At 70.3% G+C, this 94467-nt stretch carries 64 protein-coding genes and 3 pseudogenes (1 of these 67 cut by a window edge); 34 read left to right on the top strand and 33 right to left on the bottom strand.

The window, feature by feature from the left end; all coding sequences use genetic code 11:
- The 3 genes and pseudogenes from ACFV88_RS15095 to ACFV88_RS15085 all read right to left on the bottom strand — a co-directional run.
- Positions 1-9434 (bottom strand): annotated as a pseudogene (locus tag ACFV88_RS15095) (type I polyketide synthase); the annotation flags it as partial.
- A gap of 35 nt (positions 9435-9469) precedes the next feature.
- On the bottom strand, positions 9470-16003 hold the full coding sequence (locus ACFV88_RS15090) for an SDR family NAD(P)-dependent oxidoreductase (RefSeq protein WP_385490607.1): 6534 nt from the start codon (positions 16001-16003) through the stop codon (positions 9470-9472).
- Between the two features lie 369 nt (positions 16004-16372).
- Entirely contained in the window at positions 16373-17878 is a 1506-nt protein-coding gene (locus tag ACFV88_RS15085) for an MFS transporter (RefSeq protein WP_385490605.1), read from the bottom strand.
- Between the two features lie 983 nt (positions 17879-18861).
- Between ACFV88_RS15085 and ACFV88_RS15080 the strand changes: the two genes are divergently transcribed.
- The gene (locus ACFV88_RS15080) at positions 18862-19494 is read left to right on the top strand and encodes an RNA polymerase sigma factor (protein ID WP_385490602.1); all 633 of its coding nucleotides are present in this window, start codon (positions 18862-18864) and stop codon (positions 19492-19494) included.
- A 1588-nt stretch (positions 19495-21082) separates the two neighbouring features.
- Here ACFV88_RS15080 and ACFV88_RS15075 read toward each other — a convergent pair.
- The gene (locus ACFV88_RS15075) at positions 21083-21286 is read right to left on the bottom strand and encodes a hypothetical protein (RefSeq protein ID WP_385490600.1); all 204 of its coding nucleotides are present in this window, start codon (positions 21284-21286) and stop codon (positions 21083-21085) included.
- Between the two features lie 642 nt (positions 21287-21928).
- Between ACFV88_RS15075 and ACFV88_RS15070 the strand changes: the two genes are divergently transcribed.
- A complete protein-coding gene (locus ACFV88_RS15070; protein WP_385490597.1) occupies positions 21929-23290 on the top strand; it encodes an MFS transporter in 1362 nt (453 codons plus the stop codon).
- A 241-nt stretch (positions 23291-23531) separates the two neighbouring features.
- Here the strand turns inward: ACFV88_RS15070 and ACFV88_RS15065 are convergent.
- A pseudogene (locus ACFV88_RS15065) lies at positions 23532-23861 on the bottom strand (nucleotidyltransferase family protein); the annotation flags it as partial.
- A 195-nt stretch (positions 23862-24056) separates the two neighbouring features.
- Here ACFV88_RS15065 and ACFV88_RS15060 point away from each other — a divergent pair.
- The 10 genes from ACFV88_RS15060 to ACFV88_RS15015 all read left to right on the top strand — a co-directional run bounded on the left by ACFV88_RS15060 (position 24057) and on the right by ACFV88_RS15015 (position 34554).
- Positions 24057-25118 (top strand): extracellular solute-binding protein, encoded by a 1062-nt coding sequence (locus ACFV88_RS15060; RefSeq protein ID WP_385490595.1) that lies wholly within the window; start codon positions 24057-24059, stop codon positions 25116-25118.
- 62 nt (positions 25119-25180) lie between these two features.
- Complete coding sequence (locus tag ACFV88_RS15055; RefSeq protein ID WP_385490592.1) at positions 25181-26224, top strand: ABC transporter ATP-binding protein; 1044 nt, start codon at positions 25181-25183, stop codon at positions 26222-26224.
- Positions 26221-28020, top strand: coding sequence for an ABC transporter permease (locus ACFV88_RS15050; protein ID WP_385490589.1), 1800 nt, complete (start codon positions 26221-26223; stop codon positions 28018-28020). The genes ACFV88_RS15055 and ACFV88_RS15050 overlap by 4 nt, the downstream gene beginning before the upstream one ends.
- Positions 28021-28037: 17 nt before the next feature.
- Positions 28038-28943: a glycerophosphodiester phosphodiesterase family protein gene (locus tag ACFV88_RS15045; RefSeq protein ID WP_385490587.1), complete on the top strand. Its 906-nt coding sequence runs from the start codon at positions 28038-28040 to the stop codon at positions 28941-28943.
- Positions 28944-28947: 4 nt separating this feature from the next.
- Positions 28948-30000, top strand: coding sequence for a LacI family DNA-binding transcriptional regulator (locus ACFV88_RS15040; protein WP_385490584.1), 1053 nt, complete (start codon positions 28948-28950; stop codon positions 29998-30000).
- 206 nt (positions 30001-30206) lie between these two features.
- A complete protein-coding gene (locus ACFV88_RS15035) occupies positions 30207-31400 on the top strand; it encodes an ABC transporter substrate-binding protein (RefSeq protein WP_385490581.1) in 1194 nt (397 codons plus the stop codon).
- Complete coding sequence (locus ACFV88_RS15030) at positions 31381-32448, top strand: FecCD family ABC transporter permease (RefSeq protein ID WP_385490579.1); 1068 nt, start codon at positions 31381-31383, stop codon at positions 32446-32448. Before ACFV88_RS15035 ends, ACFV88_RS15030 begins: the two co-directional genes overlap by 20 nt.
- Positions 32445-33221, top strand: coding sequence for an ABC transporter ATP-binding protein (locus tag ACFV88_RS15025; RefSeq protein ID WP_385490576.1), 777 nt, complete (start codon positions 32445-32447; stop codon positions 33219-33221). The genes ACFV88_RS15030 and ACFV88_RS15025 overlap by 4 nt, the downstream gene beginning before the upstream one ends.
- Positions 33218-33895: a hypothetical protein gene (locus ACFV88_RS15020; protein WP_385490573.1), complete on the top strand. Its 678-nt coding sequence runs from the start codon at positions 33218-33220 to the stop codon at positions 33893-33895. Before ACFV88_RS15025 ends, ACFV88_RS15020 begins: the two co-directional genes overlap by 4 nt.
- Positions 33892-34554: a hypothetical protein gene (locus tag ACFV88_RS15015; RefSeq protein ID WP_385490570.1), complete on the top strand. Its 663-nt coding sequence runs from the start codon at positions 33892-33894 to the stop codon at positions 34552-34554. The genes ACFV88_RS15020 and ACFV88_RS15015 overlap by 4 nt, the downstream gene beginning before the upstream one ends.
- A 91-nt stretch (positions 34555-34645) precedes the next feature.
- Here the strand turns inward: ACFV88_RS15015 and ACFV88_RS15010 are convergent, their stop codons facing one another.
- Together ACFV88_RS15010 and ACFV88_RS15005 are read right to left on the bottom strand one after the other, a co-directional pair.
- Positions 34646-35128, bottom strand: a complete 483-nt coding sequence (locus tag ACFV88_RS15010) for a hypothetical protein (RefSeq protein ID WP_385490568.1) — start codon at positions 35126-35128, stop codon at positions 34646-34648.
- Between the two features lie 158 nt (positions 35129-35286).
- Positions 35287-35502, bottom strand: coding sequence for a hypothetical protein (locus ACFV88_RS15005; protein ID WP_385490565.1), 216 nt, complete (start codon positions 35500-35502; stop codon positions 35287-35289).
- 283 nt (positions 35503-35785) lie between these two features.
- Here ACFV88_RS15005 and ACFV88_RS15000 point away from each other — a divergent pair, with 283 nt between their 5' ends.
- Positions 35786-35959 (top strand): CsbD family protein, encoded by a 174-nt coding sequence (locus ACFV88_RS15000; RefSeq protein WP_385490563.1) that lies wholly within the window; start codon positions 35786-35788, stop codon positions 35957-35959.
- A 406-nt stretch (positions 35960-36365) separates the two neighbouring features.
- Here ACFV88_RS15000 and ACFV88_RS14995 read toward each other — a convergent pair whose 3' ends face one another.
- Both ACFV88_RS14995 and ACFV88_RS14990 read right to left on the bottom strand, forming a co-directional pair.
- Positions 36366-36575, bottom strand: coding sequence for an MbtH family protein (locus ACFV88_RS14995; protein WP_385490560.1), 210 nt, complete (start codon positions 36573-36575; stop codon positions 36366-36368).
- Between the two features lie 67 nt (positions 36576-36642).
- A complete protein-coding gene (locus tag ACFV88_RS14990; RefSeq protein WP_385490557.1) occupies positions 36643-38004 on the bottom strand; it encodes a lysine N(6)-hydroxylase/L-ornithine N(5)-oxygenase family protein in 1362 nt (453 codons plus the stop codon).
- 250 nt (positions 38005-38254) lie between these two features.
- Here ACFV88_RS14990 and ACFV88_RS14985 point away from each other — a divergent pair, with 250 nt between their 5' ends.
- Positions 38255-39202, top strand: a complete 948-nt coding sequence (locus ACFV88_RS14985; RefSeq protein WP_385490555.1) for a methionyl-tRNA formyltransferase — start codon at positions 38255-38257, stop codon at positions 39200-39202.
- Between the two features lie 98 nt (positions 39203-39300).
- Here the strand turns inward: ACFV88_RS14985 and ACFV88_RS14980 are convergent, their stop codons facing one another.
- The 12 genes from ACFV88_RS14980 to ACFV88_RS14925 all read right to left on the bottom strand — a co-directional run bounded on the left by ACFV88_RS14980 (position 39301) and on the right by ACFV88_RS14925 (position 60902).
- Complete coding sequence (locus ACFV88_RS14980) at positions 39301-40701, bottom strand: MDR family MFS transporter (protein ID WP_385490552.1); 1401 nt, start codon at positions 40699-40701, stop codon at positions 39301-39303.
- Complete coding sequence (locus tag ACFV88_RS14975; protein ID WP_385490549.1) at positions 40698-50714, bottom strand: amino acid adenylation domain-containing protein; 10017 nt, start codon at positions 50712-50714, stop codon at positions 40698-40700. The genes ACFV88_RS14980 and ACFV88_RS14975 overlap by 4 nt, the downstream gene beginning before the upstream one ends.
- Before the next feature lies 1 nt (position 50715).
- Positions 50716-51501, bottom strand: coding sequence for an ABC transporter ATP-binding protein (locus ACFV88_RS14970; RefSeq protein WP_385490547.1), 786 nt, complete (start codon positions 51499-51501; stop codon positions 50716-50718).
- Entirely contained in the window at positions 51498-52439 is a 942-nt protein-coding gene (locus ACFV88_RS14965; protein WP_385490627.1) for a FecCD family ABC transporter permease, read from the bottom strand. Before ACFV88_RS14965 ends, ACFV88_RS14970 begins: the two co-directional genes overlap by 4 nt.
- Before the next feature lie 53 nt (positions 52440-52492).
- Positions 52493-53515 (bottom strand): FecCD family ABC transporter permease, encoded by a 1023-nt coding sequence (locus ACFV88_RS14960; protein WP_385490545.1) that lies wholly within the window; start codon positions 53513-53515, stop codon positions 52493-52495.
- On the bottom strand, positions 53512-54507 hold the full coding sequence (locus tag ACFV88_RS14955) for an ABC transporter substrate-binding protein (protein ID WP_385490542.1): 996 nt from the start codon (positions 54505-54507) through the stop codon (positions 53512-53514). The genes ACFV88_RS14960 and ACFV88_RS14955 overlap by 4 nt, the downstream gene beginning before the upstream one ends.
- A gap of 110 nt (positions 54508-54617) precedes the next feature.
- Entirely contained in the window at positions 54618-55466 is an 849-nt protein-coding gene (locus tag ACFV88_RS14950; RefSeq protein WP_385490540.1) for a siderophore-interacting protein, read from the bottom strand.
- Positions 55463-55702 carry a phosphopantetheine-binding protein gene (locus ACFV88_RS14945; protein WP_385490539.1) on the bottom strand — a complete coding sequence of 80 codons (240 nt, stop codon included), beginning with the start codon at positions 55700-55702 and terminating at the stop codon, positions 55463-55465. Before ACFV88_RS14945 ends, ACFV88_RS14950 begins: the two co-directional genes overlap by 4 nt.
- A gap of 124 nt (positions 55703-55826) precedes the next feature.
- Complete coding sequence (locus ACFV88_RS14940) at positions 55827-57434, bottom strand: (2,3-dihydroxybenzoyl)adenylate synthase (RefSeq protein WP_385490537.1); 1608 nt, start codon at positions 57432-57434, stop codon at positions 55827-55829.
- A complete protein-coding gene (locus ACFV88_RS14935) occupies positions 57431-58627 on the bottom strand; it encodes an isochorismate synthase (RefSeq protein WP_385490536.1) in 1197 nt (398 codons plus the stop codon). Before ACFV88_RS14935 ends, ACFV88_RS14940 begins: the two co-directional genes overlap by 4 nt.
- Positions 58628-58643: 16 nt before the next feature.
- Positions 58644-58781: a hypothetical protein gene (locus tag ACFV88_RS14930; RefSeq protein ID WP_385490534.1), complete on the bottom strand. Its 138-nt coding sequence runs from the start codon at positions 58779-58781 to the stop codon at positions 58644-58646.
- Between the two features lie 885 nt (positions 58782-59666).
- Positions 59667-60902: an MFS transporter gene (locus ACFV88_RS14925; protein WP_385490531.1), complete on the bottom strand. Its 1236-nt coding sequence runs from the start codon at positions 60900-60902 to the stop codon at positions 59667-59669.
- Positions 60903-61038: 136 nt separating this feature from the next.
- Between ACFV88_RS14925 and ACFV88_RS14920 the strand changes: the two genes are divergently transcribed.
- Entirely contained in the window at positions 61039-61851 is an 813-nt protein-coding gene (locus ACFV88_RS14920; protein WP_385490528.1) for a helix-turn-helix domain-containing protein, read from the top strand.
- 66 nt (positions 61852-61917) lie between these two features.
- A complete protein-coding gene (locus ACFV88_RS14915; protein WP_385490525.1) occupies positions 61918-62196 on the top strand; it encodes a hypothetical protein in 279 nt (92 codons plus the stop codon).
- On the opposite strand, the gene ACFV88_RS14910 is transcribed toward ACFV88_RS14915, so the two are convergent.
- The 5 genes from ACFV88_RS14910 to ACFV88_RS14890 form a co-directional block, all read right to left on the bottom strand.
- Positions 62157-62588, bottom strand: coding sequence for a hypothetical protein (locus ACFV88_RS14910; protein ID WP_385490522.1), 432 nt, complete (start codon positions 62586-62588; stop codon positions 62157-62159). The two genes, ACFV88_RS14915 and ACFV88_RS14910, sit on opposite strands and share 40 nt — an antisense overlap.
- A gap of 126 nt (positions 62589-62714) precedes the next feature.
- The gene (locus ACFV88_RS14905; RefSeq protein ID WP_385490520.1) at positions 62715-63560 is read right to left on the bottom strand and encodes an ABC transporter permease; all 846 of its coding nucleotides are present in this window, start codon (positions 63558-63560) and stop codon (positions 62715-62717) included.
- Positions 63520-64344 carry an ABC transporter ATP-binding protein gene (locus ACFV88_RS14900; RefSeq protein WP_385490518.1) on the bottom strand — a complete coding sequence of 275 codons (825 nt, stop codon included), beginning with the start codon at positions 64342-64344 and terminating at the stop codon, positions 63520-63522. Before ACFV88_RS14900 ends, ACFV88_RS14905 begins: the two co-directional genes overlap by 41 nt.
- 7 nt (positions 64345-64351) lie before the next feature.
- Positions 64352-64810, bottom strand: a complete 459-nt coding sequence (locus ACFV88_RS14895; RefSeq protein WP_385490515.1) for a MarR family winged helix-turn-helix transcriptional regulator — start codon at positions 64808-64810, stop codon at positions 64352-64354.
- 255 nt (positions 64811-65065) lie between these two features.
- Positions 65066-65935, bottom strand: coding sequence for a lytic polysaccharide monooxygenase (locus tag ACFV88_RS14890; RefSeq protein WP_385490513.1), 870 nt, complete (start codon positions 65933-65935; stop codon positions 65066-65068).
- A gap of 1102 nt (positions 65936-67037) precedes the next feature.
- On the opposite strand from ACFV88_RS14890, the gene kdpB reads away from it, so the two are divergent.
- From kdpB to ACFV88_RS14855, 7 genes are all read left to right on the top strand, one after another.
- Entirely contained in the window at positions 67038-69194 is a 2157-nt protein-coding gene (kdpB, locus tag ACFV88_RS14885; RefSeq protein WP_385490510.1) for a potassium-transporting ATPase subunit KdpB, read from the top strand.
- A 519-nt stretch (positions 69195-69713) separates the two neighbouring features.
- Entirely contained in the window at positions 69714-70700 is a 987-nt protein-coding gene (locus tag ACFV88_RS14880; RefSeq protein ID WP_385490507.1) for an ATP-binding cassette domain-containing protein, read from the top strand.
- Positions 70697-71488 (top strand): ABC transporter permease, encoded by a 792-nt coding sequence (locus ACFV88_RS14875; RefSeq protein WP_385490504.1) that lies wholly within the window; start codon positions 70697-70699, stop codon positions 71486-71488. The genes ACFV88_RS14880 and ACFV88_RS14875 overlap by 4 nt, the downstream gene beginning before the upstream one ends.
- Positions 71489-71873: 385 nt before the next feature.
- Positions 71874-73046 (top strand): serine hydrolase domain-containing protein, encoded by a 1173-nt coding sequence (locus ACFV88_RS14870; RefSeq protein WP_385490501.1) that lies wholly within the window; start codon positions 71874-71876, stop codon positions 73044-73046.
- 244 nt (positions 73047-73290) lie between these two features.
- Positions 73291-73440 carry a hypothetical protein gene (locus ACFV88_RS14865; RefSeq protein ID WP_385490499.1) on the top strand — a complete coding sequence of 50 codons (150 nt, stop codon included), beginning with the start codon at positions 73291-73293 and terminating at the stop codon, positions 73438-73440.
- A gap of 25 nt (positions 73441-73465) precedes the next feature.
- Positions 73466-74659, top strand: a complete 1194-nt coding sequence (locus ACFV88_RS14860) for a glycosyltransferase family 2 protein (RefSeq protein ID WP_385490498.1) — start codon at positions 73466-73468, stop codon at positions 74657-74659.
- 228 nt (positions 74660-74887) lie between these two features.
- Complete coding sequence (locus tag ACFV88_RS14855) at positions 74888-76138, top strand: nucleotide sugar dehydrogenase (RefSeq protein WP_385490624.1); 1251 nt, start codon at positions 74888-74890, stop codon at positions 76136-76138.
- Positions 76139-76255: 117 nt separating this feature from the next.
- Here the strand turns inward: ACFV88_RS14855 and ACFV88_RS14850 are convergent, their stop codons facing one another.
- The 4 genes from ACFV88_RS14850 to ACFV88_RS14835 form a co-directional block, all read right to left on the bottom strand.
- Positions 76256-76645 (bottom strand): hypothetical protein, encoded by a 390-nt coding sequence (locus tag ACFV88_RS14850; protein WP_385490495.1) that lies wholly within the window; start codon positions 76643-76645, stop codon positions 76256-76258.
- A gap of 396 nt (positions 76646-77041) precedes the next feature.
- Positions 77042-77590, bottom strand: a complete 549-nt coding sequence (locus ACFV88_RS14845) for an SDR family NAD(P)-dependent oxidoreductase (RefSeq protein ID WP_385490492.1) — start codon at positions 77588-77590, stop codon at positions 77042-77044.
- Between the two features lie 329 nt (positions 77591-77919).
- Positions 77920-78045, bottom strand: coding sequence for a CocE/NonD family hydrolase (locus ACFV88_RS14840; RefSeq protein WP_385490621.1), 126 nt, complete (start codon positions 78043-78045; stop codon positions 77920-77922).
- 71 nt (positions 78046-78116) lie between these two features.
- Entirely contained in the window at positions 78117-78752 is a 636-nt protein-coding gene (locus ACFV88_RS14835) for a GntR family transcriptional regulator (RefSeq protein WP_385490489.1), read from the bottom strand.
- A gap of 370 nt (positions 78753-79122) precedes the next feature.
- Here ACFV88_RS14835 and ACFV88_RS14830 point away from each other — a divergent pair, with 370 nt between their 5' ends.
- The 6 genes and pseudogenes from ACFV88_RS14830 (at position 79123) to ACFV88_RS14805 (ending at position 86937) form a co-directional block, all read left to right on the top strand.
- The gene (locus ACFV88_RS14830; protein WP_385490487.1) at positions 79123-79965 is read left to right on the top strand and encodes a carbon-nitrogen family hydrolase; all 843 of its coding nucleotides are present in this window, start codon (positions 79123-79125) and stop codon (positions 79963-79965) included.
- Entirely contained in the window at positions 79962-80348 is a 387-nt protein-coding gene (locus ACFV88_RS14825) for a hypothetical protein (protein WP_385490484.1), read from the top strand. Before ACFV88_RS14830 ends, ACFV88_RS14825 begins: the two co-directional genes overlap by 4 nt.
- A gap of 281 nt (positions 80349-80629) precedes the next feature.
- Positions 80630-80881, top strand: a pseudogene (locus tag ACFV88_RS14820) (cutinase); the annotation flags it as partial.
- A gap of 247 nt (positions 80882-81128) precedes the next feature.
- Positions 81129-81458 carry a trypco2 family protein gene (locus tag ACFV88_RS14815; protein ID WP_385490482.1) on the top strand — a complete coding sequence of 110 codons (330 nt, stop codon included), beginning with the start codon at positions 81129-81131 and terminating at the stop codon, positions 81456-81458.
- Entirely contained in the window at positions 81458-86407 is a 4950-nt protein-coding gene (locus ACFV88_RS14810) for a hypothetical protein (protein WP_385490479.1), read from the top strand. Before ACFV88_RS14815 ends, ACFV88_RS14810 begins: the two co-directional genes overlap by 1 nt.
- Positions 86408-86496: 89 nt before the next feature.
- Positions 86497-86937 (top strand): GNAT family N-acetyltransferase, encoded by a 441-nt coding sequence (locus ACFV88_RS14805; protein WP_385490476.1) that lies wholly within the window; start codon positions 86497-86499, stop codon positions 86935-86937.
- An 83-nt stretch (positions 86938-87020) separates the two neighbouring features.
- On the opposite strand, the gene ACFV88_RS14800 is transcribed toward ACFV88_RS14805, so the two are convergent.
- The 3 genes from ACFV88_RS14800 to ACFV88_RS14790 all read right to left on the bottom strand — a co-directional run bounded on the left by ACFV88_RS14800 (position 87021) and on the right by ACFV88_RS14790 (position 89512).
- Positions 87021-87209, bottom strand: coding sequence for a hypothetical protein (locus ACFV88_RS14800; RefSeq protein WP_385490474.1), 189 nt, complete (start codon positions 87207-87209; stop codon positions 87021-87023).
- Positions 87210-87373: 164 nt separating this feature from the next.
- Positions 87374-88273 (bottom strand): RNA polymerase sigma-70 factor, encoded by a 900-nt coding sequence (locus ACFV88_RS14795; RefSeq protein WP_385490472.1) that lies wholly within the window; start codon positions 88271-88273, stop codon positions 87374-87376.
- Between the two features lie 33 nt (positions 88274-88306).
- Positions 88307-89512, bottom strand: coding sequence for an NAD(P)/FAD-dependent oxidoreductase (locus ACFV88_RS14790; protein ID WP_385490470.1), 1206 nt, complete (start codon positions 89510-89512; stop codon positions 88307-88309).
- Between the two features lie 419 nt (positions 89513-89931).
- Here ACFV88_RS14790 and ACFV88_RS14785 point away from each other — a divergent pair, with 419 nt between their 5' ends.
- The 5 genes from ACFV88_RS14785 to ACFV88_RS14765 all read left to right on the top strand — a co-directional run.
- Positions 89932-91011, top strand: coding sequence for a FecCD family ABC transporter permease (locus tag ACFV88_RS14785; protein ID WP_385490468.1), 1080 nt, complete (start codon positions 89932-89934; stop codon positions 91009-91011).
- A complete protein-coding gene (locus ACFV88_RS14780) occupies positions 91008-92168 on the top strand; it encodes a FecCD family ABC transporter permease (protein ID WP_385490466.1) in 1161 nt (386 codons plus the stop codon). The genes ACFV88_RS14785 and ACFV88_RS14780 overlap by 4 nt, the downstream gene beginning before the upstream one ends.
- On the top strand, positions 92165-93043 hold the full coding sequence (locus ACFV88_RS14775; RefSeq protein WP_385490464.1) for an ABC transporter ATP-binding protein: 879 nt from the start codon (positions 92165-92167) through the stop codon (positions 93041-93043). The genes ACFV88_RS14780 and ACFV88_RS14775 overlap by 4 nt, the downstream gene beginning before the upstream one ends.
- A gap of 43 nt (positions 93044-93086) precedes the next feature.
- Positions 93087-93281 carry a hypothetical protein gene (locus ACFV88_RS14770; RefSeq protein ID WP_385490461.1) on the top strand — a complete coding sequence of 65 codons (195 nt, stop codon included), beginning with the start codon at positions 93087-93089 and terminating at the stop codon, positions 93279-93281.
- 259 nt (positions 93282-93540) lie between these two features.
- Positions 93541-94467, top strand: partial view of an ABC transporter substrate-binding protein gene (locus ACFV88_RS14765; protein ID WP_385490459.1) — the 5' portion only. It continues 66 nt past the right edge of the window; only the first 927 of its 993 coding nucleotides appear in the window; the start codon lies at positions 93541-93543; its stop codon lies off the right edge, out of view.

The following is a 94467-nucleotide window of genomic DNA, read 5'->3' as shown; positions in this document are numbered from 1 at the left end:
GCAGGACCACGCCGGCTCAACAACAGAAGGTCACGCACACCATGCGAGGCGGCCAGGTGACGAGCGAACACCGCACCCAAACCACCCGTACCACCGGTGACCACCACCGTCCCCGTGACATCAAACCCAGTCACCGCGTCACCGACAGACGCACGAGCCAGACGCGGCGCCAACAACCGACCATCACGCACCGCGAGCTGCGGCTCGTCCGAACCCAGCAACGCACCCCAGTCCGGCTCCCGGTCGCCCTCCACATCCACCAGAACGAACCGACCCGGATGCTCCGACTGCGCACTCCGCAACAAACCCCACACCGCAGCCTGAGCCACATCCGCAGCCCCACCACCAACCGACACCGCACCCCGAGTCACCACCACCAACCGCGACCCACCCAACACCTCACACGCCAACCACTTCTGGACCAAGGCCAGGGCGTCGGAAGCAGTCGGACGCGCTGCGGTGGCTACTTCATCGTTGAGTGCACCGACAGCGGCCAGCACCACCTCGGGTGCGCTCGCTCCGTCGGCCAGGGTCTTCTCCAACGCGGCCAGATCGGTGAAGTGGTCCACCGTTCCGCCGACCGGACCGATCGCGACGATTCCAGCAGTCCGTGCGGCGCCCGCGACAGTCTGTGCGGGAACCCAGTCCATCTCATAGAGGTGGCGCTCGCCGTCCCGCCGCGCGCCTTCCAGGTGCGCCTGCTCAACAGGGCGGACGTCGAGCCGCCGCAGACAGGCCAGCGGCAGGCCGTCCTCACCCGCGATGTCCAGCCGCAGAGAGGTCGGGTCCGGCAGCGTGATCCTCACGCGAATCCTGGTGAGGCCGAACCGCGCCAACTGGACTCCGGACCAAGAGAACGGCAGCCCGCTGGGGTTGTCCTCACCCATGTCGAGCATTCCCAGTCCGCCGTGCAAGGCGGAGTCGAACATGGCCGGGTGGATGGCGAACCCGTCGGACGATCCGGCCGCCTCCGGCAGCGCCAGTTCGGCGAAGACCTCACCGTCCCTGCGCCATGCGGACTGAACGGCGCGGAAGGCGGGACCGTAGTCGAAGCCCACGTCCGTGAGGTGAGCGTTCCGGTTGAGCAGCGTGTACAGCTCGGAGACGGCGAGGGATTCGGCTTCGGCCGGCGGCCACTGCAAGGAGAGTGACTCCAGCGGCTCGGCCTTGGTCGCGAGCCAGCCGCGAGCGTGACACGTCAGTTCGGTGATTTCGTCCTCGGCCGCCTCGATCCGGGAGAAGAAGGCGATCTCGCGTCGGCCGTCCTCGCCAGCCGGGCCGACCGTTACGCGGATCTGCCGCGTAACGTGATCCTCTAGGACCAGAGGTGCAGCAACGACGAGTTCGTCGACCACATCGCTACCCAACCGCCTGCCAACGGTCAGCGCCATTTCCACCATTGCAGCGCCTGGGACCAGGACGATCCCGAACACCATGTGGTCGCGGGTCCACGGCTGCGTCTCCTGGGACATGCTGCCCGTGAACACCCACTCGTCGCGGTCACCCACTTGCACCGCCGCCGCCAACACCGGATGCCGCATCCGATCCAGGCCAGCCGCCGAAGCATCACCCGCACTGGCCTTGCGGGTCAGCCAGTAGTTCTCGCGTTGGAAGGCGTAGGTGGGGAGGTCGATGCGTTGGGCGCCGGTGTCGGCGTAGAAGGTGTCCCAGTCCACCGTGATGCCGGCTGCGTAGGCGTGGCCGAGGAACCCGGCGAACGCTTCCGTCTCGCTCTGCTTCCTGCGTAGGGCCGGGAGGAACACGGCGTCGGTGTGCTCGGTCTCGGTGTCGAGGCATTGGCGCGCCATCGCGGTCAGGACGGCGTCGGGTCCGAGTTCGAGGAACCGGCGCACGTCCAGGTCCCACAGGGTGCGCACCCCGTCAGCGAAACGCACCGCCCCGCGTACGTGGCGGACCCAGTACTCGGCGTCGAACGCCTCAACTACCTTGCCCGTGACGTTCGAGACCACCGGGGTCTGCGGCGCCGCGTACTCCAGGCGCTCCGCAACCGCTCGGAACTCCTCCAGCATCGGTTCCATCCGCGGGGAATGGAACGCATGAGACACCCGAAGCCGGGTCGTCTTCCTGCCCTCCCACTGCTTGAGCCACTCCTCCGCCGCATCCTCGTCACCGGACACGACCACCGAAGTCGGACCGTTCACCGCCGCCACTTCGAGACGGCCCTCGAACCCCGCCAACGACTCCGCCACTTCGGGCTCGCTCGCCTGGACCGCGACCATCACCCCGCCCGCAGGCAACCCACCCATCAAACGACCCCGTGCCACCACCAGCTCTGACGCGTCACTCAACGAGAGCACCCCCGCCACATGCGCGGCAGCGATCTCCCCGACAGAGTGGCCGATCAAGAAGTCCGCGCGCAGTCCAAGCGATTCCGCCAGGCGGTACAGCGCGACCTCGACCGCGAACAACACCACCTGCGTGAACTCCGTCGAATCCAACAACCCATCGTCGGAGGCCAGGAGCTCCCGGACCGGGCGGCCCAACCGCAGATCAAGTTCCGCACACACTTCACTCAATGCCTGGTCGAAGGCAGGGAACTCCCCTGCCAGACCAAGCCCCATACCCACACGCTGAGAACCCTGCCCCGTAAACAAGAACGCCGACTTCCCCGCTACGGCGCTTTCCGCATCGCCCGTGGATATGTCGGCCAGGCGCGCTATCAACTCATCACGGCCACCGGCAACCACCACCGCACGCCGCTCCAGCAGTGCGCGCGAACCCACCAACGAATGCGCAGCATCCAGAGCAGATACCTCAGGCCACTCACTCACGAACGAACGCAACCGCTCCACCTGCGCACGCAATGCCGCATCGGAACGACCCGACACCACCACCGGAACCGCCGACAAGCCCGCACCGCCCGACGACGTGCCCTCCGGCGCAGCCGCATCCTCAACCGGCGCTTCTTCAACGATGATGTGCGCGTTCGTCCCACTCACGCCGAACGACGACACACCCGCACGACGCGGACGATCCCCCACCGGCCACGCACGCGCCTCCGTCAACAGCTCAACTTCGCCCGACGCCCAATCCACGTGCGGCGACGCCTCATCCACATGCAACGTCGACGGCAACACACCGTGCCGCAACGCCATCACCATCTTGATCACACCCGCCACACCAGCCGCAGCAGACGTATGACCAATGTTCGACTTGATCGACCCCAACCACAACGGATCACCAGAACGCTCACGACCGTACGTCGCCAACAACGCCTGCGCCTCGATCGGGTCACCAAGAACCGTTCCTGTGCCGTGGCCTTCGACCGCGTCCACATCAGACGGAGACAGCCCCGCACTCGCCAACGCCTGCCGAATCACCCGCTCCTGCGACGGACCATTCGGCGCCGTCAAACCATTGCTCGCACCGTCCTGATTCACCGCACTGCCACGAACCACAGCCAAAACCCTGTGCCCAAGGCGCCGAGCATCCGACAACCTCTCCACCACCAGCACACCCACACCATCCGAGAACCCAGTACCATCCGCCGACGCCGCATACGCCTTGCACCGACCGTCAGGCGAAACTGCCCGCTGGCGGCTGAACTCGGTCAGGAGATAGGGGCCAGCCAGCAGGGTCACACCGCCCACCAGGGCCAACGAGCACTCACCGGCTCGCAGCGCCTGGCCTGCCAGGTGCAAGGCGACGGCGGAGGAGGAGCAAGCCGTGTCCACCGACATCGCTGGACCTTCCAGTCCCAGCGAGTACGCGATCCGACCGGACACCACACTTGTCGTGGTGCCGGTCAGGCGGTAGCCCTCCAGCTCGCCCGACGCCATGCCGCCGTAGTCGGTCGTCACGACACCGGCAAAGACACCGGTGTCACTACCGCGCAACGTCGTCGGATCGATACCCGCGTTCTCGAACGCCTCCCACGAGGCTTCCAGCAGCAGACGCTGCTGCGGGTCCATCGCCGTCGCCTCACGCGGACTGATCCCGAAGAACTCGGCATCGAACTCCCCGATGCGCTCCAGGAAGGCACCGCCCCTGGTGTTGATCTTCCCCGGCTGGTCCGGGTCCGGGTCGTAGATGTTCGGGTCCCACCCACGGTCGGTGGGCAACCCACCCACCGCGTCACCGCGGGCGGCAACCAACTGCCACAGTTCCTCGGGGCTCGTCACCCCACCGGGGTACCGGCAGCTCATCCCCACGATGGCCAGAGGTTCGTCTGCGGCAACGCGCTTGGCCCGCGTGGCGGGCTTCGGTGCGTCAGCCACTCCGCCGATCTCGGAGAGCAGCAGCAGCGCGACCGCGGCCGGGGTCGGGTGATCGAAGATCAGTGTGGCGGGCAGGCGGACACGTGTGGCCTGGGTGAGTCGATTGCGCAGCTCGACCGCGCTCAGCGAGTCGAAGCCGAGCTCCTTGAAGGCCCGGTCCATGTCGATCGACGCAGAGGAGGCGTGACCGAGTACCGCCGCGACCTGATCCCGAACCGCATCCTGAACGATTCGTTCCCGATCTGCTCCGGCAAGGCCTGCGATGCGCTGCGCGAGCGATCCACCCGTCTCGGCGCGTCGGACAGGGACGGGAACGAGACCACTCAGCAGTGTGGGGAGCAGGCCGGCCCGGCCCTGGGCACGCAGCGCGGCCGGGTCAAGTTGGACAGGTGCGAGTAGCGCCTCACGGGTACCGAGCGCCAAGTCGAACAGCTCCAACCCGCGCGACGGGGAGAGCGCACTCATACCCGTGCTTTCCAAGCGAGCCAGTTCGGCCGCGCCGAGCTCGCCCGACATGCCTCCGACCTCGCTCCACAGCCCCCACGCGAGGGAAGTCGCCGAAAGCCCCGACGCCTGACGAGACGCTGCCAAAGCATCCAACGCTGCGTTCGCCGCGGCGTAGTTGCCCTGACCCGGGCTCCCCATCAACGCCGCCACCGACGAGAACACCACGAAGACGGACAGGTCAGCGCCGGCAGTCAGTTCGTGCAGATGCCAGGCCGCATCCACCTTCGGACGCATGACGCGGTCGATCTGCTCGGCGGTCAACGACTCCACGACACCGTCGTCCAACACACCCGCCGTATGCACAACCCCCGTCAACGGACGCTCCACCGCACCCAACACCGCCGCCAGCTGCTCACGGTCAGACACATCGCAGGCCACAACCCGAGCCGCACAACCCAACGCGTCCAACTCCGCAACCAGCTCCGCAGCACCCTCAGCCGCAGGACCACGCCGGCTCAACAACAGAAGGTCACGCACACCATGCGACGTGGCCAGGTGACGGGCGAAGATCGCACCCAAGCCACCCGTACCACCCGTAACCACGACCGTCCCCTCCGGATCGAAGGACCGAACGACCGCGTCCGACGCTCCAGCAGCCGAACGGATCAAGCGCGGCGCCAACAACCGACCATCACGCACCGCGAGCTGCGGCTCATCCGAACCCAGCAACGCACCCCAGTCCGGCTCTCGGTCACCCTCCACATCCACCAGAACGAACCGACCCGGATGCTCCGACTGCGCACTCCGCAACAAACCCCACACCGCAGCCTGAGCGACACCCGCAGCCCCGCCCTCGACCGACACCGCGCCCCGAGTCACCACCACCAACCGCGACCCAGCCAATGCTTCACACGCCAGCAGCCCCTGGACCAACGACAACGCCTCACGGACAGCTGCACGCGTTGAGGAAGGCGTGTCCTGGTCGTCACCCGGGATGCGGGCGAGAAGCACCTGCGGAGCCGGAACTCCCTGGGCAAGCGCCTGCTCAAGGGCTCCCAATTCCGAGTGGGTCTCCCCCGTGCCGATCCGCACGAGTTCTTGAGTGCCAGCGCCTGCGGCGGCATCGATCTCGTTCCAGCCCACCGTGTACAGCGATTGCCGTACGTCCTCACGGGTGCTGTCGATGCGTCCCTGTTCCACGGGGCGCACGACGAGCGAGCCCACGGAGACCACCAGATCGCCGTTCTCGTCCACAGCGTCCAGCCGTAGCGAGGTGTCACCGGTCCTCACGGAACGAACCCGCAGTCGCGAGACGTCGGGACGGTCGAGCCGCACGCTGTTCCAGCTGAACGGCATGAGGTGCGAGGCGGCATCGCCCTCGGTCAGCAGGATGACACCGCTCTGTAGAGCGGAGTCGAAGAGCGCGGGATGGATACCGAAGCCCTCATGCCCCTCGGGCAGCGTCACCTCGGCATAGGTCACGTCACCGTCGCGCCAGACGGCTTCGACGCCGTGGAAGAGGGGACCGTAGTCGTACCCGAGATCCGCGAGACGGCTGTAGAGGTCGTCGACGGGCATCGGTTCGGCGTTCCGCGGCGGCCACTGGTCCGGCCAAGCCTGGACCGGGGCGCTGTCCGCGCTGAGGGTTCCCCGGGCGTGGCAGGTGGCCTCGCTGTCGCTGAGGGTGCCTTCCGAGCGCGAGTAGATCGCCAGTTCACGACGGCCGTCCGTTTGGGACGCCCCAACGGTGATCTGGAGTTGGCGGGTGACCCCGTGCTGAACGATCAGAGGTGCTTCGAGGACCAACTCGTCGACCACCGGACTGCCGGCGTGTCGTCCGGCAGCGAGGGCGAGCTCGACCAGCCCCGTGCCCGGCACGACCATCGTGCCGAGAAGGAGGTGCTCAGCGGCCCAGGGCTGAGTCTCGGTGGAGACAAGGCCGGTGAGGACGCATTCGTCGCGGTCGCCCACCTGCACGGCCGCGGCCAGTACGGGGTGGTCGACGGCGACGAGACCAGCAGCTGACACGTCACCCGTGCTCGTGCCGGGAGACAGCCAGAACCGCTCCCGCTGGAAGGCATAAGTCGGCAGATCAACACGCCGAGCACCAACGCCCGCGTAGAACGCCTCCCAATCCACTGCGATGCCTGCGGCATAAGCGTGGCCGAGGAACCCGGCGAACGCCTCCGCCTCACCCTGCTTCCTCCGCAGAGCCGGAAGGAACACGGCATCGGTGTGCTCGGTCTCGGTGTCGAGGCACTGGCGAGCCATCGCGGTCAGAACCGCATCCGGACCCAGCTCCAGGAAGCGGCGCACATCCAGGTCCCACAAGGTGCGGACCCCGTCAGCGAAACGCACCGCCCCGCGCACGTGGCGAACCCAGTACTCGGCGTCGAAAACCTCAACTACCTTGCCCGTGACGTTCGAGACCACCGGGGTCTGCGGCGCCGCGTACTCCAGGCGCTCCGCAACCGCCCGGAACTCCTCCAGCATCGGTTCCATCCGCGGGGAATGGAACGCATGAGACACACGAAGCCGGGTCGTCTTGCGACCTTCCCAGTGCTTGAGCCATTCCTCGGCGGCGTCCTCGTCACCGGACACGACCACGGAAGTCGGACCGTTCACCGCCGCCACTTCGAGACGGCCCTCAAACCCGGCCAACGATCCGATCACTTCGGGCTCGCTCGCCTGGACCGCGACCATCACCCCGCCCGCAGGCAACCCACCCATCAGACGGCCGCGCGCCACCACCAGCTCTGACGCGTCAGCCAACGAGAGCACCCCCGCCACATGCGCAGCAGCAATTTCCCCGACCGAATGGCCGATCAAGAAGTCCGCACGCACCCCAAGCGACTCCGCCAGGCGGTACAGCGCCACCTCGACCGCGAACAACACCACCTGCGTGAACTCCGTCGAATCCAACACCCCACCGTCAGAGGCCAGGAGCTCCCGAACGGAGCGACCCAACCGCGGATCAAGTTCCGCACACACTTCACCCAGCGCTTGATCGAAGACAGGGAACTCCCCCACCAAACCAAGCCCCATACCCACACGCTGAGAACCCTGCCCCGTAAACAAGAACGCCGACTTCCCCCCAACGGCGCTTACACCCTCACCCATGGACATGTCGGCCAAGCGCGCCAGCAACTCATCACGACCACCAGCCACCACCACCGCACGCCGCTCCAACAACGCACGCGAACCCACCAACGAAAACGCAGCGTCCAAAGCAGATACTTCAGAGCGCTCACTCACCATGGATCGCAACCGCTCCACCTGCGCACGCAACGCCGCATCGGAACGACCCGACACCACCACCGGAACCGCCGACAAGCCCGCACCGCCCGAGGAATCAGCCTCCGCAACAGCAGCGTCCTCAACCGGCGCTTCTTCAACGATGATGTGGGCGTTGGTTCCGCTCACGCCGAACGACGACACACCCGCACGACGGGGACGATCCCCCACCGGCCACGCACGCGCCTCCGTCAACAGCCGAACGTCACCCGACGCCCAATCCACGTGCGGCGACGGCTCATCCACATGCAACGTCGACGGCAACACCCCGTGCCGCATAGCCATCACCATCTTGATCACACCCGCCACACCAGCCGCAGCAGACGTATGACCAATGTTCGACTTGATCGACCCCAACCACAACGGGTCCCCCACACGCTCAGCGCCATACGTCGCCAACAACGCCTGCGCCTCGATCGGGTCACCCAACTTCGTCCCCGTACCGTGGCCCTCAACGGCATCGATCTCCGACGGAGAAAGCCCCGCACTCGCCAACGCCTGCCGAATCACCCGCTCCTGCGACGGACCGTTCGGCGCCGTCAAACCGTTGCTCGCACCGTCCTGATTCACCGCACTGCCCCGGATCAGACCGAGGATCTGCCGCCCGTTGCGCCGTGCGTCCGACAGCCGTTCCAGGAGCACCAGCCCGACTCCGTCGGAGAACCCGGTCCCGTCGGCGGACGCCGCGTACGCCTTGCACCGGCCGTCGCGGGCCAGGCCGCGCTGGCGGCTGAACTCGACGAACAGGAAGGGGCCGGCCAGGACCGTGACACCGCCGGCGAGCGCGAGGGAGCACTCGCCTGCCCGCAGTGCGTTCGCCGCGAGGTGCATGGCGACGAGCGAGGCGGAGCACGCGGTGTCGATCGAGACGGCCGGGCCCTCCAGGCCGAGGCTGTAGGCGACGCGGCCCGACATCACGCTGCTCTGGGTTCCGGTCACCCGGAACCCCTCCAGCTCGGGAAGGGTCGACGGGCCGTAGTCGGAGGACACAGTGCCTGCGAACACGCCGGTGTCGCTCCCCCGCAGCGACGTGGGGTCGATGCCCGCGTCCTCGAACGCCTCCCAGGCCGCTTCCAGCGTCAGCCGCTGGGTGGGGTCCATGGCCAGGGCCTCGCGGGGGCTGATCCCGAAGAATTCCGCGTCGAACGAGGTGGCGGTGTCGACGAATCCGCCCTCGGTGGCGTAGGCGCTGCCCGGCCGTTCCGGGTCGGCGTCGTACAACCGCTCCAGGTCCCAGCCGCGGTCGGTGGGGAACGGGCCCATGGCGTCCCGGCCGGACGCCACCAGGTCCCACAGCTCGTTCGGTGACGTCACGCCACCCGGATACCGGCAGCTCATGCCGACGATGGCGATCGGCTCGACATCGCGCTGCTCCAGCTCGCGGACCTTGCGGTTGGCCGTCCGCAGTTCGGCGGTCACCCGCCGCAGGTAGGTGCGGAGCTTCTGCTCGTCGTTCAGCGGTCCGCTCCGGCCGTCGTCAGTCTTCCCGGTCATGCGGATCCGAGCTCCTTGTCGATCAGGTCGAACATGTCGCTGTCGGAGACGAAGTCGAGTTCGTCTTCCAGGTTGTCTTCGGTGGCCTCGTGGCCGGTGTTCGTCGCGCTCAGCAGGGTCCGTAGGCGGTTGCTGAGTGAGCGCAGTCGGGGTTCGGCGCCGGCCAGCTGCTGTTCGTGGCCGGACACGGCGATGAGGAGTGCCTCGAGCCGCTGTAGTTCCTGGTCGAGTGGTGACGGGTGCTGCCCGGTGGCTCCGCCGACCTTGGTGAGGATCAGTCGAGCGGCTTCGATCGGGGTGGGGTGGTCGAAGACGAGCGTCGCGGGCAGCCGGACGTCGACCACCTGGCTGAGTCGATTGCGCAGTTCGACGGCGGCGAGGGAGTCGAAGCCGAGGTCCTTGAAGGGGCGCTCGGGGTCGACGGCCGCGGCCGAGGCGTGGCCGAGCACGGACGCGACCTGGGTACGGACCAGGTCCAGCACCACCTGCTCGCGGTCGGCCTCGGGGACCCCGGCGAGCCGTCGTTCCAGCGAACGTGCGTTGTCGGCGCGGCGGGCGGGGGTCCGGACCAGTCCGCGGAGCAGGGCGGGGAGCGTGCCGGCCCTGGCCTGGTTGCGCAGCGCGGTCGGGTCGAGGCGTACGGGGGCCAGGAGCGGGGCGTCGGAGCGGAGGGCCTGGTCGAACAGTTCCAGGCCCAGGTCGCGGGAGATCGCCCCGATGCCGGTGCGTTCCATGCGGGCCAGGTCGGCTTCGGCCATCTCCCCGGTCATCCCCGTGGAGTCGGACCAGAGGCCCCAGGCCAGGGAGAGGGCGGGCAGGCCGGCCGTCTGTCGCTGCGTGGCGAGGGCGTCCACGGCGGCGTTGGCGGCGGCGTAGTTGGCCTGACCCGCGTTGCCGAGCAGTCCCGCGGCGGAGGAGAACAGGACGAACGCCGACAGGTCCATGCGTGAGGTCAGCTCGTGCAGGTGCCAGGCGGCGTCCAGCTTGGGGCGCATGACGTGCTGCACCTGTTCGGGGGTGAGCGACTCGATGACGCCGTCGGCCAGCGTGCCGGCCGTGTGGATCACCGCGGTGAGGGGGCGTTCCAGTGAGCTGAGCAGTTCGGCAAGCTGTGCGCGGTCGGCCACGTCGCAGGCGAGGACGCGGGCCTCGGCTCCGAGGGCCGCGAGTTCGGTGACGAGTTCGGCGGCGCCGTCGGCGGCGGGGCCCCGCCGGCTGACCAGCAGGAGGTGGCGCATGCCGTGTTCGGTGGCGAGGTGCTTGGCGAACAGGGCGCCCAGGCCACCGGTGCCACCGGTGATCAGCACGGTGCCCTCGGGGTTCAGGGGTGCCGGAACGGTCAGTACGACCTTGCCGACGTTGCGTCCTTCGCGTAGGTAGCGGAACGCCTCGTCGCCTCGGCGTACGTCCCAGGCGCGGATCGGTGCGGGGGCCAGTACGCCTCGTTCGAACAGGTCGGCGATCTCTACCAGCATCTGCTGGATGCGGTCCGGCCCGGCCTCCATCAGGTCGTAGGAGCGGTAGGTCACCCCCTCGCGCTGGCGTGCTACGGCCTCGGGGTCACGGAGGTCGGTCTTGCCCATCTCGATGAAGCGTCCGCCGCGCGGCAGCAGCTCCAGTGAGGCGTCGATGAACTCGCCGGCCAGGGAGTTGAGCACCACGTCCACGCCCGTGCCGCCGGTGGCGTGGTGGAGGACGTCACGGAATCCCAGGTCACGGGAGGAGGCGAGGTGCGCTTCGGGGACGCCCAGGGCTCGTACGGCGTCCCACTTGGCCGGGCTGGCGGTGGCGTAGGGCTCGGCGCCGAGGTGGCGGGCGAGCTGTACGGCGGCCATGCCGACGCCGCCGGCGGCGGCGTGCACCAGCAGCTTCTCGCCGGGCCTCAGGTCGGCCAGGTCGATGAGGCCGTAGTAGGCGGTCAGGTACACGACGGGGATGGCGGCGGCCTCGGTGAAGGTGAGGCCTTGCGGGACCGGCGCGAGGGTCTTCCGGTCGGCGATGGCGACGGGGCCGAAGGCGTCCTTCACCAGTCCGAACACCCGGTCGCCGGGGACCAGGTCGGTGACGGCGGAGCCCACTTCGAGCACGATGCCCGCCGCCTCGCTGCCCAACGGCGCCTCGCCCGGGTACATGCCGAGTGCGATGAGCACGTCCCGGAAGTTGAGGCCGGCGGCCCGGACGGAGACGCGGACTTCGCCGACGCCCAGGGGGCGGTTGCTGTCGGAGGGCTGGACGGTGAGGTTCTTCAGGGAGCCCTTCTCCGTGCTGGCGAGCCTCCACGACCGGCCGGTCGGTCCCGCGGTCGCCCGCCCCAGGCGAGGGGCCAGCAGGGCGTCGCCGCGTACCGCCAGCTGCGGCTCGTCGAGGCCGGCCAGTGAGCTCCAGTCGGGCTGGGCGCCGCCGTCCGTGTCGACGAGGACGAAGCGGCCGGGGTGTTCGGTCTGTGCGCTGCGCAGCAGTCCCCAGGCGGGGGCCTGGGTCAGGTCCAGGGGTTCCGCGCCCACGGCGACCGCCCGGCGGGTCACCGCCACGAGGGTGGCTTCGCCCAGCCACTCGCTGGCCAGCCATCTCTGGACCAGGGCGAGGGTGCGTTCGGCGACCGCGGTCGCGGCGTGGGTGGGGTCGTCCGTTTCCGGGTTCTCGATCTGGACGAGCACCAGGTCCGCGCTGGTGGCTCCGTCGGCGAGCGCGGCTTCCAGGGCGGGCAGGTCGGCGAAGCGCTCGCCGGGTGCGTCCAGGTCGCCGAGGGACACGATGCGGGCCTGCGAGGGCGTTCCCGTGACCGGCGCCCACTCCAACTGGAACAGTGCGTCGTGCTCGCCGCGGGGTCGCGCCAGCTGCGCGGGGTCGACGGGGCGCACGGCGAGGTTGTCGACGGCGACGACCAGGTCGCCGTTCTCGTCGACGACGTCGACGCGGAAGCCGGAGTCTGCGGCGGTGTCGATGCGTACGCGCACCCGGTCGGGTGCCGACCGCCCGCACTGCACCCCGGACCAGGAGAACGGCAGGTCGGGGGTCGACCCGGCGGTCTTGTCCAGCATGCTGGCGTGCAGCGCGGAGTCGAACAGCGCCGGATGGATGGCGAATCCGTCGGTGGGGGTGCCTTCGGGGAGGGTGACCTCGGCGTACAGCTCGGTGCCGCTGCGCCACACGTTCTGCACGCCCTGGAACAGGGGCCCGTAGTCGAGCCCGATGTCCGCCAGTTGCTCGTACAGGGTCTCGGCGGATGCCTCGACGGCTGCGATCGGCGGCCAGGAAGCGGGGAAGGGCGGCGCGGGATCGGAACCGGCCTCGGCCTCGGCTGCGAGCCAGCCGCGGGCGTGCCTGATGACTTGCCGCGCACCGTCAGTCGCGGTCGCGGTCGCGGTCGCGGTGCCGGTCGCGGTGCCGGTCCCCGCCTCGGCGAGGGAGTGGACGGCGACTTCGCGGCGACCGTCTTCGCCGGGCTTGCCCACGGTGACCCTGATGTGTCGGGCGGAGCCCTCTTCGAGGATCAGCGGAGCTTCGAAGACCAATTCGTCCAGGAGGACGTGGCCGAGGTGGCGTGCTGCGGCGAGGACGAGTTCGACCAGAGCGGCGCCCGGCACGATCACCGAGCCCAGCACCACGTGGTCGCTGACCCACGGCTGCGACTCGGTGGAGAAGCGACCGGTGAACACCCATTCGTCGCGGTCGGCGACCTGCACGGCCGCCGCCAGCACGGGGTGTTGCATCCGGTCGAGGCCGGCAGCAGCAACGTCACCGCCCTGCGCTGCCGGGGTCAGCCAGTACTTCTCGCGCTGGAAGGCGTAGGTGGGCAGGTCCACCCGCTGTGCGTCGGTGCCTGCGTACAGGGCTTCCCAGTCGATGCGGACACCCGCGACGTGTGCTTGGCCGAGCGAGAGGAGGAAGCGTTCCAGGCCGCCCTCGTCACGACGCAGGGAGCCCACCACGGCGACGCGGTCGACCGCGGACTGTGCCTCGATCGTGCCTTCCACCGCCATGGTGAGCACGGGGTGGGGGGACATCTCCAGGAAACAACCCGTGCCCTTGTCGACGAGCGCACGGATCGCCGGCTCGAAACCGACCGGGTTCCGCAGATTCCGGTACCAGTATCCGGCATCCATCGTCGTGGTGTCCAAGAACTCACCCGACACCGTCGAATAGAACGGAACCCGCCCCTTCAACGGCACCACCGGCGCAAGCGCCTCCCGCAACTCCCCCTCAAGCACCTCCACCTGCACCGAATGCGACGCGTAATCCACCTTCACCCGCCGAGCCCGAACCTCATCGCGTTCACACGTCGCCAACAGCTCGTCCAGGGCCCCCGGCTCCCCCGCGACCACCACCGACGAAGGACCGTTCACCGTCGCCACCGACACCCGACCCGCATACGGAGCAATCAACTCCCCAGCCCGCTCCGCACCCACCGCAACCGACATCATCCCGCCCAAACCAGCCAACCGATCACGCACCAACTGACTACGCACCGCCACGATCCGCGCAGCATCCCGCAACGACAACCCACCCGCCACATACGCCGCAGCAATCTCCCCCTGCGAATGCCCCACCACCGCGGACGGCTCCACACCGTACGAACGCCACACCGCCGCCAAACCCACCATCACCGCGAACAACGCCGGCTGCACCACATCCACCCGCTCCAACGACGGCGCACCCTCAACACCCCGCAACACATCCTCAAGCCGCCACTCCACAAACTCCGACAACGCCTCCCCACACACCCCCACCTCAGCAGCGAACACCGAAGACGCATCCAACAACCCCACCGCCATACCCACCCACTGCGCACCCTGACCCGGGAACACGAACACCGACTTCACACCCGCACCGGCAACCTGCCCCTCCACCACATTCACCGCAGGAGCAGCCGAGCTCAGTTCGCCGAGGCCGGTGAGCAGGGCGCCGCGGTCGGTGGCGACGACCACGGCTCGGCGTTCGAGGTGTGCACGCGCGGTCGCCTGGGCGAATCCGATGTCCAGGTGGTCCAGTTCGGGGCGGGCGATCATGTGGGCGCGCAGCCGGTCGGCCTGCTCGCGCAGTGCCGTCTCGCTGCGGGCGGAGAGAGGTACGAGGATCGGCAGGCGGGCGCCGGGCGGGCGTTCCCCGGTGGGTGCCTGCTGCCGGGGCTCGTCCTCGTTCGGGGCCTCCTCCAGGATCACGTGGGCGTTGGTGCCGCTCACGCCGAAGGAGGAGACGCCCGCACGGCGAGGTCGTTCCCCCGCGGGCCACGGTCGGGCTTCGGTGAGTAGGGCCACTTCGCCCGACGTCCAGTCCACGTGGGGTGACGGGGCGTCCACGTGCAGGGTGGGCGGAAGCGTTTCGTGTCGCATCGCCATGACCATCTTGATGACGCCGGCTACCCCGGCCGCGGCCTGGGTGTGGCCGATGTTCGACTTGATGGAGCCGAGCCAGAGCGGGCCGTTCTTCCGTTTCTGGCCGTAGGTCGCCAGCAGGGCTTCGGCTTCGATCGGGTCGCCGAGGGGTGTTCCCGTGCCGTGGCCCTCGACCGCGTCCACATCGGACGGGGACAGCCCCGCGCTGTTCAACGCCTGGCGGATGACCCGCTCCTGCGAGGGACCGTTCGGCGCGGTGAGGCCGTTGCTCGCACCGTCCTGGTTGATCGCCGTGCCGCGTACGAGGGCGAGGATCCGGTGCCCGTTGCGCTGGGCGTCGGACAGTCGTTCCAGTACGAGCAGGCCGAGGCCTTCCGCCCAGCCGACGCCGTCGGCGGCCGCGGCGTACGCCTTGCAGCGTCCGTCCGGGGACAGGGCGCGCTGGCGGCTGAACTCCACGAAGGCGCTGGGGCGGGCCAGTGTGGTCGCGCCACCGACGACGGCGAGTGAACACTCCTTGGCGCGCAGGGACTTGGCCGCCAGGTCGATCGCCACGAGGGAGGCGGAGCACACCGTGTCGACGGTGACGGCGGGGCCTTCGAAGCCGAAGGTGTAGCTGATGCGGCCCGAGGCGACGCTGGGCGACGACGCGATGGAGAGGTAGCCCTCGATCTCCGGGCGTTGGTCGCTGAGACTCGCGACGAACTGGTAGTCGGAGAACATCAGTCCGCAGAAGACGCCGGTGTCGCTGCCCTTCAGCGTCAGCGGGTCGATGCCGGCGTCCTCGAACGCTTCCCAGGCGCCTTCGAGCAGCAGTCGTTGCTGGGGGTCCATGGCGAGGGCCTCGCGGGGGCTGATCCCGAAGAACTCGGCGTCGAACTCGGCCATGTCGTCGAGGAATCCGCCGTGGCGGGTGTAGGCCGTGCCGGGGTGGTCGGGGTCGGGGTCGTAGAGGTCGTCCAGGTTCCAGCCACGGTCGCGGGGGAACTCCGAGAGTCCCGTGCGTCCCTCGGCGACCAGCGACCACAGGTCCTCGGGTGAGGCGACCCCTCCCGGGTAGCGGCAGCTCATGCCCACGATCGCCAGGGGCTCGCCCGCCTGGTCGAGCAGCTGTTGGTTCTGGCGCCGCAGACGCTCAGTCTCCTTCAGCGACTTGCGCAGGGCTCCGACGATGTCGGGCTTTTCGAGGGCCATGCGTGTTTCCCCCACCTTCGGGCTCATGCCGGCGACCATGTGGTCGACGTACTAGATCCCGGGGTGGCCCTCCCGGATACAACGATTCCTCGGCTTTTTTCGAGGCATGTGTGTGCGGCGTGGTGTCCGGGTAGTCCGACGGGTCGTCGCCCGGTCTCCGCACGGGTCCGCGGGAGGCGTCCGGAGTGGGGGTTCCGGGCCCCGACCGATGGGCGCGGGCCGTGGTTCCCGGAGGCACTGCCCTTCCGGAACCACGGCCCGCGCCCTGGGGTTTCCACGGATTCCCGTGCGGCTCACGCCTGCGTGGTCGCGTGGCCCTTCAACCGTCGGTGTTGCTCAGCTCTCGGTGTTGCTCAGCCGTCGGTGTTCTCAGCCGGTCTTCTCGGCCTTCTCGGCCTTCTCGGCCTTCTCCAGGGCGACGTCCTCTTCTTCCTTCTGCGGTTCCGGTGTCGGGAAGCGGAGGAAGAAGGTGCAGGCGACGGCGCCCAGCAGGAGGAAGGCGACCGGTAGGAGGCCCGTTTCGCTCAGGGCGGTGCTGTAGGGCTCGTGGAACGCCTCGGGGATCGCGCTGGGGCTGCCTTCGAACTTGGCGCCGCCGGCGCTGATGCCCGGCAGGTGCGCTTCGATGCGGTCGACGAACAGTGCGCCGACCGCGGCGCTGCCGAGCACGGCACCCATCTGACGGTTGGTGTTGTAGATGCCCGAGCCCGCGCCGGACTGGCGGACGGGGAGGTTGCGGGTGGCGATGGCGCCCAGCGGTCCCCAGACCATTCCGTTGGCGACGCCGGTCAGGGCTGCCGTGGCCGAGAACATCCACAGGTGCGAGTCGGGTTCCATCAGGAGGCTGAACCCGACGATCGTGAGGGCGAAGAGCACGAAGCCGAGGGCGGTGAAGGTGCGGGGGTGGGCCTTGTCGGAGAGTTTGCCGATGGTGACGGAGAAGACGCCGGTGAGGATGGCCAACGGCGCGAAGATCAGGGCGGATTCCATGGAGGAGAGCCCGCGTACTCCCTGGAGGTAGAAGTACGAGGGGACGGTCATCGCGGTCACCGCGGCGCCCATGGTGGCGATCCCCACGTTGGCCAGCGCGAAGTTGCGGTCGCGGAACAGGGACAGGAGCAGGAGGGGTTCGCCCTTGCTGCGGGCCTGGGTGACGACGAACACCGTCAGGACGAGCAGCCCTGCGGCGATCATCGACCAGATGCTGGCCGACCAGTCCCGGTTGTTGCCCTCTTGGAGGCCGAAGACCAGGAGGAACATGCCGGTGCAGGACAGCACGATGCCGAACGGGTCGATCCGGTGCTTCGTGGTCTCCAGTGTCGGCACCAGCTTCCAGGCCAGGGCGAACGCGACGATGCCGATGGGGACGTTGATGAGGAAGATCCACTCCCAGCCGACGGAGTCCACCAGCAGACCGCCGAGTACCGGGCCGAGCAGCAGGGCGACGCCGGCGGAGCCGCCCCATGCGCCCATCGCGGCGCCGCGCTTGTCCGCGGGGAAGATCTTGGTGACCACTGCCATGGTCTGGGGTGTCATCAGCGCGGCCCCGAAGCCCTGTACGGCACGGGCGGCGATCAACCCGTCGATGCTGTCCGCCACTCCGCACCACAGGGAGGCGAGGGTGAACACCACCAGGCCGACGAGATAGACGTTCTTGGGGCCGTAGCGGTCGCCCAGTCGACCGGTGAACAGCAAGGGCGCTGCGTAGGTGAGCAGGTAGGCGCTGGTCACCCAGATCACTTCGGAGACGCTCGCCTTGAGCGACTCCATGATCGCGGGGTTGGCGACCGCCACGACACTCATGTCCAGCAAAATGAGGGAGAATCCGACAAGCAGTGCGCCTAGCGCTTGCCATGGATTTCGTTCAACGGTCACGATTTCCTTCCCAGATGATTGCGACCCGTGGGATCACCACATGCCTCCCCGCGAGCTGACTGTGCCCCCCTGCGAAGAACATGGATCCGGCGGTGTCCGACCTGGATACGTTCACGAGGGCATTTCCCGGCGAATGTGGCGGACGTCACATCGACTCGACCGTCGGCCAATTCCACGTACGACACCGCCGATTACCCGTGAGGCGATTCCTGGCCGGATGAGTCAGAACGTGCCTGATCGTCCGTGCATGCGTCATGCGCCCCGCTGGAGAGGAGGACCGCCACCGACAGGTGCGGCCGGCGCACCGCGGCGAGCCGGCCGGACACGCCGGAAGGCCAACCGAGTCCGCCGGAACGAGAGTAGCCAGGAACTCCCGCACGGACATCACCAACATGAGTGAACGCTGTGCGGAATTCGGCGAGTTGACCGAATCACTACGAGGGAATCCGGACATGCGATCGTCCGACGGCGGAACCGGAGGGGCCGGCGAACGCGTCGACCTGGTGCAGCACCCCGTCGGACCAGCACCTGGGCGCCGACACCCCCACCCCGCCCGGGACTCCGGGGCCGACCGCGCGGTACGGCACCCCGGGGCGCACCACTGCACCGAGAACCACACGACCCGCACTTCCCGATCCGGTCACCACCGAACAGGCTCAGTGCAAAATTCAACTGCTTAGGGCGAGTCTCGCGGATTGAGACCCCGTCCCGAGAGGCTACGCATGGTAAACAGACACAAGGGTGAGGAACAGGCTCTTTCTAGTCGACTTATGGGCCAGACCCGACCTCAGGGTCCCCAATGAGTCGATCTAACACGCTGTACGTTCAAGTTCGTCCGCTAGTAGATTCTGCCTCCAGCCAGACCCGAGGGGCCCTGTGAGTAACGGGCGGGAAAAAACTCCCGGGTAGCATGGCTCATTACCCTCGGTCAACACTACTATTTGGCCGGCGGTACTGGGGGAGCAGACGAAACCGGGGGATTTATGCGTACGCCTACCCTGAACGAGCTAGTAGACCAGTGCATGGCGGGGAACCAAGACGGCTGGAACCGAATTGTAGAGCGGTACACACCTTTGATATGGGCGATCGCCCGCGGCCATAGACTCAGCACGGCCGACTGCGAGGACGTCAGCCAGACCACCTGGATGCGGGTGATCCAGCACCTGGGCAAGCTCCGCGATCCCGAGAAGCTCACGCAGTGGATCGCGGTATCGGCCCGCCGGGAGAGCCTGAAGCACATCGAGAAGTCCGGTCGCAGCGTGCCCGTCGGGGACTCACCCGTCTTCGACCGCTCGGAGCCCTCGGAGAACCTTCCCGAGGAAGCGGCACTGGCGAAGGAACGCGACAACGAGGTGCTGTTGGCCTACTGCGCGCTCTCGCCGAAGTGTCAGGCGTTGCTCGGGCTCCTGGTGACCGACCCGCCGATGTCCTACGACGAGATCAGCGCCACGCTGGGCATGCCGCGCGGCTCGCTGGGCCCGGTGCGGGCGCGGTGTCTGGCCCACCTGGAGAAGCTGTTGAAACGTGAAACGGAGCGGTCGGAACAGGCCGCGGAGTTGCTCAACGCGATCACCCGCTCCGGCCTGCGGACCTTCGCCCTGGAGCAGCACCGCTGATCCCGTGCACCGGGCGTCTCGGAGCTGCCGCGCCTTCGCGTTCAGCGAAGCCCGGAGCCCGGAAGCCCGGAAGCCCGAGAGGAAACCGAGGGTGCCATCGAGCCGGAGCGGTAGGGCTTCCCGGCCCTGCCGCTCCCGTACGCGGACCTCCTGCGCAGGTTTGGTCCCTCGTCAGGGGCCGACCTCAGCCGAGCCGTCGGCTTGAGCATCGGCGTGGCCGGCGCACGCACCGCACCACCCGGCGGCCGGGTGTCGTCATGGACCGGCTTCCGGACGCACCTCGGGACCCGCACGGCGGTGGCACCCGTCGCAGCCGTGCGATCCGTCATCGTTGTGGAGTCACCGCGCGACGGGTGGCCCGGACCCTCCGATCGGTCGTACACCGCCGCCTGGCGGTGCCTGCGCGGCCCCGCGGTCGACGATGGGGACATCGCGCCTGAGCCCGGCGCCCGCCCCGTGTTCCGGTGCCGGGCGGGCGGGAGGGGGCCGGCCGGTTCGCTCCGCGACCGTGTCACGGAGCGCAGTGGGTTCGACGCCGCACTCCCGTCCAAGTGGCCATCGCTCTCAGCCCCGCGCCCTCGCACCAGTGCGGTCCGGCTGACCGCCCCTCTCCCCTGGACGCCTATGGGACTCCGAGGGGCGGAACCGTCGGGTACCGGTATGCGGAGGGCCCGCTTCCCCGTAAAGCCCCGGGCCGATGTCGGACCCTTGTCCAGCGGCGTCAGGGCAACACCCTTCAGCGTTTCATGAAGGAGGCACACCGAGTGATCATCCACCGACAAATCAAGTCATTGCAGGAGCCACGCGAAAAGCTCGCTGCTCCGCGATGCGAGATCAATACGGCATGAAAGGCTTCCCATCGGTGTCGATCTGTCGAAGCGGTTGGATCCCGACGAACTCCGCCGCCGCGCCGATCCGTTACTTTCCGCGCTTCCCTCGTACCCGTCAGATGGCGGAGATCCCCCTCATGCCGTCGCACCCGTGCCGAACTACGCCGGATCGCGATCTTCACGCACCTACCGGGCACACCGAGCGGGCTCCTTACGAGGTGATTCGACTCCTCAGATCACGCTCCACGGGTTTCTCGACGGAGGGCGAATCCAAGGAGCAAGACGGCGCGCCGGGGCAATCCTCACAGGTTCTCCACACACGCGGTGCGATTGGATTAGACCTTTGCAGCCGAGGGGGCGGGCCCTGACGTCCACACAATTGGGGAGGTGGAGGGGCCCGAGTTTCCGGAGTTCACCGTTCGCGGGGCGAGACCGCCCCCGACCACGTCAACAGCGGGCGCCCGGGCACCACCCGGGGCCGGCCGCGCACCTCGTCGTCCGCGCACGAGCGCGACGGCAGTCCGCTCGCACGGGAGCTCCGCCGGGGCGCGTGACGGCGCTCCGCCGCACCGGGTCTGACGAAGGGCCTGCGTACGGCCCTCTCAACGGACCGCCGGGAACCCCTACTTCATGACACCGGACACCTCATGGCACCGGACCCGCAGGTGCGTCGTGACGCCTACGGGGCGCCATCACCGCACCCCGCCACCTCCGGGCCGACGAACTCGACCTCAACGACCTCGTACATCTCCGTGCGGTCAGCCGCACACCTGGTCGGCCGCTGCCGCCCGCTCAGCGGAAACGGATTCCGCACTTGGATCCTCGTTGCCACCGTGATGGAGCGCGAACAACGCCTTCGCGTTGTCCAGCATGCTGAGTGGAGGCTGCCCGATAGCACTGGTAAGCCTGGTCAGCGTTTCTTCATCTGATTCTGCCGCCTTTGCTTCGCCTGCTTCTTTCATGCCACCCACCTTCCGCCGTATTAGTTCATTCATTAACAGAATCCCAGGCTATACGCGCACTTCGCAAGAATCAATACCGGTACCTCCAGGGGTGCTATCGAGGCGGAAGGCGGGTCGGGATCCCTTCGGCCCCGGTGGCGGTGAGCGCGACCGTGTTTGGGGCGCACAGCATGATCCCGCCCTGAGTCGACTACCGGTCCGGGAACGTAGCAGCATCATAGGGACGCCTACGCCGCTCCGGGTGTCGTTTCCCGAGCAGATGACGACATGCCGCCACGCGACCACACGGGCGCGGCCACGGAGGATTTCCGGTTTCGAACCGACAGTGATCGCTCCGGGTGTCTCCCGTGATGCGCGGTATCCCGCCGGGCTTCCGTGAGGGAGCGGGTCGGAGTCAACAAGTGGGCTGGGTGGTAACCGAGTTACCCGGACCACGACCCCGTCGTCCCAGTGGCGGATCGGGGTCCGACCACCCGCTGATAGCCTGCCGACATGGGGATCGCAGTAACCAAGTAGTCCAGGTGTGCCGTACCACGGCTGAGCCACGCCGGTCCGACCGGCGGGGCGTGTTCGTCGTACCGGCACGGGAGCGTCCTCACGACCCCGCGGTCGTGCCTTCCTCTGCCTGGAGTGCCCACCCCCGTGAACAGCTTGCCGCGGACACGAGTCCGCCGTCCCGTCGACCGGCGAAAGCCGGCTCTCGCACTGCTCTCCCTCCTCCAGTTCCTCATCGCCGTGGACGTGACCGTCGTCCATGTCGCGTTGCCGTCCATCGGCGCGCACTTCCACACGCCGACCGCGTCGCTGTCCTGGGTCGTCACCGGATACACCCTGGTCGGCGGGGGCCTGCTGCTCCTCGGAGGCCGGGTCACCGATCTGCTCGGCCGGCGGCGGATGTTCCTGCTCGGCGCCGGCCTGTTCGCCCTCGCTTCACTCGTCGCCGGTCTGGCGCCCGACCTACCGACACTGATCGCCGCCCGCTTCGCCCAGGGTGCCGGTGAAGCACTGGCGTCGCCCGCGGCGATGTCGTTGATCGCCCTGCTCTTCCCCGAGCCCACCGAACGGGCCAAGGCGCTGGGCGTCTGGGGAGGGATCTCCGCCAGCGGGCTGGTCGTCGGGCTGCTGCTGTCGGGCGTGATCACCGAACTGCTGCACTGGCGCTGGATCTTCGGCGTCAACGTTCCCCTCGCGGCCGTCGTGCTGCTGATCGCACCGAGGCTGGTCCCCGCCGACGGGCCACGCGTCCGGAGCGAACGCCTCGACCTCCCGGGAGCCGTACTGCTGACGGCGGGACCCCTCAGCCTGGTGTACGGCGTCCTGGAGTCGAGCCCCTGGGCGATCGCCGCGGGCGTGGTGCTGCTGATCGCCTTCGTCGCCGTGGAGGCACGCACCCGACACCCCCTCGTGCCCCTCTCCTTCCTCACCCACCGCACCCGGGCCGTGGCGAACGCCGCGACCGTGCTGCTCAGCGCGGCGCTCTCCACCGTGTTCTTCCTGCTCACCCTCTACGTGCAGGACGTCATGGGGTGGGGCCCGTTGAGAGCGGGAGCCGCCTTCCTGCCGTTCTGCGCGGCGCTGCTGCTGGCCGTCTCGCAGACCGCCCGGCTGATGTCCGCCCTCGGCACGAAGCACACCGCGCTGGTGGGGCTGGCCTGCACGGCACTGGGCCTGGCCTGGCTGGTCCGACTCCCTGACGAGGGCGGCTACGCCGTCGACGTACTGCCCGGGATGGTCGGCGTCGCCGCGGGCATGGGAATCGGCCTGATCGCGCTCCAGAACGCGGCGCTGCTCGGTGTCACGGAACACGACGCGGGCACCGCCGCGGGCGTGCAGCGCTCGGTCGACCAACTCGGCGGTGCGCTCGGGTTGGCCGTGTTCGTGGGTGTCGCCTTCGGTGCGGCGGGGGTCGACGGTTTCCGCACCGCCTTCCTGTGGGCGCTGATCGGGGTGATCACCGCAGCGGTCGGGCTGGGCCTGGCCGCCCGCGAAGACGAACCGGCTTGACCGGCTGATGGACTGACGGCTCACCAGTTCGAAGGCGGGGCCCCGGGTGTAGGACGTCCTGCACCCGGGGCAACCGTGCACCGATGTGCCCGCGGACGGGTCGCCAGATGCGGATGGCGGTGGAGGCCCGCGCGTTCGCCTCCAGCTGACCGCTCCGCCCCGAACGGGAACGGCTCAGGGCCGCGCCCGGCCGCCGGCCGTGGGCCAGTCCCATCACGGTCAGCTCGGGCCACTGGCCGAGTCACCGCGCCACCTTGGCCTCGTACACCGTGCGCGGTGCGAGTACCGGGTTCGGACGGACGACGAGGTTGAACACGTCCGACAAGCCGTGCGGTGCGTACACGCGCCACCGGCCGTCCGGCTCCACCCGCACTCCCAGACAGCAGGTCGTGGCGGCGAAGCTGTCGATGGCGGCTTCGGTGGAGGCGTACGGCGGGCACGCCGCCTTGAACTTCTCCTCGTACCAGAGGTGAACCCGGGCCTCGTTCCGGATCTCGACCTCGACCGGTAGGTCGGCGAACACCCGTCGGCCGGCTTGGATCACCGCGTCCTCCGCTTCCCAGGACAGATCGCGGTCAGTGAGGGGTCGACCACCGTGTGCGAGAGGGGTCGGGGTGGGCGACCTTCGGCGTGCGGATGCCGTTCGTTCATCTGGCGGCCGCCCCGAGGCCCATGAACGCGCGTTCAGTGTGGATGAACGCGCGTTCATCCCTCCATCGAAGGGGCCCGGCGCCATGAGCGACCAGGGCCGGAACGGAACGAAACGATGCGCAAGACCATCCCGGCCGCCGTTGCGACGCTGGCCACCGTGCTGATCGCCACCGGGTGCAGCTCGCCGTCCGAGGCGAGTGGTTCGGGCGGCTCGGAGAGCCTCGTCGTCTACAGCAACTCGGTGTCCGACGGACGCGGCGAGTGGCTCGAGAAGGAGGCCGAGAAGGCGGGCCACACCCTCCAGTTCGTCGACCTCGGCGGTGGTGACGTCCAGAACCGACTGCTCGCCGAGAAGGCCAACCCGGTGGCGGACGTCACCTTCGGCCTCAACAACGTGTACTTCGAGAAGCTCAAGGAGGCGGGGGTCCTCGACGCCTACACCCCCGCCTGGTCCGAGGAGGTCGACGCCTCGCTCGGGGACGCCGAAGACAAGCAGTTCTGGCCCATCGTGCGCGAGCCGATCATGCTGGTGTACGACAAGGCCGCCTACCCCGACGCGGCCCAGGCCCCGTCCGACTGGCCGGACCTGTGGACCGAGCAGGAGTTCCGGAAGGACTACGAGGTACCCACCGAACTCGGCGGTGCCACCACGCAGATGGTGTTGGCCGGCATCCTCAGCCGCCACCGCGACGACCGGGGCGACCTCGGCATCAGCCAGGCCGGTTGGGACGCCGTCGAGTCCTACTTCGAGCACGGTGTGCCCTCCGTGCCGAACACGGACCTGTACGCGCAGATGGCCGCCGACAAGGTCGCCGCGGGCCAGATGTGGTTGTCCGGAAAGGCCACCCGCGAGGAGCAGTACGGGATCGAGACCGAAGCCGTCCGACCGAAGACCGGCGTTCCGATGGTGGTCCAACACGTCGGACTGGTGAAGGGGACCGAGAAGGCCGACGCGGCGAAGGAGTTCATCGACTGGTTCGGCAGCGCGGACGTCCAGGCCGCCTGGTCCGCAAAGTTCCACACCGCGCCGACGAACGAGGGCGCACTAGCGGGGGCGGACGCCGAGGCGGTCGAGGTCACCGACTCCTTCACCGAGCAGGACATCGACTGGTCGTTCGTGGCGGGCAACCTCGACCGGTGGACCGAGAAGATCGAACTCGAGTACCTCCCCAACTGACCCCGCTGCCCGGGCGGTCGGTCTCCGCTGTCCGTCGCCCTCGACCCGGCCCAAGGACCACTATGATCACCTTTGATGACGTTTCGGTGAGGTTCGGCACCTTCGAAGCGTTGCCCTCCTTCTCCCTCCACATCGCGGAGGGGGAGTTCTTCACCCTGCTCGGACCCTCCGGATGCGGGAAGAGCACGGCGCTGCGCGCGGTCGCCGGGTTCGTGGACCTCAGCGCCGGGGACGTCCTCGTCGGCGGCAAGAAGGTCACCCACCTGCCGAGCGGCAAGCGCGAGGTGGGGATGGTCTTCCAGAACTACGCGCTGTTCCCCGGGATGAACGTGCGCGAGAACATCGCCTTCGGGCTGCGCGCGCAGAAGCGGCCGGGCAGCGAGATCGACCGGCGGGTCAACGAGATCGCGGACCAGGTCGACCTCTCCCAGGAACAGCTCGTCAAGGGGGTGGCGGAACTCTCCGGCGGTCAGCAGCAGCGCGTGGCGATCGCGCGCGCCCTGGTCATGCGGCCCAAGGTGCTGCTCCTCGACGAGCCGCTGTCCAACCTCGACGCGAAGCTGCGCCGCCAGCTGCGCAGTCAACTCAAGGACCTTCAGAGCCAGTTCGGGATCACCACCGTCTACGTCACCCATGACCAGGACGAGGCCCTGTCGATGAGTGACCGCATCGCGGTGCTCGACCGGGGGCGGATCGAGCAGGTCGGGACGCCCGAGGAGGTCTACGAACGGTCGGCGAGCGAGTTCGTGTGCACGTTCATCGGTGAGGTCAATCGGCTGAGCCCGCGGCTGGTGGGTGCCCTCGCCGCCCGTGGCGCCCCGGAACTCGACCCCGCCGAGTCCACCTACGTCCGGATCGAGAAGATCGGCCTGGTGCGGGAGGGGCAGTCGCACGGGGGGCCGTCCGTCCGCGGGACCGTCATGTCGCGCACCTACCACGGGACGCACAGCGTGTACCGCCTGCGCACCGAGCACGATGAACTGCGGGCCGTACTGAGGGACGGCGACGGGCCGCACATCGCGGTGGGTCAGGAGGTCGACCTCGTCTTCGACCCGGCGTCCCTGATGCGGTACCGCGGTGCGTCGGCGGCCGGGGGGCGGGGATGAGCCGCGCACTGCGGACGATGCTCCGCTCGCCCGTGGTCGTCGTCGCGGGGGTGGCCCTGGCGTGGTTCGTGTTCACCTTCCTGATCTATCCGAACGCGGTGCTGCTGAAGGAGGTCTTCGCACCCGGGGGCTCCTTCAGCGGTCGCGCCTTCCAGAAGCTCTGGTCGTCCGAGCGCGCGCTGGACTCGTTGCGCAACAGCTTCGTGCTGGCGGCCGTCCTGACCGTCACGGTGAACGTGCTCGGGGTGTTCATCGTCCTCGTCACCCGCTACTTCGCGGTCCGCGGCGCGCGTCTGCTCTGGCTCGGGTACGCGACGACCCTCGTCTACGGCGGTGTCGTCGCCGTCTCGGGGTACTCCTTCGTCTACGGCGAGACCGGCTTCGTGACGCGGCTGCTCCTGCGGGTGGCCCCGGGGTGGGATCCCGCGTGGTTCTCGGGGATGTTCGCGGTCGTGGTGGTGATGACCCTCACCGGCACCGGGTACCACATGCTGTTCCTGTCCTCCGCCCTCGCCCGGCTCGACTACCAGACCATCGAGGCGGCCCAGCAGTTGGGGAGTTCACCGTGGCGCATCCTGCGCACGATCGTGCTGCCCGTGCTCAGACCGACCCTGTTCGCGGTCACCGTCCTGACGTTCCTCGGCGGGCTGGCGGCCTTCGCCGCGCCCCAGGTCCTCGGCGGCCGGGAGTTCCAGACGATCACCCCGATGATCCTGACGTTCTCCGGCAACCCGGGCTCCCGCGACCTGGCCGCCACCCTCGCCCTGGTCCTCGGGCTGGCCACGCTGCTGCTGCTCGCCGTGCTGAACCGGCTCCAGGCGCAGGGCACGTACTTCTCGGTGTCGAAGGTGTCCACGGCGCTGACGAAACAGCGCATCGGCCGTCCGGTGGCGAACGCGGTCGTCCACCTGCTCGCCTACGCCCTGTTCGTGGTGTACCTCGTCCCGCCGCTGCTGATCGTGCTCTTCTCGTTCACGGATGCCGCGACGATCGCCTCGGGCGACCTCGGTGCGAGCAGTTTCACCCTCGCCAACTACGAGCGGGTGCTGACGGACGCGGCGGCGTCCTGGCCGTTCGTGGTGAGCGTGGGGTACGCGGCGGTGACCGCGGTCGTCGTCCTCGGGATGATGCTGTTCGTCGCCCGGATCCTCCAGAAGTTCGTCAACGCCGTCACCGTCACCGTCGAGTACCTGCTGCACATCCCCTGGGTGCTGCCGAGCACCCTGACGGCGCTGGGGCTGATCATCACGTACTCCGTGCCCCGACTCCCGGTGGGCGGGACGGTGTTGAGCGGAACGGTCGGCCTGCTGGCCGTCGCGTACGTCACGGCCAAGATCCCGTTCACCTTGCGCATGCTCAAGGCCGCCTACGCGAGCATCCCGGTCTCCCTGGAGGAGGCGTCGGCCCTCCTCGGCGCCGGTACGCTGCGCACCTACCGTCGGGTGCTGCTGCCGTTGGTCCTCCCGGCCGCGGCAGCCGTCAGCGCACTGAACTTCACCAGTCTGCTCGACGACTACGACACGGCCGTCTTCCTCGCCCACCCGCTCTACCAGCCGCTCGGCATCACCATCCAGAACGCCGCGCGGGGCGAGGGCACCAGCGACGCCACGGCCCTGACCTTCGTCTACACCGTGCTGCTGATGGTCATCTCCTCGCTCGCCATGTGGTTCGTGTACGGCCGCAACAGCGGCATGGGGAAGCGGCGTTCAGGCCGATGGCGACGGCGTCGGCCCACGCCCTCCGGCGTGCGGGCCACCACCACTGCCACCACCGCTTCGACGGCGTCCACCGTCTGAGGGAAGGAACCTCCCCCGTGTTCGGACAGATGCAGTACCGGAACGTCAACGCGCTGTTCAACGCCCACCTCGCGCAGCGCACCCCGCTGATCGCGGCGCACCGCGGTACGGGGCTGGGCAACGTCCAGGAGAACACCGCCGACGCCGTGGAGGCGGCCCTGCGGCAAGGCGCCGACATGGTCGAGTTCGACGTCGTCCGATCGGCCGACGGCGTGTTCTTCCTCCTCCACGACGGCTACGAACGTCATGCGTTCGACCTCGACGTCGATCTGCGCACCCTGCGGGCCGAGGAGATCCGGGCCCTGCGGTACCGCTGGACCCGCCATGACGCCCCGGTCACGGAACTGGGTGCCGTGTTCGAGCGGTTCCGCGGTGAGGTGCTGTTCAACGTGGACCGGTCGTGGTGGTACTGGGACGACCTGTTGCCGTTCGCCGACCGCTACGACATGGCCGGGCAACTCGTCCTCAAGAGCCCCGTGGAGGAAGTGTGGTTGGAGAAACTGCGACGGCATCCCGTCAAGTACCCGTTCATCCCGATGGCGCGCTCACTGGCGGACGTGGACGCCGTGCTCGGTGACCCCGACGTCAACCTGGTGGGCGTCGAACTCCTCGCCATCGGCGAGGACGACGCGTTGGCCCGTCCCTCCGTCGTCCGGGACCTGCACGGGGCGGGGCTGGTCTGCCTCCTCAACGCACTCAACCTCGCGAACGGCGTGCCCCTCTTCGCCGGTCACGACGACCACACCTCCGTCTTCGGTGACCCGGACGACGGCTGGGGGTGGCTCATGGAACACGGTGCGGACATCATCCAGACCGACTGGCCGGATCTCCTGGCCCGCTACCGACAGCAGGTCCGCGGCACCCTCCCGCGGCAGTACCACCGTCGCAGCGAACCGGCCGCGCGGGCGCGGCGGACGGGGTGAGCAGGTGCGACCGCGTTCCGAGTCCGACGGCGCGTCCCCGCTGAGGGTCACCATGGAGACCGTCGCCGCTGCGGCCGGGGTCTCCCGGGCGACCGCCTCGCGCGTGTTCTACGGCTCGACGCCGGTGACCCCGCGCACGAGGGACGCGGTGTACGCGGCGGCGGAGCGCCTCGGGTACGTCCCCAACACGATGGCCCGCTCACTGGCCGCGCACGGTTCCGACGTCCTGGGCCTGCTGGTGCGCGACCCGACCAACCCCGCGTACGGTCTGCTGTTCAGCGAGTTGCAGGCCCGGGTCAGCGGGGCCGGCCTCCAGATGGTGACGGTGGCGCCCTCCCGGAACGAGGGCGCCCAGTACGAACGTCACGCGCTCAACCGGCTGCTCGGGCTACGCGTCGGCGGCATGTTCGTGGCCACCGGAGTGATCCGCGCCCACATGTTGGAACCGTTCCTCGACCTCGTGCCGGTCGTCGTGGTCGGACGGCCGGAACCCCATCCGCGCATCCACAGCGTGTCCTACGACGAGGACGACAACGCGGCGCAGCTCGCCGACGCCGTCGGGGCGCAGGGGCACCGCTGCGTGGCGGTGGTGACGCCCAGTGCCGACAACTCCGTGCCCGAGCACCGGCGCGGCGTGGCGATGGCCCGCCGGCTGCGTCAGCACGGCATCCGGGTGCACCGGATCGACTCCCCCACGTTCGGGCGGGCCGAGGAGGGCGGACGCGAGGTCATCGACCTGTACCGTGCGGGCCGGATCACCGCGGCGATGTTCCCCTCGGACTGGCGTCTGCTCGCCTTCCTCCCCCTCGCCCAGGCGGCGGGCGTCCGGGCCCCCGAGGACCTGTCGCTCACCGGGTGCGACGGGATCCTGCCCGGCATCGACCTGTTGGGGTTCACCACCGTGCGCATCCCGGTGGAGCGGGCGGCGGGGCGCGCGGTGGAGGTGATGCGGGCCCTGCGGGACGACCGGGTCCGGACGCCCGCCGCACAGGAACTGCTGCCCGGCGTCTTCGTGCCCGGCCGCACCCTCGGACCGGCGCCGGGGACCGCTCGGTGAGGTCCGTCCAGGGGTGATCGAGACGATGGACCGGAATGCATGTGATCAAGCGCACATATCGCCCGATTCAAGCTCAACCCCCGCAATGCATAGACATGTTGCACCCCGCGAATCCCCTCGCGCCTCACACGGCACCCGACCCCACACCCCTACGGACATAAGGTAAGCCTTACCTAACTAACACCTTCCCTGTCCGGAGGTTCGTCATGCCCGCCCCCGTGCCACCCCTGCCCGACGGCTCCCCAGCACCTCGCGAAAGCACCCGGAGGAGCACCGATCGGCGCGGCCTCCTGAAGTTGCTCGGCGCCGGGGGCGTGGCCGTGGCCGCCGGTGGTGCGCTCGCCGGCTGCTCGTCCCGCGAAGTGCAGGACGGGAAGGGCACCGCACCGAGCGGTTCGGCCGGGTTCACGGTGACGGACCAGCGCGGGGTGAAGGTCTCCTTCGACGGTCCCGTCTCCAAGATCGCCACCACGGTCATCCCCTCGCCGTCGATCCTCGCCGCGGTGGACGGCGGTGTCGACCGGATCGTCGGCATCAACGAGTCGACCCTCGTCGCCAACAAGCAGGGCATCTTCGGCGAGATGTTCCCCGCTTCCACGAAGACCCGGACCGTGTCCGGAAGCGATTTCGTCCCCAACGTGGAGACGCTGCTCTCACTCAAGCCCGATGTCGTGATCCAGTGGGGGGACATGGGCGACGAGGTCATCGCCCCCCTGGAGAACGCCGGCTTCAAGGTCATCGGGTTGACGTACGGCACCCAGGAGAAGCTGGAGACCTGGATCTCCCTCTTCGGCAAGCTCACCGGGAACGCGAGCCGCGCCGACGACCTCGTGTCCTGGATGCACGCGGAGAAGACCGCGGTGAGCGCGCTCGTCCGCGGGCAGCAGCGAACGGGCCAGAAGGTGCTGTACCTGCGCGCCGCCGCCGACGGGTGGACCTCGTACAACGGCAGCGGCTACATGAACTTCTGCACGGAGCTGGTCGGCGGGGTCAACCCGGCCAAGGACCTGAAGGCGGCGAGCCCGCAGGTGTCCACGGAACAGATCCTGGAGTGGGACCCCGACGTCATCCTGCTCAGCGCCTTCGACGAGAAGCCGCCGGCCGCGTTGTACGGCGACGCGAAGCTCGCCCGGGTGCGGGCGGTGCGCGACCGGCGCGTGTACAAGATCCCGCTGGGCGGATACCGGTGGGACCCGCCGTGCGCCGAGTCCCCCCTGATGTGGCGGTGGATGGCACAGGTCCTGCACCCGTCGACCGCCGGCGCAGGCGGACTCCGCGCCCAGCTCACCAGTGCGTTCGACCGGCTCTACGGCTACCGGATCTCCCCCGCCCAGGTGGACGACGTCCTCCGGCTCGACCTCAACTCCAGGAGCAGCGGCCATGACGGCTTCCGCGCCTGAACGCACGGTGGACGCGCGCGGGGACCGGCCGTCCCGTACGTGGACCCGCGGCCTGCCCCTGCTGGGCGCGGTGTGTCTGCTCGTCGCCCTGGGTGCGCTCGCCGTGGGGCGGTACGTGGTGCCGCCGGGCGAGATCGTGCGGATGCTGCTCGGGCAGGTGGTCCCGGTCGGCCAGACCTGGACGGCCACCGAGCAGACCGTGGTGCTCGACGTCCGGCTGCCCCGGCTGATCCTGTCGGTGCTCGTCGGCGGCGCGCTGGCGCTCGGCGGCGCGGCGCTCCAGGGCGTGTTCCGCAACCCGCTGGTCAGCCCCGACGTCATCGGCGTCTCTTCGGGGGCGTCCTTCGGCGGGGTGCTCGCCCTGGTGCTGGGGCTCGGCTCGGTCGGCCTGGTCAGCAGTGCCTTCGTCTTCGGGCTGGCGGCGCTGGCGGTGGTCCTGATGATCGGACGGCTCTCCATCGGCTCCCCGTTGTTGATGATCGTGCTCGGCGGCACCGTCACCGGCGCCTTCTTCGCCGCACTGGTCTCCTTCACCACCTATGTCGCGGACCCCTACTCGGAGTTGCCGTCGATCGTGTTCTGGCTGCTGGGCAGCCTGTCGACCGCCGACTACGGAAAGGTCGTGGTGGCTGCCGTGCCCATCGTGGCGGGTGCCGTGGTGGTCCTGGTGCTGCGGTGGCGGCTCAACGTCCTCTCCTTGGGCGACGAGGACGCCCAGGCCCTCGGGGTGCCGCCGCGCACCACCCGGTTGTGGCTGCTCGCGGCGGTCGCCCTGATGACCGCCGGCGCGGTCGCCGTCTCCGGGCTGATCGGCTGGGTCGGGTTGGTGGTGCCGCACCTCGCCCGGCTCTGGGTCGGCACCGACCACCGGATCCAACTGCCGGCCGCGTTCCTCGTCGGCGGCGCCTACCTCACCCTCGTCGACACCCTGTCGCGCACCGTCACCGAGGCCGAGATGCCCCTGGGGATCCTCACCGCCGTCATCGGTGTCCCCTTCTTCGTCGCGATCCTGGCCCGCTCCCGCAACCGACTGTGGACGACCGAATGATCCAGGCCCGTTCCCTCGGCTACCGCTACACCCGCGAGGACTTCGTCTTCCGCGAGGTCACCGTCGCCGCCCACGAAGGCCGCGTGCACGCCGTGCTGGGGCCCAACGGCCGTGGCAAGACGACCCTGTTGCGCTGTCTCGCCGGGCTGCTCACCCCCACGGAGGGGACGGTGGCCAGCGACAGTCCGGTGTCGTACGTACCGCAGTCGCACAGCACCGCCTTCTCCTACCCCGTCGCCGACATGGTCCTCATGGGGCGCTCCCGACAACTCAAGGCGTACGCGTCGCCGGGGCGCCGTGACCGACAACTCGCGGACGAGGCCCTGGAGCGCGTCGGCATCACCGCCATGCGCGACCGGGACTACGCCCACCTCAGCGGCGGTGAACGGCAACTGGTGCTGATAGCAAGGGCGTTGACAGCACAGTGCCGGATCATGGTGTTGGACGAACCGGTGTCCGCCCTGGACCTGCGCAACCAGGCCCGGGTCCTCACCCTGTTGCAGTCGCTCGCCGCGGACGGCATGGGCATCACGCTCACCACCCACCACCCCGACCACGCCCTGCACCTCGCCGACGACGTCACCCTCGTGCTCGGCCCCGAGGACGTGCGGACCGGCCCCGCCGCCGATCTCCTCACCGCCTCCACCCTCACCGAGGTGTACGGCCTCCCCGTCACCACCCCCCGGGCCGACGGCCCGCGCGGACCACGCACCCTCGTCGTTCCCGATCTGGGGCCCGAACGCCCCACCAGCACCGCTGAAGGCGCCCCATGAACGGCTCCCCCGCTCCCGACGCTCCCCCGCCGCGCGAACCCGCGCCACCCATCCTCAAAGCGACGATGGGCCGCTCGACGGTCGACCGCACGGTCCCCGACCGACCGGTCCCCACCTTCGACCTCTACGAGCTGACCGCCGCCCGTCTCGACGGCTGCCGCGGGCTGATCCTCTCCCTCGACTGCGACCAGGTCTTCCTCAGTGAACGGGCCGACCTGCTCGCCGACTGGGTGCGCGGGGGCGGCCGCGTCCTCGTCAACGGGCACGTCAACCGGCCCTTCCTCCCGGGCCTCGCACCCTGGCGACGTCTCGACCACCGGGGTCCGCGTGACCTGCGGATCACCCCGGTGACCCCGCACCCGATCTGGGCGGGCGTCGACTTCGACGAACTCCTCTACCGCACCGGGGTCCCCGGCACTCCCACCGGCGAGGAACTCGCGCGCGTCGGCGTCGCCGGCTTCTACGGACGCGGCTACCACGGTGCGCTGCCCGAGGACGCGACGGTCATCAACGGCATCGGCCCGTACCGGCTCCCGATCGACATCAGTTACCCCCTGGGCGCCGGGGCGGTCCTGGCCCACGCCGGGAACGACCTGCTGTCCTTCAGCGACCACGACCGCACGACCCGCCACCTCGGGGCGCGGCTGCTCCACTGGCTGGAGGGACCCCGATGAGCCCCGGGCCCGCCCGTCTGGGCATCCTCCACGGGGGCAGCTCCTTCCAGCTCGCCACCCTGGACGACCCCGCGGTCCGCCTCTGGCGACCGCGCGCCCACTACCTGCCCGAGCTCGCCGCGGGTGATCTCGCGGACCTGGACGTCCTCCTCGTCTGCGACCGGCTGCACGGCGCCCGACTCGCCGCTGCCGCACCCGAGGTCCTCACCGTCGCGGAGCGCGGCGGCACGGTGATCGTCCTGGGGGAGAACGAGATCACGCCCTGGCTCCCCGGGCTGCGGTCCCACCGTCCGGCGGAGACCGACTTCTGGTGGTGGCGCACCGGCGCGGACCCGGGGGTGCGGCGGCGTTCTCCGGACCACCCCGCCTGGCGGCACCTCAGCGAACGCTCGGTCCGCTGGCACTACCACGGCCTCCTCCGCCCTCCGGAGGGAGCCAGCGTCCTGGCCCTGACCGAGAAGGAGGGCCCGGGTCCCGCGGAAGTCCTCCTCTACGAGGACCGCGTCTCCACCCCGGGCCGTCTCGTCGTCACCACGATGGACCCGGTCTACCACCACGGTTCCGCCTTCATGCCCGGTGCGACGCAGCTCCTGTACGGGCTGCTCGGCTGGACCATGGGCGAAGCGGGTGCGCCGACGGCTCCCGGCGGGGCACCGTAGCGCCGGCCCCGTACCGCACGAGGCATCCCCGGGCGGGATCGCCGTCCGGGGGTGCCTCCGTGCTGCGCGCTACCGGCGGTCGGAGCGGCGCTCAGTCGCCGGTGTTGGTCGCCCACACGGGGCGACGACTGCTGTCGTAGACGACGACGTTGCCGTCGTCCTGCACGGCGAGGTAGGCGCCCTTGTTCCAGGTGCCGGCCGCCCAGACGGCCCGGCCGGCGCTGTCGTAGACGACGAAGTTGCCGTCCTCCTGGAAGACGGCGCAGTTGCCGCGGCTCCACGTGTTGGGAGCCTGCCACGCGGCGCGGCCGTCCTTGTAGAGGACGAAGTTGCCGTCCTCCTGGAGGCGCAGGACCGCCCGGCCGTTGCCCGAGGTCCACGCCTGGTTCTTACAGATCGTCGCCCGCGGGCGGATGATGGTGTCGCTGGTGGGGCGTGCGTTCACCGCCCGCTCGGCGGCGGAGACCGTCGCGACCGTACCGGCCGGAGCCAGCGCGGTCACCGCGTGGGCGCTCCCCGCACCGGCGAGGGCCAGCACCGCCGCCACGGCACACATCACTGAACGCGTGTTCATCGCAACCACTCCTTCAACAGATAGCGCCCGAAGTGAGCACAAGTTTCGCTATGCACACAAAGAATCACCATCTGTGACGGATGTGTCGAGGGGTTCCCACGAGCCCCACTCCAACGAGCGACCCTGGCCGCGACGCGCGACTGCGGACCGCGTTCGGCTCAGAGGCCGAGGCCCAGCATCGCCACGGGCATGGGGAGCGGGGGCTCCTCGGGAAGCGCCGGGGGGTCCTCGCCCCGATCGGTGTGGGTGGCCGGAACGGCGCGCAGCACTCCGATGCCGCCCGCGGCCCACGGTGCGTCCGTCGACTGGAGGGACAGCGTCACCCGCTGGCCGCCCAGAGTGGTCTCCAGTTGCCCCGTGTCGTTCGTCTGCATGGCGGATCCGCCTCCGTCGAAGGGCACGAGCCGGGGTTCCGGCTCTTCATCCCCCTACGGACGGCGGTCGCGGAAGGTTCCCCTCCGCGGCCGGGCGGTGAGCATGCCCGGCGCACGGGGGCGTGGCGGCAGCTCCTGGACACCGAGTGCACGCGGTGCGTGTCGACCGGTACCCGCTCCGTCGAGGAAGCCTTGGCCGAGGCCCTCCTCGGGGCGACAACCTCCGCCGTTCGCCGTGTAATGGTGAAGAGAGATGCATGTCCCACGAGAGGAAGGACGTGTCATGGCGAAGGACGAGAAGGCCCGCGCGAAGGCGCAACAGATCAAGGGCAAGGTCCAGAAGGGGGCAGGACACGCCGTGGGCAACGAGCGCTTGGCCGCCGAGGGCAGGTCCAAGGAGGCGGAAGGGCACGCCCGAGCGGCCAAGGAGAAGGCCAAGGACGCCTTCAAGCCGTAGCCGCGCAGTCCGTGGCCTTGCAGTTCGTAGGACCTCTGACCCGGTGGAACTCCGGTGCTGGAAAGAGGCGTACTCCGTTGTGATTCCCACCAACCGTACTTTTACGCGGAGTTCGGAATCCCATGGGTCGACGGGGGTGTGGATCTGCGATACATCAGTGATCGCTGCGCCAACTCGTCCACCGCGGTCCAGGTGGTCGAGGTATTCGAGGCATTCGAGGAGAAAGCCGAGAAGGATGCCGGTGTCCCCGGGTGGACAGCGGGGCGGGATTCCCTCGAAGGGCAATTCCCTTCGCGTGCGCGCCCTTTATCGAGGGCGGGACGGCCGGCGGCGATCGCAGGCAGTGCACGCATGACGCGTCGCCCGTGGAGGAACCTCCACGGGCGACGCGTCGTACGGCGGCCGGTCAGCCCTGGCGGGCGATGAGGCTCGCCGGGCGCAGGTCCGTCCAGTGCTCTTCCACGTACGCCAGGCACGCATCGCGCGTGTCCTCGCCGAAGACGGTCCGCCACCCGGCCGGCACTTCGGCGAAGGACGGCCACAGCGAGTGCTGGTTCTCGTCGTTGACCAGGACCAGGAAGCCGCCCTCCGGGTCTTCGAACGGATTGGTGGTCATGCGGGGGTCACTCCTCGTGGACGTGCGGTGGACAACGTGGACGACTGCTCGTGAGGTGGGGGGAGCCTCAGCGGACCGAACCGATGCCGTCGGCAACGGGCTCGGGCTCGCCCTCGGCGGACTCCGCACCGCGCTCGACGATCGAGTCCAGGATCTCACCGACCCGGACCGCGATGTTGGAGAGCAGCGACGAGGTGATGCCGTGGGTGTGCTCGGTGCCGCCCTGGAGGTAGATGCCGCACCGCACTTCGGGTTCGGTGGCGAGGCGGTAGTCCCGCTCGACCCGGGCACGCCCCTGGTCGTCGCGGTGGCAACGCTCGGCGACCTCACCGAGGACTCCGAAGGGGTCCACCGGGCTGTAGCCGGTGGCGAACACCACGACATCGGCCTCCAGGGTCGTGTCCTCCCCCGTGACGGAGGAGGTGGCGGTGGCCCGGACCTTGTCGCCCACCTCTTCGACGCCGGTGAGCCGCGACATGTTGAGGAAGCGCAGCCGCTCGGTGCCGAGGACCTTCTCCTGGTACACCTGCCGATAGAGGTCGGCGATCAAGTCGACGTCGACCACGGAGTAGTTGGTGTTGCCGTGGTAGTCCATCAGTTTGCGCTTGACGTCTTCGGGCGCCGTGAAGTACTCGTCCACCGCGGCGGGGTCGAAGACGCGGTTGGCGAAGCTGCTGTCGTCGGCGGGGCTGTAGCCGTAGCGCGAGAACACCGCGCAGACCTCGGCCTCGGGGAAGCGGCGGTGCAGGTAGGCCACGTTCTCCGCGGCGCTCTGCCCCGCACCGACGACGACGAAGCGGGAGGGGTCGGTGCCTTCGAGGCCGTCGAGCTGGTCGAGCTTCGTCAGCAGCTCGGAGGTGTGCCAGATGTGGTCGCTGCGCTCGATGCCGTCCGGTACGAAGGGCCGCAGGCCGGTGCCGATGACGAGGTTGCGGGCGCGGTGGACCACGGTCTCGGACCCGGAACGGGCCGTCACGTCGAGGTACTCCACCACGCCGTCGCGCACGACGGGTTCGACGGCGATGACCTCGTGGCCGTAGGAGACCATGTCGTCGACCTTCGCCGCGGCCCACTCCAGGTAGTCGTGGAACTCGACGCGGAGCGGGAAGAAGCTCTTGTGGTTGACGAAGTCGACCAGCCGACCCTTGCTCTGGAGGTAGCACAGGAAGGTGTACTCGCTGGACGGGTTGCGCAGGGTGACCAGGTCCTTGAGGAAGGAGACCTGCATCGTGGCGTCGTCGATCAGCATGCCGCGGTGCCAGCCGAAGCTCGGCTGGCGCTCGAAGAAGTGGGCAGTGACGGCATCCTGCCTCTCGACGCGTGCGTTGTGCTCGCTGAGCGCAATCGCCATGGCCACATTGGACGGCCCGAAGCCGATGCCTATGAGGTCATGGATCAGAGGTGCGTCGCCAGGAAGAACCTGTGACATGTCACTCCCATCGTGCGGGACAGCCGCCTGTCAGGCGTGGATGAAATGAACGAGGCGCCGAGCCCGCTCATGGACGCCACGCCCCCGAATTTAGGTAAAGCTAACCTTACTTGAACCGGCCTGTCGACGGGACGGACCGGGCATGTGGCAGATCACATCTCTCAACGGGCCCGAAACTTGGGGACGTTGCACCGTTAGGTAAGGCTTGCTTTACTTGGCGCAGTCATTCGCTCTCCCAAGGAGGAACCCCATGCGGGTCGTCATGTTCGGTTACCAGACCTGGGGGCACCGCACCCTGCAAGCCCTCCTGGACTCCGAACACGACGTGGTGTTGGTCGTGACGCATCCCAAGAGCGAGCACGCCTACGAGAAGATCTGGAGCGACTCGGTCGCCGATCTGGCCGCCGAGCACGACGTTCCGGTCGTGATCCGCAACCGGCCCGACGACGAGGAGCTGTTGCAGCGCCTCAAGGAGGCCGAGCCGGACATCATCGTGGCCAACAACTGGCGCACCTGGATCCCGCCGCAGATCTACGCCCTCCCCCGGCACGGCACGCTGAACGTCCACGACTCGCTCCTGCCGAAGTACGCGGGCTTCTCCCCGCTGATCTGGGCCCTCATCAACGGTGAGCAGGAAGTCGGCGTCACGGCCCACATGATGGACGAGACGCTCGACGCGGGCGACATCGTGGACCAGCGTGCCGTGACCGTGGAGCCCACGGACACCGCCACCGACCTGTTCCACAAGACCGTCGACCTCATCGCACCGGTGACGATAGGCGCCCTGGACCTGATCGCCTCCGGGCAGACCGAGTTCACCCGACAGGACCGCTCCCAGGCCAGTTTCTTCCACAAGCGGGCCGAGGAGGACATCCGCATCGACTGGAGCTGGCCCGCCGACGCCCTGGAGCGACTGGTGCGCGCGCAGTCCGCACCGTACCCGAGCTCCTTCACCTTCCACCGGGGCAAGCGCCTGGAGGTGCTGTCCGCGGTCGTGTCCCAGGGGCGCTACGGGGGCACTCCCGGCCGTGTCTTCTACCGCGAGGGCGACGGGGTGGTGATCGTCGCCGGCGCCGACGCCCGCACCGGACGCAACCACGGCCTGGCGATCACCCGCGTACGGACCGAGGACGGCCGCGAGTTGCCCGCCACCGAGTACTTCACCTCGATGGGCGGCTACCTGACCGGCCGTCCCTGACGGCTCACCCGTTCGACTCGACGGAGCCCCCTTGCACCGCAGGGGGGCTTCCGCGTGCCGCGTGCCGCGCACCGACGGTGCGCGGCACGGCAGGGAACTCAGCTCCCCTTCGGCTGGGTCCGGGGCAGGCGCGTCGCCCCGGCAGCGGCGAGCAGACCGAATCCGAGGACCCACCAGAAGGTGTCGGCGAACGCCCAGGAGACGTCCGCCCCTCGGGCGGCCAACCGGTCCTGCAACACCACGGCGAGCGCCGCGGTGCCCAGCGAACCACCCACGGTGTTGAGCAGGTTGAGCGCTCCCGCCGCACGCGGCAGGTGTGCGGGCTCGATGCGGGTGTAGACGATGTTCATGATCGGCGCGCTGATCATCGCCATGCCGAAACCGCGGACCGCCAACGCCGCGACGATCACCAGGTCCGGTGGCTCGTGGCCGAGTTGGGTGAACGGGACGGTGCCCACGAGGATCAGCGCGATGCCGATGACCACCAGGGACCGGGGTGCCACCTTGTCGATGGCCCGGTTGACCAGGACCGACCCGGCCACCGCTCCCAGCCCCTGCGGGGCCAGCAGCATCCCGGCCTCCCACGCCGACAGGTCGCGAGCCGTCTGGAAGTACAGCGGCAGCAGGAACATCGTGCCGAACACCGAGGCGCCCAGGACGACCAGCGAGAGCGCGGCGGCACCGAACGGCGGTCGGGAGAAGAGTCGGGGGTCGACGAGCGGGGTGCCACGGGTGCGCAACCCGTGCACGAGGAATCCGGCCAGCATCACCGAACCGGCGGACACCCCGATCACGGCGGGCAGGGTGCGCTCGTGGGCGACCTCGGTCAGCCCGTACACCAGCACGGCCAGGCCGGGCGAGAGCAGGAGGGCCCCCCGCAGGTCGAAGGCCGTCCGACGGTCCGACGGCGGTACCACGGGCACGTAACGCCGGGCGAGCAGCACCGCGGCCAGCCCGATCGGCAGGTTGACCAGGAACAGCCAGGGCCAGGACGCCACCCCGAGGATGGAGCCGCCGACCATCGGGCCGAGGACCGGCGACAGCAGCGGAACGACGGCGACGATGCTGATGACCCGGCCGATGCGGCCGGGACCGGCGACGCGGGCCAGCAGGGCTTGTCCGGTCGCGGGCAACAGCCCGCCGCCGAGGCCCTGGATGACCCGGGCGACGATCAGGCTGGGCGCCGACCAGGCCAGTGCGCACAGCAGCGAGCCGAGCAGGAACACCCCCACCGCGACGAGCCAGGTCCGGCGCCCGCCGAACCGGTCGGCCAGCCAGCCGGAGGCGGGCACGGCGGCGACGACGGCCAGCAGGTAGGCGGTGGACACCCACTGGATCTCGGCGACGGAGGCGTTGAACTCCTGCGTCAGGGTGTCGATGCCGACGCTGACGATGGTGGCGTCCACGGTGGCCATGAACGTGCCGAGGACCAGGATGAACGCGATCCGCAACAGTTGTCCGTCGACCCGGTCGGTCGGCGGCGCGGCGTTCTTGCTCATGGACGCTCCAGGAGGTCGAGGACGTCCTCGTCGAGGTGGTTGCCGAGGGACCGCAGGAGGTCGAGCAGTTCTTCGGCCAGCCCGTCGACGTCCACTGCGGACCGGTGCGCGAGCACACCGGTCCAGCCGTCGCCGTCCGGCATGACCGTCAGGGTCACCGGATGGTGGGTGGCCTCGCGGAACCGGGTTCCGACGACCGTGAGCCCGGGGGCGGGTTCCCGGAGGCGGTCCGGGTCGACCGGGTAGTTCTCGAACACCACCAGGCTGTCGAAGAGCCGGTGCCGTCCCGTGCGCCGTTCCAGGTCGGGGAGGGCCACGTGCTGGTGCTCCACCAGGGCCTGCTGGCGGGCCTGGAGGTCCACAAGGGTGTCGGCGAGGGTGCCGGCGAGCCGTGCGCGGACCGGGACCGTGTTGGCCAGCAGCCCGATGATCTCCTCGACGCCCTCCAGCTCCGGGGGCCGGCAGGCAACCATGGCGCCGAAGCAGACGTCGGTGCGGCCGGAGCGCCGGGCGAGCAGCACCGACCAGGCTCCTTGCAGCAGGGTGTTCCTGGTGAGTCCGCGCCGGGCGGCCTGCTGGCCGAGCTCCGCCACCAGGGCCGCGTCGAAGGTGAGGAGCGCGGGCTCCTGCCAGGCCGGTCCGGGGTCGCCGCCGCCCAGGTAGTCGCCCTCGGCCAGCCCGTCCAACTCGGCCGCCCAGACGTCGAGGTCGGGTTCGTGCTCGGCGTGCCAGCGCAGGTAGTCGCCGAACGGCACGGGGGCGGGCAGGTCCGGGGCCTCGCCGCGGACCCGCGCGGTGTAGAGGGCGAACAACTCGGTGAGGATGCGCGGGGCCGACCAGCCGTCGGACAGCAGGTGGTGGCTGGTCATGGCCAGGTCGGCGAGTTCGGGGCCGCGGCGGATCACGGTCAGGCGGAACAGCGGCCCGTCCACGAGGTCGAACGGTTCGGCCAGATCGGCCGCCAACGCTTCCTCGGCCGGCCCGTCGACCAGCCGGAAGTCCAGCCGGGGCGTCTCGGGGATCACCGCGAGGTCGGCCGGGAACACGGCGCCCAGGTTGGGGTGTCGGGCGAGCAGGTCGGTGCCCGCTCCGCGCAGGGCCTCGGGATCGAGCGGGCCGGCCAGGGAGAACGTCGACTGCACGGTGTACGGGTCGGGGCGTTCGGTGCGCGAGTGCCGCAGCATCACCTCCTGGAGCGGGGCGAGCGGCTGCACCTCGGCGACCGGGCGGTCACCGTCGAGGGCCAGGACCTCCGGCGCGGCGGCGGTGCCCAGCAGCGCGCTCCGCAGGTGCTCGGCCAGTTCCTCGACCTCGGCGGCGGTGAACAGCGCGGCGGGCCAGGTGATCCTGACGCCGAGTGCGTCGTCGCGCACCAGGGCGTTGACCATCAGGCTGTGCGGCAGGGGCAGCGCGTCGGTGCCGCCCGAGCCGAGCGGGTCGGCGTCCGGAGGCGCCTGCCAGGGCGTCTCCTCGGCGGGGGCGCCGGGGAACTGACCGAGGTAGTTCCAGGCGACCTCCAGGGGCACCGGGTCCAGCAGGCCCGCCGCGGTGAGGATGCCGTGCCCGAGGCCGTCGCCCTGGGTGCGCAGCCGTTCCCGGACCGCCTGCACGTCGTCGTCGGCGTGCAGCCGGACCGGGTGGACCGCGGTGAACCAGCCGACGGTCTGGGAGAGGTCGACCTGCGTCGGACGACCGTGGCTCTCCAGGGCGACCAGCAGTTCGGGGGTTCCGCGCCAGGCGCGTACCGCACGGGCGAGCGCGGTGAGCAGTACGGCGTCCGGGGTGGTGCGGTGCGCGGCGGGCAGGGTGGTGATCAGGGCGCGGGTCGCGGCGGTGTCGAGCCGGATCTCGTGGTGGGTCGCCGTGGCCACGGTGTCCCGGGCCGGGTCGAGCGGGCGGGTGAGCGCCGGGGTGGCGGCGGTCGTGCCCCGCCAGTGCGGCAGTTCGGCCCGTCGGTCGGCGTCGTGCAGCGAGCGCGCCCAGCCGAGGAACGACTGGCCGTGCCGGGTCAGCTGTCCACCGGAGTGGGCGTGCTGCACGTCGTCCAGGAGCACGCGCCAGGACACGCCGTCGACGACGAGGTGGTGGGCGAGCAGGACGAGTCGGCCCGGACGGGCGGGCCCGGCGTCCACCCACAGCGCGCGCAGCAGCGGACCGGTGCGCGGGTCCATGGCGTCGCGGGCTTCGGCGGTCCAGGAGTCGACCAGGGCCCGCAGGTCGTCGGTCGCGGCCCGTCGGGTCAGTACGTCGGCTCCGGTGACGGCGCCGATCGGGGGGATGCGCAGCACGTGGCCGGCGAGATGGGCGCGGAGCACGTCGTGCCGGCCGAGCACCGCGTCGAGCACGGTGTGCCAGGTGGCCTCGTCGCCGCCGGGCGGGACGCAGATCTCGATCCACTGGCAGAAGCCGTCGGCGGCGGTTCCGGCGCGGCGCAGCAGGTCCCGCATGATCGGGGTGAGCGGTGCGTCGCCGACCGCGGGGGCTTCCTCTTCGACGAGGGTGCGGGCGCGTGCGGCGATCCCGGCGACGGTCTCGCCCTCGAACACGTCCCGCGCGGTCAGGCCGAGTCCGCGCCGTCGGGCGCGGGAGACGACCTGGAGGGAGACGATGCTGTCGCCGCCGATGGCGAAGAAGTCGTCGTCGAGGCCGACGTCGTCGGAGCCCAGGATGTCCTGGAAGACGGTGAGCAGCGCCGCTTCCTCTTCGGTGGCGGGTGCGCGGCGGACGCCGGCGGCGATCTCGGGGGCCGGCAGTGCGGCGGCGTCGAGCTTGCCGCTGGGGCTCAGCGGCAGCCGGTCGATCGGCACGAGCACGGTCGGCACCATGTGGTCGGGCAGTTCCGCGGCCAGGTGGGCGCGGACCCGGGCGGGGTCCAGGTCGGCGTCGTCGGTCGGGATGACGTAGCCGAGGAGTCGGCCCTCGCGCACGATCACGGCGCAGGCACGCACGTCGGGGTGGCGGGTGAGGGCGGATTCGATCTCGCCGAGTTCGACGCGGAAGCCGCGGACCTTGACCTGGTGGTCGACGCGGCCGAGGAAGACGAGCTGTCCGTCGGGCCGCCACCGCACCAGGTCCCCGGTGCGGTACATCCGCTCGCCCGGGGGGCCGTACGGGTCGGCGACGAACGCCGCGGCGGTCAGTGCGGGGCGGCCGAGGTAGCCGCGGGCCAGGCTCGGTCCGCCGAGGTACAGCTCGCCGGTCACGCCGACGCCGACGGGCTGGAGGCCCCCGTCGAGTACGTAGGCACGGACGTTGGGGTCGGGGCGGCCGATGGGCAGCGGTCCCGGGTCGTCCGGGTCGTACCGCCAGAGCGTGGAGTTGATGGTGACCTCGGTGGGCCCGTAGGCGTTGAACAGGGCCCTGCGGCCCTCGCCCCAGCGTCGGGCGAGTTCGGGGTCGAGTCGCTCGGCGCCGACGACGAAGAACACGTCGGGGTGGACCGTGCGGTCGTCGGGCATCGCGGCCAGGAACGACGGCAGCAGGTTCACGCCGGTGACCCGGTGTTCGACGATGTAGTCGAGGAGTTCGTCGCCGGAGACGCGGACCTCCTCGGGGGCGATCACGGAGGTTCCGCCGGAGAGCAGCGGCACCATCGTCTGCCAGAACGCGACGTCGAAGCTGGTCGACGCGAAGTGCAGGTACCGGTCGTGTTCGGTGACCTGGACGACCTCCTCCTGGAGCGCGATCAGGTCGGGCACGCCGCGGTGGGTCACGCCGACGCCCTTGGGGCGCCCGGTGGTGCCGGAGGTGTAGATGACGTAGGCGAGGGCGTCCTCGGTGAGCGTGGCGCGCGCTTCGGCCGGGTCGGTGTCCGGTGCGGAGGCGAGAGTGGCCGGGTCGTCCAGCCGCAGGACGGGGACCGCCCGGTCCACGGGCAGTGCGGCGCCGCTGGTGACCACGGCGGCCGGGGCGATGTCGTCGAACATGTAGGCCAGTCGGTCCTGCGGGTAGCTCGGGTCGAGCGGTACGTACACGGCGCCGGCCTTGGCCACGGCGAACAGGGCCACCGTCATCTCGACGTCGCGTCCGAGCAGGACCGCGACCGGGTCCTGGGGGCGCACCCCGCGGGCGATGAGCGCGTGGGCCAGCCGGTTGGCCCGGCGGTCCAGTGCGTCGTAGGTGAGGCTGCGGTCGCGGCAGACCAGGGCCTCGGCGTCGGGCTTGCGGCGCACCCAGGCGGCGAACTCGTCCAGCCAGTCGCCGCGTTCCTTGGCGGGCACGACCTCGGTGCCGGTGCGCAGCATCCGTGCGCGCTCGTCGGGGTCGAGTGCGGGGATCCGGATCGCCGGCCGGTTGGGGTCCTCGACGATTTCGTGCAGCAGGTGGTGCAGCCAGCGGCCGTAGTCGCGGACGGTGTCCTCGGCGAAGGCCCGCGGCTGGTAGCCGAGGCCGATGGTGATCGCGTCGTCGGGGATCACGATGACGGTGAGCGGGTAGTGGGTGGCGTCGGTGATGTCCACCCCGGCCAGATCGAGGCCGGGTGCGAGCGGGGTGCGCTTCCGGCTGGACAGCGGGAAGTTCTCCATCACCAGCATGGTGTCGAAGAGTTCGCCGATGCCGACCGCCCGCTGGATGTCGGGCAGGCCGACGTGGTGGTGTTCGGCCAGGGCGACGCTGTCCGCGTGCACGTCCGCCATCAGGTCCCGCGCGGTGCGGTCCTGGGTGTGGCGGACGCGTACCGGGATGGTGGTGCCGAGCTGGCCGATCATCGACTCGACTCCGTCGACCTCGGCGGGGCGTCCGGACACCGGGCAGCCGAAGACGACGTCGCGGCGGCCGGTGAGTCGGCCGAGGAGCAGGCCCCAGGCCGTCTGGAGCACGGTGGTCAGGGTGACGCCCTGTTCGCGGGCGAAGCCGCGCAGCCGGTCGCTGAACTCCCGGCCGAGGTCGACGCTCACGCGGCCGGGGCGCTCGATGCCGGTCTCGGTGCTGGCGGGTGCCAGTCGGGTGGCGTCGTCGACGCCGGCGAGCGCGTTCCGCCAGGCGTCGAGGGAGGCTCCGTGGTCCCGGTCGGCCAGCCAGCGGAAGTACTCCGACAGCGGCGGGGCGACGGGGGCGGCGGGGCCGCCGCCGAGTTCGGCGTAGAGGGCCAGCAGGGTGCGGCCGACCAGCGGCATCGACCAGCCGTCGAGCAGGGCGTGGTGGTTGGTGATCACCAGTCGGTGTTCGGCGGGGCCGACCCGGGAGAGCAGGAAGCGGATCAGGGGCGGCCTGGCCGGGTCGAACGGGCGCTCCAGATCGGCGCGGGCCGCCTCCGGGAAGGCATCGTCGCGCCGCCACTCCAGGGCGACGTCGGCGGGGATCACCTGCACCACGCCGTCTCCGGCGGGGGCGAGGTACACGCGCAGTGCGGGGTGACGGCGCAGCAGTTCCCGCGCCGCCTCGGCCATCCGGTCCGGGTCCAGTTCACCGACCAGGGTGGTCAGGGCCTGGACGACGTAGACGTCGGTGTCGTGGTCGTCGCGGACCAGGGTGTGGAAGGAGAGGCCGACCTGCAAGGGGGTGGCGGGCAGGACGTCGGCGATGCGGCCGACGCCGTCGGCGCCTTCGAGGGCGTCGACCGCGGCTTGGTCGAGGTCGACCAGCGGCAGGTCCGAGGGGGTGAGGCCGCCCGGGTCGTCCAGTGCGTGGGCGACGAGCGCGTCCAGCGCCACGGCCCAGGCGGTCTGGAGGGCCGCCACGGTTTCGGTGCCGAGCACGGCGGTCGCGGCGGTCCACTCGACGGCGAGCCGGGGCGTGCCCTCCTCGTGGACGAAGCAGTTGAGGGCCAGTACCTGTTCCAGGGCCTTGGCGTGGGGTTCGGTCACCGAGAAGGCGTCCTGCTCGGGCAGTTGCCAGCCGGTGCCGGGCAGCGAGCCGAACCGGCCGAGGTAGTTCAGCAGCACGTCCGGCGGCGGGACGGCGGACAGTTCGGGTCCGGCCGTCGGGTCGAGGGTGCGCAGGACGCCGTAGCCGACGCCGCCGTCGGGGACGCCGCGCTTGGCCTCCTTGGCCGCGCGCAGGACCTGCCCCACGTCGCCGGCGGTGGGTACGCGGACGGGGTACTCGCTGGTGAACCAGCCGACCGTGCGCGCCAGGTCGAGGTGTTCGCGGCCGTGGCCCTCCATGGTGACGGTCACGGCGTCGCCGCGCACGCCCCAGGCCCGTAGGGCGAGGACCAGTGCAGCCAGCAGCACCTCGTCGACGCCGGCGCGGTAGGCGGCGGGCAGGGTGGTCAGCAGCGCTTCGGTGGCTTCGGACGAGGCGAGGGTGACCGACTGGTGGGCGGTGGCCACGGTGTCCCGCTTCTGGTCCAGCGGTCGGGCGCCCAGCCGGGGCGCGGCGTCGAGTGCGGCGCGCCAGTAGTCGAGTTCGCCGCGGCGGGCGCCGGAGCTCCCCTGTTCGGCGAGGAGCGTGGCGTGGCGTCGCCAGGAGGCGCCGACGGGGTCGAGGGCTCCGCCGGTGCAGGCCGTGTGCAGGTCGGGCAGGAGGATGCGCCAGGACACGCCGTCCATGGCGAGGTGGTGGACGACGACGACCAGCCGGTCCGGGGTGGCGTCGTCGGTGCGGAGCAGGGCGGCCCGCAGCAGGTCGCCGGAGCGGGGGTCGAGTTCCCCGGCGAGGCGGTGGGCGAGGGCGGTGACGTCCTCGCCGCGGGTTTCGCTGACGACGGCTTGCACGGCGCCGCGGGCGAGCACCTCCAGGTGCTGCCCGTCGTCGGCGTCGATGACCCGCAGGCGGAGCGCGTCGTGTCGGTCCAGGACCGCCTGTACGCCGGCCGTCAGGTCGTCGTGGGTGAGGGCGTCGACCCGCAGGGCCGTCCACTGGGCGTATCCGGCGATGACGTCCACGTCGGGGTTCGGGTCGAGCAGGCCGCGCACGATCGGCGGCGGCGGCACGGGCCCGGTGGGGTCGTCCGGCGGCTCGGGGGTGTCGTCGACCTGGGCGGCGGAGGCGGCCAGGGCGGCGAAGCTGCGGCGGGCCAGCAGGTCACGGGGCCGCATCTCGATGCCCCGGGCGCGCAGCCGGCTGCTGACGGTGATCGCGGTGATGCTGTCGCCGCCGAGGGCGAAGTAGTCGTCGTCCACGCCGACCCGGTCGACCTCGAACACCTCGGCGAGGACCGCGCACAGCAGGCGTTCCCGTTCGGTGCTGGGTTCCCGGCCGCCGCCGGAGATCGAGGGTGCGGGCAGGGCCGCGCGGTCGAGCTTGCCGTTGGGGGTGAGCGGGAGTTCGTCCAGCACCACCACCGCGGCGGGCACCATGTGGTCGGGGAGCCGCTCGGCCAGGTGGGCGCGTACCGCGTCGCCGGTGGTCGAGGTCGAGGTGGAGACCACGTATCCGACGAGTCGGGACGCGCGGATGGTGGCGGCGGCCGCGGTGACGTGGGGCACCGCCCCGAGGGCGGCTTCGACCTCGCCGGTTTCCACCCGGTGGCCGCGGATCTTGACCTGTCCGTCGCCGCGGCCCAGGTACTCCAGGCCGCGTCCGGGCACCCAGCGGGCCAGGTCGCCGGTGCGGTACATCCGTGCCCCCGGCGCGCCGAAGGGGTCGGCGACGAACCGTTCGGCGCTCGCCCCGGGCTTGCCGAGGTAGCCGCGGGCCAGGTGCGGGCCGGCCAGGTACAGTTCGCCGACCGTGCCGTGCGGCACCGGCTGGAGCGCGTGGTCCAGTACGTGGGTCCGGGTGCCGGCCAGCGGGTGGCCGACGGTGGGGTCGTCGCCGGTGATCCGGGCGGTGCTGCTGGTGACGGACGCCTCGGTCGGCCCGTACATGTTGCGGGCGGCGGTGCCGGATGCGGCGATCCGCTGCCACAGGGCGGGCGGTACCGCTTCGCCGCCGAGGAGCAGCAGGGTGGGCGGCAGGTCCAGGAGGCCGCCGTCGATCAGCGGTGCGGCCATCGACGGGGTGGTGTCCATGATGTCGATGCGGTCGCGGGTGTACGCGGCGAGCAGGGCGTCGGCGTCGCGGGTGGTGTCGGCGTCGTAGACGTGCAGTTCGTGGCCGCAGAGCAGCCACACCAGGTGTTCGAGGGCGGAGTCGAAGGCGAAGGAGTAGGTGTGGGAGGCGCGCAGTCGCCGGCCGGCGGCGCGCTCGGCCTCCGCCACGACGGTGGACCGCTGGTGGTGCAGCAGGCTCGCGAGACCGCCGACCCGGCCGAGGACGCCCTTGGGGCGCCCGGTCGATCCGGAGGTGTGGATCACGTAGGCGAGGTGCTCGGGGTGGCGGGGGGCGGCCAGTTCGTCGGCCATCAGCGGGGCGCCGGACAGTGCGGCGGCCTCGGCGACCAGGGTGTCCCAGGGCTCTCCATCGACTGGGCCCGGGCCCGAGCCGTCGGTGAGGACCAGCGCGGGGCGGGTGTCGTCGACCAGCTCCCGCAGCCGCCCGGCCGGGTACGCGGAGTCCAGCGGCAAGAACGCGGCGCCGGCGTCCAGGACGGCGAGGAGGGCCACCACGGTGTGGGCGGAGCGGGGCAGGGCCAGGGCCACGACGTCGTCGGGCCCGATGCCGCGGGCGCGCAGGGCCCGGGCGAGTCGGTGCACCCGGTCCGCCAGGGTCGCTGCGGACAGCCGGTCGGTGCCGCACACCAGGGCGGTGCGCTGCGGGTCGGCGGCGATCATGGCGTTGAACGCGGTGGGTACGTCCACGGGGGTGCCCGGCAGCGCTTGCGGGGACCAGTCGGCCAGCAGTCGGTCCACGTCGTCGACCAGGGCGATGCGTCCCACCGGCAGGCCGTCGATCAGCCCGGAGAGCAGGTTGCGGAAGCCGGAGAGCTTGGCGTCGACCGCGGCCTGGTCGGTGCCCCGGGCGTCGACCTCGAAGCCGAACAGCAGACCGCCGTCGCGGGTGGGCAGGACGCTGAGTCCCATGTCCTCGGGCGGGCCGCCGGCGACGTTGCGCATCACGCCGGTGGCTCCGGCGAAGTCGATCGCCAGGTCGAACGCCTTGAGGTTGATGCCGCGTCCGTGCAGCAGGGCGCCGGCGCCGGGCACGCCGAGGTCGCGCGGCAGGTCCTCGCCGCGGTACCGCTGGTGGTCGCGCATCTCGCGCATGGCGTAGGAGACGCGGCGGCTCAGCTCCGCCAGTCCGTCCCCGCTGCGGACGGCCACGCGCAGCGGCAGCACGTTGACGGCCATGGCGGGGGTGCGCAGTTCGGTGGAGCCGGCGCGGCACATCAGGGGCAGCGCGAACACGACGTCGGTGCGGCCGAGGGCGCGGTGCAGGAAGGCGGCGTACCCGGCGATCAGTGCCTCGCCCCAGGTGACGCCCTCCCGGGTGGCGAAGGCGCGCAGGCGGGCCGTCTCCTCGGGGGTGACCACGGCCCGGGCGGTCAGGGTGCGGTCGGGCGGGCCGGCGGCCGTGTCGACGTCACCGAGGTCGGGCAGCGGGGTGAACCGTTCCACCCAGTAGGCGCGGTCCTCGGCGGCGCGGTCGCTGACCCGGTAGGCGCGGTCGGCGGCGACGAGGTCGGCGAAGCGTCCAAAAGTCGAAGGCGCGGGCGGCAGGTCGGTGTCGCGCACCCGGGCGGTGTAGTGGGCGGCGGTGCGGCGGGCGAGCATCGCCGCGGTGTAGCCGTCGAAGACGAGGTGGTGGCCGAGTTGGGTGTACCAGACCTCGCGGTCGGAGAGTCGGATGACGGTGCGCGCGTACAGCGGCCGGTCCACCATGTGCCGGCATTCCTCGGCCACCCGCGCCCGCTCGGCGTCGACGAACGCGTGGGCCGCGGCGAGGGGGTCGGGGCGACCGCTGAGGTCGATCACCCGGGGCGGCTCGACCGGTTCGTCGCTGACCGCCTGTTGCGGCGCCCCGGGGGTGTCGTAGACCCGCAGGCGCAGGGTCTCGGCCTCCTCGGTGGTGGCCCGGACCGCCTCGACGAGCGCATCGACGTCGACCGGTTCGTCGCCGGATATCTCCACCACGTCGCCGACCAGGTAGTACGGCGAATCCGGTTCGAGGCGCTGCGCGTTCCAGATGCCCAACTGGGCGCTGGTCAGGGCGAGCAGTCCGTCCGAGGGCACGCGGGGGGTGCTCAACTTACTCTCCTTGAAGTGTGGGGACGACCATCGGCGTAGCTGTCACCGGGTCGGGGACGATGACGCTCGGTAGGTCGAACACGTCCTTGATCAGCACGGCGTCCACGATGTCCGCGGGGTCGCCCTCGGCGACCACCCGGCCGTCCTTCATGGCCACCAGGTGGTCGGCGAACCGACACGCCTGGTTGATGTCGTGCAGGACGGCGATCACCGTGCGGCCCTCGTCACGCAACTTGGCCAGGAGGCCGAGTAGTTGGTACTGGTGGGTGATGTCGAGGAACGAGGTGGGTTCGTCGAGCAGCAGATAGGGGGTCTGCTGGGCGAGCACCATCGCCATCCACACCCGTTGTCGTTGGCCGCCAGACAGCTCGTGCACGAGCCGGTCGCCCAGGTCCGCGACGCCGGCGGCGGCCATCGCCTCGGTGACGGCTTCCTGGTCCTTCGGTGACCACACCGCCAGGAGCGATTGGTGGGGGAACCTGCCGCGTCCCACCAGCTGTCTGACCTTAATGTCCTCGGGGGCGAGGGGGTCCTGCGGCAGGAAGCCGAGCTGTTTGGCCAGGGCCTTGTTGCCGTAGTCGCCGACCTCCCGGCCGTCGAGTTGCACGTGTCCGGTGTGGGGGCGCAGCAGTCGTACGAACGCGCGCAACAGGGTTGATTTCCCGCAGGCGTTGGGGCCCACGATGGCGGTGAACGCGCCGTCGGGGACGTCGAGGCTCAGCCGTGTGGACACCACCCGGTCTCCGTAGCGCAGGGTGATCTCCCGCGCGGTCAGGCGTGCGTTCACGCTCGCCTCACTTCCTTGGTCAGCAGCCAGATCAGGTAGCAGCCGCCGATCGCGGTGCTCACCACGCCGACGGGCAGCGCGACGGGCGCCAGCAGCATCTGGGCGAGCAGATCGGCGCCTTGGAGCAGCACGGCTCCGGTCAGTGCGGCCGGGAGCAGGGGTACGCCGGGGGCGCCGGCGAGCCTGCGGCCGATCTGCGGGGCGGCGAGGGCGATGAAGGCGATCGGTCCGGCCACTGCGGTCACCGTGGCGGTGCAGCCGACGCCGACCAGCACCATGAGCAGGCGCAGTCGGTCGAGGCCGACGCCGGTGGTGACCGCGATGGAGTCGCCGAGCGACGCCTGGTGCATGGAGTGGGCCTGTGCGGCCATCACGACCAGCAGCGCGGCGATCACCGAGAACGGTATCCACAGGTCGTCCCAGCCGACGCCGTTGAGGGAGCCGGCGCTCCAGCCGACCGCGGCGATCGCCACTTCGAGTTCAGCGCGCAGCACGATCCACGAGTTGATCGCGGTCACCATCGCGTTGACGGCGATGCCGATGACCACCAGTCGCAGTCCGGAGAAGCCCCGGTCGAACGAGAGCAGGTAGATCAGGGCCGCGACGATCAGTCCGCCGGCCACCGAGCCGACGGCCAACTGGGCGGAGGTGCCGGACAGTACGGTGATGGCGACCAGGGCGCCGGTGTACGCGCCGGCGTCGAGGCCGATCACGTCCGGGCTGCCCATCGGGTTGCGGGTGAGGTTCTGGAAGATCGCTCCGGCCACCCCGAGCGCGGCGCCGAAGACCAGCCCGGCCAGTACCCGTGGCAGACGCCATTCCAGGATGACCACGGAGTGCTCCGCGCCGGTGAGCGCGGCGAACACTTCACCGGGCGACGACCAGGACGCGCCGTAGCACAGTCCGAGCAGGCCGAGGCCCAGCAGCAGGACGGTCATCACCACGCCGAGGACGACGGTACGGGGTTCGGCCCGTACTCCGGTGAGCGCGCTCACAGCGATCCCGCCCCGTAGCGGCGCACGGCCCAGATCAGCATGGGGCCGCCGAGGAACGCGGTGACGATGGCGACCGGCACCTCGCCGGTGGGCAGTAGGACCCGGGAGCCCATGTCGGCGATCAGCAGCAGGATCGGTCCGAGCACCATGGTGTGCAGCATCAGCCAGGGCACCGAGCCCGCAGCGAGCCGGCGGACCAGGTGCGGCACGATCAGCCCGACGAAGAGGATCGGGCCGGCGACCGCGGTGGCCGCTCCGCTGAGCACGGTGATCAGCACCAGGACGGCGCCCCGGACCCGGTTCACTCCGGCGCCCAGGGTGTGGGCGACGGTCTCCCCCAGGGTCAGGGCGTTGAGCGACCGGCTGAGCAGCAGCGCGCCCACCAGGGACGCGCCGATCGCGGTCAACGGGAGGGCCAGCGATGCCTGTTCGCGGGCCGCGAGCGATCCGACGGACCAGAAGCGGTAGACGTCGAAGACGTCCGGGAGCATCAGCCGCATGCCCAGGGCGACGCCGCTGAGCACCGCCGTCACCGCCACGCCGGTGAGCACCATGCGCAGCGGTGAACGACGGCCGACGGCGGCGACCAGCAGGGCCGCGAGCACCGAACCGATGATCGCGAAGCCCAGCTCGCCGGCCTGCCCCCCGGCCCAGCCGAGGGCCGAGCCGAGGGTGATGGCGAATCCGGCGCCCGCGGTGACCCCGAGGATGCCGGGCTCGGCCAGTGGGTTGCGGGCCAGCGTCTGGATCAGGGCGCCGGCCACCGCGAGCGCGGCGCCCACCGCGACGGCGAGCAGCGCGCGGGGTGCCCGGACGTCCCGGACGATCACGTGGTCGTCGGTGCCCCGGAAGTCCACCAGGGCCCGGACGACCTCGGCGGGCGGGACCGAGCGGGCGCCGACGCCGATGCTGAGCACGGCGATCGCCAGCAGCAGCACCAGCCCGCCGACGAGGATGCCGACCTGCGGCACGGCCCGCCTGGTTCCCTCCTGCCGTGACGCGTGGCCTGCGACGGTCACTGGTCCAGCAGCGGCGCGAACGCCTTGTCGATCGCGTCCAGGGTCTGCACGCCCTGGCCGTAGGTGGCGGCCTCGGTGTAGCGGAACGCGAAGGTCTTGCCGGCCTTCACCGCGGGCAGGTTCTTCCACAGCTTCGAGTCCATGACGTACTTCACGGGCTCGGGGACGGTGCCGTCGGCCTGGACCGAGTAGGTGATGGCGTCGGCCTCACCGAGCGACTCGGGGAGTTCCTCGATGGACGGGTACTCGCTGACCGACTGCGAGCCGGGGCCGGCCTTCTTGACCTTGCCGTAGTACGTCGCGCCGATGTCCTCCGCGATGTTGGAGCCCCAGGAGCGGCCGAACTCGCGGTGGAAGTTGCCCTTGGCGACCTCGCCGTAGGCGCCGACGTGGCCCAGCTTGAGCTTGGGCAGGACCGCCTCGTACTTCTTGGCGATCTCGCCGGCCTTGGTCTCGTAGGCGGCCTTCACGCTGTCGAACTGCTTGAGCGCTCCGGCGGCGTCGGCCTGCTTGTGGGAGAGTTCGCGCCAGGCGGAGGGCACGGTCGGGCCGATCGCGACGACGGGGGCGATGGACTCCAGCCGCTTGACGTCGATGTCACCGAGCACCGGGGCCGGCACGCCGATGACGATCAGGTCGGGGTCGGCTTCGGCGATGGCCTCGTAGTTGGTCTCGGCGGCCTGCTCGCCGGCCACCTTGGTGAGCTTCTTGTAGGCGGCCAGGTCCTTCTCGTTCATCATCGGCTCGCCGCGCTTCCACGACGAGATCCCGACCAGCGGTGCGCCGGCCTCGATCAGGACGGGCACGGCGTAGCCGGTGGCCACGACGCGCTTCGGGTCCGCCGGGATGGTGATCTTGCCGTTGTCGGCGGTGAAGACCCGGGTCTTGTCCTTCGCGTCCGAACCCTTCTCGTCGTCGGACGAGCCGCATCCGGTGAGGGCCAGGCTCAGGGCCAAGGCGCCGGCCAGACCCGACGATCTGCGCACGAACATGCATAACTCCTTGAGATGAGGTGGAACTCGCCTCGTGTGAGGCGTCGTTGAGGGGACGGCCGGGTGGGGTGGGATGCCCGTGCCGGTGCGTCCGGCCGGTCTGCCGGAGGTCAGTGGTCGTCGTCGAAGTCGGCGACGCCGCGTTTCCAGTAGCCGGTGATGTCGTGATCGGCCTTCGCCAACTGCAACGCGTCTCGGGCCCAGCGGCGCAGGGGTTTGACCTGCCCCGCTTCCCCCGCCGCCCACAGGTACACGCGCTCGCCCTCGGGCACGGTCACCGCGGTCACGGCCCGCTCCAGGGCGTCGCCGGTGCCCGCGGGGCGCTCGCCCCGGTGCAGCCAGTGCACGTCGATCCCTTCGGGCGCGGACAGCTCGATCTCCTCGCCGGCGTCGGTGACCTCGATGAACGCCCAGCCGCGTGCGGTGCGGGGCAGTTCTTCCAGCCAGCGGGCGATGGCGGGCAGCGCGGTGATGTCGCCGGCGAGCAGGTAGCGGTCGTAGGTGTGCGGCACGATCAGCCCGCCGGGCGGTCCCGCGACGTGGACGAGGGCACCCGGCTCGACCGCGCACGCCCAGTCGGAGGCGAGGCCGTGTGCGTGCGGGGCGATGTCGATGTCGATCTCGCCCGCGGACGGGTCGAAGCGGCGCACCGTGTACTCGCGCGAGGTGGGCGCCGGGCGCGGCCACTTGAGCATCATGCCGTTCACCTCGGGCAGCCTGAGCGAGCCGTCCGCCTCCGGGAAGATCAGTTTGACGTGTTCGTCCGGTGCATGGGCCTCGAAGCCCTCGACGCCCGCTCCGCCCAGGGTCACGCGCAGCAGGCCGGTGCCGACCATCGCGGTGCGCACGACCTCGATCTCCCGGACCCGGATCGGATAGCCCACCTTCTCGGCTCCGCGGCCCGCCCGGACCTCGGCGATCCGTTCCAGGTGGCGGTGCCGGTGGTCGACCCGGGTCATGCGGCGTGGCCGGTCAGGAGCGCCGTCCAGTGGCCCAGTTCGGCGCGTTCGGCCAGGTCGGGGAACTCCAGGGTGGTCGCCCCGGCATCGCGCCAGCGCTCCACCAGGACCATGATCCGCATCGAGTCCAGGCCGTAGTTGACGAGGTCTTCCTCGGGTGCGATCTCGGCGGGGTCGCAGCCCAGCAGCTCCGCGACGTCGGCGCGGACCCGCTCGGGTGACAAGGGCTGGTTCATCGGGTGGCTCCTGCGGGAATCGGTGCGGACGACGCAAACGGAGTGGACGGAGGGGACGGGGCCAAGGACGCATCGGCCGTCAGGGGCAGCGCGTACGGTCGGATCTCGGGCGGGGACACGCTCCTCACTCCTTCCGCGCGAGGGCGGCCAGCGCCGCCCGCAGCTCACGCTTGCTGGTCTTGCCGACGCCGGTCACCGGGAACTGTTCGACGACCTGGACCAGATCGGGCACCTTGTACGCGGCGATCCCGCGTTCGCGCACGAAGGTGCGCAGCTCCAGCCCGGTGGGCACGACGTCCGTGGCGGGCACGACGTAGGCGCAGATCCGCTCGCCGAGGTAGGGGTCGGGCACGGCGACCACGGCGGCGTCGAGCACGCTCGGGTGGGCCATCAGATGGTCCTCGACCTCCTCGGCCGCGACCTTCTCCCCGCCCCGGTTGATCTGCTCCTTGGCCCGCCCCACGACTTCCAGTTGTCCCGAGGGGCTGCGCCGGACCAGGTCGCCGGTGCGGTAGAAGCCGTCCGTGGTGAACGCGGTGGCGTTGTGCTCGGCGGCCCGGTAGTAGCCGCGGATCGTGTAGGGGCCGCGGGTGAGCAGGGCCCCGGTCTCGCCGGGCGCCACGTCGACGTCGGTGTGCAGGTCGACGACGCGGATCTCGTCGTCGTCGGAGATGGGGCTGCCCTGGGTGCCCAGGACGACCTCCTCGGGGTCGTCCAAGCGCGTGTAGCAGACCAGCCCTTCGGCCATGCCGAAGACCTGTTGGAGCTGGCAGTCCAGTGCCGGGCCGATCCGTTCGGCGAGTTCGCGCCCGCACTTGGCCCCGCCGACCAGCAGGACTTCGAGGGAGGACAGGTCCCGGTCGGTGCGGGCCGCGGCCTGCACCCATGCGGCGGCCAGCGGGGGCACCACCCCGGTGATCGTGACCCCTTCGGACTCGATCAGCCGGAACGCGGTGTCGGCGTCCGGTCGCGGCGCCATGACCGTGGCGGCGCCCGCGTACAGCGCGCCGAGCACCCCCGGCGAGCTGAGCGGGAAGTTGTGCGCCACGGGCAGCGTGGCCAGGTAGACGCTGTCGGGGCGCAGGGCGCAGATCCGGGCGCTTTCGCGGACGCTGTAGAGGTAGTCGTCGTGGGTGCGCGGGATCAGCTTCGACAATCCGGTGCTCCCACCGGACAGTTGGAGGAACGCGACGCCCTGGGGGTCGGGGTCGGGCAGCTCCCGCGGCGCCGTCCGGGCGAGGTCGGTGAACTCGTCCGTTCCGAGCACCAACACCTGGCGCACGGAGTCCACTTGGGACGCGACGGTGCGGGCGGTCGCGGCGTGGTCGTGGCGCTCGTGTTCGCCGACGGTGATGATCGCGGCGGCTTCGCTGTGCGTCGCGAAGTGCAGCAGTTCGCTGCGGCGGTGCGCGGGCAGCGCGAACACCGGCAGTACGCCCGCGCGCCACATCCCGAACACCACCGGCAGGAACTCCGCGATGTTGGGCAGTTGGAGGACGACCCGGTCGCCGGGCGCCAGTCCGGTGTCGATCAGACCGGCCGCGATCCGGTGGGCCCGCTCGTCCAGTTCGGCGAAGGTCCAGCGACTCTCCCCGCCCACGACGGCGGTCCGGCCGGCGTGCTCGGTGGCCAGCGAGGAGAGCAGCGCCCCGAAGGTCTGCCCGCGCCAGTGCCCCGCGGCCCGGTAGCGCGCGGCGACCTCCGGCGGCCAGGCCACGTGGTCCACGGTCATGCCGCGTCCTCCAGTCCGAGTGCACGCAGCAGCGTGCCGAATTTGGCGCCCGTCTCGGCCAGTTCGGCGGCGGGGTCCGAGCCGGCGACGATCCCGGCCCCGGCGAACAGTCGCACCGTCCGGTCCCAGACCTCGGCGCTGCGGATCGTGACGGCCCACTCGCCGTCGCCGTCGTGACCCGTCCAGCCGACCATCCCGGCGTAGTAGCCGCGGTCCTGTGGCTCCAGGTCCGCGATGGCGGCGAGGGCTCCGGCCCCGGGCACCCCGCACACGGCGGGGGTCGGGTGCAGCGCCTCGGCCAACCCCAGTGCCGAGCTGGCGGGGCCGGTCGGATCGGCCAGCCGTCCGCTGATGCGCGTGGAGAGGTGCCACATGGTCGGCGTGCCGATCACCTCGGGCTCCGCGGGGACGTCCAGGTCCACGCAGAACCGCCCGAGCACCTCGGCCACCTGTGCGGCGGTGTGGGCGTGTTCGCCGAGGTCCTTGGTCGATGCGCGGAGTCGGGCGATCCGTTCGCGGTCCACGGCCTCGTCACCCGAACGGGGGGCCGAGCCGGCCAGCGGATTGGCCACCACGGTCGTGCCGCGGCGGGACACCAGCAGTTCGGGGCTGGCCCCGACCAGGGTGCGCGGGGCGGGGTCGCCGGGGGCGGTGACGTCGACCGCGAATCCGTACGCGGCCGGGTCCGCCCGTACCAGTCGGGCGAGTAGCGCGGGCACCCACACCGGGGCGTCCGCGGTCAGCTCCAGGGATCGGGCCAGGACGACCTTGTCCAGGTCACCGCGGCCTATCAACTCCAGTGCACGGCGCACTCCGTCGGCGTAGCGCGCGGCCTCGGGGCGCGGTGTCACCGTCCACGACGTGCCGGACTCCGCGTCCGGGGCGCGTACGCCTGCGGGGGCTTCGGCGCGCCGCACCACGGAGGGCACCACCAGGCCGGTCGTGGCCGACGGGCGGAATCCGACCGCCCCGGCGACGATGGGTTCGACCACCCCCGCAGCGGCGGCCGCGTCGAGCGCCTCGGCCGCGGCACGTGCGTGCCGCCCGTCCTCGGCCCGGACCCGGGCGTGTACGCCGTCGGCGAGCAGTGTTCCCCGGGAGGAGGAGAAGAACAGCGAGCCGGGCAGGTAGGCGGCCAGCAGGTCGGCCGCCCGGTACACGGGACTCGGGCGCACCAGCGCGGATATGGACACGTCAGCGATTCCTTCCTCAGGCGCGCGGGGTCGCGCCGCCGTCGACGAACACGTTCTGCGCAGTGGTGCACCGGATCCGGCCGGAAGCCGGCAGCGGCGCGGCGGCGTCAGTGATGCCGGCCGGCTCGGCGTTGCCGCCGGGCGTGATGCCCACCAGGAACTGTTCGGGGTTCCCGCGCTCACCTGCGCGAGGTCGTTCTCGTCCGACTGCGGTGGTCGCCGCATCGGGGTGTCGGTCGAGCCGGGACGTGCACGCCCGTACGGGGCCGGTCGGCGGACCGGTTCGCAGCGGACGTCGACAACACCGTGTGTGTGAAGGGGGGTTGCCGATCGGCTTCTTCCCGGCGGCCTCGCTCCGTGGCACCGGCCGCCCGCCTGCTGCCTCGGTGCCGAAGGGGGCGGCCCGGCCGTCGGGGCGTTTCACGGTATCCGCCGGATCGTCCGCGTCATGGGCGACGACGGCGTCAATTCCGCTGGAGGCTCTGGTGACCAGCACGATCGAGCCGGCTTTCCCCCCGTTCCGGGCAAGCATGTATCCCCCCCTCGTTCACTAAAGTAAGGCTAACCTAATCAGAGACGTCGACATGCGCAAGGCGAGCTCCGCCCCTCATGACTCCGTGACATATGACTGACCGTCATAACTCGCTGTGGTCAACGGGAGTAGCCCGGGAACGCCCGTGCGGGAGCACGGGTGGACGGCCGACGGGCGCTGATCCGGCTCATGGCGGCCGGAGCGCTCCCGGCCGCCATGGCCGCCGCTCATGCCCAACCCGAGGAGCCCGGTTCACCCTGCGGTACGACCTGGCCGTCCACCACGATGACCTGGTCGACCGCTCGATGCGCGAACTCGCCGGACCGCGTGCCTGCGCCCGACGCGGACGATGCGCCCACCTCACCCCGGACGGCGAAGGGCCCCGGACGCGATCGGCGGCAGGTGGTGGAGCTCGGCGCGGACGTGCTCTTCGTCATACGGGTCCACGGACGCGCTCCGACGCCGAGGCGTCGAGGTCGTACACCTCTCGATCTACGCCCCTCCCCGTCACCCGGGATGAGGGGCGCCCTCCGACGCCGGGGGGACGCCGCCGGGCGCCCGGTCGTCGGCGGACCGCACCGTGCCCCGGCCGGCGACCAGCGCCACGACCGTCTGGGCGGCGGCAGCGAGGCACACCAGGGCGAGTGGCGCGCGCCAGCCGGAACTGACGGTGTGCAGCAGTCCGAAGAGCACCGGCCCGACGGCGGCCAGCAGATAGCCGATCGACTGCGCCATCGCCGACAGCGCACCCGCCCCGCTCGCGTCCTGAGCACGCAGACCGAGGAACGCCAGTGCGAGCACGAGACAGGCTCCACCGCCCAGCCCGAGGACGACGCTCCACAACAACGCCCGACCCGGCGCCAGGAGGAGCCCGAGGTAGCCCAGGAGCAGGACCGCCGAGCAGCTCGCCGCCAGTGCGCGCTGGTCACGCGCCCACCGCAGCGCACCGGGCACCGCCAGGCTCGTCAGCAGCGCGACCGCCTGGAGCAGGAACAGTAGCCATCCCGCACGGGCCGCGCTGACGCCGTTGTCCTGGAGAAGCTCGGGCAACCACGTCACGACCACGTAGAAGCCCAGCGACTGGAGTCCCATGAACGCCGTGACCGCCCAGGCGAGCCCGGAGCCCCAGGGCAAGCGGTGCCCGCGGTTCGCCTGCGGAGCCGGCTGCGGAGCCCGCCGCATCTGAGGAAGCCACAGCAGCACGGCCACCAGCGCCAGTAGGACCCAGCCGCCCAACGCGGTGGACCAACCACCGGGGGCGACCACACTGATCGGCACCGCCACTCCGGACGCCACTGCGGCGACCCCGCCCATCACCGTGGCGTAGGCACCGGTCAGCAGCCCCACCCGGGTGGGAAAGTCGCGCTTGATGAGACTCGGCAGCAGCACGTTGCCCACGGCGATGCCCGACCCGATCAGCACGGAACCCGCGAACAGCGCGGTGGCCGTCGGCACCCACCGGACCGCGATCCCCAACGTCAGCACCACGAGCGCGCCCCCGAGGAGCCGCTCGGCACCCCATCGGGCGGCCAGTCGGGGCACCATCGGGGACAGCGCGGCGAACGCCAGCAACGGCAGCGCGTTCAGCAGGCCCGCCGCGGCGGGTACCAGACCCAGATCCCCCCGCACCCGGTCCAACAAGGGCCCGACACCGGTCAGGCTCGCCCGCAGGTTGGCCGCCACGACGAGCAGCCCCCACACCAACAACGCCTGCCCGGACCGCCGTGTCGACCTGTTCTCCATGCCCGTCATCGTCGGGCCGCACCGTGCCGGAGAACGAGGCCGTGCTGAGGCTGGCCCCCGAAAGGCCACCCTCGCACCGGGCGACCAGGCGGCCGGACCACCGTGGCCTCGACAGCGGGGCGGGTAACCTGGCCGCGTGGCAACGCCGTTGGGGGACTTCATCCGCGCCAAACGGGACAGCGTCCAGCCGGAATCCCTCGGGTTGCCGGGCCACGGCCGCCGCCGTTCGCCCGGTCTGCGCCGCTCGGACCTCGCCGCGCGGGCCGACATCAGCGTCGAGTACCTGGCCCGCATCGAACAGGGCCGCGACCGCAACCCGTCGCCGCCGATCATCGACGCACTCGCCGACGCGCTCCGTCTCGACCCCGCGGAGCGCACGCATCTGCGGTACGTGGCGAAGATCACCGGTGATGTGTGCTCGGTCCGCATCAGTCCCGTGCCGCCGCCCAGACACGTGCGACCGTCCGTCTTGCGGACGCTCCGCCTCCTCGAACCCGGCATCGCCATCGTGACCAACCGGCTGGGCGACGTGCTCGCCCGCACCAGCGGCTACCAGTCGACCACCAGCGGGACGGGGCTGCTCGACGCCGCACGTCCCAACCTCAACCACTACCTGTTCACCGACCCCCGCGCCCGGAAGTTCTTCGTCGACTGGGACGACGTCGCGGACGAGCAGACCTTCGACCTGTGGCGGGCGCCGTCCCTGGAGAACCTGGAGTGGCTCACCGGAGAGCTCGCCCCCGTCGCCGGGCCCGACTTCACCGGCCGGCTGCACCGCCATGTGGTGCCACCACGTGGCGTCCTACGGCTGGACCACCCGACGGGGCACCGGCTCCGGCTGCTCCGCGAGACGCTCGAACTGCCCGGGGACGACCAGCAACTCGTCGTCTTCCTCCCCGCGGACGACCCGACGGCCGAAGCCGTCGACCGACTCGCGGGGAACCGGTGACAAGGGCGCGCATGCCTGCGCCACCCGGGCGACCGACCGGGAGCGGAAACTCCGTACGCTACGTCGTTGGCGTTGTGCCGGGCCGAGTCCGACGCAATGGGAACGGCGATGTGCCTCGCGCAACTGGGTCTCGCCCGCATCCACCGCAAGGAAGTCTCCGCAGCGGAGGAGCTGCTCCTGGAAGCCGCGTCGATGTCGGAGGTGAACGGCGAGCAGTGGCGTCTCTCCTACATCCACTGGTGCATCGGCCTGCTGCACCTGGAGCAGGGCGCCGGTGCTGGCGCGCGGTTCGGGGCACCGCACCGTCAGGACCCGTGCCGCCTGATCCAGTGGGCGCGGCGCTGACGACGCACCGGGGGCACTGCCGGGGAGGGCGCTCCGGGATGCGGGAGGTCGGCGTCGGCCGGTGGCACGGTGTGGCCCGGCTCCGGGGGTGGGCCGTCCGTCGGCGGGTGCAGCCCTTCCGTCGAGTAGTTCGTCGTGGCGATGCTCTCCACGAGTTGCTGTTCCGTGTAGTTCTCGGAGCCCGGGACGTGCGGGACGAAGCCGATGAGAACCCCTTGGTCGACGATCTCCGCGTCCAGCCCGGCCGCTCCGTCGACGTCCCAGAGCGCTTCGATCCCGCTGTCGAGGACCACGCGGATGCCGAACTCGTAGACCCCTGCTTCCACGAGATGGGCCATCACGCCACGGGCACGCAGTGACTCCACCATGCGGCGGGCACGTTCCGCGTCCATCCTGGGGCGCACCTCCTACGCTGCCGGGCACCCGGCTGCGGCTCGTCTTCGACGGTACTCCGCCCCGGCCCGGTCGGCGCCCCCGGGCAAGGGCGGAGTACGGCATCCGGGGGTGCGGTGCGCGATCTAACGGGCGAGGCGGCCCATCAGCGCCGAGGCGCAGCAGATGCCGGCGAGCGCCGCGAGGAACAGCACACCGAAGTCGAGCGGCAGGTGGGCCGGGGTGCCGATGAGGAGGCCGCGGAGCGCGTCGACCTCGTAGCTCAGCGGGTTGGCCCGGCTGACCGCTTGGAGCCAGCCGGGCATCAGCGCGATGGGGTAGAGCGCGTTCGAGGCGAAGAAGAGCGGCATCGTGATCGCCTGGCCTATGCCCATCAAGCGGTCCCGGGTGAGCACGATGCCGGCGATGCTCATCGACAGGCAGGCGAAGAACGCCGATCCCAGCACCACCACCAGGGCCGTGCCCGCCAGGCGCAGGGGGTTCCAGGTGAGCGCCACGCCGAGGGCAGCGGCGATCAGGATCACCACCAGGGCTTGGACGAGTGCCTTCACCCCGGCGGCGAACGCCTTGCCGGTGACCAGGGCGGCCCGCGGGGTGGGGGTGACGAGGAGCTTGTTGAGCACGCCCGCGTCGCGTTCCCAGATGATCTGGATGCCGTAGAAGATGGCGATGAACATGGCGGACTGGGCGATGATCCCCGGTGCCAGGAAGTCCAGGTAGGGGATGCTCCCGGTGGGGATCGCATGGATCCGGGTGAAGGTCTCGCCGAAGATCAGCAGCCAGAGCGCGGGCTGTATCGCCCTGGTGTACAGCTCGGTGCGGTCGTGGCGGAGCTTTTGCAGTTCCACCGTGCACATGGCGACCACCCGGGCGGGTAGCACGGTCCAGCCGGTGCGTACCCGGGTGGGCCGGACGGGGCGGGGGTTCGGTTCAGCCGAGGCGGGACGCCGTACGACGGGTGCTGCGCACATCGCGGAATTCGCCTCCCGTGCGGTCGTCGAGACCGGTGTCGGCGTAGTGGCGGAAGACGTCCTCCAGGGTGGCGGAGTGTTCCGCCGGCGCCAGCCGGTCCAGTCGGGACTTCAGGTGGTCCGGGGTGCCGAGTGCGCGGATCGCGCCCCGGTGCATCAGGGCGAGGCGGTCGCAGTACTGGTCGGCCTCGTCCATGTAGTGGGTGGTGACGAGTACGGTCATTCCGGTGGCCGTGCGCACCTCGTTCAGCCGCTCCCAGACGCTGGTCCGGCCGATCGGGTCGAGGCCGATGGTCGGTTCGTCCAGGATGAGCAGCCCGGGCGAACTGACCAGTGCCTGTGCGAGTTCCAGGCGGCGGACCATCCCGCCGGAGTACGTGCTCGCCATCCGGTCGGCCACGTCGTCGAGTCCGACGGCGTCGAGGGCCCGGGCGACCCGGTCGGTGCGTTCTCGGCGCGGCACGTCGTACACCCGGGCGAAGAGCGTGACGTTCTCGCGTCCGGTGAGGCCCGCGTCGGCGGAGAGTTGCTGGGGGACGTAGCCGATCAGCCGCCGCACGGCCATCTTCGCCCGGGTCACGTCGTGCCCGAAGACCCGGATCATCCCGGCCGGAACGGGGAGCAGGGTGGTGATCGCCCTGATCGTGGTGGTCTTGCCGGCGCCGTTGGGGCCGAGCAGTCCGAAGACCTCACCGGCGGCGACGGTGAAGTCCACGTCGTCCACGGCACGGGTGGCACCGAAGCGGTAGACGAGTCCGGTGCAGTCGATGGCGTTGTCGGTCATGGCCGGGTCACTTCCCTGGGTGCGTCTCCTCGTGGAGTTGCGCGGCGAGTCTGCGCAGCGCCGGCACGGCGGCGGCCAGGGCGTCGCGGTCCTGGGACGGGAGCCGCTGCCACTGCTCCCGGTAGATGCCGGCCCGTCGGTCGTCCCAGTCCCGTAGCCGTCGGGCGGCCCGCGGGGTGACGCGGAGCAGCGCCGCCCGGCGGTCCTGCGGATCGGGTTCCCTCGCCAGCAGGCCCTGGCCGGTGAGGTGTCGGACCAGGGTCGAGACCGAGTTGCCGGCGAGCCGTAGTTCCCGTGCCGCCGCTGACACCCGGATGCCGGGGTTCGACTGGACCAGTCGCAACAGTTCGGCCTGGGCCGCCGGTAGGGGCGGGTCCACGAGGCCGCCGCGGAGCTTGCGGCGCGTCAGCCGGTTCACACCGACCAGCAGCTCCCCCAGCTCCTCCGCAGGCCCCATGTCGGACATATTTCCATATTACCTCTTGGTGAGAGGTAATCGGGTGATCGCTACCCGGCCGCTGGCCGGAGGGTGCCGCACGGTCGCGCCGGGCCCCACCGCTCCGGGTCTCGTTCGACCTACGCGAACACGGCCTCCGCCCGGTCCCGCGCTTCGACCTCTGAAGCACGGGCCCAGGACGAAGGCCGTGACGGACCGAGTCCGCACTACCACGACGCCCGCAAGGGAGCGTTCATGGTGGTGTCACACCGTCTGGAAGCCGTGTCAGTTCGTCTGGCGGCGACCGCGGCCGAAGTACAGGGCGCCCCCGGCGAACATGACGGCGCCCGCCCCCCAGGCCAAGGCTCCGGCCATCGGGGAGCCGGTGGACTGCGCTTCGGCGGAGACCGGTGCGGGAGCCTGCTCGTCCCCGCCGTGGCCCGCGTGGCTGACGGTCGAACGCGAAGCGCCCGCGTCGATCTTCGCCTCGCTGGGAGCCTTGGCCGCGGACGAACCCCCGCCGCCGAAGACGACGTCCGAGCATCCGTAGAACGCCTCGGGGCTGTCGTGGCGCTGCCAGACCTTGTAGACGATGTGACGGCCCGTACGGGCGGGGAGGGCGCCGGTGAACTTGTAGTAGCCGTTGTCGCTGGCGCGCGGCGTGGCGTACTTGCCCACCGGGGTCGGGTCCAGGTCCGACCACTTCAGCGGCTTCGTCGGGTCGAAGCCCGGCTTGGTGATGTACATCGTCATCGTGCCCAGGTGCGCCGCGGTGATCCGCACGTTGAAGTTGTAGGAACCCGCGGTCACCGCCGTGGCGGGCCAGTCGGTGCGGGCCCAGTCCAGGGCGCGGTACTTCACACGGTTGGCGGAACAGAGCTTCCCGTCGGGAATGATCTCCTGGTGCTTCCCGTTGGCATTGGCGATGTTCACCTCGTTCCAGTCGTAGAGCGGCTGGGACCCCGAGTCGGCGAGGAGGTCCTTGCAGACCTTGGACTTCGGCGTCTCCGGACCTTCGGCGAAGCAGGCACTCACCCTGCTGACCGGACCGAAGACGGAGCCGTGCGCGCTCGCGGGTGAGGGCGCCAGGGAGACGAAGGTCGCGGCGGACACGACCACCGAGGCGGCGGCGAGGCGGCGGCGGGTGGCAGACATAGTGGCTCACTCTCGTACGTGTAGGGGACGTCGGGAGGGTCGTGACAACACCGGCCCATACGTGGGGTGTTGGGACGGCGATCTGCACCGAGGATCGCATTGGTACATACCAATAGCAAGGGGTTTCGCGCGGGCCGCCGCAGAAAGGATTCTTCGCTACCCAGAGTCATCACGGCCGGGGCGACGATGGTGTCGGCGGCGTGATGCCCCAAGCCCCGGCGGCCGGCCGGTCGGTCTCCGCGCCGCTCCGATACGTTACGCCAACCACCTTCATCATCAGCCCTGTTCGCGTCCCGACCTGCGCAAACACGTCCGCGAAGGTGGTACGCGGGCGCGGAACGAACCCCGGCGAGTTCCCGTCTGCGCACCCGGACCGACCCTTGACCCATCGTGTTCCGTCACACGAAAACGCACCGCCCGGGAACCGTAGCGGGGTGCACAACGACTACTGCCTGTGGCGGGCATTGTGGACCGGAGAGGATCGGCGGGGGAACGGGCCGATACGGAGTCCCCGTCCGCGCGTTGCCGTCACTCCCCGTGGTCCCCCTTCGACGGGCGGAACGCCCCTCCGTCCCGCTCTCCCCGGGCCGAGATGGTCGCCCACAGGTCGCCTGCGCGTCCGCCGTCCGGGGCGACCGCCCCCACCACGCCCCGGCGGCCCGGCGTTCTCGGCCTTCTCGACCACGGCGGCCACGGCGGCCACGGCGGTTGTCCCCGGTGCACATCCCTGCCCGCGCTCCCCCGTGCCCGCGCGGCGCATTGACGGCTCCCTGATGCTTGCCGCCCCCGCCTTGACGGGCGCTTGACGTCCGCTCCGGCGCGCTGTCAGGGGGCCGTCAATTCCTTGGCAGGTCAACGGTTTCGGCCCCACCACCTGGCCTAGATTCCCCCTCGGTCGCTACCGGACCGCGCGCGAGTGGCAGGACGGCAGTCGGCGCGCCCGCGCGACCGGGCACGTGGCGGCGTCCTCCCGTTCGCCTTCCCCGTGCGGTCGTACGGTCTCCCCGGCTCCCTCCGGTGACCGCACGACGAAACGGCTCCCATCGCCCCGTGCCGCTCGTCCGGCCCCGGTGGCTGTTCTTCCCGTCGGAAGGTCCTCGCCATGTCTCCAGCCACCCGTCAGCAGGCTCCGGTCACGTCCCGGCCCCCCGGGGGTGCAGGCGGTCACCGACGGGCGGCCCGACGCAGGGGGACGAGCGGTCTGTTCGATCCCGCGCAGTTGTTGACGTCGTTCCCCGCCGCCCTGCGCAAGCTGCACCCGCGGGCCCTGGCCAGGAACCCGGTGCTGTTCGTCGTCGCCGCCGGGTCGGTCCTCACCACCCTGTCCGCCCTGGTCCACCCCTCCGTCTTCGCCTGGGTGATCAGCGTCTGGCTGTGGCTGACCGTGATCTTCGCCAATCTCGCGGAGGCCGTCGCGGAAGGCCGGGGAAAGGCCCAGGCCGAGTCCCTGCGCCGGGCGCGCACGAACACCGTCGCGGTGCGGCTGCGCGACAACTGGCGCATCGGCACGCACCTCTCCTCCGCGGAGGTGGAGACCGTCTCGGCCACCGCTCTCCAACCCTTCGACTTCGTCCTCGTCGCGGCCGGTCAACCGATCCCGGCGGACGGCGAGGTCGTGGACGGCGTCGCGGCGGTCGACGAATCGGCCGTCACGGGCGAATCCGCACCCGTCATCCGGGAGTCGGGCGGTGACCGCTCCGGCGTCACCGGCGGAACCACCGTGCTCTCCGACCGCATCGTCGTACGCGTCACCTCGCGCCCCGGGCACTCCTTCATCGACCGGATGATCGCCCTCGTCGAAGGCGCCTCCCGGCAGAAGACCCCGAACGAACTCGCGCTCAACATTCTGCTCGCCGCCCTGACGACCGTGTTCGTCCTCGTGGTCCTCGCCCTTCAGCCGATGGCCGCCTACGCGGGTGCCGACCAGTCCACGACGGTCCTCGTCGCGCTGCTGGTCACACTGATCCCGACGACCATCGGAGCGCTGCTCTCCGCCATCGGCATCGCCGGCATGGACCGACTCGTGCAGCGCAACGTCCTCGCCATGTCGGGCCGGGCCGTCGAGGCGGCGGGCGACATCAGCACCCTGCTGCTCGACAAGACGGGCACCATCACCCTCGGCAACCGCGAGGCAGCCGGCTTCGTCACCCTGCCCGGTGTGGACGAACCGTCCCTCGCCAGGGCGGCCCAGCTGGCCTCACTGGCCGACGAGACCCCAGAAGGGCGGTCGGTCGTCGTCCTCGCCCAGCGGCAGCACGGGATGCAGGAACCCGTCGCGGGGGAACTGGGCCGGGCCCGGTTCATCCGGTTCAGCGCGCAGACCAGGATGAGCGGAGTCGACCTCTGGTCGGGCGACGACGCCGTACACCGCATCCGCAAGGGCGCGGCGACCGAGGTGATCAAGTGGGTGCGGGTACGGGGCGGCACGGTCCCCGCCGAGGCGGGTTGGTCCTCCGACTCCATCGCCGCGTCCGGCGGCACCCCCCTGCTGGTCGCCGTGGACGACGGGAACGGACCACGCGTCCTCGGGGCCGTCCATCTGAAGGACGTGGTGAAGGACGGCATCCGGGAGCGGTTCGCGGAACTGCGCGCCATGGGCATCCGTACGGTCATGATCACTGGTGACAACCCGCTGACCGCGCGGGCCATCGCGAACGAAGCGGGTGTCGACGACTTCCTGGCGGAGGCCACCCCCGAGGACAAGCTCGCCCTCATCCACAGGGAACAGGAGGGCGGCAGGCTCGTGGCGATGACCGGCGACGGCACCAATGACGCCCCCGCCCTCGCCCAGGCGGACGTGGGCGTCGCGATGAACACCGGCACCTCCGCCGCCAAGGAGGCCGGGAACATGGTCGACCTCGACTCCAACCCGACCAAACTCATCGAGATCGTCGAAATCGGCAAGCAACTCCTCATCACCCGGGGCGCCCTCACCACCTTCTCCATCACCAACGACGTCGCCAAGTACTTCGCGATCATCCCCGCGATGTTCACCGGCACCCATCCCGGTCTGGAGACCCTCAACATCATGGGCCTGCACAGCCCCACGTCCGCGATCACCTCGGCGATCATCTTCAACGCCCTGATCATCGTCGTACTGATTCCGCTCGCCCTGCGGGGCGTGCGGTACACCCCGGCCTCGGCTCACGACCTGCTGCTCCGCAATCTGACCATCTACGGTCTCGGCGGCCTCGTCCTCCCCTTCGTCGGCATCAAGCTGATCGACCTGGTGGTCTCCACGATTCCCGGTCTGGGCTGAACAGCAGCCCCTCCGGCACGGACCGGTGCCCAACTCGCGCCGGTCACCGCGGACTTCTCCGTCACGTTCAACTCGTACCGCAGGGAAAGCCCCGAGCCCGCGGAAGGCAAGGCCGTCGTGCTGACACCCCCACTACTCGGTGATACGTTGTAGTGGTACTCGGCGCTACGCAGTACCGGTGGCCGAGGGATGGGCCCGCACGTTCTTGTCGGCCACGGCACGCCCCTCGCACATCGACGGACTCAAGGAGGTGGGAGCTGAACGTCCGGGAGACCACCACAGGCAGCGACCCCACCACGAGCGGAGGACCCGGCGGCGTCGAGCAGGCTGGCGGCACCTGACTCGACCTTGCCCGCGCCCCAACCCGCGGGCCTTCGGGGGCAGGCCGCTCGACACCTCCCCCGGGCGGCGGCACCGACGCACCGCACCGGACGGCCGCCCGATCCGCGTACGCATCAGCTTCCGCTCCCCCCTGCATTCCCCAGCCTCCGAAAGGGAGCCACCATGTCTTCATCTGTCATGCCCACAACCAGGCGGGGTGGCGGTCGTCCGTCGCCGATCGCCGTCTCCGCCGTCGGACTACGCAAGGCGTACGGCGACAAGCTCGTCCTCGACGGTATCGATCTGCACATCCCGACCGGATCGGTGTTCGCGCTGCTCGGCCCGAACGGCGCCGGCAAGACCACCGCCGTGAAGATCCTCTCCACGCTCATCACCGCCGACGCCGGTGACCTGCACGTCGGCGGGCACGACCTGACCGCCGACCCGCAGTCGGTCCGTGCCGCAGTCGGTGTCACCGGACAGTTCTCCGCCGTCGACAGCCTGATCACCGGCGAGGAGAACATGCTCCTCATGGCGGACCTGCACCACCTGTCCAAGAGCGAGGGCCGGCGGGTCAGCGCCGAACTCCTGGAGCGCTTCGACCTGGCGGAGGCCGCGAAGAAGCCCGCCTCGACCTACTCCGGCGGCATGAAGCGACGGCTCGACCTGGCGATGACGCTGGTCGGCAGCCCCCGGATCATCTTCCTCGACGAGCCGACGACGGGACTCGACCCGCGCTCCCGCCACAACATGTGGAGCATCATCCGCGGCCTCGTCTCCGACGGGGTGACCGTTCTCCTCACCACCCAGTACCTGGATGAGGCCGACGAACTCGCCGACCGCATCGCCGTGTTGAACAACGGCAAGATCGTCGCCGAGGGCACCGCCGAGAAACTCAAGCGCCTCGTCCCGGGCGGGCACGTCCGGCTCCGCTTCACCGACCCGGCCGCGTACCAGTCCGCCGCTGACGCCCTGCGCGAGATCACCCGCAACGACGAGGCACTGTCGCTGACCATCCCCAGCGACGGCAGTCAGCGCGAACTGCGCTCCCTTCTCGACTGGCTCGACTCCGCCGGCATCGAGGCGGATGAACTGACCGTTCACACCCCCGACCTCGACGACGTGTTCTTCGCTCTGACCGGCCCCGCCCGTGTCCCCAACCAGCCGAAGGGGAACGTTCGATGAGCGCCCTGTCCCTCGCCGTACGCGACTCGACGACCATGCTGCGCCGCAACCTCCTGCACGCCTGGCGTTACCCGTCGGGGACCCTGAACCTGCTGCTCACGCCGATCATGATGCTGCTGCTCTTCGTCTACATCTTCGGCGACGTGATGAGTGCCGGCATCGGTGGCAGGAGCGCGAACCGCTCCGACTACATCGCCTACATCGTCCCCGGCCTGCTGCTGATGACCGTCGGCAGCACCGTGATCGGGGCCGCGGTGTCCGTCTGCGTCGACATGACCCAGGGCCTCACCGCACGCTTCCGCACGATGGCGATCTACCGGGGTTCCCTGCTCGTGGGCCACGTCCTCGGCGGCGTGTTGCAGTGCGTGATGAGCGTGGTCCTCGTCGGCGCCGTCGGGATGGCGATGGGCTTCCGGTCCACGGACGCCACAGCACTGGAGTGGATCGCGGCGTTCGGGCTGATCACGCTGTTCGCCCTGGCCCTCACCTGGATCGCGGTCGGGATGGGCGCGGCCAGTCCGAACCCCGAGGCGGCCGGCAACATGGCCATGCCGCTGATCCTCCTACCGCTCATCTCCAGTGCGTTCATCCCGGCCGGCACGATGCCGGACTGGTTCCGACCGATCGCCGAGTACCAACCCTTCACCCCCGCCATCGAAACCCTCCGCGGTCTGCTCCTCGGCACCGAGATCGGCAACAACGGCTGGATCGCGATCGCCTGGTGCGTCGGCTTGATCGCGATCGGTTACCGCTGGTCGACGGCGCAGTTCAACCGCGACCCGAACTAGCGGAGACGACCGCGCTGGCGCCTCCCGCAACTCCTACCGGACCCGGACCGGCGGGCCGGCCTCCGCCCCGCGAGCAGAGGCAGGTCCCGGTGCACCAGGCAGGGGCCGCCCGCTCCTGATCGCTGCGGGCGGCCCGCCCTCCGTTTCGGAGGGGTCAACACAAGCCGGTTCGCACCGGTTCCGGCCAACTCCGCTCCGACGATCAACTGTTGCCAGGCGTCCCGCGGTCATCACGAGCAACAAGCTTCCCGGACACATCGGGTCAATCCCGTGACCCTTGCGTTCCGCGGTGTCCCGGGTGGCCGACCGGAGTGAGGAGCATCCCGTGACAGAACGAACGACGGCACGTGGCAGGGCGGGAACGCGGAGGCGGAGCACCCGCGCGGTGCTGGTGGGGGCAGTCGCGGCCGGCATCACCGCAGGCGTCCTCGCCGCCCCCGCTCAGGCCGGGCCGGGCCCGGCTCCCGGTCCGGGTGCCCGGTCCGAGGCGACCCAGCGGGCGCTGGACGATCTCGTCCGGCAGGGCGCACCCGGTGTCATCGCCCAGGTCCGCACCGGGGACCGGGTGTGGAACGGCACCGCGGGTGTCGCCGACCGCACCACCGGGGAGGCGAGGGCGGCGAACGAACGTTTCCGCATCGCCAGCATCACGAAGACCTTCGTGGCCGCCACCCTGCTCGACCAGGAGGCCGACGGACTGCTCAGCCTCGACGACACGGTGGAGAAGTGGCTCCCCGGCGTCGTCCGGGGCAACGGCAACGACGGCCGGGCGATCACGGTGCGGCAGTTGCTGAACCACAGCAGCGGACTGCGCGAGTACATGAGCGACCCGGAGTACCGACGGAAGTTCTTCACCAAGGAGTACCTGACGAGCCGCTACGAGACCTGGCCCCCGCTGCGAACCGTGCGCGTGGGGCTGGCCCACCGGCCCGACTTCGCCCCTGGCGACCGTCACGCCTACTCCAACACCGGCTACGTTCTCGCCGGGATGATCATCGAGAAGACCAGCGGGAACTCCTACGCCCACGAGATCCGCGAGCGCGTCCTCAAGCCCCTCGGGTTGCGCCACACCACCCTGCCCGGGAGCACGGTGACCATTCCGGGGCCGCACCCGCGGATGTACTCCTTCCTCAGCGACGACCCCCACGCGACCGACATCCACGACGTGACCGAGCAGAACGCGTCCCAGGCGTTCGGCGACGGCGACATCATCTCCACGACCGGCGACGTCAACCGGTTCCTGCGGGGCCTGCTGGCCGGCAGGTTGCTGCCCCGGACACAACTCGACGCGATGAAGCGGATGCTGCCCAATGCCGGTCAGGTCCAGGGCTACGAGGCGTACGGCCTCGGCCTCTACCGCTATCGCACCAGCTGCGGCACCACCGTCTACGGCCACAGCGGCGGAGCCGCGGGCGGCGGCAGCGAGGCCGTCGCCACGGAGAACGGCCACCGCTCCGTCACCATCAACGTCAACGCGGACTTCGCCTGGTCCCCGGACATCGTGAACTCGGTCTTCTGCGACGGAAAGGCCACGAAGAAGCGCCCGTCGACACGCTAGCGCTCTCCGTTCGAGGGTCGTTCAGCAGGTGAAACCAGTGGACGGGGCGCATCCACGTTTCAGGGCTATCCGGCTGACATGGCACCCCAGAGTGCGATATCTGCGCATTATAGGGGGCAACGTCATTTGGTGAGACCAGAAGATCACCCAACAGAGCGGGTTCCGTGTCCACCTAGCGTCTTTCAGTACATGGCCGTGCTGTCTGAGGCATCGTCAGAGTCGAGCGTCCCGAGGGAATCACGGCATGTATGACGACGCGCTGCCCAGGACTGGGCTGGCCATCACCATCGGAGGAGTGTCGGTGGGGCTTTCTTGGCTCATCGGCATCGGTCTGCTAGCCATCGCGATCGGCATTCTCGTCATCCGGTATTGGCGGCAGCGTGAGACCACGTAAGACATGCGCATGGGCGGTCGTCATCATGACGGCCGCCCTGATCATTGCCTTCCACTGGCAGGTGGGGAACACGACCTGGGACATCACCGGGGTGTTCTACACGGCCGTTGCGGCAACGCTGGTCTGGATGCTCGGGTCCTCGGCGCGACGCCGCTCGTTCGCCCATCAACCAGTCGCCGACGGCCGAGTGGTGGTCGTCGTACCGGCCTACAACGAGCGGTCCGACCTGCTCCACGCATGCATCCGGTCCTTGGTGTCACAAACGAGACCACCGGAGAGCATCGTCGTCGTGGACGACGGCTCCGACACGCCGGTCGAGCACCTCGACTTGGCGGGCGTGGCATGGATGCGGCAGGACAACACGGGAAAACGGGGGGCTCAGCTGGCCGGGCTGACCCATGTCGGCGCTGCCGAGTGGGCCGACTTCGTGGTGACGGTGGACAGCGACAGCGTCGTCGCACCGGACGGCATCGAACAGCTGCTTCGGGCCATGTCCGATCCAGTGGTACAGGCAGCGACCAGCGCGTCTTGCCTCGTACTCAATCGCACCGCGTCGATCTGGACACGCGTGCAGGACCTGGAGATCAACCTCAGCAACATGGTGATGCGCCGAGCTCGGTCTTCGATCGGCGCGGTCGTGCCCACGTCGGGGGCGTTCTCGATCTACCGGGCGGGCATCCTCTGGGACAACTCCGAGGATTATCTGACGGAAGGCACCTTCGGCGACGATCGACGGCTTTCCCACTACTCACTGCAGCGCGGGCAGGTGGTGGCTGTCGACGAGGCAGTGGTCCGATTCGAAATGCCGCCCACCTACCGGGGGACGTTCCAACAGCGGACCCGCTGGTTCAAAGGGTACATGCGCTATCTGCCCTGGGAACTACGGAACTTCACCGGTTGGCCGCTCGCACTGCGATGCTGGAACCTGACGCTGGTGGCGCTGTATCCGCTGATCGTCGGATACGTGCTCGTGGCCATTCCGCTCCTGGGCGGCCAGGTGTACTGGCAGATGATCGCGTACTGGTTGGTACTGCTGTACATGCAGACCTCCCTCTACCTCGAACGTCCGGAGATGCCGTTCCGATCGCGTCTGGTGTGGTGGCTGCTCCTCACGCCGTTGCTGTTGGCCTATCAAATGATGCTGCTCCGCCCGGCGATGTACTACGCGGCAACGCAGACCCGCAGGATGGGCTGGGCCACGCGCGGCGCAATGGTGTAGTACCGCTGGCAGCACGCGCTGCCGGAAGGCTGTTCCCCTTCCCCGCCGGATCAAGCCCACTGGGGGCAGAACAGAGGCGTTCTCCGTGCTCGCCGCACCCGAGAAGCTTGCCGATGCTGCACCATTTATGATCATGTGTGCGTCATGATTCAGAAATGCGAGATTAGTCCGTCTCGCCTGACGGCCGTTTCTGATGCATCGTCAGCCCAGGGTGTCGAGGGTCGAGCTCTGCGCGTCCTGATCACGGGCCAGGGGTACGTGGGGTTGCCCCTGGCCATGGCAGCGGTACGGGCGGGCCACCGGGTCGTCGCGTACGAACCCGACCGCGAACGTTGCCAGCGGCTGAGGGAAGCGCACTCCTACGTGGAGGACGTTCCGCACCGGCAGCTGCGGGCCGCGCTCGCCAGTGGACGCTACCTCCCGGTGTCCGACAGCACGGCGCTGAACCCCGGATGGGACGTTGCGGTCATCGCCGTGCCGACACCGCTCAGGGACGGGATGCCGGACCTGGGCCATGTCCGCGCCGCCGGCTCCCTGTTGGCACACGGACTCCGCCGCGAACAAGGCCAGACCGTGGTCCTGGAGTCCACCACCCACCCCGGCACCACGCGCAACGTCCTCATCCCGCTGCTGGAGGAGGAGTCCGGGCTCACCGCCGGCGAGGACTTCCATACCGGGTACAGCCCCGAACGGATCGACCCCGGCAACCGGGAGTGGACGTTCGCCAACACACCCAAGGTCGTCTCCGGCCTGACACCGGCCTGCACCGCACGGGTTCGCGCCTTCTACCGGACGGTCACGGCGACCGTGCACGAAGCGGGCACCCTGGAGAGCGCGGAACTGGCGAAGATCCTGGAGAACACCTTCCGGCACGTCAACATCGCCCTGGTCAACGAGCTGGCCCGCTTCGCCCACACCCTCGGTATCGACTTGTGGGACGCGCTGCGCCTGGCGGAGACCAAGCCCTTCGGCTACATGAAGTTCACCCCCGGCCCCGGGGTGGGCGGTCACTGCCTGCCGGTCGACCCCGTCTACCTCAGTCACCACGTCAGAACGACATTGGGTGAGTCGTTCCGCTTCGTCGAGCTCGCCCAGGACATCAATGAGCAGCAACCCGCCTATGTGGTGCGGCGCCTCCAGGACGGCCTCAACGCCCGCGGAAGGCCGCTCAAGGGTTCGACGATCGCCGCCCTCGGGCTGTCCTACAAACCAGGCAGCGCCGACGTACGGCAGAGCCCCGCCCGCGTCGCCATCGACATCCTGCGCGCCAAGGGCGCCATCGTCACGGTCGTCGACCCTCACGCGGCGGCGACCGAGCCCGGGATCCTCGGCGAGATGGTTCCCGCCGGCGACTACGACGCCGTGCTCATCCTCACGGCCCACCCCGAGTTCGACCTCGGAAAGGTGGTTGCCGAGGCCCCCTACGTGCTCGACACCCGCGGTGTCGCACCGGCCGGCTCCTGCGTCGAGCGCCTGTGACCCCCGGTCGAACCGGCCGACCGGGGACCGAGGAGCCCGAGGGCCGGCAGGGGCGGTCGACATCGCGGTGGGCTTCCCTCGACCCGGCGGCACGTGTCACCGGGCCGAGAGGACGAGCTAGAGCACGGCGACCGTGAACCACGTGTTGGCGTAGTACCCGGCGTTGTACGTGTAGACAGTGATCGAACTGGCGTCGAAGCCGCAGGTGCCGGTCGGCGCGCGGCGGACGTCGATAGTGGTCTGCCTTCCGCTGTTGGGCGTCGCCAGGACCACCGCGTTCTTCAACGGGACGGCACTGTTCACCTTGACGCAGTAGCGGCCCTTGGCCACGCGCTGGGACGACACGACGTTCTTGCCCGAGGCGAGAGTGCCATCGGCTCTGACCTTGGCAGCCGCGCGGGCGTTGGGGGCGTCCAGGTCGGCAGCCACTGCTGAGGTAGCGGTCAGGGAGAGCGAGGCCACTGCGCCGACGGCGACGGCCAGTGAAATGCGTCTTCTCAACGACACGGAGACTCCTTCCGGTTGCCTGCCCACCGGTGAGGGGAGGCAGGGGGAGGCAGGGGCGAGAGAGCGCCGTCCGCCTTGTCCGATAATGTGATCTTGACGGGATACTGCACCGGTCCCGGCGCTGTGACCGCGCCTTTCGTCTCGGGTTCGCCGCACTTCACCCGGTCAGCGGCGGGCCGCAGGCCAGCGCCCGTGCGCCCCGGAGAGCCGGAGGAAGAGGCACTGGTCGTCGCCGGCCTGCGGGGCGGCCGGGGTCCGCCGGATCAAGGCGAAGACGGCCGAGGCCGTCGCGCTCTCGAAGCCCTGCTCGGCTGCGGAGGGAGGTGCCGGGCCAAGGAAGAGAGCGAGTCCGCAGGTGTGGGAGCGTTCGGCCCACCACTGATCGGCACCGCTTGGTCAGGTGAGGCTGAGACCACCGTCGACGGGGACGATCGCCCCGGTCAGGTACGAACCGCCCGGCTCGGCCAGCGTCGTGATCCACCACGCCACCTCTTCGGCCGTCGCCACCCGCCCGGCCGGAATGCGCTGCGAGATCTGCTCCAGGAAGCCCTGGTACTGGTCGTCGGACATGCCGAGGCGCTGTCCGATGCCGGTGTCGGTGACGCCCGGCGCCACCGACACCACGCGGATGCCGCGCGGCGCCAGCTCGACCGCCCGGGCGCGCGTGAACTGGTTCAGGCCCGCCTTCGCCGCCATGTAGACCGCGTTGTCCGGGAAGCCCTGGGTGGTCAGCGAGGCGGCCGTGCTGACGTTGACGATGGTGCCGCCCGTCTCCTCCAGCGCGTCCAGCGCCCCCTGGGCGAGGAAGGCGGGCGCCACCAGGTCCGTGCTGAACTGCCGCTCCACGGACGTCCGGTCGAGCTCCGCCAGCGGTGCTCGCCGGCGTCGGGGGTGGATCCAGGGCGACGACCGGGACGGGCTCGCCGTTCGGCCGGCGGGGCACATCCACGTCGATCAGCAGCGGCCGGCAGCCGTCCAGGCGTGCCACCAGGCCGTCCCGGAAGCGGACGCGGTCGGGCAGCGGTTCGGGGCGCGGGAACGTGAAGCGGCTGAAGCCGAGACCGTTCCCAGAACGCGGGGCCGTCTTCCGGCAGCGCCTGTGCGGTTCCGTAGTAGTACGTCAGGGCTTCGGTGATGGACTTCGCCGATTGCGGTGTCTACAGGAAGGTCGCGGAGGCCCAATTGGAGTGACCGGGGATTCCTCCGCGGTGAGTCCAGTCGCGGTAGAAGTCGATGGGAGCCACCGCTGGCGCGATGCAGGCCAGGCCGCTGGGTCAGCGGGCTGCGATGAGCAGCTGAATGCCGCCCGGACAGGACATGCCACCGAGTCCGACCCGGCCGGTGGACCACGTCCGGTCGGCAACCCAATGGTCGGCGCTGAGCTCAGTTCCGTCCTGCAGGGGGATGCAGATTCTCGTGGCAGCGTGGATTTAGAAGACCGGTGCAGCCATGAATGTTCTTTCCGTTTCTGTCAGTGATTGGTGACGGCGAGAAGTGTCGAGTGCAGGTGCTTGTCAATGCGGGCGATGACCGCGTCAGAGTCGCCGTCGCGGATGGCCTCAAGGATCTGCTGATGCTCGATCAGCACCTCCTGGCCGCGCCCCTGGCCGTGGGTCACCGCTTTGATGCCGACACGGAGCTGCCGCTGGCGAAGGGAGGAGTAGAACTCGGTCAGCAGCGGGTTGCTGCCCAGCCGGATCATGCGGGTGTGGAAGTCGATGTCCAGCTCGATGAACCGGCTCACGTCATCAACCGCGTCTGCTTGCTCGTCGATGATGCACTGCAGGTCGTCGGCCGAGCGCCGCAACGCGTTGAGGCTGTGGTGCACGGCCCATCGTTCGATCACGCCACGGGCTTCCATCAGCGCCCGGACGTCGGGGTCGGTGATGGGGGGAACATAGGCGCCCTTGTTCGGGATTCGCTTCAGGAACCCTTCGACCTCCAGCCGTAGGAGGGCGTCGCGCACGGGGGTGCGCGACGTGCCGGTCTCGGTGGCCAGAGTGGCTTCGTTCAGGAAGGCCTCTTGGTCGGCAGGCAACCCGATGATGTAGGACTTCACCCACTCGTAAGCGATCAAGGGTGCGGACTGTGCTCGGTGCTGGATCATCGTCGTTCCTTTCGATGGGATGACGCGCTCTCCGCACCGTACTCAGGCGCCCGCCTGCTACTTCCTGCCGTGCGTGACGCGGTGCAAGCCGTTTCGGGTGGATACGTGTGGCGGGTGGAGGGCGAGCTGACGGCGTCCATCTCGCTGATGACCGTCAAGGTGCCGGCTTCGGGTGAGTTCCCGCCGTCCCCACCGGCGCATCCGCTGAGGACAAGCGCCGCCCCGGAGGCGACGGCGGGCATGCCGCGCCGCAGGGCGAGGGCCTGCTGGGTGATGACACGAGACCTCCTTCGATCTGGTCAGGCGCCTGACGAGGTGACTGTACACGAACGGTAGACACATTGTATACAACTGGTCTACAGTCACTGACATGCCGGGCGGATCCTGGGCCATTGCGGCCGAACTGGAAGGAATCACCATGGAAATCGCACTACTGCAGGCGGCGAGCCCGGACGGCGAGTCTCAGCTCGACCGAATCGATCGGATCGCGCGGTTGCTGTCAGATCAGCAGGGAGCGGACCTCGTGGTGCTGCCTGAGCTGTGGAGCGCCGGATACTTCCACTTCGACGACTACCCTCGGCTGTCCGAGCCGCTTGACGGGCCTACCGTGCGCATGTGTCAGGCCGCCGCCCGATCGCTCGGAGCGCATGTGCACATCGGCAGCATCGTGGAGCGCACGCCGAACGGAGCTCTGCGGAACACCTCGCTGCTGCTGGATCCTTCCGGCACAGTCGTGCACCAGTACTCGAAGATCCACGTATTCGGCTACCAGTCGCAGGAAGCTCAGCTCCTCACTCCGGGGGATGCGCTGCCGGTCGCCGATTCGGCTCTGGGGCGCATCGCCGGCACCACCTGCTATGACCTGCGCTTCCCCGGGCTGTGGTCGGAGCTGAGCGTGCGCGGCGCGGAGATCGTCGTTGTTCCGGCGGCGTGGCCGGCTGCTCGACGGGAACACTGGCGGCTCCTCACATCGACCCGCGCGCTCGAGCACCAGGTCTTCGTGATCGCGTGCAACGCCGCCGGCCAACAGAACGAGGTGCAGCTGGCCGGCACCAGCCGCGTCGTCGACCCGTTCGGCCGCCTGATCGCGGAGGCGGGAGAACACGAGCAGGTCCTGCGGGCCTCCGTCGATCTGGCCGAAGTCGCGGCCACGCGAGCCGAATTCCCGGTAATCGCCGATCGGCTTCCCGACTACGCCAACCTGTCCAAGTGAAATCAGAGACAGCGCATGACAACCACCCAATCGACACCTCGCCGAACGGGGCTTTGCGGCACGACTTCTGGGAGGAGGTCTTCATCTTCGCGCTGTTCGCCAGCAGACGGTTCGCCATCTCCGTGCTCGGTGCTAAGCAGGAGGCCACGGCGCGTCAGTTCGCTGTACGTGACATCCGGGCGGATCAGGGCCTCGCCGGACAGCCGGCCGGCCGGGCGACCCAGATCCTCAGCTACGAGGCGGACTCCGTCGTGGATCACCGCACGCCGCCGCCTCGCCCGAGATCACGAGCAGTGGCCGGCTCACTCCGCGAGTGTGATCCGCTGGGAGATGGCCGGCATCCGCGGCTGGGTTACCCGCGCGTGGGGCACTTGGTTTCCTGAGGTTTCGTCGGGTTCCGGTGCTCCGAAGTCCATGAGGGTGAGCGAAGTCCTCGGGATCCGTAGCCGGTCTCCTGCGGTGTGGAGTTCGAAGCCCTGTTCGTTGGTTGCCCATGGCCCCTGGTCACGGTCGGACGCCTGAACACCGGTGACCTCGAACACCTCTTCGTGCCGGGCGGACAAGCCGCGTAGAAATCGCCCGGGAATCGTGACGCTTCCGCGAACGCGTCCCGCTGAATGGCACGGCACAGCACGCTGAGGGCCACCTAGATCAAGGAGAATCGATGCGTGCCAAAAAGACCACGACCGCGTTAGCCGGACTTCTACTGACGGTCGGACATTCCGCCGCTCAGGCATCCTCCACACAAGCGGCGGCTTCGTGCGAGGGCACCTACACGATCGTCGTCGGCGGAACCGGCAGTTCCTGGGACAACGACAGCTTCACCGGCAACATCCAGCAGCACGTCGGATACCCGACGCAGATTCCCAACGGCGCGAGCGCCCGGGCGGGCGTCAACGAACTGAACCAGCCGGTTCCGGCCGCGGGCAGGCGGTGAGCTTCCCGTTCCACCTTGGTCCTCGCCGTCGCCAGCCATCGACCGTCGGCACCGCAGCTGCCTTACGAGGTCCTATGGGAACTCGGCATCACCGGATCGTCGGGGCTTTGGTGAGCCGCCGAGCCATACCGGCTTCACCGACCGAGAAGGGGAAACCGTGCGTGCGCTGCCCACTCCGCCTCCTACGCTGTGCTGGATCAGGGAGAGACCGGCGAGGGGGATGCTCATGGAGATCGGCTTGGCCGAAGCAGTGGCTGCGGTGCGTGAGGAACTTCGCAGGGCCTCCGAGCAGGGGGCCGACGAGGGGCTGAAGTTCAGTGTGGGTCCGGTGCAGATGGAGTTCGAGGTCGAGCTGCGTGCCGACGCCCGGGCCAAGGGCGGGTTCCGGGTCTGGGCCGTCAGCGCAGAGACGGAGGCCGGTGTGGTTCGCGGCCGTACCCACCGGGTCTCCTTCGCGCTGACGCCCTGTCTTGAGGGGGCGCAGCAGGGCGTCCTGATCGCAGCCGAGCAGGATGCGCCCTTCGGCGCCGGCGATGTGAGCGGCACTGTCGAGTAATGAACCGCGACCGTGTAGTGATGGTCGGGGCGGGAGCGGCTACCGGGTCGGGCTATGTCGTCGGCCCGCGGCTGATCCTCACGTCGGCGCACGTCGTCGGCCCGGTGGGTACGGGCGTGCAGCTGCTGCATCCGGGGCGGGCGCCGGTCTACCAGGCAGCCGTCGTGTGGAGCGGCACCCCGGGCGGGTCGGACGACGCGGCTCTCATCCATGTGGACGACCCGGGCTGGCAGGCGCCCGCAGGCCGTGCTGAGCCCTGGGGTCGGCTCGGCACCCGGATCCCCCGGCAGCCGTGCCAGACCTGGGGTGTTCCGAAGGTGTCCGAGATCGTGTCGGCAGGCCTCCCGGAGAGGCCGGCCACCCCGGAACTGAAGCAGCTGAGCGGCTGGATCGATCCGGGCAGCGGCCTGGTGCACAACCGCCTGGTGATGGCCCTGGAACAGACCCCGCCGACCTGGACCCCCTCGACGAGGGCCGGCTCGCCGTGGTCCGGGCTGTCGGGCGCCGCTCTGCTCTGGGGGGGGGGGGTGGTGGGCGTGATGGCCGACGACCCGGCCCACTCGGCGTACGGGACACTGGAGGCCGTACAAGTGTCGGTACTCCACCGCGACGTCTCTTTCCGCACCGCCCTGTCGACGTACGGCGCCGACTCGGCGGTGTTGGAGACCGACACGTACCGCGAGGTGGCCGCGCCCTCCGCCGTGTTTCCGCCGGGCCCCGGCAGGGCGCCGCTCGCGCCGGCGGCGCTGTTGGATCCCGACCGTCAGGTGGTCGGGTTCCACGGCCGCCGGGAACTACTGGACCGCCTCGCGACATGGTGCACCCAGGGCGGGCCGGGCGCCTGGCTGGTGCACGGCCCGGGCGGTCAAGGCAAGACACGGCTCGCACACCAGTTGCGGACGGAACTGGAGTGCATGCCCTGGCACGGCCCCTACGGGCCGCCGCTTCCGTGGCGGGTGCTCTGGCCCCTGTTCGAGGCCCGGCCCGAGGAACTGGACGGGCTGCGGCACGCGATCGACCCGCTGCTGGTGGTGCTGGACATGGCCGAGATCAGGGTCCCGCAGCTCGATGCCCTGCTGAATGCTGCCGTTGACCCGCACCGCGCGGCACCGTTCAAGATCCTGCTGCTCGCCCGCAGCGGCGGCGAGTGGTGGCACAGTGCCCGGCGCGGCCCGCTGACGGGGAAGTACCTGCTCGCGGATGCCGAAGTCACCGACCTGCCGCCGCTGTTTCCCAACCCTGCCGCCCGCGAGGACGTCTACCGCGAGGCTGTCCGGTCCTTCGCAGCCGCCCTGTCCGCGGTCGTGCCGGAGCCCCGTCACCACTGGGCGGAGCTGGCGGCCGTGATGCAGCCCCCGGTGCTGCGTGGAGGCGACTGGAGCAATGTACTCACCCTCCACATGACGGCGCTCGCGGACCTCCTCGACGCGGCGTCCGAGCGCGACCGGCCCGCAAATACGGAGGACCGGCCATCACGGGACGCAGCGGACCGGCAGCCGCTCGACGCGGAGGACCGGCTGCTGGAGCACCAGAAGTGGTACTGGGACCAGAGCGCAGCCGCCCACGGCCTCGACTCGCTGCTTTTCCCGGACGGCCGACAGGACGCCATGGCACTCGCCGTGCTGGTGGAGCCGACCGACGACGACCAGGCACTCGCCCTGCTCGCCCGCCTGCCCGCGCTCGAACAGGCGGCCCACCCCGTTCGACTGCAGACCGCCCGATGGATCGGGGCACAGTGTCCCGGAGCCCCCGGCCACCCGTGGGGTGCGCTGCAACCGGACCGGCTGGCCGAACGCTTCGCAGGACGCCGCCTACTGTCCCACCCGCGGCTGGCGACCGCCGTCGTCGAGAGTCCCGGCCTCACCGACGCCCAGGCCGCCCGCCTGCTGGCCGTCCTCGCGCGGGCAGCCGCCCACCCTCCGCTGCGCGAGACCCTCACCCCGTTGGTGACCCGGACCTGCCGGGCGGTCCTGCCGCAGCTGGCGCTGCCCGCCATGGACGCCGCCATCATGGTGGAGGACCCCGCACCGCTGCTCGCCGCGCTCTCCGAGTACGCCGCGGACCCGACGGCCGTCACCGAACTGGAACGCCTGGCCGACCACCTCCCGCACTCCACCTACAACCTCGCGGAGTTCGGCGTTCACCTGCTGGAGCGGATCACCGAGCTGCACACCAGGGCCGAGGACACCGGAGGGGGCTCCTCCGAGCCGCTCGCCCTCCACGTGCGCCGCCTGTTCCGGCCCCGGGCCGCCGTGCAGGAACAACACGATCGCAACCGGCGCACCCTGGAACTCGCCCGGCGGCTGCGCCAGCTCGCCAAGAGCCAGTCGGAAGTGGGGCTGCGGGCCGAAGGGCTCACCTCCGCGCGGAGGGCGGTCGCGCTGCTCCGCCCGCTCGCCGGCACCGGCGGCCCGGAGGGAGCAGCGGCGGAGCTGGCCGCCGCTCTCAACAACCTGGCGTCCTGCCTGATCGACCTGGAGATGCGGGCCGAGGCCCTCGCTGATGCCGACGAGGGCGTGCGGATCGGCCGGGCCGTGGCCGATGCCGAGGGCCCCGTCCCCGTGGACCTGAGCCTGCACGGCCCCCGGACCCGACTGGCCCGACTCCTACAGACCTTGGCCGTCGCAGAGTCCGCGCTGGGGCGCCCGGAGCAAGCGGCCACAACCTCCGCAGCCGCGGTCCGGATCCTCCGGGAGCTGGTGGACCTAGGAGCCGAGGAGGCGGACGACCTGCTCGCGCGGAACCTGGCGAACCTCTCCAACTACTTCTCCGGGCAGGGGCGCTACGCCGAGGCGCTGGAGAGCGTCGAGGAGGCGGTCCGGATCACCGAACGGCTCGCCGAGGACCGTCCGGACGCCTTCCGGGTGAACCTGGCCAGCTGCACCGGTGTCCGCTCCCAACGGCTGGCCGATCTGAGCCGGGTGGAAGAGTCGCTCGCCGAGGCCCGCCGCAGCCTGGCCATGCGCAGGCGGCTGGCCCGGGAACGGCCCAGAGCACACGGCCGCGCACTGGTGAACGGGCTCAACAGCCTCGCCATGCAGCTCGGCAACACCGGCCTCCACGAAGAGGAAGGCACGACGTACCGCGAGGCGGCCGAACTGTGCGAGCAGCTGTCCTCCGAAGAGCCGGGCCTCTTCCGGGACCTACAGGCAATGGTCCTCAACAACCAGGCCCAGCAGCTCAAGGAAAGCGGTGATACGGAGAGCGCGATCGCGGCGGCCCGCAAGGCCGTCGACCTCTACAACATCTTGGAAGCGGAGCACCCCACCGCCCACCGGGCCGACATCGCCATGAGTCTCAGCGTCCTGGCCAGCACCCTGGCGGCCGGCGGGCACCAGGAGGAGTCCCTGGCCGGACACCTCGCCGCGGCCGACGCGTTCCGCAGCCTGGCCGCCGGCGGGTCGGTGGCGGTGATGGAACAGCTCGCGCAATGCCTCAACAATCTGGCGATCCAGCAGGATTCCGCCGGGTACGGCGAGGAGGCACTGGCGACCGTACGGGAGGCGATCGCTCTCCAGCAGCCGCTGGCGCAGGAGCTGCCCGACGCGCACCTACCGGATCTCTCCCTCTACACGATGCACGAGGCGGTCTGTCTCCACAAACTCGGACGCTCGGTCGAATCCGTCGCAGCCCTGAGCCGGGCGACGGACCTCGACGAAGAACTGACAGCGCGGTCCCCCGCCCGGTACGCAGGGCAACTCGCCGACCGGCTCGTCCTCCTCGGCGGTCTCGCCACGGCGGCCAATCTCAGGCCGCAGGCACTGCGTGCCCTGGACCGGGCCCTGACGATCCGCAGAAACCGTGCCGCCGCGGACGGTGTCGACCACGACCCTCGGCGCGCGCAGCTGCTGGACGCCCATGCGAGCAATCTGCTGGGCAGCGCTCGCTTCCAGGAGTCCGTCACCGCTACGGAGGAGACGGTCGTGATCCGGCGGGAACTCGTCACACGGTCCGATTCACCCGCGAGCCGCCTGGAGCTCGCCTGGGCACTGACGACACTCGGACTGCGCCGGTTCTCCGCTGGGCTTCGGGTGGAGGCGCTCGCACCGCTGGAGGAAGCCGTACACGGTCTGCGGCAACTGGCAGAGCAGCCGGGCGCCGCCGAGGAGGCCGTGCAGGGCATCGGCCGTACGCAGGAATCCTCCTCCTTCGTCAGCCTCGCGTGGGGGCAGGAGAGCATGACGGGTGCGCTGGGCACGGCCCTGCTCATGGCAGCGCCCGCCCATATGTGTCTCGGCCGGGAATCAACGGCCCGGGCCGCCGTCGAGGAAGCTGTGGCCGCCTTCGAGCGCCTCCCGCCCACCCATGCGCTCCGGGCCTTCCACCACGCGACCGCGATGGGCACACTGGGCGTGATCCGGAGCGAAACGGGCGACCCGGCCGACGGTCTGCCCGACCTTGACCGGGCCATCGAACTCGTCCGCCCTGCCGCACTGGACGGCGACGTGGCCGCCCGCCAGGCCCTCGGTCACCAGCTCACCGCTTCTGGCGGCCTGCTCCGGCGGATCCCCGCGCGGCTCACGGAAGCCATCGAGCGCCTGGAGGAAGCCGTCGCCATCGCCACCCGCCTCGCAGAGGAGGACACCACACCTCATGAGCCAGACCTGCTTCGCGCCCAGGGCGAGCTGGGCATCGCCCTCGCCCAATCCGGCCGGCGCGACGAGGCACTCCGGCTGACCCGCGAGGTCGTGGCCCGGACGCGGACGCTGACGGCCTCCGCAGCGACGGCCCGGGCCCTGGATCTCGGCACAGCCCTGCACGCGTTCGCCGCCGCCCGACTCCACACCGGGACACAGCACCCCACAACAGAACACGCAGACGCGGTGGCCCGTGCCCGGGAATCGGTGAACCTCCTGTCCCGGCTCTCCGAACGAGAGCCAGGCCTTCTGCTCCGCACACTGCCAGAAGCCACACGTACACTTCGTGACCTCGACATGCAGCGCAGGTAGACCCAGTCGGTGAACCGGAACCCGGCCGGGTCACCGACGTTCTTCTCGCGGCGATCATCGGCTCGTGCGTGTGTGCCATGCTCTGCGGTATGGCACATGATCACACCGGTGGGACGTTGGGTATCGGCCACCGTGACTCCGAACTCAGCGAACGCCTGTCCAGGGAACTGGACGAGGTCAACTTCCCCGCTACCGGGACGACCGCCGCGGACCAGGGCGCACTGTCAGTGCAGGCCGTCGACGACGCTGGCGAGCTCATCGGGGGTCTCACCGCTTGGACGTGGGGTGGGCTGCTCGGTATCGAAATGCTCTGGGTCCGCGAAGAAAGCCGCGGAGACAGTTGGGGAAGCAAGCTTCTTCTGGCCACCGAGGAAGAGGCACGGAGGCGTGGGTGCGATCGCGCGTGCGTCTCGTCCTTCACTTTTCAGGCCCCGGCGTTCTATCAGCGACACGGATATGTCGAGACCGGTAGGACTCTGGGGATTCCTGGCGGCGCCGAGGATGTCCACATGTACAAGTCCCTGACTTAGGTCCAGGTGGGCGACGGCCCAGCTGTATTCGGCCACGGGTACCAGCAGTACAGCCGCTGGCGCTAAGCGTTTGATCGCGGCTGTCAGCTGCCGATCTCGGCGTTCGGACGGGGCTGGGACTGGAGCCGCTCGCGAAGGTCGATCTCCTCGGCGGCGTTCATGGCCAGACTCTTCAGCTCGTGAACGGTGATGATGACGGGCGTCTCGGGGGCGGCCTCCTTGGACTGGTGGGCCAGGGCGAGAGCCTTCTCCAGCTCGGGCCGCAGCTTCACCCGGGTGCTGATCTGCTCCTTGAAGACCTTGTGGCACCGGGATCTCCAGTTCCTCGCGGAGCGCGGGGACGTGATCGCCTTCGGGGCTGTCGCAGACGCGAGGTGAACCGTACGGGATTCAGTGCTGCGCCTGATCCCCAAGTGGCTGATCCGGCACTGGGAGTTCATCGCAGGGCGAGAGGGGTCTCGGATTCGACGCGGGACAGCTTCTCAGGATTGCGGACGACGTAGAGGCCGGTGATGCGGCCGGCCTCTACGCGGGCTGCCATGATGCCGTCCAGCTCACCGTCCACGTGGACCACCAGCGCCGGGCTGCCGTTGACCACGGTGGGGCCGAAGGTGATCGGAACCGTGGTCTTGCCGAGGCCGCCGGCCAAGAGGCGGGCCACCTTGTCGGCGCCGACGATCGGCCGCAGCGCAGCGTGCTTCACACCGCCGCCGTCGCCCATGTAGACCACCTCAGGCGCAAGCACGTCGAGCAGGCCCTGCAGGTCCCCGCCCTCCAGTGCCCGCGAGAACGACTCCAGAGCCGCCCGCGTCTGGCTCTGGGACACCACTTCGCGCGGGCGCCGGGCATCCACGTGCCGGCGGGCCCGGTGCGCGATCTGGCGGACGGCCGCCGGGGTCTTGTCGACCGCCGCCGCGATCTCGTCGTAGCCGACGTCGAAGACCTCGCGCAGTACGAAAACGGCCCGCTCGGTCGGCGACAGCGTCTCCAGGACGAGCATCACCGCCATCGACACGCTCTCGGCGAGCTCGACGTCCTGGGCCACGTCGGGCGCGGTCAGCAGCGGCTCCGGCAGCCACGGGCCCACGTACGACTCCTTGCGCCGCGACACCGTGCGCAGCCGGTTGAGCGCCTGTCGGGTCGTGATCCGGACGAGGTACGCGCGCTGGTCGCGCACCTGCTCCAGGTCGACCTCGACCCACCGCAGCCAGGTCTCCTGCAGGACGTCTTCGGCATCGGTTGCCGAGCCGAGCATCTCGTACGCGACGGTGAAGAGCAGATTGCGGTGGGCGACGAATGTCTCGGTCGCCCAGTCAGTGGCGTGATCATCACTCATGTCTTGACCATCTCCCCCTCGACCGGCCCGGACCTAGGAAACCCGTTCGACGACGACCGGCGCCTCGGCGCGCATGACCTCCAGAGCCTCCTGGCGCCCGGCGCCTCCCTTCACGCGGTGCAGCTTGTACCCACCGGGCTTGTGCGCCTCATCGGCCAGGTGCTTCACGATGCCCTTGCATACGGCCTCCTTCATCTTCGCGCCGAGGCGACCGTCGATGTGGAACCACACCGCGACGTCGGACCTGTTGCCGAACTGGAAGATGCCGGTGCCCCGTCCCAGGCTGATGCACTGCGCTCCGAACGACTGGTTGAGGGTCTCGGGCTGCTCTCCTGCCAACCGGCTGAGCACCGTGTCGGCGGCCCTCGCGCCCAGAGGCATCGCGGCCTGGCAGCTCATCCGCAGCGGCAGGCCCGACGGTGCCGCCGAGTCCCCGGCCGCGACGATGCGGTCGTCATCCACGCTCGTCAACGTCTCGTCGGTGAGCAGGCGGCCCAGGGCATCGGCGCTCAGCCCACTGCGCGTGGCCAGGTCCGGCACGCCGAAGCCGGCGGCCCAGATGGTCACCGCGCTCGACAGCTCCCGGCCGTCGGCGAGCCGCACAGTATCGCGGGTCACCGCCGTCACCTTGGCGTCCGAGCCGTGGAGCACGGTCACTCCGAGTGCCGCCAGCCGCCCGGCCACCGAACGCCGGCCCCGGGTGTGGAGGTACGGGCCGAGCACGCCGCCGCAGACAAGGGTGACGGTGCGGCCCTGCTCGGCCAGTTCGGCGGCGGTCTCGATGCCGGTGGGCCCGGCGCCGACCACCGTCACCGCGGCCGTCGTGGGCGCGGAGTCGAGGACCGGCCGCAGCCGCTCCGCCTCCTCCAGGGTGGCGATCGGGTAGGCGAACTCGGCCGCTCCGGGCACCTGCGGGTCGGCGCTGCCACTGCCTACCGCGTAGACCAGGTAGTCGTAGCCGACCGCACCACCGCTCGCCAGCTCCACAGCGCGCCCGGCCGCGTCGATCCGCGTCACGCTGTCGACCACCAGCCGGACGCCCTCCGCCAGGACCTCCTGGTAGTCGACGACGGCGGCGTCGGTCCCGCCCACCAGTTGGTGCAGGCGGACCCGGTGGACGAAGGTCGGGCGCGGGTTGATCAGCGTCACGGTGAGGTCGTCGCGCTGCGTCAGGCGATTGGCCGCCATGACGCCGGCGTACCCGCCGCCGATCACGACCACATCGGTGTTCTCAGCCATGATGTCTCCCTCGGTTCGAGCGGTTCGAGCACAAGACACCGCCTGATCGATCCCTGTGACAGCGTGTGAGCCAGATCACTTCGCAGGCGTGGCCGTCTGCACGGATTCCGGTCCGACCGCGGCGAACGCCTCCATACGTGCTCGTACGCCGTCTCCATCCACTCGGTGTACTCCTTGACGCAGGAGACGTCCTCGATCTCCAGCTGCGCGGCCAGGTGCTCCACCACCGGCCATGGCGCGGCCAGGGGGTCCTCCAGAAACCGTTCGGTGCGGGTCGACGTCCGTCTGGGGCCTGGTGGCCCATCCCGAAACCGTCGCCCTCGCCCGCACGGACGCGGCACTCCTCCGGCGTCAGGTGAGGCCGCCCCTTCCACACCAGGGAATATAAGGGTAGGCTCACCTAAGTTGATCATTGTGTGGTGGAGGAGATCGTGATCGAAGCCCGCTCCGGGCTCCGGGTCCCCCCGGAGGTCCGACCGGCGCGGCAGCGGCTGACCGGAGTCGGCGGCCGACGCCGCTGGGCCGGACTTCTGGTGCTGCTGGGAGTGGCGGCGCTGGCCGTGCTGCTCTCCATCGCCCTGGGGTCCAAGCCGCTCACCCCGGGCCAGGTCTGGCACGGCCTGTGGAGTCCGAAGGGCCTGGAGGCGGACATCATCGTCCGGGATCTGCGCATGCCGCGCACCTGGCTCGGGCTCGTGGCCGGTGCCGCGTTGGGGGTGGCCGGCGCGCTGATGCAGGGTCACACCCGGAACCCCATCGCCGATCCGGTGGTTCTGGGCATCAGTGCGGGGGCCGGAACGTGTGTGGTCGCCGCCGTCTTCCTGCTGGGCATCTCCGGTCTCCACGGCTACGTGTGGTTCGGATTCCTCGGTGCCGCCGCGGCCAGCCTGTTGGTCCACACGGTGGGGCGGCTCGCTCGGGGCGGCGCCACTCCTGTCACCCTGGCGCTGGCGGGTGCTGCCGCGCACGCCCTCTTCACGGCACTCACCGCGAGCATGGTACTGATCGACCGGCAGGCCCTGGAGGTCTACCGGTTCTGGACGGTGGGCACTGTCTCCGGCCGCCCGGTGGAACTCGTCGTGCAGATGCTCCCCTTCGTCCTGGTGGGTCTGGTGCTGGCCGCCTCCAACGCCGGCGGACTGAACGCCCTGTCCCTGGGGGAGGACGTGGCCCGGTCGCTGGGCCTGCGGGTGGGGCTCACCCGGGCGGTCGGTATGGCTGCCATCACCGTGCTGACCGGCACCGCGGTCGCCGTCTGCGGGCCGATCGGCTTCGCCGGGCTGGTCGCCACGCACATCGCGCGGTACTTCACCGGGCCCGACTACCGTTGGATTCTCGTCTACTCGGGTCTCCTCGGTGCCTCCCTGGTGGTTCTCGCCGACACCCTCGGCCGTCTGGTCGCCCGGCCCGGGGAGCTTCAGGTCGGCATCATGCTCGCGCTGATCGGCGCCCCCGTCTTCATCTACCTGGTGGGCCGCCGGAAGCCGGTGAGGCCATGACCTCCCGCATGGCACCCGGACCGGGCTCCTCGGCGCCCGCGGAGACCGCCGCCGGCGCCGAGCCGAACGGCCCCCGGCCCGGTCGCCGGCCGGCCGTTCCCGGCCGCCGGGCGCTGCGCGCCGGTCCGTTCTCCGTCGGCTGGCGCCCCCGGCAGGTCCTGGTGCCGCTGGTGACCGCCGTAGTGCTCGTCGCGGCCGTCGCCGTGAGCACCGCCCGGGGCAGCAGTTCCCTCTCCGCCTGGGAGGTGGCCCTGCGGCTGCTGGGCGGCGGCACCCCGGAGCATGACTTCGTCATCTTCGAACTGCGCCTGCCGCGCGCTCTGATCGGCGCCCTGGTGGGCGGCGCACTCGGACTGGCAGGAGCGATCGTCCAAGGCATCGCGCGCAATCCACTGGCCAGCCCCGACATCCTCGGGATCACCAGCGGAGCCGGGGTCGGCGCCGTCACCGTGATCGTCCTGGGCGGTTCCTACGGCAGTGTCAGCGGCCTGTCGGCCGACATCGGCGTTCCCACCGCTGCCGTGGGTGGTGCTCTGGCCGCCGCCCTGGCCGTCCACCTGCTCGCCGTGCGGCGGGGAATCTCCGGCTACCGGGTGCTGTTGGTCGGCGTCGGCGTGAACGCGGTCCTCGGCAGCGTGCTTTCCTGGCTGCTGGTCAAGGCCGACATCGAGGACGTCGGCCGGGCGCTGGTCTGGCTCAACGGCAGCCTCGACCAGGGCGCCGGTTGGTCCGTCGTCCGGACCACTTCCTTGGTACTGGCCGTACTGATGCCCGTCGCCCTGGTGCTCTCCTTCACCTTCGGGGCCCTCGCCTACGACGAGGACACCGCGCGGGGCCTCGGGGTGCGCATGACCGGGGCCCGGGTGGCCCTGCTCCTCATCGCCGTACTCCTCACCGCCACCGCGACCGCTGCGGCCGGGCCGGTCGCCTTCGTCGCGCTGGCCGCACCACAACTGGCCCTGCGGCTGGCCCGCACCGGTACGCCGCCGCTACTCGCCTCGGCCCTGCTGGGGGCAGCCGTCACGGTGTGGGCCGATGTGCTGGGCCGTACGGCCTTCGGCGATCTACAGCTGCCGGTCGGTGTCGTGACGGCCGCACTCGGCGCGCCCTATCTGCTCTACCTGCTCGTCCGAAGCGGAAAGGCACGTACCTCATGACCGGGACCATCAAGCTGGGCAAGGCGACGGAGGTGTCGCCGTCGCGGGGGGAAGAAGCGGCCGGACCGCATCCCGCTCCGGTGCGGCTGCGCGCGCGGGGGCTCACCTTGGGCTATGCGCAGCGCCCGGTGATCGAGGGGCTCGACCTGGAGATCCCGGACGGTTCGTTCACCGCGGTCATCGGCCCCAACGGCTGCGGCAAGTCCACTCTGCTCCGGGCCTTCGGGCGGCTGATGAAGCCACGCGCCGGCGAGGTGCTGCTGGACGGCACCCCGATACACCGGATGCCGACCCGTCAGGTCGCGCACCTGGTCGGCCTGTTGCCGCAGTCCCCCGTGGCGCCCGAAGGAATCAGCGTCGCCGACCTGGTCGCCAGGGGCCGGCATCCCCACCAGAGCTGGTACCGGCGCTGGACCGGCGAGGACGAGGCGGTCGTGGCCCGGGCGATGCGGGCCACCGGCACCTACGAGCTGGCGGAGCGGGACCTGGACGAACTCTCGGGCGGGCAGCGGCAACGAGCCTGGATCGCCATGGCGCTCGCCCAGGACACCGAGCTGCTCCTGCTGGACGAACCCACCAACCACCTGGACCTGGCGCACCAGGTGGAGGTGCTGGACCTGGTGCGGACGCTGCACCGGGACCTCGGGCGCACCGTGGTGCTGGTACTGCACGATCTGACGCTGGCGGCCCGCTACGCGGATCGCCTGGTGGCGATGAAAGAGGGGCGCATCGTCGCGCAGGGCGCGCCACGGGACGTACTCACCGAGGAGATGCTGGCGGAGGTCTTCGGGCTGCACGGCCGGGTCCGGCACGACGAGGAGACCGGTTGCCCTCTGGTGATCCCGCTCAGCCGCTGTGCGGAAGGGGACGGCTGACGGAGCGACGGACGAACCGGGGCCGAAGCGATGCGCCGTCAAGGTGACGGCGCCTCTGGAATTCACCCACGCCACCGTACGGATCATGCTCCAGGGCAGCGGCGGCACCGTGGTCGACCCGTCCTCCCTCACTGGTCCGATTCCGGGCAGGGGATCTGCCTCCGCCTCCTCCAAGGCGTGGACCCGGTACTTCTTCCAGGAGCTGAGCGAGGCCCTGCGGGGACCGGGACACAGGTGATGGCGCTGTGCCCGGGCTTCGACCGCACCGAGTTCCCCGCCCGTGCCGACGTCGTCGACTGGTGCCCCTCGGATGCAGCACGCGGTCGGACGTTCTCACTGCCGGGACTTCGCACGTGTCAACCGGATGCTCGGCAACGCCGGCCGGTGCCCGGGCCTGACCGCACAACCGACAACCGACAACCGACAACCGACAACCACGGAAAACCTCTTGCCGCGCTCCGCGGCAACGCACCACTACGAAAGCGAAGAACCCCAGAATGAGAACGCGCCGAGCCTTCGCCGCAGCTGCGCTGGCCCTTCCGATCCTGCTGACCGGTTGCGGCAGCAGTGACCCCGCGCCCGCCAAGGCTGCCGCGGGAAAGACAGCCCCGGCCCTTCGCGAGATCACCCACGACCTCGGCACGGTGAAGGTGCCCACCAAGCCGGGGGCCGTCATCGCCCTCGACGAGGTCGCCGGACTGACCCTGCTCTCCTTCGGCATCAAGCCCGACGCGGTCTACCTGGCCAGCGCGCAACCGCGCGCGCAGGAGATCCTCACCGCCAACGACGTGGAACTGCGAAAGATCGAGGTCGGCAAGACACCCGAACTGGAACAGCTCACCGAGGACGCGCCCGACCTCCTGGTCGGTACCGGGGCGGCCGGGGCCACCGGGCAGAACTACAAGAGCCTCAGCCGGCTGGCCCCCACCGTCGTTCTGCCCATCGAGGGCGAGTGGCGCGAGATCGTGCGACGGACCGCCGGCTTCTTCGGGGCGGAGGAGGCCGGCAAGCGCCAGATCACCGCGGCCGAGACCGTGCTGCGCACCGCCGCGGACGCCGTGAAGGGCGAGCGCACCCTCTCCCTGCTGGGCAACTCCTTCGGCTCCAACGACTTCACCATGCCGCCGCACGTGCCCATCTCCACGCTGATCGCAGAGGCCGGCTTCACCCGCCCGGCCTTCCAGCAGAAGAAGGCGAAGGGGTACTCGGTCCCGCTGTCGAAGGAGTACCTGCCGGAGCAGGACGCCGAGCTCATCGTCATCCCGCGCGGCGAGTTCTACACCCCTGACGCACTGACCAAGAACCCGGCCTTCAAGGCCACCGGAAAGGTCGTCACCCCGGACGCCGACGTGTGGTTCGGCATGTCCGGCTTCGCCTTCTACGCGTCCGCCCACGACCTGCTCGCGCTCGCCTCCGGCAAAGGC

Source organism: Streptomyces sp. NPDC059816 (assembly GCF_042732055.1).
GTDB lineage: Bacteria > Actinomycetota > Actinomycetes > Streptomycetales > Streptomycetaceae > Streptomyces.
This window is presented reverse-complemented; position numbering and strand designations above follow the sequence as displayed.

What these genes read in the sequence shown, in the direction of transcription:
- ACFV88_RS15090 (WP_385490607.1), bottom strand. Translation starts at nt 16,003, where the DNA reads ATGGCCCTCGAAAAGCCCGACATCGTCGGAGCCCTGCGCAAGTCGCTG.
- ACFV88_RS15080 (WP_385490602.1), top strand. Translation starts at nt 18,862, where the DNA reads ATGCGTACGCCTACCCTGAACGAGCTAGTAGACCAGTGCATGGCGGGG.
- ACFV88_RS15075 (WP_385490600.1), bottom strand. Translation starts at nt 21,286, where the DNA reads ATGAAAGAAGCAGGCGAAGCAAAGGCGGCAGAATCAGATGAAGAAACG.
- ACFV88_RS15060 (WP_385490595.1), top strand. Translation starts at nt 24,057, where the DNA reads ATGCGCAAGACCATCCCGGCCGCCGTTGCGACGCTGGCCACCGTGCTG.
- ACFV88_RS15055 (WP_385490592.1), top strand. Translation starts at nt 25,181, where the DNA reads ATGATCACCTTTGATGACGTTTCGGTGAGGTTCGGCACCTTCGAAGCG.
- ACFV88_RS15050 (WP_385490589.1), top strand. Translation starts at nt 26,221, where the DNA reads ATGAGCCGCGCACTGCGGACGATGCTCCGCTCGCCCGTGGTCGTCGTC.
- ACFV88_RS15035 (WP_385490581.1), top strand. Translation starts at nt 30,207, where the DNA reads ATGCCCGCCCCCGTGCCACCCCTGCCCGACGGCTCCCCAGCACCTCGC.
- ACFV88_RS15030 (WP_385490579.1), top strand. Translation starts at nt 31,381, where the DNA reads ATGACGGCTTCCGCGCCTGAACGCACGGTGGACGCGCGCGGGGACCGG.
- ACFV88_RS15025 (WP_385490576.1), top strand. Translation starts at nt 32,445, where the DNA reads ATGATCCAGGCCCGTTCCCTCGGCTACCGCTACACCCGCGAGGACTTC.
- ACFV88_RS15020 (WP_385490573.1), top strand. Translation starts at nt 33,218, where the DNA reads ATGAACGGCTCCCCCGCTCCCGACGCTCCCCCGCCGCGCGAACCCGCG.
- ACFV88_RS15015 (WP_385490570.1), top strand. Translation starts at nt 33,892, where the DNA reads ATGAGCCCCGGGCCCGCCCGTCTGGGCATCCTCCACGGGGGCAGCTCC.
- ACFV88_RS15010 (WP_385490568.1), bottom strand. Translation starts at nt 35,128, where the DNA reads ATGAACACGCGTTCAGTGATGTGTGCCGTGGCGGCGGTGCTGGCCCTC.
- ACFV88_RS15005 (WP_385490565.1), bottom strand. Translation starts at nt 35,502, where the DNA reads ATGCAGACGAACGACACGGGGCAACTGGAGACCACTCTGGGCGGCCAG.
- ACFV88_RS15000 (WP_385490563.1), top strand. Translation starts at nt 35,786, where the DNA reads ATGGCGAAGGACGAGAAGGCCCGCGCGAAGGCGCAACAGATCAAGGGC.
- ACFV88_RS14995 (WP_385490560.1), bottom strand. Translation starts at nt 36,575, where the DNA reads ATGACCACCAATCCGTTCGAAGACCCGGAGGGCGGCTTCCTGGTCCTG.
- ACFV88_RS14990 (WP_385490557.1), bottom strand. Translation starts at nt 38,004, where the DNA reads ATGTCACAGGTTCTTCCTGGCGACGCACCTCTGATCCATGACCTCATA.
- ACFV88_RS14985 (WP_385490555.1), top strand. Translation starts at nt 38,255, where the DNA reads ATGCGGGTCGTCATGTTCGGTTACCAGACCTGGGGGCACCGCACCCTG.
- ACFV88_RS14980 (WP_385490552.1), bottom strand. Translation starts at nt 40,701, where the DNA reads ATGAGCAAGAACGCCGCGCCGCCGACCGACCGGGTCGACGGACAACTG.
- ACFV88_RS14965 (WP_385490627.1), bottom strand. Translation starts at nt 52,439, where the DNA reads ATGACCGTCCTGCTGCTGGGCCTCGGCCTGCTCGGACTGTGCTACGGC.
- ACFV88_RS14955 (WP_385490542.1), bottom strand. Translation starts at nt 54,507, where the DNA reads ATGTTCGTGCGCAGATCGTCGGGTCTGGCCGGCGCCTTGGCCCTGAGC.
- ACFV88_RS14950 (WP_385490540.1), bottom strand. Translation starts at nt 55,466, where the DNA reads ATGACCCGGGTCGACCACCGGCACCGCCACCTGGAACGGATCGCCGAG.
- ACFV88_RS14945 (WP_385490539.1), bottom strand. Translation starts at nt 55,702, where the DNA reads ATGAACCAGCCCTTGTCACCCGAGCGGGTCCGCGCCGACGTCGCGGAG.
- ACFV88_RS14940 (WP_385490537.1), bottom strand. Translation starts at nt 57,434, where the DNA reads ATGACCGTGGACCACGTGGCCTGGCCGCCGGAGGTCGCCGCGCGCTAC.
- ACFV88_RS14925 (WP_385490531.1), bottom strand. Translation starts at nt 60,902, where the DNA reads ATGGAGAACAGGTCGACACGGCGGTCCGGGCAGGCGTTGTTGGTGTGG.
- ACFV88_RS14910 (WP_385490522.1), bottom strand. Translation starts at nt 62,588, where the DNA reads ATGGACGCGGAACGTGCCCGCCGCATGGTGGAGTCACTGCGTGCCCGT.
- ACFV88_RS14905 (WP_385490520.1), bottom strand. Translation starts at nt 63,560, where the DNA reads ATGTGCGCAGCACCCGTCGTACGGCGTCCCGCCTCGGCTGAACCGAAC.
- ACFV88_RS14900 (WP_385490518.1), bottom strand. Translation starts at nt 64,344, where the DNA reads ATGACCGACAACGCCATCGACTGCACCGGACTCGTCTACCGCTTCGGT.
- ACFV88_RS14895 (WP_385490515.1), bottom strand. Translation starts at nt 64,810, where the DNA reads ATGTCCGACATGGGGCCTGCGGAGGAGCTGGGGGAGCTGCTGGTCGGT.
- ACFV88_RS14890 (WP_385490513.1), bottom strand. Translation starts at nt 65,935, where the DNA reads ATGTCTGCCACCCGCCGCCGCCTCGCCGCCGCCTCGGTGGTCGTGTCC.
- kdpB (WP_385490510.1), top strand. Translation starts at nt 67,038, where the DNA reads ATGTCTCCAGCCACCCGTCAGCAGGCTCCGGTCACGTCCCGGCCCCCC.
- ACFV88_RS14880 (WP_385490507.1), top strand. Translation starts at nt 69,714, where the DNA reads ATGCCCACAACCAGGCGGGGTGGCGGTCGTCCGTCGCCGATCGCCGTC.
- ACFV88_RS14875 (WP_385490504.1), top strand. Translation starts at nt 70,697, where the DNA reads ATGAGCGCCCTGTCCCTCGCCGTACGCGACTCGACGACCATGCTGCGC.
- ACFV88_RS14865 (WP_385490499.1), top strand. Translation starts at nt 73,291, where the DNA reads ATGTATGACGACGCGCTGCCCAGGACTGGGCTGGCCATCACCATCGGA.
- ACFV88_RS14860 (WP_385490498.1), top strand. Translation starts at nt 73,466, where the DNA reads ATGACGGCCGCCCTGATCATTGCCTTCCACTGGCAGGTGGGGAACACG.
- ACFV88_RS14845 (WP_385490492.1), bottom strand. Translation starts at nt 77,590, where the DNA reads ATGTGCCCCGCCGGCCGAACGGCGAGCCCGTCCCGGTCGTCGCCCTGG.
- ACFV88_RS14835 (WP_385490489.1), bottom strand. Translation starts at nt 78,752, where the DNA reads ATGATCCAGCACCGAGCACAGTCCGCACCCTTGATCGCTTACGAGTGG.
- ACFV88_RS14830 (WP_385490487.1), top strand. Translation starts at nt 79,123, where the DNA reads ATGCCGGGCGGATCCTGGGCCATTGCGGCCGAACTGGAAGGAATCACC.
- ACFV88_RS14815 (WP_385490482.1), top strand. Translation starts at nt 81,129, where the DNA reads ATGGAGATCGGCTTGGCCGAAGCAGTGGCTGCGGTGCGTGAGGAACTT.
- ACFV88_RS14810 (WP_385490479.1), top strand. Translation starts at nt 81,458, where the DNA reads ATGAACCGCGACCGTGTAGTGATGGTCGGGGCGGGAGCGGCTACCGGG.
- ACFV88_RS14805 (WP_385490476.1), top strand. Translation starts at nt 86,497, where the DNA reads ATGGCACATGATCACACCGGTGGGACGTTGGGTATCGGCCACCGTGAC.
- ACFV88_RS14795 (WP_385490472.1), bottom strand. Translation starts at nt 88,273, where the DNA reads ATGAGTGATGATCACGCCACTGACTGGGCGACCGAGACATTCGTCGCC.
- ACFV88_RS14790 (WP_385490470.1), bottom strand. Translation starts at nt 89,512, where the DNA reads ATGGCTGAGAACACCGATGTGGTCGTGATCGGCGGCGGGTACGCCGGC.
- ACFV88_RS14780 (WP_385490466.1), top strand. Translation starts at nt 91,008, where the DNA reads ATGACCTCCCGCATGGCACCCGGACCGGGCTCCTCGGCGCCCGCGGAG.
- ACFV88_RS14775 (WP_385490464.1), top strand. Translation starts at nt 92,165, where the DNA reads ATGACCGGGACCATCAAGCTGGGCAAGGCGACGGAGGTGTCGCCGTCG.